This is a genomic window from Aestuariimicrobium sp. Y1814 (assembly GCF_050113895.1).
In the GTDB taxonomy this organism is placed as follows: domain Bacteria; phylum Actinomycetota; class Actinomycetes; order Propionibacteriales; family Propionibacteriaceae; genus Aestuariimicrobium.
Genome location: NZ_JBNJRW010000001.1, coordinates 226,928 through 336,223 on the forward strand (window position 1 = coordinate 226,928; position 109,296 = coordinate 336,223).

113 protein-coding genes and 4 tRNA genes (2 of these 117 only partly in view) are annotated in these 109,296 nt (G+C 68.7%); 51 read left to right on the forward strand and 66 right to left on the reverse strand.

What is annotated here, in order from left to right; all coding sequences use genetic code 11:
• A protein-coding gene (locus ACQE3C_RS01095) for a M23 family metallopeptidase (protein WP_434537348.1) crosses the window boundary here: on the forward strand, positions 1 to 446 show its 3' end. The gene continues 832 nt to the left of window position 1, outside the view; 446 of the gene's 1,278 nt are visible here — the last part of the coding sequence; its start codon lies beyond the left edge, outside the window; it ends in the stop codon at positions 444 to 446.
• 18 nt (positions 447 to 464) lie between these two features.
• Here ACQE3C_RS01095 and ACQE3C_RS01100 read toward each other — a convergent pair whose 3' ends face one another.
• Positions 465 to 2,153: an ATP-binding cassette domain-containing protein gene (locus ACQE3C_RS01100; RefSeq protein ID WP_434537349.1), complete on the reverse strand. Its 1,689-nt coding sequence runs from the start codon at positions 2,151 to 2,153 to the stop codon at positions 465 to 467.
• 240 nt (positions 2,154 to 2,393) lie between these two features.
• Between ACQE3C_RS01100 and ACQE3C_RS01105 the strand changes: the two genes are divergently transcribed.
• The 4 genes from ACQE3C_RS01105 to ACQE3C_RS01120 all read left to right on the forward strand — a co-directional run bounded on the left by ACQE3C_RS01105 (position 2,394) and on the right by ACQE3C_RS01120 (position 6,331).
• Entirely contained in the window at positions 2,394 to 3,875 is a 1,482-nt protein-coding gene (locus ACQE3C_RS01105; RefSeq protein ID WP_434537350.1) for an FGGY-family carbohydrate kinase, read from the forward strand.
• Between the two features lie 21 nt (positions 3,876 to 3,896).
• On the forward strand, positions 3,897 to 4,928 hold the full coding sequence (locus ACQE3C_RS01110; protein WP_434537351.1) for an NAD(P)-dependent oxidoreductase: 1,032 nt from the start codon (positions 3,897 to 3,899) through the stop codon (positions 4,926 to 4,928).
• Between the two features lie 42 nt (positions 4,929 to 4,970).
• A complete protein-coding gene (locus tag ACQE3C_RS01115; RefSeq protein ID WP_434537352.1) occupies positions 4,971 to 5,768 on the forward strand; it encodes a dioxygenase family protein in 798 nt (265 codons plus the stop codon).
• 128 nt (positions 5,769 to 5,896) lie between these two features.
• Positions 5,897 to 6,331: an HIT family protein gene (locus ACQE3C_RS01120; RefSeq protein WP_434537353.1), complete on the forward strand. Its 435-nt coding sequence runs from the start codon at positions 5,897 to 5,899 to the stop codon at positions 6,329 to 6,331.
• Between the two features lie 33 nt (positions 6,332 to 6,364).
• Here ACQE3C_RS01120 and ACQE3C_RS01125 read toward each other — a convergent pair whose 3' ends face one another.
• Positions 6,365 to 6,799, reverse strand: coding sequence for a PIN domain-containing protein (locus ACQE3C_RS01125; protein WP_434537354.1), 435 nt, complete (start codon positions 6,797 to 6,799; stop codon positions 6,365 to 6,367).
• Positions 6,799 to 7,005 carry a type II toxin-antitoxin system VapB family antitoxin gene (locus ACQE3C_RS01130; protein ID WP_434537355.1) on the reverse strand — a complete coding sequence of 69 codons (207 nt, stop codon included), beginning with the start codon at positions 7,003 to 7,005 and terminating at the stop codon, positions 6,799 to 6,801. The genes ACQE3C_RS01125 and ACQE3C_RS01130 overlap by 1 nt, the downstream gene beginning before the upstream one ends.
• 149 nt (positions 7,006 to 7,154) lie before the next feature.
• On the opposite strand from ACQE3C_RS01130, the gene ACQE3C_RS01135 reads away from it, so the two are divergent.
• The gene (locus ACQE3C_RS01135; protein WP_434537356.1) at positions 7,155 to 7,517 is read left to right on the forward strand and encodes a VOC family protein; all 363 of its coding nucleotides are present in this window, start codon (positions 7,155 to 7,157) and stop codon (positions 7,515 to 7,517) included.
• A 110-nt stretch (positions 7,518 to 7,627) separates the two neighbouring features.
• On the opposite strand, the gene ybaK is transcribed toward ACQE3C_RS01135, so the two are convergent.
• Both ybaK and ACQE3C_RS01145 read right to left on the reverse strand, forming a co-directional pair.
• The gene (gene ybaK, locus ACQE3C_RS01140; protein WP_434537357.1) at positions 7,628 to 8,128 is read right to left on the reverse strand and encodes a Cys-tRNA(Pro) deacylase; all 501 of its coding nucleotides are present in this window, start codon (positions 8,126 to 8,128) and stop codon (positions 7,628 to 7,630) included.
• A gap of 11 nt (positions 8,129 to 8,139) precedes the next feature.
• The gene (locus tag ACQE3C_RS01145; protein ID WP_434537358.1) at positions 8,140 to 8,496 is read right to left on the reverse strand and encodes a hypothetical protein; all 357 of its coding nucleotides are present in this window, start codon (positions 8,494 to 8,496) and stop codon (positions 8,140 to 8,142) included.
• A 181-nt stretch (positions 8,497 to 8,677) separates the two neighbouring features.
• Between ACQE3C_RS01145 and ACQE3C_RS01150 the strand changes: the two genes are divergently transcribed.
• Positions 8,678 to 9,730: a threonine aldolase family protein gene (locus ACQE3C_RS01150; protein WP_434537359.1), complete on the forward strand. Its 1,053-nt coding sequence runs from the start codon at positions 8,678 to 8,680 to the stop codon at positions 9,728 to 9,730.
• Here ACQE3C_RS01150 and deoC (ACQE3C_RS01155) read toward each other — a convergent pair.
• Genes deoC (ACQE3C_RS01155) through ACQE3C_RS01190 form a run of 8 tightly spaced genes read right to left on the reverse strand, consistent with a single transcriptional unit; the run spans position 9,727 to position 15,050 of the window.
• Complete coding sequence (deoC, locus tag ACQE3C_RS01155) at positions 9,727 to 10,440, reverse strand: deoxyribose-phosphate aldolase (protein WP_434537360.1); 714 nt, start codon at positions 10,438 to 10,440, stop codon at positions 9,727 to 9,729. The genes ACQE3C_RS01150 and deoC (ACQE3C_RS01155) overlap by 4 nt on opposite strands.
• A complete protein-coding gene (locus ACQE3C_RS01160; RefSeq protein ID WP_434537361.1) occupies positions 10,437 to 10,637 on the reverse strand; it encodes a hypothetical protein in 201 nt (66 codons plus the stop codon). The genes deoC (ACQE3C_RS01155) and ACQE3C_RS01160 overlap by 4 nt, the downstream gene beginning before the upstream one ends.
• Positions 10,634 to 11,284 carry a (4Fe-4S)-binding protein gene (locus ACQE3C_RS01165; RefSeq protein ID WP_434537362.1) on the reverse strand — a complete coding sequence of 217 codons (651 nt, stop codon included), beginning with the start codon at positions 11,282 to 11,284 and terminating at the stop codon, positions 10,634 to 10,636. The genes ACQE3C_RS01160 and ACQE3C_RS01165 overlap by 4 nt, the downstream gene beginning before the upstream one ends.
• A 36-nt stretch (positions 11,285 to 11,320) precedes the next feature.
• Entirely contained in the window at positions 11,321 to 12,493 is a 1,173-nt protein-coding gene (locus ACQE3C_RS01170) for an alpha-amylase family protein (protein WP_434537363.1), read from the reverse strand.
• Between the two features lie 27 nt (positions 12,494 to 12,520).
• Positions 12,521 to 13,147, reverse strand: coding sequence for a maleylpyruvate isomerase N-terminal domain-containing protein (locus ACQE3C_RS01175; RefSeq protein ID WP_434537364.1), 627 nt, complete (start codon positions 13,145 to 13,147; stop codon positions 12,521 to 12,523).
• Positions 13,148 to 13,184: 37 nt separating this feature from the next.
• On the reverse strand, positions 13,185 to 13,544 hold the full coding sequence (locus tag ACQE3C_RS01180; RefSeq protein WP_434537365.1) for a CrcB family protein: 360 nt from the start codon (positions 13,542 to 13,544) through the stop codon (positions 13,185 to 13,187).
• Complete coding sequence (locus tag ACQE3C_RS01185; RefSeq protein ID WP_434537366.1) at positions 13,544 to 13,963, reverse strand: fluoride efflux transporter FluC; 420 nt, start codon at positions 13,961 to 13,963, stop codon at positions 13,544 to 13,546. The genes ACQE3C_RS01180 and ACQE3C_RS01185 overlap by 1 nt, the downstream gene beginning before the upstream one ends.
• Before the next feature lie 28 nt (positions 13,964 to 13,991).
• On the reverse strand, positions 13,992 to 15,050 hold the full coding sequence (locus tag ACQE3C_RS01190; protein ID WP_434537367.1) for a GNAT family N-acetyltransferase: 1,059 nt from the start codon (positions 15,048 to 15,050) through the stop codon (positions 13,992 to 13,994).
• An 82-nt stretch (positions 15,051 to 15,132) separates the two neighbouring features.
• On the opposite strand from ACQE3C_RS01190, the gene ACQE3C_RS01195 reads away from it, so the two are divergent.
• The 4 genes from ACQE3C_RS01195 (at position 15,133) to ACQE3C_RS01210 (ending at position 19,268) form a co-directional block, all read left to right on the forward strand.
• Complete coding sequence (locus tag ACQE3C_RS01195; RefSeq protein WP_434537368.1) at positions 15,133 to 15,726, forward strand: DUF4303 domain-containing protein; 594 nt, start codon at positions 15,133 to 15,135, stop codon at positions 15,724 to 15,726.
• A gap of 47 nt (positions 15,727 to 15,773) precedes the next feature.
• On the forward strand, positions 15,774 to 16,856 hold the full coding sequence (locus ACQE3C_RS01200) for a hypothetical protein (protein ID WP_434537369.1): 1,083 nt from the start codon (positions 15,774 to 15,776) through the stop codon (positions 16,854 to 16,856).
• 3 nt (positions 16,857 to 16,859) lie between these two features.
• The gene (locus tag ACQE3C_RS01205) at positions 16,860 to 17,639 is read left to right on the forward strand and encodes a hypothetical protein (RefSeq protein ID WP_434537370.1); all 780 of its coding nucleotides are present in this window, start codon (positions 16,860 to 16,862) and stop codon (positions 17,637 to 17,639) included.
• A gap of 156 nt (positions 17,640 to 17,795) precedes the next feature.
• Positions 17,796 to 19,268 (forward strand): hypothetical protein, encoded by a 1,473-nt coding sequence (locus ACQE3C_RS01210; protein WP_434537371.1) that lies wholly within the window; start codon positions 17,796 to 17,798, stop codon positions 19,266 to 19,268.
• Here the strand turns inward: ACQE3C_RS01210 and ACQE3C_RS01215 are convergent.
• From ACQE3C_RS01215 to ACQE3C_RS01230, 4 genes are read right to left on the reverse strand one after another with little or no spacing between them, the layout of a single operon-like run.
• Entirely contained in the window at positions 19,234 to 23,964 is a 4,731-nt protein-coding gene (locus tag ACQE3C_RS01215; protein ID WP_434537372.1) for an NAD-glutamate dehydrogenase, read from the reverse strand. The genes ACQE3C_RS01210 and ACQE3C_RS01215 overlap by 35 nt on opposite strands.
• A 60-nt stretch (positions 23,965 to 24,024) precedes the next feature.
• Positions 24,025 to 24,960, reverse strand: a complete 936-nt coding sequence (locus ACQE3C_RS01220; RefSeq protein WP_434537373.1) for a DUF808 domain-containing protein — start codon at positions 24,958 to 24,960, stop codon at positions 24,025 to 24,027.
• Positions 24,961 to 25,019: 59 nt separating this feature from the next.
• Entirely contained in the window at positions 25,020 to 25,823 is an 804-nt protein-coding gene (locus ACQE3C_RS01225; RefSeq protein ID WP_434537374.1) for an O-antigen ligase family protein, read from the reverse strand.
• 45 nt (positions 25,824 to 25,868) lie between these two features.
• Entirely contained in the window at positions 25,869 to 26,342 is a 474-nt protein-coding gene (locus tag ACQE3C_RS01230; RefSeq protein WP_434537375.1) for a hypothetical protein, read from the reverse strand.
• Positions 26,343 to 26,448: 106 nt separating this feature from the next.
• On the opposite strand from ACQE3C_RS01230, the gene ACQE3C_RS01235 reads away from it, so the two are divergent.
• On the forward strand, positions 26,449 to 28,980 hold the full coding sequence (locus ACQE3C_RS01235) for a circularly permuted type 2 ATP-grasp protein (protein WP_434537376.1): 2,532 nt from the start codon (positions 26,449 to 26,451) through the stop codon (positions 28,978 to 28,980).
• A gap of 8 nt (positions 28,981 to 28,988) precedes the next feature.
• Positions 28,989 to 29,915, forward strand: coding sequence for a transglutaminase family protein (locus ACQE3C_RS01240; protein ID WP_434537377.1), 927 nt, complete (start codon positions 28,989 to 28,991; stop codon positions 29,913 to 29,915).
• Here ACQE3C_RS01240 and ACQE3C_RS01245 read toward each other — a convergent pair.
• The gene (locus tag ACQE3C_RS01245) at positions 29,902 to 30,711 is read right to left on the reverse strand and encodes a transglutaminase-like domain-containing protein (RefSeq protein WP_434537378.1); all 810 of its coding nucleotides are present in this window, start codon (positions 30,709 to 30,711) and stop codon (positions 29,902 to 29,904) included. The genes ACQE3C_RS01240 and ACQE3C_RS01245 overlap by 14 nt on opposite strands.
• A 72-nt stretch (positions 30,712 to 30,783) precedes the next feature.
• Here ACQE3C_RS01245 and ACQE3C_RS01250 point away from each other — a divergent pair, with 72 nt between their 5' ends.
• The 7 genes from ACQE3C_RS01250 (at position 30,784) to ACQE3C_RS01280 (ending at position 36,052) form a co-directional block, all read left to right on the forward strand.
• Positions 30,784 to 32,160, forward strand: coding sequence for a glucose-6-phosphate dehydrogenase (locus tag ACQE3C_RS01250; RefSeq protein WP_434537379.1), 1,377 nt, complete (start codon positions 30,784 to 30,786; stop codon positions 32,158 to 32,160).
• A gap of 20 nt (positions 32,161 to 32,180) precedes the next feature.
• A complete protein-coding gene (locus ACQE3C_RS01255) occupies positions 32,181 to 32,591 on the forward strand; it encodes a hypothetical protein (protein WP_434537380.1) in 411 nt (136 codons plus the stop codon).
• 108 nt (positions 32,592 to 32,699) lie between these two features.
• On the forward strand, positions 32,700 to 33,620 hold the full coding sequence (locus tag ACQE3C_RS01260) for a PAC2 family protein (protein WP_434537381.1): 921 nt from the start codon (positions 32,700 to 32,702) through the stop codon (positions 33,618 to 33,620).
• Between the two features lie 41 nt (positions 33,621 to 33,661).
• Positions 33,662 to 34,312 (forward strand): SatD family protein, encoded by a 651-nt coding sequence (locus ACQE3C_RS01265; protein ID WP_434537382.1) that lies wholly within the window; start codon positions 33,662 to 33,664, stop codon positions 34,310 to 34,312.
• Positions 34,309 to 34,692 (forward strand): hypothetical protein, encoded by a 384-nt coding sequence (locus ACQE3C_RS01270; RefSeq protein ID WP_434537383.1) that lies wholly within the window; start codon positions 34,309 to 34,311, stop codon positions 34,690 to 34,692. The genes ACQE3C_RS01265 and ACQE3C_RS01270 overlap by 4 nt, the downstream gene beginning before the upstream one ends.
• Complete coding sequence (locus tag ACQE3C_RS01275; protein ID WP_434537384.1) at positions 34,689 to 35,348, forward strand: HD domain-containing protein; 660 nt, start codon at positions 34,689 to 34,691, stop codon at positions 35,346 to 35,348. Before ACQE3C_RS01270 ends, ACQE3C_RS01275 begins: the two co-directional genes overlap by 4 nt.
• Complete coding sequence (locus ACQE3C_RS01280; protein WP_434537385.1) at positions 35,345 to 36,052, forward strand: rhomboid family intramembrane serine protease; 708 nt, start codon at positions 35,345 to 35,347, stop codon at positions 36,050 to 36,052. The genes ACQE3C_RS01275 and ACQE3C_RS01280 overlap by 4 nt, the downstream gene beginning before the upstream one ends.
• On the opposite strand, the gene ACQE3C_RS01285 is transcribed toward ACQE3C_RS01280, so the two are convergent.
• Both ACQE3C_RS01285 and ACQE3C_RS01290 read right to left on the reverse strand, forming a co-directional pair.
• Positions 36,053 to 36,334 carry a DUF2277 domain-containing protein gene (locus ACQE3C_RS01285; protein WP_434537386.1) on the reverse strand — a complete coding sequence of 94 codons (282 nt, stop codon included), beginning with the start codon at positions 36,332 to 36,334 and terminating at the stop codon, positions 36,053 to 36,055. It lies immediately after the preceding gene.
• Between the two features lie 45 nt (positions 36,335 to 36,379).
• Positions 36,380 to 36,871, reverse strand: a complete 492-nt coding sequence (locus ACQE3C_RS01290; RefSeq protein WP_434537387.1) for a DUF456 domain-containing protein — start codon at positions 36,869 to 36,871, stop codon at positions 36,380 to 36,382.
• Positions 36,872 to 36,985: 114 nt separating this feature from the next.
• Between ACQE3C_RS01290 and ACQE3C_RS01295 the strand changes: the two genes are divergently transcribed.
• Positions 36,986 to 37,861: an HpcH/HpaI aldolase/citrate lyase family protein gene (locus tag ACQE3C_RS01295; protein WP_434537388.1), complete on the forward strand. Its 876-nt coding sequence runs from the start codon at positions 36,986 to 36,988 to the stop codon at positions 37,859 to 37,861.
• 5 nt (positions 37,862 to 37,866) lie between these two features.
• Here the strand turns inward: ACQE3C_RS01295 and ACQE3C_RS01300 are convergent, their stop codons facing one another.
• The 3 genes from ACQE3C_RS01300 to ACQE3C_RS01310 are packed head-to-tail and all read right to left on the reverse strand — an operon-like array spanning position 37,867 to position 40,988.
• Complete coding sequence (locus ACQE3C_RS01300) at positions 37,867 to 39,918, reverse strand: M3 family metallopeptidase (protein WP_434537389.1); 2,052 nt, start codon at positions 39,916 to 39,918, stop codon at positions 37,867 to 37,869.
• Positions 39,919 to 39,938: 20 nt separating this feature from the next.
• A complete protein-coding gene (locus tag ACQE3C_RS01305) occupies positions 39,939 to 40,562 on the reverse strand; it encodes an L-threonylcarbamoyladenylate synthase (RefSeq protein WP_434537390.1) in 624 nt (207 codons plus the stop codon).
• A 15-nt stretch (positions 40,563 to 40,577) separates the two neighbouring features.
• Complete coding sequence (locus tag ACQE3C_RS01310; RefSeq protein WP_434537391.1) at positions 40,578 to 40,988, reverse strand: pilus assembly protein TadG-related protein; 411 nt, start codon at positions 40,986 to 40,988, stop codon at positions 40,578 to 40,580.
• Between the two features lie 116 nt (positions 40,989 to 41,104).
• Here ACQE3C_RS01310 and ACQE3C_RS01315 point away from each other — a divergent pair, with 116 nt between their 5' ends.
• Positions 41,105 to 42,328 (forward strand): pyrophosphate--fructose-6-phosphate 1-phosphotransferase, encoded by a 1,224-nt coding sequence (locus ACQE3C_RS01315; RefSeq protein WP_434537392.1) that lies wholly within the window; start codon positions 41,105 to 41,107, stop codon positions 42,326 to 42,328.
• Between the two features lie 86 nt (positions 42,329 to 42,414).
• Here ACQE3C_RS01315 and ACQE3C_RS01320 read toward each other — a convergent pair whose 3' ends face one another.
• The gene (locus tag ACQE3C_RS01320; protein WP_434537393.1) at positions 42,415 to 43,605 is read right to left on the reverse strand and encodes a DUF2207 domain-containing protein; all 1,191 of its coding nucleotides are present in this window, start codon (positions 43,603 to 43,605) and stop codon (positions 42,415 to 42,417) included.
• Positions 43,606 to 43,836: 231 nt separating this feature from the next.
• On the opposite strand from ACQE3C_RS01320, the gene mutA reads away from it, so the two are divergent.
• From mutA to meaB, 3 genes are read left to right on the forward strand one after another with little or no spacing between them, the layout of a single operon-like run.
• Positions 43,837 to 45,732 carry a methylmalonyl-CoA mutase small subunit gene (gene mutA, locus ACQE3C_RS01325; RefSeq protein WP_434537394.1) on the forward strand — a complete coding sequence of 632 codons (1,896 nt, stop codon included), beginning with the start codon at positions 43,837 to 43,839 and terminating at the stop codon, positions 45,730 to 45,732.
• Positions 45,729 to 47,912: a methylmalonyl-CoA mutase gene (gene scpA, locus ACQE3C_RS01330; protein ID WP_434537395.1), complete on the forward strand. Its 2,184-nt coding sequence runs from the start codon at positions 45,729 to 45,731 to the stop codon at positions 47,910 to 47,912. The genes mutA and scpA overlap by 4 nt, the downstream gene beginning before the upstream one ends.
• Complete coding sequence (gene meaB / locus ACQE3C_RS01335) at positions 47,905 to 48,927, forward strand: methylmalonyl Co-A mutase-associated GTPase MeaB (RefSeq protein ID WP_434537396.1); 1,023 nt, start codon at positions 47,905 to 47,907, stop codon at positions 48,925 to 48,927. Before scpA ends, meaB begins: the two co-directional genes overlap by 8 nt.
• A 7-nt stretch (positions 48,928 to 48,934) precedes the next feature.
• Here the strand turns inward: meaB and ACQE3C_RS01340 are convergent, their stop codons facing one another.
• The 15 genes from ACQE3C_RS01340 to thrS all read right to left on the reverse strand — a co-directional run bounded on the left by ACQE3C_RS01340 (position 48,935) and on the right by thrS (position 61,006).
• Complete coding sequence (locus tag ACQE3C_RS01340; RefSeq protein ID WP_434537397.1) at positions 48,935 to 50,194, reverse strand: YihY/virulence factor BrkB family protein; 1,260 nt, start codon at positions 50,192 to 50,194, stop codon at positions 48,935 to 48,937.
• 32 nt (positions 50,195 to 50,226) lie between these two features.
• Positions 50,227 to 50,805 (reverse strand): MerR family transcriptional regulator, encoded by a 579-nt coding sequence (locus ACQE3C_RS01345; RefSeq protein WP_434537398.1) that lies wholly within the window; start codon positions 50,803 to 50,805, stop codon positions 50,227 to 50,229.
• Between the two features lie 181 nt (positions 50,806 to 50,986).
• On the reverse strand, positions 50,987 to 51,451 hold the full coding sequence (locus tag ACQE3C_RS01350) for a bifunctional nuclease family protein (RefSeq protein ID WP_434537399.1): 465 nt from the start codon (positions 51,449 to 51,451) through the stop codon (positions 50,987 to 50,989).
• 20 nt (positions 51,452 to 51,471) lie between these two features.
• Positions 51,472 to 52,179 (reverse strand): transcriptional regulator FtsR, encoded by a 708-nt coding sequence (ftsR, locus tag ACQE3C_RS01355; RefSeq protein ID WP_434537400.1) that lies wholly within the window; start codon positions 52,177 to 52,179, stop codon positions 51,472 to 51,474.
• Positions 52,179 to 52,670 carry an FHA domain-containing protein gene (locus ACQE3C_RS01360; RefSeq protein WP_434537401.1) on the reverse strand — a complete coding sequence of 164 codons (492 nt, stop codon included), beginning with the start codon at positions 52,668 to 52,670 and terminating at the stop codon, positions 52,179 to 52,181. The genes ftsR and ACQE3C_RS01360 overlap by 1 nt, the downstream gene beginning before the upstream one ends.
• A 136-nt stretch (positions 52,671 to 52,806) precedes the next feature.
• Positions 52,807 to 53,178: a glycine cleavage system protein H gene (locus ACQE3C_RS01365; protein ID WP_434537402.1), complete on the reverse strand. Its 372-nt coding sequence runs from the start codon at positions 53,176 to 53,178 to the stop codon at positions 52,807 to 52,809.
• Between the two features lie 51 nt (positions 53,179 to 53,229).
• A complete protein-coding gene (locus ACQE3C_RS01370) occupies positions 53,230 to 54,000 on the reverse strand; it encodes a DUF881 domain-containing protein (RefSeq protein WP_434537403.1) in 771 nt (256 codons plus the stop codon).
• Entirely contained in the window at positions 53,993 to 54,325 is a 333-nt protein-coding gene (locus tag ACQE3C_RS01375) for a small basic family protein (RefSeq protein ID WP_434537404.1), read from the reverse strand. The genes ACQE3C_RS01370 and ACQE3C_RS01375 overlap by 8 nt, the downstream gene beginning before the upstream one ends.
• Positions 54,322 to 55,104: a DUF881 domain-containing protein gene (locus tag ACQE3C_RS01380; RefSeq protein WP_434537405.1), complete on the reverse strand. Its 783-nt coding sequence runs from the start codon at positions 55,102 to 55,104 to the stop codon at positions 54,322 to 54,324. Before ACQE3C_RS01380 ends, ACQE3C_RS01375 begins: the two co-directional genes overlap by 4 nt.
• Before the next feature lie 35 nt (positions 55,105 to 55,139).
• Positions 55,140 to 55,739: a CDP-diacylglycerol--glycerol-3-phosphate 3-phosphatidyltransferase gene (pgsA, locus tag ACQE3C_RS01385; protein ID WP_434537567.1), complete on the reverse strand. Its 600-nt coding sequence runs from the start codon at positions 55,737 to 55,739 to the stop codon at positions 55,140 to 55,142.
• Between the two features lie 19 nt (positions 55,740 to 55,758).
• Positions 55,759 to 56,904: a glycosyltransferase family 4 protein gene (locus ACQE3C_RS01390; RefSeq protein WP_434537406.1), complete on the reverse strand. Its 1,146-nt coding sequence runs from the start codon at positions 56,902 to 56,904 to the stop codon at positions 55,759 to 55,761.
• A complete protein-coding gene (locus ACQE3C_RS01395; RefSeq protein WP_434537407.1) occupies positions 56,901 to 57,782 on the reverse strand; it encodes a phosphatidylinositol mannoside acyltransferase in 882 nt (293 codons plus the stop codon). The genes ACQE3C_RS01390 and ACQE3C_RS01395 overlap by 4 nt, the downstream gene beginning before the upstream one ends.
• A 4-nt stretch (positions 57,783 to 57,786) precedes the next feature.
• Positions 57,787 to 58,428 carry a phosphatidylinositol phosphate synthase gene (pgsA, locus tag ACQE3C_RS01400; RefSeq protein WP_434537408.1) on the reverse strand — a complete coding sequence of 214 codons (642 nt, stop codon included), beginning with the start codon at positions 58,426 to 58,428 and terminating at the stop codon, positions 57,787 to 57,789.
• The gene (locus ACQE3C_RS01405; protein WP_434537409.1) at positions 58,421 to 58,978 is read right to left on the reverse strand and encodes an HIT family protein; all 558 of its coding nucleotides are present in this window, start codon (positions 58,976 to 58,978) and stop codon (positions 58,421 to 58,423) included. Before ACQE3C_RS01405 ends, pgsA (ACQE3C_RS01400) begins: the two co-directional genes overlap by 8 nt.
• Positions 58,979 to 58,981: 3 nt before the next feature.
• The gene (gene thrS, locus ACQE3C_RS01410; protein WP_434537410.1) at positions 58,982 to 61,006 is read right to left on the reverse strand and encodes a threonine--tRNA ligase; all 2,025 of its coding nucleotides are present in this window, start codon (positions 61,004 to 61,006) and stop codon (positions 58,982 to 58,984) included.
• A gap of 99 nt (positions 61,007 to 61,105) precedes the next feature.
• On the opposite strand from thrS, the gene ACQE3C_RS01415 reads away from it, so the two are divergent.
• Entirely contained in the window at positions 61,106 to 61,735 is a 630-nt protein-coding gene (locus ACQE3C_RS01415; protein ID WP_434537411.1) for a DUF2461 domain-containing protein, read from the forward strand.
• A gap of 24 nt (positions 61,736 to 61,759) precedes the next feature.
• Here the strand turns inward: ACQE3C_RS01415 and ACQE3C_RS01420 are convergent, their stop codons facing one another.
• The gene (locus tag ACQE3C_RS01420; protein WP_434537412.1) at positions 61,760 to 62,272 is read right to left on the reverse strand and encodes a hypothetical protein; all 513 of its coding nucleotides are present in this window, start codon (positions 62,270 to 62,272) and stop codon (positions 61,760 to 61,762) included.
• A 116-nt stretch (positions 62,273 to 62,388) separates the two neighbouring features.
• On the opposite strand from ACQE3C_RS01420, the gene ACQE3C_RS01425 reads away from it, so the two are divergent.
• The gene (locus tag ACQE3C_RS01425; RefSeq protein ID WP_434537413.1) at positions 62,389 to 63,417 is read left to right on the forward strand and encodes a hypothetical protein; all 1,029 of its coding nucleotides are present in this window, start codon (positions 62,389 to 62,391) and stop codon (positions 63,415 to 63,417) included.
• On the opposite strand, the gene ACQE3C_RS01430 is transcribed toward ACQE3C_RS01425, so the two are convergent.
• The 4 genes from ACQE3C_RS01430 to ACQE3C_RS01445 all read right to left on the reverse strand — a co-directional run bounded on the left by ACQE3C_RS01430 (position 63,381) and on the right by ACQE3C_RS01445 (position 64,159).
• Positions 63,381 to 63,800: an HIT family protein gene (locus ACQE3C_RS01430; protein WP_434537414.1), complete on the reverse strand. Its 420-nt coding sequence runs from the start codon at positions 63,798 to 63,800 to the stop codon at positions 63,381 to 63,383. The genes ACQE3C_RS01425 and ACQE3C_RS01430 overlap by 37 nt on opposite strands.
• A gap of 89 nt (positions 63,801 to 63,889) precedes the next feature.
• Positions 63,890 to 63,965 (reverse strand) — tRNA-Val (locus ACQE3C_RS01435).
• 1 nt (position 63,966) lies between these two features.
• Positions 63,967 to 64,037 (reverse strand) — tRNA-Cys (locus ACQE3C_RS01440).
• Positions 64,038 to 64,086: 49 nt separating this feature from the next.
• Positions 64,087 to 64,159, reverse strand: a tRNA-Gly gene (locus ACQE3C_RS01445).
• A gap of 169 nt (positions 64,160 to 64,328) precedes the next feature.
• On the opposite strand from ACQE3C_RS01445, the gene ACQE3C_RS01450 reads away from it, so the two are divergent.
• From ACQE3C_RS01450 to ACQE3C_RS01460, 3 genes are all read left to right on the forward strand, one after another.
• A tRNA-Val gene (locus ACQE3C_RS01450) sits at positions 64,329 to 64,400 on the forward strand.
• A gap of 136 nt (positions 64,401 to 64,536) precedes the next feature.
• Positions 64,537 to 65,529, forward strand: coding sequence for a YihY/virulence factor BrkB family protein (locus ACQE3C_RS01455; RefSeq protein ID WP_434537415.1), 993 nt, complete (start codon positions 64,537 to 64,539; stop codon positions 65,527 to 65,529).
• Between the two features lie 87 nt (positions 65,530 to 65,616).
• Complete coding sequence (locus tag ACQE3C_RS01460) at positions 65,617 to 66,456, forward strand: sirohydrochlorin chelatase (RefSeq protein ID WP_434537416.1); 840 nt, start codon at positions 65,617 to 65,619, stop codon at positions 66,454 to 66,456.
• Positions 66,457 to 66,484: 28 nt separating this feature from the next.
• Here ACQE3C_RS01460 and ACQE3C_RS01465 read toward each other — a convergent pair whose 3' ends face one another.
• Positions 66,485 to 67,477, reverse strand: coding sequence for a PPK2 family polyphosphate kinase (locus ACQE3C_RS01465; protein WP_434537417.1), 993 nt, complete (start codon positions 67,475 to 67,477; stop codon positions 66,485 to 66,487).
• A gap of 94 nt (positions 67,478 to 67,571) precedes the next feature.
• On the opposite strand from ACQE3C_RS01465, the gene msrB reads away from it, so the two are divergent.
• From msrB to ACQE3C_RS01480, 3 genes are read left to right on the forward strand one after another with little or no spacing between them, the layout of a single operon-like run.
• On the forward strand, positions 67,572 to 68,030 hold the full coding sequence (msrB, locus tag ACQE3C_RS01470) for a peptide-methionine (R)-S-oxide reductase MsrB (protein WP_434537418.1): 459 nt from the start codon (positions 67,572 to 67,574) through the stop codon (positions 68,028 to 68,030).
• 54 nt (positions 68,031 to 68,084) lie between these two features.
• Entirely contained in the window at positions 68,085 to 68,681 is a 597-nt protein-coding gene (locus tag ACQE3C_RS01475) for a DUF3000 domain-containing protein (RefSeq protein ID WP_434537419.1), read from the forward strand.
• Positions 68,671 to 69,921 (forward strand): HRDC domain-containing protein, encoded by a 1,251-nt coding sequence (locus ACQE3C_RS01480; RefSeq protein ID WP_434537420.1) that lies wholly within the window; start codon positions 68,671 to 68,673, stop codon positions 69,919 to 69,921. Before ACQE3C_RS01475 ends, ACQE3C_RS01480 begins: the two co-directional genes overlap by 11 nt.
• Positions 69,922 to 69,947: 26 nt before the next feature.
• Here the strand turns inward: ACQE3C_RS01480 and dxs are convergent, their stop codons facing one another.
• The 3 genes from dxs to acnA form a co-directional block, all read right to left on the reverse strand.
• Positions 69,948 to 71,858, reverse strand: a complete 1,911-nt coding sequence (gene dxs, locus ACQE3C_RS01485) for a 1-deoxy-D-xylulose-5-phosphate synthase (protein ID WP_434537421.1) — start codon at positions 71,856 to 71,858, stop codon at positions 69,948 to 69,950.
• Between the two features lie 48 nt (positions 71,859 to 71,906).
• On the reverse strand, positions 71,907 to 72,377 hold the full coding sequence (locus tag ACQE3C_RS01490; protein ID WP_434537422.1) for a hypothetical protein: 471 nt from the start codon (positions 72,375 to 72,377) through the stop codon (positions 71,907 to 71,909).
• A gap of 155 nt (positions 72,378 to 72,532) precedes the next feature.
• Complete coding sequence (gene acnA / locus ACQE3C_RS01495) at positions 72,533 to 75,208, reverse strand: aconitate hydratase AcnA (RefSeq protein ID WP_434537423.1); 2,676 nt, start codon at positions 75,206 to 75,208, stop codon at positions 72,533 to 72,535.
• Positions 75,209 to 75,425: 217 nt separating this feature from the next.
• On the opposite strand from acnA, the gene arsM reads away from it, so the two are divergent.
• Entirely contained in the window at positions 75,426 to 76,211 is a 786-nt protein-coding gene (gene arsM / locus ACQE3C_RS01500) for an arsenite methyltransferase (RefSeq protein ID WP_434537424.1), read from the forward strand.
• A gap of 12 nt (positions 76,212 to 76,223) precedes the next feature.
• Here arsM and ACQE3C_RS01505 read toward each other — a convergent pair whose 3' ends face one another.
• Together ACQE3C_RS01505 and ACQE3C_RS01510 are read right to left on the reverse strand one after the other, a co-directional pair.
• Positions 76,224 to 77,393: a class I SAM-dependent RNA methyltransferase gene (locus ACQE3C_RS01505; protein ID WP_434537568.1), complete on the reverse strand. Its 1,170-nt coding sequence runs from the start codon at positions 77,391 to 77,393 to the stop codon at positions 76,224 to 76,226.
• A 290-nt stretch (positions 77,394 to 77,683) separates the two neighbouring features.
• On the reverse strand, positions 77,684 to 79,714 hold the full coding sequence (locus ACQE3C_RS01510; RefSeq protein WP_434537425.1) for an APC family permease: 2,031 nt from the start codon (positions 79,712 to 79,714) through the stop codon (positions 77,684 to 77,686).
• Positions 79,715 to 79,821: 107 nt separating this feature from the next.
• On the opposite strand from ACQE3C_RS01510, the gene ACQE3C_RS01515 reads away from it, so the two are divergent.
• The 4 genes from ACQE3C_RS01515 to ACQE3C_RS01530 all read left to right on the forward strand — a co-directional run bounded on the left by ACQE3C_RS01515 (position 79,822) and on the right by ACQE3C_RS01530 (position 83,927).
• Positions 79,822 to 80,667: a transketolase gene (locus tag ACQE3C_RS01515; protein WP_434537426.1), complete on the forward strand. Its 846-nt coding sequence runs from the start codon at positions 79,822 to 79,824 to the stop codon at positions 80,665 to 80,667.
• Positions 80,664 to 81,623, forward strand: coding sequence for a transketolase family protein (locus tag ACQE3C_RS01520; protein WP_434537427.1), 960 nt, complete (start codon positions 80,664 to 80,666; stop codon positions 81,621 to 81,623). Before ACQE3C_RS01515 ends, ACQE3C_RS01520 begins: the two co-directional genes overlap by 4 nt.
• Before the next feature lie 78 nt (positions 81,624 to 81,701).
• A complete protein-coding gene (gene deoC / locus ACQE3C_RS01525; RefSeq protein ID WP_434537428.1) occupies positions 81,702 to 82,406 on the forward strand; it encodes a deoxyribose-phosphate aldolase in 705 nt (234 codons plus the stop codon).
• A 3-nt stretch (positions 82,407 to 82,409) separates the two neighbouring features.
• Positions 82,410 to 83,927, forward strand: coding sequence for a xylulokinase (locus ACQE3C_RS01530; protein WP_434537429.1), 1,518 nt, complete (start codon positions 82,410 to 82,412; stop codon positions 83,925 to 83,927).
• Here the strand turns inward: ACQE3C_RS01530 and ACQE3C_RS01535 are convergent.
• Positions 83,897 to 84,619 carry an NUDIX hydrolase gene (locus ACQE3C_RS01535; protein WP_434537430.1) on the reverse strand — a complete coding sequence of 241 codons (723 nt, stop codon included), beginning with the start codon at positions 84,617 to 84,619 and terminating at the stop codon, positions 83,897 to 83,899. The two genes, ACQE3C_RS01530 and ACQE3C_RS01535, sit on opposite strands and share 31 nt — an antisense overlap.
• A 102-nt stretch (positions 84,620 to 84,721) precedes the next feature.
• On the opposite strand from ACQE3C_RS01535, the gene pnuC reads away from it, so the two are divergent.
• The 3 genes from pnuC to ACQE3C_RS01550 are packed head-to-tail and all read left to right on the forward strand — an operon-like array spanning position 84,722 to position 87,213.
• Entirely contained in the window at positions 84,722 to 85,327 is a 606-nt protein-coding gene (pnuC, locus tag ACQE3C_RS01540) for a nicotinamide riboside transporter PnuC (RefSeq protein ID WP_434537431.1), read from the forward strand.
• Complete coding sequence (locus ACQE3C_RS01545; protein WP_434537432.1) at positions 85,324 to 86,340, forward strand: AAA family ATPase; 1,017 nt, start codon at positions 85,324 to 85,326, stop codon at positions 86,338 to 86,340. Before pnuC ends, ACQE3C_RS01545 begins: the two co-directional genes overlap by 4 nt.
• A gap of 9 nt (positions 86,341 to 86,349) precedes the next feature.
• Entirely contained in the window at positions 86,350 to 87,213 is an 864-nt protein-coding gene (locus ACQE3C_RS01550) for an oxygenase MpaB family protein (protein ID WP_434537433.1), read from the forward strand.
• Between the two features lie 33 nt (positions 87,214 to 87,246).
• On the opposite strand, the gene ACQE3C_RS01555 is transcribed toward ACQE3C_RS01550, so the two are convergent.
• Positions 87,247 to 88,470, reverse strand: coding sequence for a dicarboxylate/amino acid:cation symporter (locus ACQE3C_RS01555; protein ID WP_434537434.1), 1,224 nt, complete (start codon positions 88,468 to 88,470; stop codon positions 87,247 to 87,249).
• Positions 88,471 to 88,557: 87 nt separating this feature from the next.
• Positions 88,558 to 89,133 (reverse strand): TetR family transcriptional regulator, encoded by a 576-nt coding sequence (locus ACQE3C_RS01560; protein ID WP_434537435.1) that lies wholly within the window; start codon positions 89,131 to 89,133, stop codon positions 88,558 to 88,560.
• A 68-nt stretch (positions 89,134 to 89,201) separates the two neighbouring features.
• Between ACQE3C_RS01560 and ACQE3C_RS01565 the strand changes: the two genes are divergently transcribed.
• Positions 89,202 to 90,851, forward strand: a complete 1,650-nt coding sequence (locus tag ACQE3C_RS01565; RefSeq protein WP_434537436.1) for an FAD-binding protein — start codon at positions 89,202 to 89,204, stop codon at positions 90,849 to 90,851.
• Positions 90,852 to 90,925: 74 nt separating this feature from the next.
• A complete protein-coding gene (locus ACQE3C_RS01570) occupies positions 90,926 to 91,180 on the forward strand; it encodes a hypothetical protein (protein WP_434537437.1) in 255 nt (84 codons plus the stop codon).
• Between the two features lie 19 nt (positions 91,181 to 91,199).
• Here the strand turns inward: ACQE3C_RS01570 and ACQE3C_RS01575 are convergent, their stop codons facing one another.
• Complete coding sequence (locus ACQE3C_RS01575) at positions 91,200 to 92,003, reverse strand: HAD hydrolase family protein (RefSeq protein WP_434537438.1); 804 nt, start codon at positions 92,001 to 92,003, stop codon at positions 91,200 to 91,202.
• Positions 92,004 to 92,107: 104 nt separating this feature from the next.
• Here ACQE3C_RS01575 and ACQE3C_RS01580 point away from each other — a divergent pair, with 104 nt between their 5' ends.
• Both ACQE3C_RS01580 and ACQE3C_RS01585 read left to right on the forward strand, forming a co-directional pair.
• Positions 92,108 to 92,755, forward strand: coding sequence for a potassium channel family protein (locus ACQE3C_RS01580; protein ID WP_434537569.1), 648 nt, complete (start codon positions 92,108 to 92,110; stop codon positions 92,753 to 92,755).
• A gap of 9 nt (positions 92,756 to 92,764) precedes the next feature.
• Positions 92,765 to 93,481 (forward strand): potassium channel family protein, encoded by a 717-nt coding sequence (locus tag ACQE3C_RS01585; RefSeq protein WP_434537439.1) that lies wholly within the window; start codon positions 92,765 to 92,767, stop codon positions 93,479 to 93,481.
• 12 nt (positions 93,482 to 93,493) lie between these two features.
• Here the strand turns inward: ACQE3C_RS01585 and ACQE3C_RS01590 are convergent, their stop codons facing one another.
• The 4 genes from ACQE3C_RS01590 to ACQE3C_RS01605 form a co-directional block, all read right to left on the reverse strand.
• Complete coding sequence (locus ACQE3C_RS01590) at positions 93,494 to 93,880, reverse strand: OB-fold nucleic acid binding domain-containing protein (RefSeq protein ID WP_434537440.1); 387 nt, start codon at positions 93,878 to 93,880, stop codon at positions 93,494 to 93,496.
• Between the two features lie 10 nt (positions 93,881 to 93,890).
• The gene (locus ACQE3C_RS01595) at positions 93,891 to 94,640 is read right to left on the reverse strand and encodes a DUF3710 domain-containing protein (protein WP_434537570.1); all 750 of its coding nucleotides are present in this window, start codon (positions 94,638 to 94,640) and stop codon (positions 93,891 to 93,893) included.
• Between the two features lie 110 nt (positions 94,641 to 94,750).
• Positions 94,751 to 95,206: a dUTP diphosphatase gene (dut, locus tag ACQE3C_RS01600; protein WP_434537441.1), complete on the reverse strand. Its 456-nt coding sequence runs from the start codon at positions 95,204 to 95,206 to the stop codon at positions 94,751 to 94,753.
• Positions 95,199 to 95,687, reverse strand: a complete 489-nt coding sequence (locus ACQE3C_RS01605) for a DUF3093 domain-containing protein (RefSeq protein ID WP_434537442.1) — start codon at positions 95,685 to 95,687, stop codon at positions 95,199 to 95,201. The genes dut and ACQE3C_RS01605 overlap by 8 nt, the downstream gene beginning before the upstream one ends.
• Before the next feature lie 49 nt (positions 95,688 to 95,736).
• On the opposite strand from ACQE3C_RS01605, the gene ACQE3C_RS01610 reads away from it, so the two are divergent.
• Entirely contained in the window at positions 95,737 to 96,024 is a 288-nt protein-coding gene (locus ACQE3C_RS01610) for a DUF4235 domain-containing protein (protein ID WP_434537443.1), read from the forward strand.
• Positions 96,025 to 96,055: 31 nt separating this feature from the next.
• Here the strand turns inward: ACQE3C_RS01610 and ACQE3C_RS01615 are convergent, their stop codons facing one another.
• A complete protein-coding gene (locus ACQE3C_RS01615; RefSeq protein WP_434537444.1) occupies positions 96,056 to 96,352 on the reverse strand; it encodes a DUF4193 domain-containing protein in 297 nt (98 codons plus the stop codon).
• A 253-nt stretch (positions 96,353 to 96,605) separates the two neighbouring features.
• On the opposite strand from ACQE3C_RS01615, the gene ACQE3C_RS01620 reads away from it, so the two are divergent.
• A complete protein-coding gene (locus ACQE3C_RS01620) occupies positions 96,606 to 96,818 on the forward strand; it encodes a DUF6458 family protein (RefSeq protein WP_434537445.1) in 213 nt (70 codons plus the stop codon).
• A gap of 77 nt (positions 96,819 to 96,895) precedes the next feature.
• Positions 96,896 to 97,969, forward strand: a complete 1,074-nt coding sequence (gene sepH, locus ACQE3C_RS01625) for a septation protein SepH (RefSeq protein WP_434537446.1) — start codon at positions 96,896 to 96,898, stop codon at positions 97,967 to 97,969.
• 27 nt (positions 97,970 to 97,996) lie between these two features.
• On the opposite strand, the gene ACQE3C_RS01630 is transcribed toward sepH, so the two are convergent.
• The 4 genes from ACQE3C_RS01630 to ACQE3C_RS01645 are packed head-to-tail and all read right to left on the reverse strand — an operon-like array spanning position 97,997 to position 101,251.
• Positions 97,997 to 98,833 (reverse strand): sulfurtransferase, encoded by an 837-nt coding sequence (locus tag ACQE3C_RS01630; protein WP_434537447.1) that lies wholly within the window; start codon positions 98,831 to 98,833, stop codon positions 97,997 to 97,999.
• Positions 98,830 to 99,528 carry a thymidine kinase gene (locus ACQE3C_RS01635; protein ID WP_434537448.1) on the reverse strand — a complete coding sequence of 233 codons (699 nt, stop codon included), beginning with the start codon at positions 99,526 to 99,528 and terminating at the stop codon, positions 98,830 to 98,832. The genes ACQE3C_RS01630 and ACQE3C_RS01635 overlap by 4 nt, the downstream gene beginning before the upstream one ends.
• Entirely contained in the window at positions 99,525 to 100,667 is a 1,143-nt protein-coding gene (locus tag ACQE3C_RS01640; protein WP_434537449.1) for an alkaline phosphatase family protein, read from the reverse strand. Before ACQE3C_RS01640 ends, ACQE3C_RS01635 begins: the two co-directional genes overlap by 4 nt.
• Positions 100,667 to 101,251: a DUF5998 family protein gene (locus tag ACQE3C_RS01645; RefSeq protein ID WP_434537450.1), complete on the reverse strand. Its 585-nt coding sequence runs from the start codon at positions 101,249 to 101,251 to the stop codon at positions 100,667 to 100,669. The genes ACQE3C_RS01640 and ACQE3C_RS01645 overlap by 1 nt, the downstream gene beginning before the upstream one ends.
• 260 nt (positions 101,252 to 101,511) lie before the next feature.
• Here ACQE3C_RS01645 and ACQE3C_RS01650 point away from each other — a divergent pair, with 260 nt between their 5' ends.
• The 3 genes from ACQE3C_RS01650 to ACQE3C_RS01660 all read left to right on the forward strand — a co-directional run bounded on the left by ACQE3C_RS01650 (position 101,512) and on the right by ACQE3C_RS01660 (position 105,556).
• Positions 101,512 to 102,390, forward strand: coding sequence for an App1 family protein (locus ACQE3C_RS01650; protein ID WP_434537571.1), 879 nt, complete (start codon positions 101,512 to 101,514; stop codon positions 102,388 to 102,390).
• Between the two features lie 97 nt (positions 102,391 to 102,487).
• Complete coding sequence (locus tag ACQE3C_RS01655) at positions 102,488 to 105,037, forward strand: DNA gyrase/topoisomerase IV subunit A (protein WP_434537451.1); 2,550 nt, start codon at positions 102,488 to 102,490, stop codon at positions 105,035 to 105,037.
• Between the two features lie 24 nt (positions 105,038 to 105,061).
• Positions 105,062 to 105,556: a beta-class carbonic anhydrase gene (locus ACQE3C_RS01660; RefSeq protein ID WP_434537452.1), complete on the forward strand. Its 495-nt coding sequence runs from the start codon at positions 105,062 to 105,064 to the stop codon at positions 105,554 to 105,556.
• 15 nt (positions 105,557 to 105,571) lie between these two features.
• Here ACQE3C_RS01660 and ACQE3C_RS01665 read toward each other — a convergent pair whose 3' ends face one another.
• The 3 genes from ACQE3C_RS01665 to ACQE3C_RS01675 all read right to left on the reverse strand — a co-directional run.
• A complete protein-coding gene (locus tag ACQE3C_RS01665; RefSeq protein WP_434537453.1) occupies positions 105,572 to 106,300 on the reverse strand; it encodes a PIG-L deacetylase family protein in 729 nt (242 codons plus the stop codon).
• A gap of 55 nt (positions 106,301 to 106,355) precedes the next feature.
• Positions 106,356 to 107,690: an MFS transporter gene (locus ACQE3C_RS01670; protein ID WP_434537454.1), complete on the reverse strand. Its 1,335-nt coding sequence runs from the start codon at positions 107,688 to 107,690 to the stop codon at positions 106,356 to 106,358.
• 62 nt (positions 107,691 to 107,752) lie between these two features.
• Positions 107,753 to 109,296 carry the 3' portion of a DNA gyrase/topoisomerase IV subunit B gene (locus ACQE3C_RS01675; protein ID WP_434537455.1) on the reverse strand. Its footprint extends 526 nt past the window's final position, so only the last 1,544 of its 2,070 coding nucleotides appear in the window; its start codon lies beyond the right edge, outside the window; the stop codon is at positions 107,753 to 107,755.

The following is a 109,296-nucleotide window of genomic DNA, read 5'->3' on the forward strand; positions in this document are numbered from 1 at the left end:
CGACCAGCCCCAGCCCCTCCCCGTCGCCCTCACCCAGTCCGTCGCCCTCGCCGAGCCCCTCGACGACGCCGACGACCTGCCCGAGTGCCTCCCCGCCGCTGAGCCAGGGACCATCGGCCTCACCGACACCGACGACGTGCCTCACCAGCCCGCCGGTCTCATCGCCGCCGCCGTCGAGCCCGCCGGTGTCGTCCCCGCCCCAGTCGTCCCCGCCGCCGTCGAGCCAGCCCGAATCCACCCCGCCCGGGTCAACCCCGCCGGCGTCCACCCCCGCGGAGTCAACCCCACCCCCGGCATCCACCCCACCAGCGTCGACCCCGCCCCCGGCGTCGACCCCGCCGCCCACCCAGACATCGGCGCCGGTCACCCCCAGTGCGACCCCGCCCGCGACCACCGCGGCACCGCCGGCGACCACCGATGACCCGACCGGTGACGACACCCCCTGAGGCAGCCGGCAGGCGGTTTCACCCGCCGAGGTGCAGCCGTTCCCCGGTCCACCGGCGGCGCAGCCACCGGTCATGGCTGGCGACCACCACCGCGCCCGGGTAGTCGGCCAGGTCGCTTTCGAGTTCGGCGGCCAGTGCCAGCGAGAAGTGGTTGGTCGGCTCGTCGAGCAGCAGCAGGTCGGGTGGGTCAGCCAGCACGATCGACAGCGCCAGCCTGCGCTGCTGACCGACACTCAGGTCGCCCACGCTACGGGAGAAGTCGCGGGGGTGCACCAGCCCGAAGGTGCCCAGGGGCACCAGTTCGGCCCGTTCGGCGCCCACCGCCTGCCGGTAGGCGGCGCCGACGCCCAGGTCGGGGGCGGGGTCGATGTCCTGGCCCAGCCGCGCGACGGTGACCTGTCGGGGCACGGTGACGCTGCCGCTGGTGGGCGCAAGGGAGGCGTCCAGCAGGCTGAGCAGGGTGGACTTGCCGCTGCCGTTGGCGCCGGTCACCAGCCACTTCTGGCTGCGCCCCACCGCCAGTGAGGTGGGTACCAGCCGGCCCTCCACGCCGGCCCGGCTCAGCACTGCCACCACCGAGGGGACGACGTGGGGAACTCGGGGGGCCGCGGTCAACCCGGCGAAGCTGAGCCGGGCGGGGGGTTTGCGCACCTGCAGGTCGCGCAGTTCCTGCAGGCGAGCGCGGGCGTCGGTGACCCGGCGTGAGACGACGGTGGCGTTTCGATCGGCATAGAACTTCTTTGCGCCGCGGGCCTCGGTGCGCGGGGCGGCACCCACGTGACCGACCTGGTGGCTGCTGGAGACTCGGCGCTCGAGCTGGTCGAGTTCGTCCTGCTCGGCCTCGTAGCGGCGCTGCCAGCGTTCGTACTCATCCTGACGTGCCCGCAGGTAGTCACTGAACCCGCCGGTCCAGGCGGTGACGCCGATGGCGCTGGTCGGGCCCTCGTCGATGACCCGGGCCACCAGGGCGTTCGGTCGTGGTGCCGGGTCGAGGTCGATGATGCCGGTGGCAACCTCGTCCAGGAAGGCCCGGTCATGGCTGGCGAGCAGCACCGGCCCGGGCCACTGCCGCAGCACCTCGACGAGGTAGTTGATCGCGGCGTCGTCGAGGTGGTTGGTCGGCTCGTCCAGCAGCAGGGTGTCGGGCCGTGACAGCAGCAGCCAGGCCAGTGCCAGCCGGGCCTGTTGGCCACCGGACAGGTCCCCGACCCGCTGGGCCCGGGGGACTGCACCGAGGCCCACACCGTCGAGGACCAGCTCTGCGCGATGACCCAGGGTCCACACCTCGGCGTGGTTGGCCCGGGCCAGGGCGTCGGCGTAGCGCTGTTCCGCGGTGGCGTCCTCGTGGTCGCGGGCCAACGCCTCGGTGGCCAGTTCGAACTCGCGCAGGATGGCGCGCGGCGCGGACAACGCCGCGTCACACACCTCGGCGAGGGTGGCGTCTTCGGCGAACGGACGACGTTGCCACAGCAGGCCGACCCGCCCGGGGGCCGACACTTCGCCGGCGTCGGCGGGCTCGGCGCCCGCGACCAGCCGCAGCAGTGTCGACTTGCCCGACCCGTTCTCGCCGATCACGGCGATCCGTTCGGCCTGGGACACGGTGAAGGACACGTCGGTCAACACGCGACGGTCGGGGTAGGACTTGCTGAGCCCGCGCACACCCAGGTGTGCGCCCGGGGCCAGGCTGGGGGAGTGGGTGGTGGACATGGACGTACCTCGTGAGCGCGATGGGGCAGGGACGAGGTTCAGTTCCACATGCCGTCGACGGTAGCACCTCGCGCTGCCCGCTGGCTTGTGATTTTTGGGGCAAATTCTCACAGAATCTGTTGCCAGCACCATCTGGAGTGACATGATGAGGCTCCGGGCGTGACGCTGACCGGTGGCCGACGAGGGCCGCCGGCGCCGCCCCCGACGGCACACTGAAGTCGCCTGAGAGGAACCACGAACATGGACGAATACGTCATCGGCATTGACATCGGCACCGGCTCCACGAAGGGGGTGCTCGCCACCGCCGACGGCGAGGTGGTGCACACCTCGACCCGCAAGCACGACACCTCCTTCCCGCGCCCCGGGTTCGCCGAGCACGACGCCGACACGGTCTGGTGGCAGGACGTGGCGCAGATCCTGCGCGAGCTGACCGCGCGGGCCGTCGGCAACGTGGCCGGTGTGGCGATCTCGGGCATCGGTCCCGACTTCCTGCCGACCACCGAGGGCGGTCGGCCGCTGCGCCCCGGCATCCTGTACGGCGTGGACACCCGCTCGTCCAAGGAGATCGTCGAGCTGACCGAGAAGTACGGCGCCGACAAGGTGCTGGAAGTCTGCGGCAACAACATGACAACCCAGTCGGTCGGCCCCAAGATGCTGTGGGTGCGCCGCAACGAACCCGAGATCTGGGAACGCACCCGCAAGTGGTTCATGGCCCACTCCTACTGCATCTACAACCTGACCGGCGCCTACGTGATCGACCACCTCTCGGCCTCGATGTGCGAACCGGTGTACTCGCCCTTCACGACCGACTGGGTCGATGACTGGCGTCGCGACATCTGCGGCGACCTCGAGTTCCCCGAACTGGCCTGGGCCAACGAAGTGGTCGGCACCGTCACCGACGCCGCCTCCCGCGTGACCGGACTGGCGCCCGGCACCCCGGTGGTGATGGGGTCCACCGACGCCTTCGTCGAGGCCTTCTCGGTCGGGGTGAAGTTCCCCGGCGAGGTGATGCTGATGTACGGCTCGACCATGGTCGCGGTCGAGATCAGCAACAAGCCCATGATCGGCCCCGACCTGTGGAGCTGCTCCGGGCTGCTCAAGGACACCTACAACCTGTCCGGCGGCATGAGCACCACCGGTTCGCTGACCACCTGGCTGGGCGAGGTCGTCGGCTCTGACTACGCCACCTTGACCGAAGAGGCAGGCAAGTCCCCGGCGGGTGCGCATGGGCTGGTGCTGCTGCCGTACTTCTCCGGCGAACGCTCACCTATCGCCGACCCGGACGCCCGCGGCATCCTGGCCGGGCTCAACCTGACCCACACCCGCGGTGACATCTACCGGGCGGTGCTCGAGTCGACCGGTTACGGTTCGCGGCACCTGCTGCAGACGGTCAAGGAGTCCGGTGGCCAGGCGTCGCGCTACGTGGCTGTCGGTGGTGGCACCACCGGTGGGCTGTGGCCGCAGATCATGAGCGATGTGATCGGCATCTCCCAGGAGATCCCCAAGGTCACCATCGGCGCGAGCTACGGTGATGCGCTGCTGGCTGCCATCGGTGCCGGTCTCGTCGACGTCGAGACCACCTGGAACGAGGTCGAGCGGGTCGTTGAGCCGAACCAGGAGGCCCACGAGAAGTACAGCGAGCTGTACCAGGTCTACCGTGACCTGTACCCGGCCACGCAGGCGCAGATGCATGCGCTGGCCGCTTTCCAGAACGCCGAGTAGGAACACCCCACAGGAGAAGACATGGTTCGGGCCCTGGTGGCAGGCGACGGCTTCGTCCAGCCACGCATTCTGCGCGAGGCGCTGGCGCGCCACGCCCCCGAGGTCGAGGTCGTCGAACTGCGCAACGGCTGGCCGGCCGAAGCGTTCGGCGACGTCGACGACGTGCAGGAGGCGCTGGGCGATGTGGACGAGCTGATCGCCGCCGCCCAGGGCTGCGACGTGATCTTCACCCACACCCACCCGATCACCTCGCGGGTGATCGACAGCGTTGCCGGGTTGAGGATGGTGACGGTGACCCGTGGCGGCCCGGTGAACTGCAACGTCGAGGCCGCCACGCCCAAGGGGGTGCTGGTCAGCTACGCCCCTGGCCGCAACGCCACCGCCACCGCCGAGCACACCGTGGCCATGATCCTGGCCGCGGTGCGCCAGGTGGCCGACCGGGACAAGGAACTCAAGGACCGGGTCTGGCGCGGCGACCTGTATGAGTACGAGAAGGTGCCGCCGGAGGTGCGGGGGAGTGTGGTCGGCATGGTCGGCTACGGCGCGGTGGGGTCGCGGGTGGCCCACGTGATGGTTGCCATGGGCGCCGACGTGGCCGTTTACGACCCCTACACCCCCGCTGAACGGCTCGAGGAGGGCTGCCGCAAGGTCGAAGACCTGTCCGAGCTGTGTCGACAGGCGAACATCCTCACGATCCATGCGCGGGTGACCCCCGAGACGGTCGGCATCATCGGCAAGGAGCAACTGCAGTTGCTGCCGGACAATGCCGTGGTCGTCAACTGTGCCCGGGGGCCGCTGCTGGACGCCGACGCCCTGGCCGATGAGTTGGAGAACGGGCACCTGTGGGGTGCTGCCCTCGACTGCCTGCCGACCGAGCCGCTGGCTGACGATTCCCGATTGCACGGTGCCCCGAACCTCACGATGACACCGCACCTGGGTGGCGCGTCCAAGATCGCCGCGGAGTTCTGCGCGGACCTGGGGGCCCGTGACATCGCGGCGTTCCTGCGAGGTGAGCGACCGCAGTTCATCTCGAACACGGAGGTTCTCGACTAGTCCCTTGTGTTTGGTTGAGTGTTCAACTAACATGGGTGCATCATGAACGAGACCCAGACCCGCCCGCCCGTCCTCTTCCTGAGCCACGGTGCGCCCCCGCTTGCCGATGACAAGACGTGGACCGACCAGTTGCACGCCTGGGCGGCCGACCTGCCGCGTCCGAAGAACATCCTCATGGTCTCGGCCCACTGGGAGCAGGACCCGACCACGGTCAGCGCCTACCAGCACAAGGTGCCGCTGGTCTACGACTTCTGGGGCTTCCCGGAGCGGTACTACGACGTGACCTACGACGCGCCGTTGGCGCCGGAGCTGGCCCGCAAGGTCAACCAGCTGGCCGCCACCACCGACAACCCCATCCACCACGACGAGACCCGTGGCCTCGACCACGGCGCCTACGTGCCGCTGGTGGAGTTGTTCCCGGACGCTGACGTGCCGGTGCTGCAGATGTCGATGAACACCCTCGACCCGTTGACCCTGTTCGAGCTGGGCCGCAAGCTCGCGCCGCTGCGAGACGAGGGCACCATGATCATCGGCTCCGGGTTCACCACCCACAACATGAGCTGGTTCAACCCCCGGACGGGCCCCGACGTGGCCCCGCCCACCGCATCGTCCGAGTTCGACCAGTGGGCCACCGAGGCGATGGCCCGCGGAGACGTCGACGCGATCCTGAACTACGAGCAGTTGGCGCCGGCGGCGAACATCGCCCACCCGCGCACCGAGCACTGGGCACCGCTCTACGTGGCCCTGGGTGCGGCCGATGCCTCGGGTGGCATCGACAACAACTCGGTGATCGATGGCTTCTGGTACGGGCTGTCCAAGCGGAGCTGGCAGATCGGGTGATTCACTGGGTTCATGAGTGAACCCGTCATCGGCGTTGTCATCTGCAGCACCCGACCGCAGCGCATCGGCCCGACCACCATGCTGGGCCAACTCGAGAAGTACGCAGCGGCCTTGAAGGACCTGCGGGCATGAGCGATTGCGTGTTCTGTTCGATTGTGGCCGGGACGATCCCATCGGTGAAGGTCGCCGAGGACGAGACGACGCTGGCCTTCATGGACATTGATCCAGGGGCCGAGGGCCACCTGCTGGTCATCCCGAAGCGGCACAGCGCCGACCTGCTGGAGATTCCCGCCGACGACCTGGTCGCCACGACGCTGGCGGCCCAGCGGGTCGCCAAGGCGGCGATCGACGGGCTCGAGGCCGACGGTGTCAATCTGTTGAACTGCAGCGGAACTGCGGCCTGGCAGACCGTGCTCCATTTCCATCTGCACGTGATTCCGCGGTATCACGACAAGGTGAACCGCCAGGACCGGCTGGAACTGCCGTTCGAGCCAGGTCGTCCGGCAGAACCGGACACCCTGGCGCAGCACGCCCGGTTGATCGCTGCTGAAATTGTCCGATAAGCCACATTATGTCAGAGAGTGGTGTTGAGCGGGTCAGTCCACGATCCCCCGAGGCACAATCCACCGTGCGTCCAGCGCTGGCCATACCTGCGCCAGGTGGTCATAGTCTGAGTCGTAGTGAACGATGGTGATTGGTGCGGCGGCCGTGCTGTGATGCAGCGCGGTGGCGGCGATCTGGAGATCGCTCACACCGACAGCTCGGCCGCGTCCGACGGCGAACAGGGCCTCCTGCAGTTGAAGGCAGAGATCAAACATCTCTGGCGCGGGAAGCAGCACGATCTTCGCCCTCCGTTCGAATGCCAGCAATCGGGCATGGTCCTCGCGATTGCGCGCAGAGTATCCGGCCTCAAGGGCTGTAGGCAGGCACGTGGCGATCTCCCCCTCGAGCAACAGGTGGTCCCAAGCTTCGCGGACCGTCGGATGACGCAGTCGCTGAATGACCGAGTTGTCGACGAGGAACGTGCGCATCAGCGCTGCGCCTGCTTGGTGACTTCGGGGTCGCCGAGATCATCCAGGGCACCGCTTGCCAGAAACTCTTCGTATCGCATCAGCTCCAAACGGCGCACGTAGGCCTCCAGCGCCTCCGAGACGACAGCCTTCTTGGTGGGCAGGCCGGACAGTTCCATGGCGCGGGCAACTGTCCCGTCATCAAGATCAATCAGGGTCTTGCTCATGACTCCCCCAGACTATGTATACGGATCGTGCAGGACAGTATATATCGATTCCAGTGGGCCCATGTGTTGTGATGGCCCGATGGACACCAGACTCCACTTCCTGACCCTCGCGACATCCGACCTGGATGCCGCCCGCAGGTTCCACTGCGATGGGCTGGGCTGCCCTGCACGACGAACCCGGCGAGATCCTGTTCTTCCAGGTCGCACCGGGCCTGGTGCTCGGGCTGTTCGACGCGACCAAGTTCGACCAGGACCTGCTGCGTGACCAGCAGACCGGCGGCGCCTCCGGCATCACACTGTCCCACAACGTCGCCGACCGGGCGTCGGTCATCGAGACGATCGACGAACTCGTCCGGGCCGGCGGCACGCTGCTCAAGCCCGCCCAGGAAGGTGCGTTCGGCGGGGTCTTCCACGGTCATGTGGCCGACCCGAACGGTGTCGTGTGGGAGATCGCCCACAACCCGGGCTGGCACGTCGACCCAGACGGCACGGTGCGCTTCGGGCCGCAGTGAGCACCGCTCTCCCCCATCCTTGAGCCAGTCCGCGCATGTTTCATGCTGCTGCTCCCAACTGCAGTGGGGCCAAACCGCATGGAACTGGCGCGAACTGGCCGGGCGGCGGCTCAGGCTCGTCCGATGTCGGCGAACCTCGCCCCCATGGCACGGGCCAGGTCAGCTGGGGCCAACTCGACGTCAAGGCCCCTGCGCCCGCCGGAGACCAGCACGGTGTCGAACAACTCGGCCGAGGCATCCACCACGCTGCGCAGCCGGGTGCGCTGACCCACCGGGCTGATGCCTCCCACCACGTAGCCGGTCTTGCGCTCGGCCAGTGCGGGCTCGGCCATCACCGCCTTCTTGCCGCCAAGTGCGGCCGCCAGGGCCTTCAGGTCCAGTCGCCCCGAGACGGGCACGACCGCCACCGCCAAGTCCCCATCCACCTCGGCCAGTAGGGTCTTGAACACCCGCGCCGGGTCGATCCCGAGCATGCTGGCGGCCTCGGCGCCGAAGTCCGTCTCGTCCGGGTCGTGGTCATAGGCGTGGGCGGTGAAGTCGATCCCGAGGCGGGCCAGTTCCACCGTGGCAGGGGTCGAGCCCGCCTCCGTCCGATTCTTCTTCCTGGCCATGGCCCCACAGCCTAGGGGTTCAGGGCCAAGATGTACTCCTCGGCGATTGCCCCGTCACGCCACTTCGCCACGGTCACCATGCGGCTGCCGTCCTCGAACTCACCGATGACGCAGGTCCATTCCCCGTTCCTGAAACCAATCGGGTGCGAGGTGATCTGCGGCGGCGTGCCACCAGACGAGTCGACGCATGCCTTCATGGCATCGATGTGGGCCTGTACGCCGTGCGTCGGCGGCTGACCCTTCCAGTCGACCACCACGTCGTCGGTGTGGTGCTCCGCGAACACCCCGTCCCAATCGGCATTGTTCCAGCCGGTGAAATCGAGGTCGTCCATGCCCTGCAGGTTCTTCGTGACCTGGTCCTCGTCCATGATCTGTTTCTCTTTGGTGCGAGTCTGCCTCGCGAGGATGGATCCGATCGCAGAACGGGCCGGACCGCGCCGTGCGCCAAGACTACGTCGGCACCCTGGGCATGCTCGAGCAGCGCCAGGGCCATCCGCGCCGCCCAGGCCCACGACCACAGCAGTGCGCGCCCCCACTAGGGTGACTCCCATGCCTGACTCCCCTGCTGCCATCCACGCCAAGGGCTTTGCCTCCGACAACATCTCCGGAATCCACCCCGAGGTCCTCCAGGCCATCGCCGAGGCCAACGGCGGGCACGTGCCCAGCTACGGCGCCGACCCCTACACCCAGCAGTTGCAGCAGGTCATCCGCGGACACTTCGGCGAGCGCGCCACCGCCTACCCGGTGTTCAACGGCACCGGCGCCAACGTGATGGCCCTCAGCCTGCTCACCGAGCGGTGGGACGCCGTGATCTGTGCCCACAGCGCCCACATCAATACCGATGAGTGCGGCGCGCCGGAGAAGCTCGGCGGCATCAAGCTGGTGCCGCTCGAGACCCCGGACGGGAAACTCACCCCCGACCAGGTGGCCCGTGCCGCCGGGGGCCGTGGCGATGAGCACCACGCCCAGGCCACGGTGGTCAGCATCACCCAGTCCACCGAGCTGGGCACCCTCTACTCCCCCGCCGAGCTGCAGGCCCTGGTGACGGCCGCCCACGACCTCAACCTGGCCGTCCACCTGGACGGTTCGCGGCTTGGCAACGCTGCCGCGGCGCTGGGCTGCGGGCTGGGTGAGCTCACCACCGACGTCGGCGTCGACGTCCTCAGCCTGGGTGGCACCAAGAACGGGCTGCTGGGTGCCGAGGCCGTGGTCGTCCTCAACCCCGATCGGGTGCGCGGGCCGCTGTTCCTGCGCAAGCTGTTGGGGCAACTGCCGAGCAAGATGCGGTTCACCTCGGCCCAGCTGACTGCGTTGTACGAGGGCGACCTGTGGCGCCGCTCGGCCGCCCACGCCAACGCCATGGCAGCCCGGCTGGCCGACGGGGTGCGTGACCTGCCCGGGGTGGTCATCACCCGACCGGTGCAGGTCAACGCCGTGTTCGCCGTGCTCCCCCGGCCGGCCGTCGAACGCCTGCACGACCAGTTCTTCTTCTACGACTGGGACCAGACCACCGGCGAGGTGCGCTGGATGTGCAGCTTCGACACCACCGAGGACGACGTGGACGAGTTCGTCTCGGCGGTGTCGGCTGCCGTCGGTGACTAGCGGGTTCCGAGCATCCCGATGCTGCGCACGGTCTCGAACGCATCGATGATCTCGGGCGCGGCGCGGGTGCCGATCAGTTCGGCCCCGGCCATCAGGAACGCATAGGCGTTCTGGGGGCGCGGGAACTTCACGCCGGCCACCTTGACCTTCGCATCGGTGTCCTTGAGGGTGTCGACCATGACCAGCACCTGCTCGAGGGTGGGACCCTCGTACTGGCCCGACGAGGTCTTGGCCCAGCCGATGCCCGCCTCGGCGATGAGCTTGCAGGCGGTGGCGATCTGCTCGTCATTGAGGTAGCAGGTCTCCAGGATCATCTTGGTCTCCACCCCCTCGGCGGCGTCCACGTAGTCCTTGAACTCCTGCAGCACCTTGTCGTACTTCTTGTCGAGCAGGTCACCGACGTTCATGCAGTTGTCGAGCACGGTGGCGCCGAGCCGCACTGCCTCGGCGGTCTCGAAGGCCTTCACGGCGCTGGACTGCTGGCCGAACGGGAAGCCGATGGCGGCCCCGATCTGCAGGTCGGTGCCCTCCAGTTCCTCCTTGACGATGGGGGTCCACTCGGCCGAGGAGTAGCAGAACGCCTTGCAGTTGTACTTGACGGCGGTGCGACACCCATTGCGGATGTCGGCCTCGGTGGTCTGCTTGGGCAGCACCGAGTAGTCGAAGTACTTGCCCAGTTCGTGGGTGGTCAGGTTGGTGAAGTCGATCACTCGTCGTCCTCCTTGTTGAAGTCGAAGAATCCCCCGGCGGCCAGGGACTCGTAGGCCCTGACGTAGCGAGAATAGGCGTGGTCATAGGCAGCGAAGGTGTCGGGGCTGGGCTCATAGACCTCACTGATCCGCACGGCCCGCTCGGCGGCGTTCTCGCAGTCGCGGTAGATGCCGGGCCCCACCCCGAGAAATCTCACTCCTTCGGATGCTCGTGCTCGACGATCTGCAGCGCCCCCGAGGGGCAGTTTGCGACAGTGCGGCGCAGCAGGTCGGCGCCTTCGGGCGTGTCGGCCACCGTCGGGTTGATCCAGGGCCGCTTCGAGGTGTCGAAGACTGACGGCATGCCCCCGGTGCAGTTGCCAGAATGGATGCACAACTCCCCTTCGAAGGTCACATCGACGATCGGGCCGGTGTAGAGCTTCTTGACTTTCTCGTCACGCGGGTCGGCCGGCTTGCCGGGCTTCTCAGCCGCGCGGGCCACGGCAACCGCACCCACCGCGGCCCCGTCGGCGCCGTTGACCACGGCGAAGGTCATCTCGACGTAGGCCGGTTCCCCGCTGGACGTCAGCGCCCTGGTCAGCCGTGCCTTGCCGTCGGAGGCGAGGTGTCCCGAGCTCATCGCCGCCCCGAAACCGTGGTCGTGCCCGGCCCGGAATTTCTCGGGGATGATCAGGTTCACCGACTGGCCCAGGGCCTGCTCGGGGGTCCACCCGAAGATCTCGACACACTTCTGGTTCCAGACCCGGATGATGCCCTCGCGGTCAATCGCGATGATGGCGTCCCCGGCCTGGTTCACGGTCTCGGCCAGCAGGGCCTCGTGCACGTTGACTCCGTTGTCAGACATGTGCCCATCCTGCCGGGCCGGTACTGGATAAACCAGCTATTCGGCAGTCCAGGTGAAGGTCTCCCCCTCGACCCGGACGACGGCGCTCGCCACGGGCTCGAGTCGGACCTCGGCCTCCAGCCGCTCCCCCGCCGCGCCCACGCACTCGTAGTGGATCTGTTCGTTCTGCTTGTCGAGCACCTTCACCCGCGCCCGGGTCAGCCACGAGTGCCGACGGCGCAACCCGATCAGGTGCTGGTACAGCTGGTGCAACCAGGCCCCGACCCCGGCCAGCTGCGCCGGGTCGTCCGGCAGCTCTGGCCGCAGCGGGTCGTCCGCCCGGAACCCCTCGGTCTTGGTGCCCCGGAACCCCTGCTCGTCGCCGTAGTAGATGCTCGGCATCCCCGGCAGGGTCAGCAGCAGCACCGCGGCCAGCGCGGCCCCGTCGTCGCCCACGACACTGGCGATGCGGTCGACGTCGTGGTTGCCGACGAAGGTGTTGAGCACATGGTCGGCCGAGAACTGGTCGTGGCGTTCCAGCGACCAGGCCAGTTCCCAGAAGTTGGCGTCGTGCAGCGAGCTCCAGATCGCCTTCCACAGCTCGTACTGGGTGACCGTGTCCAGGGTGGACTCGGCCATGATCTGGTCATACTCCCCGTGGATCACCTCGCCCAGGAAGACCGCATCGGGGAACTCGGCCCGCACCCGTGGCAGCACGGTGCGCCAGAACTCGGCCGGCACCGCATAGGCGACATCGAGCCGCCAGCCGACGATGCCACGCCGCAGCCAGTGCAGCATCACCTCGACCACCAGGTCGGCCACCGCCGGGTTCGCATGGTCCAGTTCGATCAGCGAGTCGTGGCCCTCCCACCCGGACGACGTGCCCATGCTTGCCGCCAGCGGGTGGTCGCGGCCGACGTGGTTGAACACCCCGTCGAGCATGACCAGCAGGCCGCGCTGCCGGGCCGCCTCCATCAGGTGGTCGAAGTCTGCATCGTCGCCCAGCCGCGGGTCGATGCGGAAGTGGTCGAGGGTGTCGTAGCCGTGGCTCGAGGACTCGAAGATCGGCGCCAGCAGCAGCCCCGAACAGCCCAGCTCGATGGCGTAGTCCAGCCAGGCCTCCAGTCGGCGCAGGCGATGGTGCTCGCCGGGTTCGTCCGGGTCATGGACCGGCGCACCGACGGCGCCGAGCGGGTAGACGTGCCACCAGATGGCGTGATCTATGAGCATCGGAACCTCCTCGTGGAGTTCCGCAGACTACTGCATCAGGTTGTAGCCGGCATCCAGCGGCGCCCGTCCGGCAGCGGCCTCCAGCAGGGGCACGGCCATCCCGCGCTCGACGGCGACCTGGGTCAGCAGGAGCATCGCCGGCACCGTCGCCTCGACCAGTTCCGACGGCGGTTCGACCCCCAGCACCTTGGCCAGGTCGAGGCCATGGACGACCAGTTCGAGGTTGCGGGTGCGCAGGAAGTCACGCAGCGCAAGCACCCCGAAACGGGTGGTGACCAGGCGGCTGTCGGGGGCCTCGTCGAGCGCATCGCGGGCGGCCGCGGCGGCCTCCCGGGCAGCGGCAGCCAGGCTCGTCCCGATCTCGGCGGCATGCTGGCGGGCGCGCTGTTCCACCCCGGCGTGCACACCGTCGGTGGCCATGCCCTCGGCCAGGTACACCACGGCCGAGATCGGCGTCTCCCCGGTCGGTTCGGGGTCGGCCAGGTACTGGGTGAGCGTGGTCCAGGCACGCATGGAGTGGGCGGCGAGTTCGGCCAGGGTCCAGTTCCCGAGCCCGGGACGCTGCGCTGCGTCCTCGGGCACCTGTTCGATCAGCCCGAGCACCCCACGGCTGAGTCGGGCATACCATTCACGACTTGCGGCAAGTTCGGTCATGCCTCATCCTCCCCCGATCCCGGTGGACGGGCAAGGGTTAGGGAGCAAGGGTGTAACCGAGAGCGGCCGCCCCCACGCACAGCACCACCATCACCCCGACCAGCCCCACCCCGGCCAGGCGGCGGCCCTCGACGACCAGTCGCGCCGATTCGAGCATGGCGGTGCTGAAGGTGGTGAACCCGCCGAAGAACCCGGTGCCGACCAGGGCGAGCAGCAGGTGGCCATGTTCCAGCCCCCACCCATTGAGCAGGCCCAGCCCGAACGAGCCGAGCAGGTTCACCGCCATCGTCCCCAGGGGCACCGAGGTGTGCCGCAGCGAGGTGACCACGCCGTCCACGAAGAAGCGGGCGGCCGCGCCCAGGCCCCCGCACAGTCCCACTGCCAGCCAGGTGAGCATCAGCGGGCCACCCTCAGGCCGAGCAGGGCGAGCAGTTGCCCACCGAGCAGGGACGTCAGCACGTACGCGAACGCCAGCCAGACCTGGCCACCGGCCAGCAGGTCGCGAGTCTCGACGGCGAACGCGCTGTAGGTGGTGAACCCGCCGAGCAGCCCGGTGCCCAGGGCCAGTCGCAATGGCACGCTGCCGCGCCGCAACCGACCCAGCGACTCCAGCAGCACCGCCAGGACGAACGCGCCGACCAGGTTCACGATGAGGGTCGACCACGGCCAGGTGGCAGGCTCGTGCGGCAGGGCCTGCCCCAATGCTGCTCGGGCGAGGGTGCCGACCATGCCGCCGGCGGCGACCAGGCCGACCATGGCCGGGCGCAGGTACGCCGGGCGGGTGGCCGGAGCCGAGGTGTCGGGTGCACTGCTCACCCCGGCACTCTAGCCCCGTCAGCGACCCTCAGTTCTGGAAGGCCACCTCGCGCAGGTGGACCCGGTAACCCATCTTTTCGTTGATGCCGATCATGTGGTCGTTGACGTGGCTGTTCCAGGTCACCTCGGTGGTCAGCTGCGGGGCATGGGCCTGCAGTTCACGGTGGGTGGCGGCCTTGAGGGCCAGGCCCAGCCGGTGGCCGCGGTGCTCGGGCATCACCAGGGTGTTCTCCTGCCAGACCAGCGTGGTGCCGGGATTGTCGCGGTACTGCAGCTCGGAGTGGCCGACCAGGCTGCCGTCGGGGGCCACCGCGACGGCGATGATCTCGGCGATGCCCTGGCGGTCCTGCCGGTCGAAGGCCACCTGCAGGCGGGTCTCGTCGTAGTGCTGCGGCTCTAGCTCGACGTCCTCGTCCGGCTCGTCCAGGTCGAGTTGGGTCAGCATGGTGCCGTAGCGCAGCCAGTGTTCCCGAGGCGGGTGCCCGCGCCACACGACGATGCGGTAGCCGTCCAGCAGGGGACGCGCCTCGGCGTCCATGTCGTCGAGCACCGTGCTGGCGACCGGCAGGTCGAGCACCCGGGCGACGGCCACGTTGCGGCGCGTCATGCCCAGCCGGGCGGCGATCCGGTTGATCGGCAGGTCCGGGTCATCGAGGTCGGCGGCGGCGTCGGTCTCGGTGCCGTAGGCGGTCAACCGCGGACGACCGAGTTCGGCGCGCGCCAGTTCGAGTTCGTCGACCAGTCGGGAGGCGACACCGTGGCCGCGGTGGCTGGGCACCACCTCAAGGTCGAAGTGGATCATGTCGAGGTTCTCGTTGAGGGGAATGCTCAGCCCCAGGTGGCCGACCATGGCCTCGACGCCCCGGTCATCGGTGGTGAAGGCCCCGTAGTGGCGGATGTCCCAGTACGGCGTGGGGGCCATCATCACCGCCTGCTGCTCTTCGGTGCGAACGTCCGCCGCGCCGAAGGTGCGCTCGATGGCAGCCATCTCGAACCCGGCCACGGTGGCGACGTCTGCAGGTGAGGCGGGGTGCAGTCGGCGCACGCTGAGCCCAAGGGTGCTCGTCCGGTTCTCAGTGGTGGTCATGAGACCACGGTCGCACTCGCCCGGGGGCAGCTTCAACCGAGTTTTCTCGGCCCGAGGGGCCGGTTGTGACTAGCCTGAAGACATGTCGCAGTCAGCCGATGTCGTCCACGCCGAGCTTCGAGACCTGCATGAGCGGCTGGTGGCCTGTCTGGTGGCCACCGTCCCCCCGATGCTGGAGGGCCATGCCGACGAGGAGCTCTATGCCTTGGCGCTGGTCACCGACTCCGACGTGATCACCTGCCGGCTGTCGGCACAGACCGAGCAGTTGCTGGCAGCCGTGCCGGACTACGACGACGAGCCGGAGTACTACCGGTGGTGGCCCGAGGAATGGTCGATCCACGATGACGAGTGCGACCCGGTCAGCGGCGGGGAGAGTTCGGTCGAGCTGAGCCGGGTGCTGTTCGAACTGGAACGCCAGGCGACCGCGTCCGGAATGGTCGTCGGGGACTGGCGCAACGCGGCCCGCGAAGTGTTGCACTCGGCGCTGGGGCACGAGCAGGTGGCCCAGGCGCTCACCGACATCAACCCGCTGTGGGCGCCGGTGCTGTTCGTCATGGACTCCGATGGTGACCAGTGGCCGACCGTGACCAGCATTGACGAACTCAACGACGACCATCCCCGGCCGGAGTTGGTGGCCGAGGTCAGGCAGTACTACGTGGCCGAGGCCGAGGCCTGAGTCCGGCAGGCGACGGGCGCGCACCCCGGGGCCGATAGCCTGCGGTCATGAGTTCCGTGACGTACCCGACCCTTCCCGCCAGCCCCATCAGCTTCGGGGACCTGGTCTCGGCGACCCTGAAACTGTTCTCAAAGCACTGGTGGCAGTACCTGCTGCTGGCAGTGATCCCCTCGGTGCTGGCCACCCTCGTCTCAGGTGTGGCCGTGCTGATCTGGGTCTCGCAGCTGGCGACACAGGTGACGAGCACAGGGCTGGACGTCGCTCCCCTGCTGTTGACCATCGGCGTCACCCTGGTGGTGATCATGGTGGTGTCGGCCCTGGCGACCCTGTACTGCTCGACGGTCGCGATCGGGTTGGCCGAAGGTACCGCCTGGGGTGAACAGCGCACCTGGTCGCAGGCCGCTGCCCGGGTGCGCGGGGTGTTCGGCCGGGTCGGCTGGGTGCAGGCCCTGATTGCCCTGGTCGGCGCACTGCTGGTCACCGGCATGATTGCTGCTCTGCTGGTGCCGATCTTTTCCATGATCGATGGCAGCGCCGCCCCATCGGACGCCGAGATCGGCGCCTTCATCGGCGGCGCGCTGCTGTTCATCGTGCTGGGCCTGCTGGCCATCCCGCTGGTCCTGATCTGGCAGACCAAGTTCGCCTTCGTGATGTCGGTGGCTGCCCTGGAGCATGACCAGACCGGGTTCAACGTCTACCGCCGCTCGTGGGAGATGACCAAGGGGCACTTCTGGCGCATCCTGGGCTACATGGTGCTGGCGAGCCTGATCACCCAACTGCTGGTCTCGCTCACCAACCAGGTGTTCACCGCCTTCTCTTCGCCGATCGAGCAGATGTTCGACTCGCAGAGCGGGGCGTACCTGGGGCTGAGTTCGGCGGGCTGGGTCGTCATGCTGTTGTTGCAGCTGCTGCTGCTGGCGGTCTCTGCCACCGCGTCGATGCTGTTGACGCTGTTCGTGTTCGTGCTCTACATCGACACCGACCGTCGCAACCGCGGCGAGGTGGTCACCCCGTTCGTGGGTGCCTACCCCGGTGCGGCGTACCCTGCTCAGAACTACCCGCCGGCCGGGTACGGGCAGCAGCCGCCGACCTACCCGGGCCAGCAGCCCCCGACCTACCCGGGAACCTAGGCCATGGACCTCGGCGCGCTGATCCTCACCAGTACGGTGCTGCTCGGGCGTCGATTCGGGCACTACCTGGTGGTGGCGATCGTGCCGGCCGTGCTGACCGGGGCACTCGTGGCCGGCTCCGTGCTGCTGGGCGAGGTGAACCCGCTGCTGGGCTGGGTCGCTGCGGTTGTCGTGGTGGTGCTCCGGACCCTGCTGGCCCTGGCCGGGGCCGCCCTCACCATGGGCCTGGCCGAAGGTGGCCTGCTGGGCGAGGAGCGCACCTTCGCCCAGGCGGCCCAGCGGACGAGGGGGACCCTGCGCCGCGTGGGCTGGGTCCAGGTCGCGATCGCCCTGCTGTGGGCGCTCCCCCTGTTCGGCTGGGTACGGGCCAGCCAGTGGCCGGACGTGAGGTTCGGCGACGTGGTGGTGGAGTTCACCCTGTTCGGACTGTTCGCGCCGTTGGTGTTGCTGGTGTGGCTGTCGAGGTTCATGTTCGTGGTGCCCGTGGCCGCCCTGGAGCATGACAAGCGCGGCCTGCAGGTCTACCGGCGCTCATGGCAGACCTCGAGGGGACATGGCCGGCGGCTGGCCGGCCACGTCGGGGTCTGGGGTGTGGCGCTCACCGTGGTGGTGCTGGTCTGCACACCCCTGGCGCAGCGGTGGTTGGGTGGTGTGGTCCCGGGCCACAACCTGCTCGGTGTGGTGATCTCCCAGACCGCGGTGTCACTGGTGCTCTCGGTGCTGGGCGCACTGTGGCAGGTCTTCACGCTGGTCACCTGGGCCGATGTCGGACGACGAGGCTGAGTGTTGTCCGAGGGGCGACGAGTGTTGTCCGTTTGAGAAGAGTGTTGTCCGTTGGTTGCTGGGCCTTGGAACCCGTTCACGACTTCGAGAGAATAGAACAACCGATCGAATCAATGGGGTTCGGTCAGCTCTCAGGACAAGGGGCGGGTGATCCGGATGGGATTCAACCCCGAGGCGGCCAGGCAGGCGCTGGCTGACCTGCAGTCGGCTCAGCGAGCGAAATGGCGCGCCGAGGCCGAGGAGCTCCGGCTTCTGACGGTCTATGCCGACCACTGCGCGACGCTGCCTGCTGACAACGCGGTGCCTGACACCCCGGAGGTGCCGGGCGCCGAACAACTGGTCGCCTACGGCGATGACGGCACGCCCCTGGTGGCCGAGTTCGCGTCCCTCGAGGCGGCGGCAGTCCTGAAACAACGTGAGGAACAGGTCCGCCTCGACATCGGACAGGCGCTCTCACTGCGCCACCGACTCCCCCTGCTCTGGAGCCTCACCCTCGACGGGCAGGTGCGGGTCTGGCAGGCCCGCCAACTGGTCCAGCTGGTCACCGACCTCACCGCGGAGCAGGCCGGCGAGTGGGACCCATGGTTGGTCGAACTGGTCACCACCATGACCTTCACCCGGGTGCGCCGCCTCGTCAAGGCCCGGGTGATGGCACTGCTCCCCGAGGCCCATGACCAGGCCCATGACTACGCCAGGGCGGCCCGGCGGGTCGACTTCAACGACTACCAGGGCGACGCCACCCACCTGGGCACCACCTATGTCACCGCGGTCCTCGACACTGTCGACGCCCGCTTCCTGAAGGCGCAGGTCGACCGGATCGCCGGCATCCTGCACACCAGCGGGTCCACCGCACCCATCGACCAGCGCCGCGCCATGGCACTCGGGGTGCTCGCCTCCCCCGCGCGGGCCCTGCAGCTGCTGCAGGCCGATGCCACCCACGAACTGCCCGAACTGGTGGCCGAACAGGACCTCGAGGCGGACTGTCCTGCCAGGGGGCAGCGGGGCCACGTGTGCGGCACCATCACCACCGACCCCGCCAAGCTGCTGCCGAGGGCAGACCTCTTGGTCCACCTCACCGCAGAGACCCTGCAGACCCGCGACGGGCTGGTCCGCATCGAAGGTGTCGGCCCCGTCCTCGCCGGCTGGGTCACCGACTGGCTCGGACACACCCGCGTGTCGGTGCGGCCGGTCCTGCACCCCGACCGCCTGGTCCCCACCGACAACTACGAGTGCCCGCCGTCCATGCGGGAATGGGTGCGGCTGCGCAACCCCTACGACGCCTTCCCGTACTCCACCCGGCGTGCCGGGCGCCGCGGCATGGACCTCGACCACACGATTCCTTGGCATCCCCGCAGTCAAGGACCAGACCAGGAGCCGCTGACCCGGCCCGACAATCTCGGGTACCTCTCCCGCAAGGCCCACCGCGCCAAGACCCACGCCGGCTGGCAGCTGAGCCAACCGACGCCGGGAACCTTCCTGTGGCGCTCACCACTCGGCTTCGGCTACCTGGTCACGCCCAGCCACACCTGGCTGGTCGAGGACCCCACGGGGCAGGTCCTGCCACCCCAGCAGCAGCCGCCACCACGGTTGCCACTCAACGATGCAGATCGCGCAGTGCTCGCAGGCTGACCGAGACGGGGGCGAGACCAGCATGTTCAACCTGCAGCGCCCCGTGGATGGTGGCAAGGGCGGCATCGATCGCCTCCTGGTGGCGTGCCCACCAGCTGTCCACCTCCCCACCGGAATCGAGCACGCTGCCGACCAGGTGGCCGAGCGCCAGGTGGGCATCCAGCACGCTGGAGGTGCGCGCCATGGCGTCCCAGCGACCTTCGTGCCCGAGGCCCTCGATGGCATCGAGCAGGTCACCCACCCTCAGCCGGTGCTGCAGTTCGAACCAGATCTGCAGCACCCGGGTGACCTCGAGGTCGTGGCGTTCGGCCAGGTCGACCGCGTCCAGCACCACGTACGACGCGTTCAGCCCGGCCGCGTGCTGGGCCAGGTCCTCCGGCACATTCCAGCCGAGGTACTGCTGCACCTCCGCCGCGTACTCCGCGGCCAGCCGGCCCCGCAGCAATCCGGGGATGCTGTCGCGCAGCGCTGTCGCGTGGCCCCGGTAACGCTCGACCTGGCTGGTGATGTCGCCGGTGTTGCCCTGCATCAGGGTGCGCCGCACCGCCCCGTCCATCAACCGTCGGAAGGCCAGGTAGAGCTCGGCCTGGGCATTGGTCGGGGCGATGTTGTCCAGTGCCTCCACGCGCTCCATGTACTCGTTCAACCCGAAGATCTCACGGCAGGCGATGAATGCCCCGACCACCTCCTGGGTGCAGGCCCTGGTTTCCTCCATGGCCCGGAAGACGAACGACACCCCGCCGCGGTTGAACACGCTGTTGGCCACCGCATTGGCCACGATCTCGCGGCGCAGCGGGTGCTGGTCGATCTGCTCGGCGAACCGCTCCTGCAGGAGCTGCGGGAAGTAGTCGACCAGGACATGGGCGAACCACGGGTCGTCCAGCAACTGGGTGTCCAGCAGGTGCTGCTTGACCTCGATCTTCGTCCACGCCATCACCACGGCGAACTCCGGCGACGTCAAGCCCTTGCCCAGCGTCGCCTGCCGTTCGGCCAGTGCCTCGTTGCCGGGCAACGACTCCAGGCCGCGGTCCATGCCGACCGTGGACTCCAGTGCCGACATCAGCCGCTGGTGCGGCCCGATCATCTGGGCATCCTGGGTGCGGGCATTGCCGACCAGCACGTTCTGCTCATAGTTCGTGCGCAGCACCAGTTGGGCCACCTCGTCGACCATCTCGGCCAGCAGCTGGTCGCGCTGCTTGGTGGTCAGGTCACCGGAGGCCACGGCATGGTCGAGCACGATCTTGATGTTGACCTCGTGGTCAGAGGTGTCCACCCCGGCCGAGTTGTCGATCGCGTCGGTGTTGACCCCGATGCCGGCCAGGGCAGCCTCGACCCGCGCCCGTTGGGTCAGGCCCAGGTTGCCGCCCTCGCCGATCACCCGCACCCGCAGGGTGTTCGCATCGACCCGCACGGCATCGTTGCCGCGGTCGCCGACCTGGTCGTGGCGCTCCTGCGATCCCTTCACCCAGGTGCCGATGCCGCCGTTCCAGAACAGGTCGACCGGCGCCTGCAGGATGGCGCTGACCAGTTCAGGTGGGGTCAGCTGGGTGGCCGTGATGCCGAGTGCCTGCTGCATCGCCTCGCTGACCTCGATCGCCTTCGCATCCCGAGGCCACACCCCTCCCCCAGTACTGATCAGGGCAGGGTCGTAGTCCGCCCACGACGAGCGCGGCAACCCGGCCAGCCGTTGGCGTTCCACGTACGAGACCGCCGCGTCCGGGTCGGGGTCGACGAAGATGTGGCGGTGGTCGAAGGCCGCGACCAGGCGGATGTGGTTCGACTGCAGCATGCCGTTGCCGAACACGTCCCCGGACATGTCACCGATGCCCACCACCGTGAAGTCCTCGGACTGGGTGTCCAGCCCCCGTTCCCGGAAGTGCCGCTTCACCGACTCCCACGCCCCGCGGGCCGTGATCCCCATCCCCTTGTGGTCGAAGCCCTTCGACCCACCCGAGGCGAACGCATCACCCAACCAGAACCCCTGCCGCACCGCGATCGCGTTGGCCAGGTCAGAGAAGCTCGCCGTGCCCTTGTCAGCCGCGACGACCAGGTAGGGGTCGTCCCCGTCATGGCGCACCACCCGCTCCGGCGGCACGACCTCACCACCGACCCGGTTGTCGGTCACCGACAACATGGCCGTGATGAACTGCTCGTAGGCCCGCTTGCCCTCGGCCAGCCAACCCTCACGGTCGGCTCCCGGCGCCGGCGCACGCTTGGCGAAGAACCCACCCTTCGCGCCCGCCGGGACGATCACCGCGTTCTTGACCACCTGGGCCTTGACCAGTCCGAGCACCTCGGTGCGGAAGTCCTCCCGACGGTCCGACCAGCGCAACCCGCCGCGGGCCACGGCACCGAACCTCAGGTGCACGCCCTCGACGTGCGGCCCGTGCACCCAGATCTCCCGCAACGGCTTCGGGTCCGGCGCATGGCTCAGGTCCCGGGTGGCGATCTTCAGCGCCAACGCCGGCCCCGGACGACCCTGCTCATCGCGCTGGTAGTAGTTCGTGCGCAGCACGGCACTGATCACGTCACTGCACCCGGCCAGAATGGTCTCTTGGTCCAGCGATGGCACCGCTTCGACCAGCGCAGCCAACTCGCGGCGTACCTCGGCCACCGCAGCCTCCCGGTCGTCCCCATTGGTGAACCGGTCGGGGTCGAGCCGCAACTCGAACAGCTCAACCAGCAGCCGGGCGGTGCGGGGGTTGGAGTGCAGCACCTGCTGGACCAGGGCCGTGGAGTAGTTCATGCCCAACTGGCGCAGGTAGCCCACCACGGTCCGCAGGATCACCACCTGGCGGGCACTCAGCCCGGCGCCCAGTACCAGCGACTGCAGCGGGTCGCAATCCACCTCGCCCAACCACGCCGCCCGGACCGCCTGCTGGAACCGTTCAGCGGCGCCGTCCTCGGCCCACCACCGCTCATCGGCGAGCAGGCCCAGGTCGAGCAGGAACTGCGTCGCTCCCCCCGTGGGGGTCACCTCGTGCGGGTGCTCATCGGTGACGGTCACCCCCAGGTCGTTGAACAGCGGCAGCAACTCGGACAGGCTCGCTGGTTGCGGCAGGTACAGCTTGAGCCTACGGACCCCGGCGGGGGCACCGGCCGGGTGGTACAGCGTCAGCCGCAGGGGTTCGTCGCGCAACGCGTCGAGCTGGGAGGCATCCCAGGCACCGATCCTGGCGCTGGCATGGTCGCGGTAGCTCGACCCGAAGGCCCCCATGTACCGCGAGGCCAGTTCGTCGCCCAGGTCCTCCCCGAACTCCTCGACCAAGGCCACTTGGAACTCCTCGTCCCAGTCGCGGCCGATCTCGTCGACCAGCCGCTCCAAGGCTTCCCGGTCGATCCGCCCGACACTCTGCCCCGGCGCCATCCGCACGGTGAAGTGCAACGCCGCCAGGGGCGAGTTCGACACCTGCGTCTGGTACTCGACCGAGTCCCCACCGACGGCATCGACCAGGAGCTGGGTGATCTGCAGTCGTGAACGGGTCGAATAGCGGTCCCGGGGCAGGTAGACGATGAAGGTGGCGTAGCGCTGGAAGGGTTCGACGTCGACGAACAGCCGCGCTTGTGGGTGCGAGCCGAGTTCGCGGATCTGCAGCGCGGTCTGGGTCAGGTCGTCCGCGTCGGCGTGGAACAACTCCTGGCGGGGGTAGCCGTCGATCACCTGCATCAGTTCCCGGCCGGCGTGCGAGTCGCGCTGCACATCCAGGTTTGCCAGCACGTCAGCGGCCAGTTGGCGCAGCTGGGGAATGCGGGCGGTCGACCCGGTGTACAGGGTGTTGGCCAAGGCCCCCACGAAGCGTTCCTCGGCCACCACCCGTCCGCCGGGACCGTGCACCTTGATCGCGATGATGTCATTGTGGCGCCCGCGCAGCAGGCTCGACTTGTGGGCGCCCTTGGTGACCAACACCTCCCGCCCCTCCCAGGCCAGGCGTCGTGCCGGAGTGTCCAATGGCAGGTCGGCCGCATCGAGCAGTCGCCTGGCCAGGCCGAGCCGGGTGCTCTTGACGGCCTTCACGTCATCGCCGTGCACCGAGTACCGCACGCTGCCCAGGAAGGTGAACTCGTCCTCGGTGAGGAACCGCAGCAGGTCGGCCTGTTCCCGGTCGGAGACGTGGTTGGCCGCCTCCCACATGCGCGCCGACATCTCGCCCCAGTCGTCCACCGCGGTCCGCACGTCCTGCAGCACCCGGTGGATCGCCGCCTCCAACGCGGCGCCGGCCCCGGGCTCGTGCAGGCGCGGAATGTGGACGTGGATCCAGGACTCGTCGTCATGGTCCTCGATGTCATGGCCGGGTCGCGGCATCACATGCATCAGCCGACCCTGGGCGTCACGCACCACGTCGAAAATCGGGTGGAACAGGTCGATGACGCGGTGGCCCATCGCCTCCAGCGCCCCACGGATCGAGTCGACCAGGTAGGGCCGGTCCTCGGTGACGGTCTCGATCACGCTCGCGCCGACGGCCCAGCCGTCCCGGGCCACGGTCGGGGTGAACACCCGGACGAGGTCCTGGCCGGGTTTGCGTTGCAGCGCCAGGTCCCGGTGGCCCAGGGCGATCCCGAACAGGTCTTCGGGACGATGCCGGACCAGGCGGTCGGTCGGCACCAGTTGGTAGTAGCCCGCCAGGAAATCCTCGTTGATCTCCCCGTGGGACCGGATTGCCCGGTGGATGGCATCGCGTTCGGTGCCGTTGATCATGGCCCGCTGGACCATCCTTTCGCGCGTCGTTGCGCGTTGAGCGGCTGTGCTCAGCCCAGCCTAGTGCTCCGCGAGCTGCGGGTCATGCGGGTCCTTGCGCTTGAAGGGCAGGAAGTGCAGGACCAGCACGATCAGCCCACCGACCAGCAGGCCGACCAGGGCCGAGTACACAGTGTCGACCAGCCAGGCCAGGAAACCGCCGATGCCCGGCACGTGGTGCGCCGGGTCGGCCAGCAGGTGGGCCAGGTCATAGGGCCCCGACCAACCCAGGGTGTTGAGCCCGCTGACCAGGATGTGCCCGCCGACCCACAGCATCGCCAGCATGCCGACGAAGGACAACACGTTGAGCAGGGTGGGCATGCCGTTGACCAGCAGGCGCCCGAACCGTTCGGTGTTCGGCTTCTTGGTCATGTGCAGGCCGATGTCGTCCATCTTCACGATCAACGCCACCACGCCGTAGACCAGGGCAGTGATCGCGATGGCCACCACCAAAAGCGTGACCAGCTTCAGCCCGATGCCCAGCTCGCCGTCGATCGAGTCGTTGATGGTGTTCAGCGAGATCACCAGGATCTCGGCCGAGAGGATGAAGTCGGTGGTGATGGCGCTCTTGACCATCACCTTCTCGTGTTCCGGGCCGGCATCGACGACCGCCGTCTTGTCCTCGTGCTTGCCGTGCCCACTGATGAGTTCGTAGACCTTCTCGGCACCCTCGTAGACCAGGTAGAGGCCACCGAGCATCAGCAGCGGGGTCAGCACCCAGGGCAGCAGGGTGTCGAGCAGCATCAGCAGCGCCACCAGGATGGCCTTGTTGACCAGCGACCCCTTGGTGATCCGCCAGATGATCGGCAGTTCCCGCTTCGGGCTGAAACCGTCGACGTACTGCGGGGTCACAGCAGCATCGTCGACCACCACCGCGACCGACTTCTTGCCGGCGACGGCGGTCATCTTGGCAATCACTGCCACGTCGTCGAGCAGGGCGGCTAGACCACCGGCCACGGGAGTACCTCCGTCAGGAAGGGAGCATCAGAGCAGCACAGAAGTGCGGATGAAAACTATCACCCATGAGTGGCTGGCGCCGAGCGTGGAACCAGCGCCGTGCGGGCCAAGGTGCCCGCCACCATCGCCACCAGCGTCGCCAGGTGGACGGCCGTCAGCGGCTGGCGCAGCCACGTGCTGTTCGACAGCGAGATCACCGGCACGCTCATCAGCATGATCGAGGTCATCGACAGCCACACCCGCGCCGACGACCAGCGTGAGGCGAAGTCGCCCACCCCGAACGCGGCGTCCCGGCGTCGACGCCGCCGGCCCAGCACCAGACAGGCCGCAGCACCACCCGCCAGCACCAGCAGGAAGACCACCAGGGTGACCAGGCCGTACTCGGTCATCACCTCCAGCATTCCCCAGTGGGCGTTGGGCATGAACCAGATGTTGACCGGGTTGTCCGGGTCGAGGTTGCGCACCCCGTACCCTCCGGGCCCCACCCCGATCCAGTTGCTCTCGCGCAGCATGTGCCAGCCCGACTTCATCAGCTGGACCCGCAGCCAACTGCTGCGCGGCGCCTCATCGACCTGGTCCCACACCGCATAGACCTGCGCCCACAGCGCCACGGCCGGGCCGAACCCTTCACGCACCGCCACCCAGAACGCGGCCAGCGCCCCAGCCAGGGTTGCTCGTCCGAGCCACGACCGCATCAGCAGCAGCGCGACCGTCATCACCACCACCAGCATCGCGGCGCGTCCGTCGGTCATCACCAACTGCTGGCACCACACCACCAGCAGCAACACCATGACGAGCTTCACCCACTGCTGCCGGAACGCGAACATGACGAAGATGGTCAGCGGGATCAGCACGGCCAGCATGTAGGCGTACAGGTTCGGGTTGTCGAAGAAGGCGCTGATGATGCGCTAGGCGTCCGCCGCGCGACCATAGGCGGCCCCGGGCAGGTTCACCGACAGGTGCCGGCCGGTCACGCTCTCCCAGACCCCCACCCCCGCACAGGCCAACCCCGCCACGAACCAGCCGGCAATCAACCCCACCAGGATCACCCGGCGCCGTCCCACCACCGACAGTGCGACCATCAACAACACCATGAAGCCCACGTGGCCGAAGTTGACCAGGTCGGTCGACTCGGGGAACCGGAACGTGGCGATCACCCCGAACACCGCGAAGCACACCCCGATCGCCAGGGTGCCCAGGAACATCGGTGAGGTCCGCAGCCGCGGCCCACGGACGAGACGGACGACCCCGTCCAGCACCAACAGCAGGGTCAGCAGCCGCAGGGGGGACGCCAGGCCGCTGGGCAGGTACAGCGACAGGGTGGCCAGCAGCGGCAACAGGGAAACGCAGACCAGCTCACCGGTTTCGAGCACCCTGCGCACGGCGTGAACTCTACGCAGTACGGGTCGTTGTTCTCACCGGTGTTCGGCGTTCGGCTATCGTCAGGACGACACCGCTGCCCGGACCAGGCGACCAGGAGGAACGCGGATGAGCGCTGAAGGGCTCGACTGGACCTCGTCCGCGTTGGCACCCTATGCGGACCTGACCCATGCCAACCCCGATGCGGCTGCCTACGACGAGGTGGTCGGCGCCGACGGCGTCCGCCCCGCCCAGCAGGTCATTTCTGCGGCCGTCGAGGGCCTCGGGCTGTCGGGCCTGCTGGCTGCCAGGGCAGAAGCACGCCGCCTGGTCATCGAGGACGGTGTCCACTACGGCGGCACCCTGCACCCCCGGCGATGGACGCTCGACCCGATCCCGGTGGTCATTGACAGCCAGGACTGGGCACGCCTCGAGGCGGGCCTGACGCAGCGGTTGGTGGTGCTCAACGCGCTGCTTGCCGACCTGTACGGCGAACAACGGCTGCTGCACTCCGGGGTGCTGCCGGCCGAACTGGTCCTGGGCCACGAGGGGTTCCTGCACCAGGCTCACGGCATCGAGGTCTTCGGCAACCACCACCTCAGCCTGGTCGGCACCGACCTGGCCCGCGGAGCCGACGGCAACTGGGTGGCCCTGTCGGACCGCACGGCCGCCCCGTCCGGGGCCGGCTACGCGATGGTCAACCGCCGGATCACCTCACGGGTGATGGCCGACCTCCACCGGGCCACCCGACTGCGTCGGCTGCGCAGCTTCTTCACCGCCGTGCGCAACTCCCTGCTGGCCGCCGCACCCCCCGGCACCGAACACCCCCGTGGGGCGCTGCTGTGGTCCGGCTCGGCCTCCGAGACGGCCTACGAGCAGGGGTTCCTGGCCACGCTGCTCGGCTACTCCTTGGTGGAGGCCGACGACCTGACCATCAGCGATGCGACCCTGTGGATCCGTGACGGTGAACGCCGCTCACGCGTCGACGTGCTGCTGCGCCGGGTCGACTCGGCCTTCTGCGACCCCCTCGAATGGCGCTCCGACTCCCAGCTGGGGGTCGCCGGGATGCTCGAGGCGTCCCGCCAGGGCAGGCTCACCATCGCCAACCGGCTTGGCTCAGGGGTGCTCGAGAACGCCGGCCTCAACGCCTACCTGCCGGCCATCAGCCGCGCCCTGCTCGGTGAAGACCTGCAATTGGCCTGCGCTCCCACCTGGTGGTGCGGCGACCCGGTGCAGCGCAGCCATGTGCTGGCCCACCTCGACCAGCTCGTCGTCAAGCCCATCCACCGCCAGCGGCAGGTCCCTTCGCGGCCCGGCTGGATGCTGTCGGCCGCCGAGCGTGACGACCTCGTCCGCCGGATCGAGGCCAACCCCGCGGCCTGGGTGGGCCAGGACCCGGTGCTCGCCTCCACCACGCCCCTGGTGACCGGGACCGGGTTGGTGCCCCGGCGGATGCTGCTGCGCACCTTCGGTGCAGCCAGCGGCGACGGCTACACGATGATGCCCGGTGGGCTCGCGCGGGTGGCCGGCGAGACCGACCCCTGGCAGATCTCCAGCGGCACCGGCGCGGCCTCCAAGGACGTCTGGGTGCTTGACTCGGAGGAGTCGGTGCCGCACACCCTCACCCTGCCCACCCCCCAGGAACGCACCCTGTGGGTCGAGGGCAGCGACCCGAAGCCACCGCCCCCGCGCGTGGCCGACAACCTGTTCTGGTACGGGCGCTACGGCGAACGCGTCGACTCGACCGCCCGGCTGCTGGCCCAGGCACTCGACCTGTCCGAGGACTACGGCAACCGGGCCGGTTCGACCGGCCACCAGGTGCTGCAGCTGGTCCGCGACGCCGTCTCGACCCTGACCGCGCTGCCGCCCGACGTCGAGGGCCCTGCCGCCTCGTCGCGGCAGCTGCTGCGCCGGGCAGCCACTGACCCGCAGCTGGTCGGCAGCCTCGCCCACGACATCCGCGGCCTCGTCCGCGCTGCCCATGAGGTGCCCGACATCCTCTCCAGTGGTGTCTGGCCGCTGCTGAGCCGACTCGAACATGCCATGGACACCCCCGGTGATGACCTGGAACTCGACGAGATCACCGGCGCCACCATGGGCCTGGCCGGTTTCAACACCGAATCGATGGTGCGTGACCCCGGCTGGGGTTTCATCGACGCCGGCGTACGGGTCGAGCGGGCCACCAACGCGCTGTGGCTGCTCGCCGAAGTCTTCGACACCGACGTGCCGATGTCGGTCGAGGACCAGGCCGGTGAGGCAGTGATGGCGATCTGTGAGTCGCTGATCACCCACCACCGGCGCACCTCGGCCGGTGTGGCGCCCCAACGCCCCCTGCACTCGGCGATGGCGCTGCTGGTGCTCGACCCGAGCAACCCGCGCTCGGTCTCCTTCCAGGTGCGCCAGCTGGCCGCCGACCTGGTCCTGGTGCAGGACGAGCAACTCGCCGGGCAGGCCGAAGCGCTGCTCACCACCCTGGGGTCGCACTCGGGCACCCTGCTCACAGAGGGTCGCAGCCAGATCGTGGCCGTCCTGCGGGAACTGGAACGTGACATCCGCGGCCTGTCCCAGCAGATCACCCGGCAGCACTTCACCAGGCCCGCCCCGCGGGTGTTCCGCCAGACCTCCTGGCTCACCCCGGCCACCCCGCGACTGCGCCCGTAGGACCCACCATGACCATGCAACAGCTCGACGAGCACCTGGTGCCGCGCCGCTACCGCGTCGTCCACCGCACCACCTACGACTACAGCCAGGACGTCACCGGGTGTTACGAGCGCGGGGTGCTCGCCCCCCGCGACACGCCCTCGCAGCGGGTGGTCCACAGCAGCTGGACGGTCAGCCCGCCCGCGACCGCCGAGTTCAGCCACGTCGACTACTTCGGCAACGAGTCGCACTACCTGGAGGTGTCCACCCCCCACCAGCACCTCGAGGTGGTCAAGGATGCGCTGGTTGACGTGGCCTGGCCGGCGATCAGCATGGACCACCTCAACCAGTGGACCGTGGAGCAGGCCGCCGACGCGCTGCGGGCACGCACCGACCTGGCGGTTGAGCGCAGCCTCCACACGATGGCCTCGGCGAAGGTGGAGGTCACCGCACCGGTGGTCGAGTACGCCCGCACGCACGTGCGCCCCCACCAGGGCCTCGGGGATGCGCTGGAGGCACTCACCCTGGGCATCTTCAAGGACTTCGCCTACCGTCCCGGGGTGACGACCACCCGCACGACCCTGACTGAGCTCCTCGAGCTGCGACAGGGGGTTTGCCAGGACTTCGCCCACCTGGCCATCGGCTGCCTGCGGCTGTTCGACCTTCCGGTCCGCTACGTCAGCGGCTACCTGGAGACCTCTCCCCCGCCCGGCCAGCCAAAGCTGGCCGGGTCGGACGCCACCCATGCGTGGGCCTCGGTGCTGGCGCCCGACGGCACCTGGGTGGACATCGATCCGACCAATGCCCACTTCGCCGACTCGCGGTACGTGGTCAGCGCGTGGGGCCGCGACTTCGCCGACGTGTCCCCCCTGAAGGGGGTCATCTTCACCGAAGCGGACAAGTCGTCGCTCAGCGTGGGCGTGGACGTAATCCGCGAGGACGTCAGCCCAGGCTGACCGGGACGACGGCGTCGTCGGTGGGCAGGTCCCCCTCGACGATGGCGGTCACGCTCATCCGGTCGAGAGTGGTGAGCCCCGACATCGTGGTCATGAACGCCGTGTCGGAGGCGTCCCGGCCGGTGGCGATACGCACCATCGTCTGGCGCGGCGCCAGGCCGGTGGCATCGACCAGGTGCCAGCCGCCGTCGAAGTAGACCTCGGCGACCGCGTGGAAGTCCATCGGCTTCAGGCCCGGGGCGTAGACCGAGACCAGCCTCGCCGGGATGTTCATCGCCCGGCAGAAGGTGATCACCAGGTGGGCCATGTCACGACAGACTCCCTTGCGGGACAGGTAGGTCTCCAGGGCGCCGTCGACGACGCGGCTGCTGCCGGGGGTGTAGCTGATCTTCTGGTTGACCCAGTTGCGGATGGCCTGCACCAGGTCGGCGCGGGGCACCTGGTGGAAGTGGGTCCAGGCCACCTGCCCGAGCCGGTCTGAGTCGCAGTAGCGCGAGGGACGCCCGTAGATGATCTCCTGGTCCTCACCCTCGACCATGCCGAGCGACGGGGAGTCGACCAGTGCGGAGTAGGACACCCGCAGCTTGCCGGCCGGGAGCTTGCTCACCCGGTGCAGCCGGGTGCCGGAGTTGGTGCTGATCTCGTGGAAGTCGATCGGCTGACCGTCCAGGTGCATGGTCAGCACCTCTTCAGCGGGGGTGTAGGTGGCGGCAACTGCCACGGAAAAGACGATGTCGGCGGGCTGGGAAATGGTGACGTCCAACTGGGACGTGAGACGGCGCGGGGGCAAGTTCACCGGCACACTGTAGCCCGCCGGGCATAGGGTGGTCACGCCGCCGTCGAAAGGGTTTCCATGGCACCGGACACCGTGAGTCGTACCACCTCCACCCTGGTCATCCTGGGGGCCTCGGGAGACCTGACCCATCGCCTCCTGTTGCCCGGTCTGGGCACCCTGCTGGAGGAACGCCAGCACCACGACATCCGCCTGGTGGGGGCCGCTGCCGACGAGATGACCCAGCAGGAGTGGCGCGACCTCGTCCGCAAGGGGCTCACCGAGGGTGAGTGCCACCGCGACCGGCTCGAGGCCGTGGTGGCGGCGACCACCTACCGGCAACTGGACGCCACCGACCAGGCCGCCCTGCAGCAACTGCTGGCCGACCTCACCGAACCCGGACGACCGATCGTGCTGTACTTCGCCCTGCCCCCGGCCATCAGCCAACGCGCCTGCGAGGCGCTCGCCGGGCTGGACCTGCCCGACGACCTGCGGCTGGCCATCGAGAAGCCCTTCGGGTCTGACCTGGAATCGGCCGAACAGTTCAACCGACTGCTGACCAGCCTGGTGCCCGAGGAACGGGTCTTCCGGGTCGACCACTACCTCGGCAAGGCCACCGTGCTGAACCTGATCGGGTTGCGCTTCGCCAACCGGCTGTTCGAGCCGACCTGGAATGCCGGCAACATCGAGCGGGTCGAAATCATCGCCGACGAGTCCCTGGCCCTGGAAGGACGCGCCGGCTACTACGACGGCGCCGGGGCGCTGAAAGACATGCTGCAGAGCCACCTGCTTCTGGTGATGGCGCTGGTGGCGATGGAGGAACCGGCCGCCATCGACCAGGTCGAACTGCGTGACCTGATGGCCCACACCTTGCGCGCCACCCACCTGTGGGGCGAGGACCCGGTCGCGTCGTCGCGCCGGGCGCGTTATGTCGCCGGCACCGTCGGTGAGCGGGAGATCCCCTCCTACGTGGACGAACCGGGGGTGGACCCCGACCGCAGGACCGAGACCCTGGCCGAGGTCACCCTGGAGGTGCGCAATGCCCGCTGGACCGGGGTGCCGTTCCGGTTGCGGTCGGGCAAGGCACTCGGTGACGGGTTCCGGGGCATCATCATTGCCTACCGCCCGATCGCGCATCCCGTCGGCGGTTTCCACAACACCCCCAACCCGAACGTGCTGGCGATCGGCATCGCACCGGAGACCCTGGCGGTGCAGATCACCACGAACGCCTCCGGTGACCGGTGGGACCTCGAGGACACCGTGCTGCACAGCGAGCTCGGTGAGTCGCCCGTGCGCCCCTACGGGGAAATCCTGGACCTGATCCTGGAGGGTGACCCGCTGCTCAGCGTCCGCGGGGACCTGGCCGAGCAGTGCTGGCGCATCCTGGGCCCGGTCCTGGACGCCTGGCACGACGACCTGGTCCCACTGGACGAGTACCGGGCCGGGTCGAGCGGGCCCGAGCACTGGCGCTGAGGGGCCCTAGACTCGACGCCATGTCGATGCAGCACCAAGGTTCCCCCGATGCCCCACTCACCGGGGAGATCCTCCTCACCATCGAGGGCACCCGGCTCACCAGCAACCTGGTGCCGCCGCGGGTGAGCATTGACACCACCGAGCACGAGACCATCTACGGCACCAACGGCTTCGACGTCCCTGCCGGGCGGCACAGGGTGCGGGTGTGGTCGCCGTGGATGTCGACCGCGGGGGAAGCCGAGACCACCGTCGAGGTGCCACCCGGTGGCGCGGTGGCGCTGTTCTACTCGGCCCCCGGGTTCCCGGGAGCGCCCGGTCGGCTCGGGCCCGAGCCCCACCGACGGGCCGGGGCCGGGCTGGTCACCGCGATGCTGGTCATCATGGTGGTGCTGGTCATCGCCGCACTGGTCGCCACGGCGCTGCTGGGCTGACCGGACTGACTAGAATGGCCAGTGACAAGGTGCTCCGCGAGTCCGTTGGGAATTTTCCGGGGCACACTGCTGTTCGCCCTGAAGGACCCGATTGCCCGCAGGAGGTGCATGATGATCGATCCCGAAGCCCTGTTCCACACCGAGGACCATGTGGACCTGCGCGCCGTGCGTGCCCGCACTCTGCTGGTGACGCTGACGTCCTTCGTTGATGCCGGCCAGGCACAGCAGCTGATTGACCGTCACCTGCTCGATGTGTTCGCCCACCACAAGCTGGGCTCCTTCGACGTGGACGAGTTGATCGACTACCGCGGCCAGCGCCCGGTGCTGATCTTCGATGCCGACAAGTTCGTCGAGTACCAGCAGCCCTCGATGGAACTACACCACATGGTCGACGAGTCGTCGGTGCCATTCCTGCTGCTGCGGGGTGTCGAGCCCGACCTGCGCTGGGAGAAGCTGATCCGTTCCATCCACTGGGTGATCGGCCAGACCAGCGTTGAGCGGGTGGTGATCGTCGGGGCCATTCCGATGCCCGTGCCGCACACCCGCCCGGTGACCCTGACCAAGCACGCCAGCAAGCCCGACCTGATCCCCGGCAACCAGCCGCTGTTCTCCCGGATGGCCACCGGTGGCGCGTTCCCGAGTCTGCTGGAGTTCCGCCTCGGTGAGGCGGGGGTCGATGTGATCGGGCTGACCGCCCACGTGCCGCACTACCTCGCCCAGAGCGAGTTCCCCGATGCCGCCATCGCGCTGATCAACGCCTTCAGCCAGGCCACCGGTCACACCATCGCGACCACTGACCTGGCCATCCGCGCCGGCATCACCCGGGCTGCGATCGCCAACGAGGTCGAGAACTCCGAAGAGGCGAGCGGGCTGGTGCACGCGCTCGAGGAGCAGTTCGACTCCTTCACCGAGCAGGTGGCAGCCACTCCCCCGCTGACCGCCAGTCACGAGGACCTGCCGACCGGTGATGACATCGCCGCTGAAGCCGAGGCCTTCCTGCGTGCCCAGCGTGACGAGGGCCTCGAGTAGCCCACCTTGAGATGTTCAGGCTCACCCCTTAAAATCAAGGCATGAAGCCTGAATCCTTCACTTGTGGGGATGAAGGGTGGTGGGCGGTGGTGAACATCGACCAGCGCCGCAGTCGGCACTCCCCCGACCTGGTGCCGTCCCTGCTCGAGTCGCTGGCTGACCTGGCGGTCGCCCTGCCCGCGGAACGGACGGTCGGCGACGAGGTCCAGGTGCTGACCCGGACGTCGGCCACGCTCACCGACATCCTGGAGGTCACCGCCCGCAGCGACGACTGGCGGGTCGGCATCGGTTTCGGCCCGGTCGAAACACCCCTGCCACCCTCGGTGCGGCAGGCCCGTGGGCCCGCCTTCGTGGCAGCGCGGGAAGCCGTCGAGGCTGCGCACTCGTCCCCCTCGAACCTGGCCATGCGGGCTCCCGACGATGTCGGTGCCGCCGACTACGCTGGGAACCGGGTTGCCAGTGCCGGCACCATCGCCGGCCTGCTGCACCATGTGTGGAGTCGCCGGACGCGAGAGGGGTGGGACGTGGTCGACCAACTGCGCGAGCACGGCACCGGACGAGCCGCCGCCGAGGCGATGGGTATCTCACCCTCAGCGGTCTCGCAGCGCCTGCGCACGGCCGGTTGGCAACCCGCCGAGCAGGGCCGCGAGCTGCTGCGGCAGGTTTTCGACGACATCCTGCAGGCGCCATGAACAGGTGGACGCACTTCGCGGTGGACAGCGGCATCTCCGTCGCCCTCGGCGCGATCGTGGTGCTGTTCGGCGTACGGGTGACCGAGCGCCTGCTGCGCTTCGCCAGCGACGACACCACCCAGGACCAGGCCGCACAGAAGCTGAAGGGCGGTGCCTGGATCGGCGCTCTGGAGCGACTGGCCACCTACGTCTGCGTCGTTGCGCACTTCCTGCCCGGCCTGGCCATCATCATGGCCGTGAAGGGCCTTGCCCGCTACCCCGAACTGCGCGCCAAGGACGCCGACGTGGCCGAACGCTTCATCATCGGCACCTTCATCAGTGTGCTGCTGGCCGCCGGGGCCGGGGCGCTGGCCCTGTGGCTGACGGGACTGACCCGATGAAGCCCGCAGGCTTCGCTGAAGCCCTGGTGGGACTGGGCGCTGACCAAGGTGACGACCGGCTCCTGGCGGTGGGCCGTGACCTTTGGCAACGCTGGCACGAACCCCATCGTGACTACCACGGCGTCAGCCACCTGCGCTCCGGCCTGGCGGCGCTGAGCACACTCGGGGCCGGCCCGCTCGAGGTGGTCGCCTGGTGGTTCCACGACGCCGTCCACCACAACGACCCGCCGTGGGACGAGCAGAGTTCGGCGGCCCTCGCCCGGGAACTGCTGGCCGGTCTGCTGCCGGACGAGACCGTCACCCAGGTCGCCAGGCTCGTCCTGCTCACCATCAACCATGACCCCGCCGCCGACGATGCGGCCGGGCAGCGCCTCTGCGATGCCGACCTGGTGTTGATCGCCGCCGAACCGCGCGATTACCGGGCCGGCGTGGCCGCGTTGCGCACCGAACGCCCGCAGCTGTCGCAGCCCGAATGGGATGCACTGCGCATCGCCCAGACCGGGATGCTGCTCAACCGGGCCCAGTTGTTCCACACCGACCACGGGCGCCTCCACTGGGAGCAGCCTGCCCGCCGCAACCTGACCGACGAGCGCCGCATGCTCTTCAGTCCCGCCGCCCGCCGGGCGGCAGCCAACCCTGAGGAAACCAGCAGATGACCCAACCTCCACCGCCCGGGCAGCCGGGGGCACCGACCCAGCAGGTGTACTACATCGAGCGCAAGAAGCCGACCTACCCGGTGATGTGGACGCTGCTGGCGATCAACATCGTGTTCTACCTCGCCATGGCGGTGGTCCCGGGGTTCTTCGAAGCGGTGGTGCTCAGCTACAGCCTGGCCAAGGTCGAGCCCTGGCGGCTGATCACCTCGGCCTTCGTCCACTTCGGCATCCTGCACCTGGTGTTGAACATGGTGGCGCTGTACTTCCTGGGCCGGCCGCTGGAACAGGTGTTCGGCCGGGTGAAGTTCCTGGTGCTCTACCTGGCCTCAGCGCTGGGCGGCAGCGCACTGTTCCTGGTCTTCGCCCAACCCCTGGCGAACCCCTACCAGGAGACCATCGCCGGTGGCGCGTCCGGGGCCATCTTCGGCCTGTTCGGGTCGCTGCTGGTGCTGCAGTTGTACAAGGTCATCCAGGCCGGCAGCCTGCTGCCGATCCTGGGACTGAACCTGGTCATGTCGTTCCTGGTGCCCGGCATCGGGTGGCAGGCGCACATCGGTGGCCTGATCATCGGCATCGGGGTGACCTGGGCCTACATGCGCGGCGTCAAGCGTGAGACCAGCTCGACGATGATGTGGGTCGAGGTCGGCGCGATCGTTGCCCTGGTGGTGGCCACGATCATCGCCCGCTACACGGTGCTGGCGTAGCTACCCGAGCTTGGCATAGCGGCCCGACTTCTCGGCCCGCGCCCGCGCCTTGGCGGCCTCGACCTCACGGTCCTTGGCGGGCGCCGCGGTGGTCAGGTCGGCCAGCAGGTGTTCGGTGATGTGGGCGATCTCGTCCACGGCGCGGTCGAAGGCCTCCTGGTTGGCCTGTGACGGTTTGGTGAAGCCGGAGACCTTGCGCACGTACTGGAGTGCGGCTGCGTGGACCTCCTCGTGGGTGACCTCGGGCTCGAAGTTGAACAGCGGACGAATGTTGCGGCACATGGCTGGCTCCCCCTGGTTTGGTGGTGGGTGGTGAGTGGTGGGTGTTCAGATGAGGGTCATGAACACCGAGATGCCCAGACCGGTGACCGCGAGCAGGGCCAGGGCCAGCTCGATGAGCATGCCCAGGCCGACCGATTTGAGCGCCGTCCACGATGTCGACAGGCCCTGCTTCAGGTCGCGGACGCGGACCAGTTCACAGACCAGCAGGGTGACCACGAACCCGACCAGCAGGCCGAAGCCGGGCAGCACGAAGCTGCCGACCACCCCGCCGATCAGGGCGACGATGACCGGCCATTGCGGGATCTGCTTCTTGTCGAGGTTGCGTTTGGTGAGCACTGCGCTGGCAGTCATCCCGGCCAGCACCAGCGCCCCGCCGATGATGGCGAAGACCACCGCCTGGGTCGAACCGCCCCAGATCCCCCACACCAGCAGCCCCGCCAGGATGGTGATCGAGCCGGGCAGCACGGGCACGATGATGCCGACCACACCGATCAGGGCGAGGACGAAGGCGAGCAGGCCGGCGAGCAGTGGCGTCATGTCTCCCATGGTAGGTGAGCAATCTCACCGCTCGGTCCAGCCCGGAAGCCGGTTTCGTGCCGACAGTGGTTCGGCGCTAGATTGGCCGGGTTCATCCCCCGAAAGGAAACACAGTTGTCTCCCAAGGTTGTAGTCGGTCCCGATCTGGCACGTTCGTGGCTGCTGGTCAATGCTTTCCAGCCCGATCGCTTCGAGAAGTCGGCCACCAGCGCCGCCGACGTGATGCTCCTCGACATCGAAGATGCGGTGGCCCCCGACAACAAGGCCCAGGCCCGCACCAACGTGGTGGAGTGGCTCGCTGCCGGAAACAAGGGATGGGCCCGGATCAACGGCTTCGGCACCCCCTGGTGGGCCGAGGACTGCCGTGAACTCGGCAAGCAGGAGGGCCTCGAGGGCGTCATGCTGGCGATGGTCGAGTCGCACGAGCACATCGAACGCACCGCTGCCCTGCTGCCCGGGGTGAAGATCGTCGCGCTGGTCGAAACCGCCCGCGGCGTCGAGAACCTGACCAGCATCGCCCGCACCAAGGGTCTCTACCGGCTGGCCTTCGGGCTGGGCGACTACCGTCGCGACACCGGCTTCGACGACTCCCCCACCGTGCTGGCCTACACCCGCAGCCAGTTCACGATCGCCTCCCGCTCGGCCGGGCTGCCCGGCCCCATCGACGGCCCCGCCGTGGGTGCGGTCGGCGTGGCGCTGGCCGATGCGGCCGGTGTCACCAGCCAGTTCGGGATGACCGGCAAGATCTGCCTGATGCCCGAGCAGTGCCCCACCGTCAACGAGATCCTGTCCCCCTCACTGGGTGACATGTCCTGGGCGCTGGACTTCCTCACCGAGTTCCAGAACGAGGGCGGCACCATCCGCAACGGCTCCGACCTGCCCCGCCTGGCCCGGGCCAAGAAGATCCTCGGCCTGGCCGAGAAATTCGGGCTCGACCTGCCGGTCGACTACCACGACTACCCGGCCCCGACCGACACCTACCACTCCTGACCCGGTCAGTCCTGGACGAGTCCCCGGCGTCGCAGCAGTGGCGTGATGTCGGGGCCCCGGCCCACCACGGCCTCGAAGGAGTCCATCGGCGGGCGTGAGTCGCCCCGCGACAGCAGCTCGCGGCGGAACGTCTCCCCCGCCCCCCGCGACAGGCCGCCGTTCTCCGTGAACCAGTTGACCGTGTCGGCGTCCAGGATCTCGGACCAGATGTAGGAGTAGTAAGCGCCGTCGTAGCTGTTGCCGAAGGCGTGGGCGAAGTAGGCCGGGCGGTACCGCGGGGCGACATAGGGGTTTGCCAGGCCGACCCGCTCGAGCGCGGCCGCCGTGAAGGTGTCCAGGTCGCCCACCGACTCCTCAGGTGACAGGCTGTGCAGTTCCTGGTCGAGCAGGGCCGCACCCAGGTACTCGGTGGTCTTGAAGCCCTCGTTGAAGCAGCCCAGCGCTGACCACTTGTCGACCAGGTCGGCCGGCAGCGGCTCACCGGTCTCGTGGTGCCGGGCATAGTTCAACAGCACCTCGGGCCAGGTCATCCACATCTCGTTGACCTGGCTGGGGTACTCCACGAAGTCCCGCGGCACCGCCGTGCCCGACTGTGTGGGCCAGTGCACCTGCGAGAACAGCCCGTGCAGCGCGTGGCCGAACTCGTGGAAGGCGGTGTTGACGTGGTCGACACTCAACAGCACTGGGGCACCCTGGCGGGGCTTGGGCAGGTTCAGGTTTTGGCAGACCACCGGCAGGGTGCCGCGCAGTCCCGACTGCTGGACCGGTGAGTTCATCCATGCCCCGCCCTGCTTCGTGTCGCGGGCGAAGGGGTCGTAGAGCAGCAGCCCCAGCTCGGAGCCGTCCTCGTTGTGCAGCTCGAAGACCATCACGTCGGGGTGGTAGCCGACCAGGTCGGTGCGTCGGGTGAAGGTGATGCCGTACAGCTTGGTCGCGGCGTGGAAGACACCGTCCTCCAGCACCCGGCGCAGTTCGAAGTAGGGCACCAGGTCGGCCGAGTCCAGCCCGAACCGCTCCTGCTGCAGCAGTTCGGTGTAGAACGACCAGTCCCAGGGGGCGAGTTCGAAGGTTGGCTCCCCGGCGGCGTGCTGGCGGGCGTTGATCAGTTCCTGCAGCGCCTCGGCCTCGCGGTACATGTTGGCCAGGGCCGCCGGCGCCAACGGGTAGATCCGCTCGCGGATGGTCTCGGGGTTGCCGACGGTCTGGTCGGCGGTGCGCACCGCGGTGTGGCTCGGGTAGCCGAGCAGGGCCGCGCGCCTGGCCCGCAGTTCCACCATCTCGACAACCAGTGCGGTGGTGTCGAACTCGTTGCCCCGGCTGCCGCGCTGGGCGGTGGCCTCGTAGATGCGTCGTCTGCTGGCGCGATTGGTCAGGCTCGCCAACCACGGGTGCATGGTGGTGTTGACCAGGGCGACCAAGTAGCCATCCAGGCCCTTGTCGCGGGCGGCATCGGCGCACAGGTCGAGCTGTTCGGTGGTAAGCCCGTCGAGTTCCTCGGCGGTGCTGAAGTGCACCGCCAGGTCATTGGTGTCGTTGAGCAGCCGCTCCTGGAACTGGGTGCGACGGGTCGCGAGTTCCGCGTTGATCGCGGCGAGTTGTTCGCGCGACTCATCGTCCAGTTCAGCACCGGCGAGCCGGGCCGAGGTGATGTAGCGCCGGGCCAGGTGCTGCGCGTCGGGGGCGAGCCCGGTCTGGTCACCGTTGGCGACCGCGGCGATCCGGCCGAACAATTGCTGGTTCATCCAGATGGCGTCGCTGTGGGCGGCGAGCTTGGGGGCCAGTTCGGTGGCCAGCGCCCGGATCTCCTCGGTGCCGTGGGCAGGCACGACGACATAGAACGCAGACAGGGCGCGTGAGAGGTCCTCGTCGGCCGACTCCAGTGCCCCGATGGTGTTGTCGAAACTCGGTTCCTCGGGATTGTCGGCGATCTGCTGCACGTTGGCCAGGTTGCGACGCATTCCCTCCTGGATCGCTTCGCGGTAATCGTCGACGCCCAAGTGGGCGAAATCGGGCAACTGGTAGGGCAGGCTGCTGGGGCCAAGCAGAGGATTCGGCATGCCGAACATGCTAGGGGGTACTACTCGGCAAACGGCTCCGGGTCGCCACCACCGAGGCGCTTGATGTCCGCCTCGTCGCCGGTGAGGTCGACCACGGTGGTGGCCACCGTGCCGCAGTCACCGGAGTCGAGCACGACATCGACCTGGTGGTCGAGGGTCTCCTTCACCGCCCAGCCGTCGGTCATCGGCTCGGTCTCCCCCGGCAGGATCAGCGTCGAGGAGACCAACGGCTCCCCCAATGCGTCCAGCAGCGCCAAGGTGGTGGTGTGGGTCGGCAGGCGCAGCCCGATCGACTTCTTCTTGTCGTGCTGCATCAATCGGGGCACCTCACGCGAGGCCTTCACGATGAAGGTGTAGTGCCCCGGCGTGTTGGCCTTCAGCGCCCGGAACACCCAGTTGTCCATGTCGACCCATTGGCCCACCTGCGAGAACTCGCTGATCATCAGGGTGAAGTGGTGGTGCTGGTCGAGCTGGCGGATGCTGCGGATGCGTTCCAGCCCGTCCTTGTTGTTCAGCACGCAACCCAGCGCGTAACCCGAGTCGGTGGGATAGGCGACCAGCCCACCGTCTTTGAGCACGGTGACGCACTGCTGCAGGGCGCGGGGCTGGGGGTTGTCCGGGTGGACGTCGAGGTAGCGTGCCATGGACCGACTCTATTCCTAGGAGTCGACCAGTTGGGCGGTGGCGCTGCCGCGGGCGGTCAAGGAGTTGATCCCGAGCAGCGACAGGAAGGTCGTCGGTGTGCTCGTCGAGGTCTCGACGGTGACGCGGCCACCGGTGATCGTGATCGTTCCGGGCATGCCGCGGGCATCGAGCACCCGCTGCGCCGCTGCCCGGGCACCGCCGGCAGCGGGACCACCCTGGATCGAGTCGCTGGCATGCGCCGAGACGGCCGCGCGGGCGGCTTCGGCAGCCACGGTCTCGGCACGGGAACGCGCCGCAGACTGGGCACCGCCGTCGACCACGAGGCCCACGGCGACCAGCAGCACCACCATGACGGTGGCGAACAGGGCGGTGACACTGGCGCCGCGTTCCGAACGGCGACGTGAGGGGAATGACTGGCGGGGCATGGTCCCAGTCTTGCCCACCGCGGGGCGATTTCGGGGTTGTCCACAGGGGCAGGATTCGCCGGTGCCCTAGGCTGGGGCGCGAACACTGAACCTCTTCGACCCAGAAAGGTTGCGCCATGGTCTCCAAGGTTGCCCTTCTCACTGCGGGCGGCTTCGCCCCGTGCCTGTCGTCCGCTGTTGGCGGTTTGATCCAGCGCTACACCGAGCTGTCCCCCGACACCGAGATCATCGCCTACAAGCACGGCTACCAGGGCCTCCTGCAGGGTGACTACTACACGGTCACCGACGAGGTCCGCCGCAACGCGGGGCTGCTGCACCTCTACGGTGGCTCCCCCATCGGCAACTCGCGGGTGAAGCTGACCAATGCCGCCGACCTGGTCAAGCGTGGGCTGGTGCAGGAGGGCGACGACCCGCTGAAGGTGGCCGCCGATCGCCTGGTCGCCGACGGGGTTGACGTGCTGCACACCATCGGTGGTGACGACACCAACACCACCGCCGCCGACCTGGCTGCCTACCTGGCCGAGAACGACTACGGCCTGACCGTGGTCGGCCTGCCCAAGACCATCGACAACGACGTCATCCCGATCCGCCAGTCGCTGGGTGCCTGGACGGCGGCCGAGCAGGGCTCGATCTTCGCCCAGAACATCGTCGGCGAGCACAACTCGGGGTCGCGGATGCTGATCATCCATGAGGTCATGGGACGCAACTGTGGCTGGCTGACCGCCGCCACCGCCGCCAAGTACCGCGAATGGGTCGAGGCCCAGCAGTGGCTGCCCGAGATCGGCCTGTCGAAGCAGGCCTGGGACGTGCATGCGGTCTACGTGCCCGAGGGCCACATCGACCTGGAGGCTGAGGCCAAGCGCCTGCGCACCGTGATGGACGAGGTCGGCAACGTCACCATCTTCCTGTCCGAGGGTGCCGGCCTCGAGTCGATCATCGCCGAGATGGAGAAGGCCGGTGAAGAGGTGCCGCGTGACCCCTTCGGCCACGTGAAGCTCGACAAGATCAACCCGGGCAAGTGGTTCGCCGACCAGTTCGCGGGCCTGCTGGGCGCCGAGAAGGTCATGGTGCAGAAGTCGGGCTACTTCAGCCGCTCTGCTGCCGCGAACCAGGCCGACCTCGACCTGATCAAGCAGTGCACCGATCTGGCCGTCGAGTGTGCCCTGGACGGTCGCGCCGGGGTCATCGGTGAGGACGAGGAGAACGGCAACGTGCTCACCAACATTGCCTTCGACCGGATCGCCGGCGGCAAGGCCTTCGACCTGACCACCGACTGGTACCTGCAGACCCTGGCCGCCATCGGCCAGGACGTGCCCCAGAAGGTCGACGTCCAGCACTGAGTTGTCTGCGGGGGTGGCCACGGGAGCAAGACCTGCCCCGTACTCACGACCCGTGGGGGTGCAGGGGGTCTTCCCCCGCAGACAGATCAGAAGTCGAAGTCAATCCCACTGATGAAGTCCCCGACGCCCTCGGCGAGCCCGGAGAATCCCTCCACGGCTCCGCCGAGGGCGTCGAGCACGTCCAGGTCCCCCACCATTTCGAGCATGCCCATGGTGCCGCCGACTCCGTCGAGCAGGTCGGCGACGACCATGCCCATGTAGAGGCCGTCGAACCAGTCCAGCGCCATCGGCACGTCGTAGCCCTCGAGCCGGGCCTTGGCGGCTACTTCACCGAAGACCTTGGCCCAGTGGTCGGCCACACCGAAGACGATCGCATAGGGCAGGTAGCGGCTGAAGATTTCGGCGGCTTCCTCGAACTTGATCTGGTCGGCCTCGGCGGTGGCCAGGTACTTCTTGAACCCGAGGGTCTGGATGTAGGCAGCGGTGCCCACCGCCGTGCGCGGCACACGACGCTTCACGGAGCGGTTGAACAGCCACCCGGCGCCCAGCACCACGACCGCCGACAGGATGGAAATCACCGAGAAGCCGCCGGCGAAGACCCACAGCAGCGCGAGCAGGGCGCTGGCGCCCATCAGCAGCGTGCCCAGGCAGCCGCCCGAGCTCGCCTGGGGGTGCTTCTTGTACCAGCCCATGGCCTGGACCGCCTCGTACAGGTCGGCCTGGGCACCGCGCATGGTGTCGGCGAAGCGGGCACCGAGCTGCGACATCCGCACGGTGTCGCCGTCACGGAACAGTTCGCGCAGCAGGCGCTGCTCGAACGGGTGCAGGGGCACGTCACCGCGGCGGGAGCCGCGGGGCAGCTTGGTGATCACCCAGTCCTTCGCCTGGTCGCGACGGGCGCTCTGGCGGCGGCCACGCGGGGCCGCGGGCAGCTCCTCCTCGTCCACCGAGGCGATCTTCACGTAGTCACGCACGGCCAGGTCGACGATGGTGGCGGTGACGTCGTGCATGTCGGCCTTGCTGTCCACCACGGTGCCGACCAGGCCGGGGGTGAGCCCGCGCGGCGGCTGGAACTGCACGGCCACCTCACCGGAGTATTCGCGCCCCGGTGAGACCCGCTTGATGTGGGGTTCCTGGCCGGGACCTGGCACCTGCCCGGGCACCACACCATCGAAGATCTGGTCCCTGCTGAACAGCCGGCTCAGGGCGTGGACACCGCCGGCGAGGGCCAGCAGCATGACGCTCATCACCAGGAGACCAAGATCGACACTGTCCATGAACCATTCCTCACCATCGGCCGCGACGTCGCTCGTGCGGTCCCGTCCAGCTTACCGACCCTCATTTCGCGGGCCCCCGGAGCCCGGATGGGGGCGTACAAGCACATCACCTTGACTAGTTGGAACGACCCCCCGCCGTAATCGTGGAAGACATGGTGGACTAGGTTTGTCAATGTCCAGAAGGGGCCCAGGATTGGGTCCCGCATCGACCGGCCGCGGGTCGGCGGTGGAATGCTACTCAGAGAGGTGTCGCCGATGAACTCCGATGCGGCGGACTCCCTGCTCCTGGCCGGGGACTTCGAAGTTCCCACCGATGAGCAGTGGCAGGCCGAAGTCCAGAAGGTCCTCAACCGAGGGCGGCCCGAGGGCAAGCAGCTCACTGCGGAGCAGGCCCTGGCCCGGCTGCGCACGACCACCGTTGATGGTCTGGAGATCGAGCCCCTGTACACCCGCGAGAACGCTCCGGAGCACCTGGGCGCGGCGGGGGTGGACCCCTTCACCCGCGGCTCGGTCGTCAAGGACGGGGACCCGGTCGGCTGGGACATCCGGCAGTACCACGAGGACCCCGACCTGGCGTTCACCAAGAAGCAGATCATGGCCGACATCGAGCACGGCGCCACCTCGCTGTGGCTGCGGCTCGACCCTGACGCCATCCCGGCCAGCGCCCTGGCCGATGAACTGAGCGAAATCATCCTCGACCTGGCTCCGGTCTCCGTGGTCAGCCACACCGACCAGGCCGCCGCCGCCCAGGCACTCTACGACGTGTGGAAGAACAGCGGTCGTCCGCTGGACAAGCTGGTCGGCAACCTGGGCATCGACCCGTTCGCGCTGGCCGCGCTGACCGACCAGCCCGTCGACCTGGCCCCGCTGTCGGAGTGGGCCTCCCGGGCGCTGGCGGAGTTCCCCGTCGCCCGCTCGCTGACCGTCGACGTGTTGCCCTACCACGAGGCGGGGGCTGCGGAGGTCGACGAGACCGCCTTCGCCATCGCCACCGGCATCGAGTACCTGCGGGCCCTCGAAGCCGCCGGCATCAGCGCCGCCGATGCCTTCGGCCAGATCGCCTTCCGGCTGCCGGCCACCACCGACCAGTTCCTGACCATCGCCCGGCTGCGGGCGCTGCGTCGCCTGTGGGCCCGGGTCGGTGAGGTCAGCGGGGTGGCTGCCGACAAGCGCGGCGCCCTCGTGCACTCGGTCACCTCACCGCGGATGTTCACCCGCGACGACCCCTACGTCAACATCCTGCGCACCACCATCGCCACCTTCTCGGCGGCTGTCGGTGGCTCGAACATCGTCACCACCCTGCCGTTCGACACGGTCGTGGGCCTGCCCGGCGACTTCAGCCGTCGCGTGGCCCGCAACGTCCAGGTGGTGCTGTCCGAGGAGTCGAACATCGCCCGCGTCAACGACCCGGCCGGTGGCTCCTGGTACGTCGAGTCGCTCACCGACCAGATCGCCCAGAAGGCATGGGCGCGCGTGCAGCAGATCGAGGCGGACGGTGGCTTCGGCCAGGCGTTCTCCGGCGGTGCGGTGGCAGCGGCCATCGAGGCCACCACCACCGAACGCAACACCCGCCTGGCGAACCGGACGCAGCCGCTGACCGGCGTGAGCATGTTCCCCATGCGCGACGAGAAGCCCATCGAGGCGCGTCCTCGTCCGGAGGCCTCGCACACCCGCGAGCAGTTCCCGCTGCGCCGTGACGCGGTGATCTTCGAAGCCCTGCGGGACCGCTCGGCCGCCGCCGGGAACCCGTCGGTCTTCCTGGCCGCCCCGGGCACCCGCCGCGACTTCGCGGGCCGGCTGGGGTTCGCCGAGAACGTCGAACTGATCGCCGGCTTCGGCATTCCCACCACCGAAGGCACCGACCCGGCCACCTTCGCCAGTGAGTTCAGGGCCTCCGGCGCCAAGGTCGCCGTGCTGTGCAGCTCGAAGGGCGTCTACGTCGAACACGCGCTGCCGGTCGCCAAGGCCCTCAAGGACGCCGGGGCGGTGAAGGTCTACCTGGCCGGCTCCACCAAGGAACTGGGCGACCAGGACCACACCGGGCTGGTCGACGGGACCATCTTCGCCGGCATGGACGTCGTCACCCACCTGAACGAGATCCTCGACACCGTGGAGGCATCAGCATGAGCATCCCCAATTTCAGTGACATCGAACTGGGCGCGGGGGCCCCACCCGCCGACGCCGCCGAGACCTTTGCCGGCCTGTCCGCCGGCGCCGAGGTGTGGGAGACCGCGGAACTGATCCCGGTCAAGAACCAGTACGACGAGTCCGACTACGCCGGGCTGGATTTCCTGGACACCCGTCCGGGCCTGCCCCCGTTCCTGCGTGGACCCTACGCCACCATGTACACCTCCCGGCCGTGGACGATCCGCCAGTACGCGGGCTTCTCCACCGCCGAGGAGTCGAACGCCTTCTACCGCCGCAACCTCGCGGCCGGCCAGAAGGGCCTGTCGGTCGCCTTCGACCTGGCCACCCACCGCGGCTACGACTCCGACCACCCACGGGTGACCGGTGACGTGGGCATGGCCGGTGTGGCCGTCGACTCGATCCTGGACATGCGCCAGCTGTTCGACGGCATCCCGCTGGACCAGATGTCGGTGTCGATGACCATGAACGGCGCCGTGCTGCCGGTGCTGGCGATGTATGTGGTGGCCGCTGAGGAACAGGGTGTCAAGCCCGACCAGCTGGCCGGGACGATCCAGAACGACATCCTCAAGGAGTTCATGGTTCGCAACACCTACATCTACCCGCCGACACCGTCGATGCGGATCATCTCCGACATCTTCGCGTTCACCAGCGCGAACATGCCGAAGTTCAACTCGATCTCCATCTCCGGCTACCACATGCAGGAGGCCGGCGCCTCGCTCGACCTGGAGCTGGCCTACACGCTGGCCGACGGCATCGAGTACCTGCGTGCCGGTGAGTCGGTGGGCCTGCCGATCGACAAGTTCGCCCCCCGGTTGTCGTTCTTCTGGGCCATCGGCATGAACTTCTTCATGGAGGTCGCCAAGATGCGCGCCGGGCGCCTGCTGTGGGCCCGGTTGACCCGTGAAGCCGGCGCCACCAACCCGAAGTCGATGAGCCTGCGCACGCACTCGCAGACCTCGGGCTGGTCGCTGACCGCACAGGACGTCTACAACAACGTCACCCGGACCGGTATCGAGGCCATGGCCTCGACCCAGGGCCACACCCAGTCGCTGCACACGAACGCGCTGGACGAGGCGATCGCGCTGCCGACCGACTTCTCGGCCCGGATCGCCCGCAACACCCAGCTGTTCCTGCAGCAGGAGTCGGGCACCACGCGGGTGATCGACCCCTGGGGTGGGTCGGCCTACGTCGAGAAGCTCACCTACGACCTGGCTGCCAAGGCATGGGAACGCATCCAGGAGGTCGAGCAGGCCGGTGGCATGGCCAAGGCCATCGAGGCAGGCATCCCCAAGATGCGCATCGAGGAGGCCGCGGCCCGCACCCAGGCCCGCATCGACTCCGGCCGCCAGCCGGTGATCGGGGTGAACAAGTACCAGCTCGACCACGAGGCCCCGCTGGAGGTCCTCAAGATTGACAACGCCGAGGTGCGCCGCAGCCAGATCGCCAAGCTCGAGAAGCTGCGCGCCGAGCGTGATTCGCAGGCTGTCGAGGCCGCCCTGGAGAAGCTGACCTGGGCTGCCGCCAACCCGGACCCGACCGATCCGGAGCGCAACCTGCTGAAGCTGTCGATCGATGCAGCCCGCGCGCGGGCGAGCATCGGTGAGATTTCTGACGCGCTGGAGAAGGAGTTCGGGCGCTACCAGGCACAAATCCGTACCATCTCTGGTGTGTACAGCAAGGAATCCGGGGACACCCCCGCCGTGGCCGAGGCACGTGAGCTGGTCGAGGAGTTCGAGAAGACCGAGGGACGTCGTCCGCGCATCATGGTCGCCAAGATGGGCCAGGACGGTCACGACCGTGGCCAGAAGGTGATCGCGACCGCCTATGCCGACCTCGGCATGGACGTCGACGTCGGCCCCCTGTTCCAGACCCCTGAGGAGGCAGCCCGTCAGGCCATCGAGGCCGACGTCCACATCGTGGGTGTCTCCTCCCTGGCAGCGGGGCACCTGACGCTGGTGCCGGCGCTGCGCGCGGAGCTGGACAAGCTGGGTCGTCCCGACATCATGATCGTCGTCGGTGGCGTCATCCCCGAGCAGGACTTCGAGGAACTCCGTGAGAACGGTGCCGACGACATCTACCCGCCCGGCACCGTCATCCCGAACGCGGCAGCATCCCTGCTGAAGCGGCTGCGGGTGCGACTGGACGAGGCCCGTGCCTGACCCGTACGCCCTCGATGCGTTGGTGGGCGGGATCCTGGAGGGATCCCGCCCACACATCGCCCGAGCCATCACCCTGGTCGAGTCCAAGCTGCCCGCCCACCGTGATCGCAGCCGGGAACTGCTGCGGGAACTGGCCACCCACACCGGCACCGACACCGTCCGGGTCGGCATTTCCGGGGTTCCCGGGGCCGGCAAGTCCACCTTCATCGATGCCCTGGGCACCCGGCTGGTCGACGCCGGCCACAAGGTGGGGGTGCTGGCGGTTGACCCGTCCAGTTCCCGCACCGGTGGCTCGATCCTGGGCGACCGGACCCGGATGGGTGAACTCGCCAGCCGCGAGAACGCCTACATCCGCCCCTCTCCCAGCGGCAACCACCTCGGCGGTGTGGCGCGTGCCACCCGCGAGTCGATGCTCATCCTGGAGGGCGCCGGCTTCGACGTGATCATCGTCGAGACCGTCGGCGTCGGCCAGTCGGAGGTCGCGGTCTCGGGCATGGTCGACACCTTCCTGATGCTGGCCCTGGCCAGGTCCGGTGACCAGTTGCAGGGCATCAAGCGCGGCATTCTCGAAATGGTCGACGTGATCGGCGTCAACAAGGCCGACGGCGACCGCGAAGGGGACGCGCGGGTGGCCGCCCGCGAGATGCGGATTGCCATGAAACTGATCTCTTCGGCCGAGGAGCACCGCATTCCCCAGGTGCTGCCCTGCAGCGCCTACACCGGGATGGGCCTGGACGAGCTGTGGAAGGCCGTCCTCGACCACCGCGCCGACCTCGAGGCATCGGGTGGCCTGGCCACCCGCCGCGCCCAGCAGCAGGTCGACTGGCTGTGGGCGATGGCTGAGGAGGAGGTCCGTTCCAGCCTGCACCGCAGCGAATCCGTCCAGGCGGTGCGCGCCGGCCTGGAGCAGCAGATCGCCTCAGGACAGCTCAGCGCACTCGAGGGTGTGCAGGAGTTGTTGAGCCGGTGGCGCCAGGACGTGATCAACTCCGGCGCGGAGCTGTTCCGGCTCTGAGGTTGGGTTACTGGTCCTTCTTGCGTCCGAACAGCTTCTTGGCCGCGGACGTCAGCGCGACCAGCAGCGCCCCGGCACCGAGCCCGGTGGCCGTCCCGGCGACCCACCCGGCGCGCATGCCGACCTTCACCGAGCGTGCGGCGACCGGTTCGGAGACCATCCGGTCGGGGTTCGGCTGCGGGTAGTCGTCCAGGGTGACCAGCTTGGGCCGGTAGGGCAGGTGCTGGTGCGGGCGGGCGGTGGTGAGCACGCTGGGGATCTCATCGCGTGACAGCTTCACCTCGGAATCGGCCCGCAGTTCGGCGCGTTCCTGGTCGGCCTGCGCCCAGTGGTCGTCGGCGGCAATGGTGTCGTCACGCTGGCGCAGCGGCTCGTCGGCGGCGTTGTAGTGGAAGGCCACGGCCGGCTGCTTGTCGGTGGCGATCCAGCAGCCGATGAACAGGATGATCCTGGCGAACAGGTTCATGAACAGCATCAGGATGATCACCGGCCCGAACAGCGCAGCTGCCCGGTTGTTCGAGAAGACCCCGATCAGGGCACTGGCGCCGATCTGCAGGGCGGTGAAGGCGACCGCGCCGATCACCGAGCCGACCATCTTCACCTTGCTCGGACGATGGTCATTGGGCAGCAGCGTGAAAATCAGCATGAACAGCAGCCACGCGGCGACCAGGGTCAACAGGGTGCTGGCCGAGCGCAGTAGCAGGTTGCCACCGGGCCAGTGCCGGATGTTCAGCAGCCCGGCCACCCAGTCGGTCAGCGCGGTGCCACCGATCGACATGCCGAAGGTGACCAGCACCCCGACCAGCAGCAGGAGCAGGGTGGCCAGATTCGCCAGCGTGGTGACCACGATGTTGCGCTTGGACTCCACGTACTCGAACTCGGGGCGCCACTGGGCGTTGATGGCATTGCGCAGGTTGCCGATCCAGCCGGACCCGGCGTATGCCAGCGACACCAGGCCGACGATGCCGACGGCGCGCCAGTTGCGCAGGTAGTCGACGATCAGGTCGCTGAGCTGGGTGCCGGTCTCACTGCTGAGCCGTTCGGTGAGCAGGTCACTGACGGCGGTCATCCAGTCCGGGCGCAGGACCGTCAGGGTCATGCCCAGCATCGAGAAGGCGAACATCAGGATCGGCACCAGCGCCAACACCGAGAAGTAGGTGATGGCGGCCCCGAACTGGTTACCCAGGCGGTTGCCGAAACGCAGGTTGGCCCGCAGCAGGTGGGCGATGGTGGGGTGGGCCAGAATCGCGTCCAACCTCTGCTTCACGGGCACTCTCCTGTCGGCTCGGGCCCGATCGGTCAGGCCAGCTTCTTGCGGCGGCGACGACTCACTTCGTCATCGGACACGATAACGGGCGTGGCCTCTGCGCGCTCGGTCGGGAGCTCAGCCAGTGAACCCTCGAGGTCACGCCAAACGCCGCCGAGGGCGATCGCGAACATGCCCTGGCCACCGTTGAGCAGGTCGATGATCTCGTTGTTGGAGGTGCACTCGTAGACCGAGACGCCATCGCTCATCAGGGTGACCTGGGTGAGGTCCTGCACCCCGCGCTGGCGCAGGTGGTCGACCGCGAGTCGGATCTGCTGCAGCGAGATGCCGGCGTCGAGCAGCTTCTTGATCACCTTCAGCATCAGGATGTCGCGGAACGAGTACAGCCGCTGCGAACCCGAGCCTTCGGCGGAACGCACGCTGGGGACGACCAGGTCGGTGCGGGCCCAGTAGTCGAGCTGGCGGTAGGTGATGCCGGCCGCACCGCAGGCCACCGGCCCACGGAAGCCGAGGTCCTCGGGCAGGGGTGCGAAGTCGCCGTCGAACAGGGTGCCCTGCAGGTCCACCTTGTCGGTGGCCTCAGATCGCGGGGATCCAGCGCTGGTGCTCATTGTGGGTTCCTTCGTGGTGCCGTGCCAACACCTGAAAACCTAGTTGCCGCCGACCCCCGGACCCCGGCGGACACGCCGCCAACCACTGGCCGACCCCGTCCGAGTTCGGACGAGTGCCGGTTGACTAGGGGTTTCGTGGCATCCATGGGGTGAACCGCCTCTTGAGGGTTCGAGTTCGGGCTCAGGCCTCGAAGTCGTCGGCGTTGACGTTGTCGAGGAATTCGCGGAACTTCTCCACATCATCCTCCGGGACGGCTTCCTCATCGGTGATGCCGGCTTGTTCGAGCACCTGGTCGGTGCAGGTCAGGGTCAGCCCCGAGCGCAGCGACAGCGCGGCGAGGTCGGAGGGGCGGGCGGTGAGCACGTGGCCGTCGACCACCAGCTCGGCATTGAACACCCCGTCCCGCACGTCGGTGATGCGCCCCTCGAGCTGGGTGTGGCCGAGTTCGGTGAGCATGCTGGCCATCAGGTCGTGGGTCAGCGGCCGCGGGGGAACCTGGCCCTCCATCGCCGTGAGGATGGCCCTGGCCTCGGCATGCCCGACCCAGATGCTGAGTTGGCGCGCGCCATCCTGCTCACGCAGCAGCAGGGTGGGAACCTGTCCCGCCCAGTCCATCACGACCCCGATCACATCCAGCTTCGGCATGGCCACCACGATACTCGTCCTCAGGGCTCGAGCATGGTGTGCATCATCGCGGCGTGGGCGTGCAGCACCAATCGGGTCACCTCACTGGCGGCCTCACTGGCGTGGGTGCGGCGCCGCACGAACGGGGCGATCGCCTGCTCCACCAGCCCGGCCTCCCGCTCGGCGGCCTGCTTGATGGCCCGCAGGTGTCGGGTGTCCATGCCGTAGGGCGCCAGCTTGGTGGCCACGACGCAGATGGTGAGGGCCTCACGGCCGTAGTAGCTGGTGCCCCGCTTGGGGCCGACGATCTGCAGCCTTTCGAGGTCGAGCAGCGTGGCTTCGGAGACCCCGCTGGCCGAGATCAGTTCCCGGCGAGACATCCGCACCGGACGCGGGGGCTCCCGGTCCCGGCGGGCGGGTTCCGGGCGGTGCTCGGCCGAGGCGGAGGTGTCCACCGGGGTCGGCTGGGTGGGGGGCGCGTCGAGGCTGGGCGGCTCTCCCCCGGCGTCCATCACGTCGAGGTGGTCCTTGATGACTTTCAACGGGAGGTAGTGGTCACGCTGGACCCGCAGGATGTAGGCGAGCCGGTCGATGTCGACCTGCGCGTACTTGCGATAGCCCGAGGGGGCGCGCTCCGGCGACAACAAGCCTTCGCTCTCGAGGAATCGAATCTTCGAGATCGAAATGTCGGGGAACTCGGGCTTGAGGATGCTGAGGACCTGCCCGATGCTGCGCATCGGCGAAGCCATCAAGCCATCCCTGACTCGCTCACGCAGAAGACCATGCGGTACTTGCCGATCTGCACCTCATCGCCCTGGTTCAGGGGGGCCGGCTGGTCCACCAGAACACGGTTGACGTAGGTGCCGTTCAACGAGCCCAAGTCCTCCAGGGAGAATCCCTCCTGGCTGCGGACGAAGCGGCAGTGGTGCCGCGACACGGTGATGTCGTCCAGGAAGATGTCGGACTTGGGGTGGCGACCGGCGGTTGCCTCGTCGGTGTCGAGCAGGTACCGCGCGCCGGTGTCGGGCCCCCGTTCGACCAGCAGCAGCGCGTTGCTGGCCGGCAGGTCTCGGATGGCGGCCAACACCTCGGTCGACTGCTCGCCGGCCGGGCGGGTGTCCTCGGTGATGATGGGGATGGTGCGTGTGGTGTCACTGGTGCTGGTCAGTTTCGTCCCGCACTGGGCACAGAAGTTGCTCCCCGCGGCGTTCGCGTGGCCACACGCTGGGCAGTCGACCATCGTTTCTCTTCCTCGTCATTCTGGCGGCGCCTCCGGCGCCAGCCACATCATGGTGGAGTTCGTCCATTCTAGGGAGGTGTCGGCCACCGCGTGGGAACCACCCGCCGCGAGCCCTTGCCGAATCAGGGCCCGGGGCTCATTCACCCACGAAATTCTCGTAGCCCTCGGCGTCCATCAGCGGCAGTTCACCGACCAGTTCGGTGGGCGCCAGTTCGACGTCGAACAGCCAGCCGGCGCCGTACGGGTCGGCCCGAACCAGCTCGGGCTGGCTGCCCAGGGCCTCGTTGACGGCGGTGACGATGCCGGTGACCGGGGCGACCACGGTCTCACTCGAGTTCGGCCCCACCAGCTCGCCGCACTCGTCGCCGGCACGCAGCGCCGCGCCGACCGTGGGCAGGCTGACGTGGATCACCGTCCCCGCGGTCTCGGCCCAGTAGTCGGTGCCGCCGACCCGCAGCTCCCGCCCGTCACCGAGCCGGACCCACAGGTGCTGCATGCTGTACCTCACGTCCGAAGGAAATCGCGACACGGGAACCCTCCTTGATCAGGTGGCTCCAGCCTAGACCGGCTCGGCCCACTGCGGGACGACAGGGGTGTGCAGGGACTGGATGAGAATGCGTTCGGCGGCTGCGATCACCACCCGCGCCCCGACTTCGGGGGCCTGCGCCCGGCTGACCAGGCCGCCGCGGAACCTGGCGCCCTCCTCGAGGCTGTGCGGGTCACCGATCACCTTCATGACGTAGGGCGGGCTGATGGCGGTGCCATCGACGCTGATCGGGCTCTGCCCGTTGCCGAACCAGCTCGAGGCGACGATGCGCACGCCGTTCAGCTCGATCACCTCGGCCCCGGCGTCGCGCATCTCTTCGATGCCGTCGAGCAGCAGTTGTGGGGTCACCTTGCCGGCCTCGTCGTGGATGGTGATGGTGATGCCGGGCCCCTCGGCCGGGGCGGTGCCGGCCAGGATGGACAGGTCCTGGATGCGTTTGTTGGCCTGCGCCTGCGCGACGCGGCGGTTGTCGGCGCCGGTCTGCAGCTGCCGCTTGGCGGCCTCCTGCTCGGCGATCTGTTCGCGCAGGTCGTTGTTGCTCTTGTTCAGCTGGTCGAGCAGCCCGATCAGCTCGTCACGCCGCAGGGACGAAAAACTCTCATCGGCCCGGTTGGCGCGGAACTGCCAGACGGTGGCCATCGCGACCAGGCCGAGCACCACCGCCAGCACCAGCTGCGCCTTGCTGGGGCGCAGGAAGGAACGAAGCATGGCGGCGGCTGCGGGCCGCTGCCGGGGCGTGCTGGTCTCGGAGGCGCTGGTCTCGGGGGCGCTGGTTTCAGGCATGCAGGATCGCCCTTCGGATGGCGGCGGCGTTGTTGAAGATGCGGATGCCGAGCACCACCACGACCCCGGTGGACAGCTGGCCACCAACCCCGATCAGGTCACCGAGCCAGACGATCAGCGCGGCGATCAGCGTGTTGCTGAAGAACGAGACCACGAACACCTTGTCGGCGAAGGTGCCCTCGAGGTAGGCACGCAGGCCACCGAACAGGGCATCGAGCGCGGCGATGATCATGATGGGCAGGTAAGGGGCGAGGAAGGCCGGCAGGGTGGGCTCGAGCAGCAGCCCCAGCACCACCCCCAGCACGAGGCCCAGGACAGCGATCATTGGGGTGGCCCCGCCTTCTGGATGTTGAGCCCGGGGTCGGCGTTCAGGGTCAGGCTCCTGCTCACCGACACGTCATAGCGCATGTCGTAGTTCTGGTGCAGGTACTCCCACCAGGTCGCCCCGGTGGTGGTGGCCCAACGGGCCGGGAGGGTGTCCGGGTCGCCGATGGCCTCGACGGTGTACGGCCTGGTCAGGGAGGTGTAGTCGACGGTGATGGCGCTGCCGGCTCCGCGGATGGCCGTGCGGGAACTGAGCCGGTGGCCGTTGATGGCGATCGCCTCGGCGCCGGCCGCCCACAGCCCGTTCACGAGTTGGCGCAGGTCCTGGTCGAGCACCTGCGACACGTCGCTGTCCTGGGTGGTGGAGTCGTCCACGATGATCACCACCCCGGGGCCGGTGACGGCCGTGGCCCCCGACAACACCCCGAGGGTGCTCAGCTGCGCGGCGGTGCTGGAGTCCTTGCCGACTGCCTGGGCCTGCAGCTGTTCGACCTCGGCATCGACCTCAGTGAGTTGGCGGCGCAGCTCGGCCTGGTCGTCCTGCTGGGCGCGGACCTGGTTGATGAGCGCGGCACGTTCCGTGGCGGCCTGCGGCTGGGCTCGCAGGTTCTGCACGGCCGCCACCCCGAGCAGCACCCCCGCCAGCAGCACCGTGATGATCAGCAGCCCGCGTCGACGGGGGGCCGGGCCGTCGCGGTGGGCCGCGGCGTAGCCGGGGTCCAGACTGGTCGCGGCGAGCTCGGTCAACAATGACATGCTCTCATCCGGGCGTCGGGCCATGGTGGCCAGTGTAGGTGCCCCGCCGGGTGGGTTGGTCAGACCCGCGGGTGGGAGCGCAGCAGCGCGATCGTCTGGCGCACGTAGAGCACCCCGGCCCACCAGTAGAGCCACGAACCCCACAGCGCAGAGGCCCAGCCGACCACCCGGGCCACGGCATGCCAGGTGGTGTCGCCGTCGCCGAGCAGCACCAGCGGGAAGGCGTAGAGCAGGCAGAAGGTGGCGGCCTTGCCGATGAAGTGCACCGGCAGGCTGGTGTAGCCGCGTGACTTCAGCAGCGGCACCATGCCGAGCAGCAGCAAGTCGCGGGCGGCCAGCACCACCAGCAGCCACCAGGGCACCAGTTCGCGCACCGCCAGGGCCACCACGATGGCCAGGATGTAGAGCCGGTCGGCCACCGGGTCGAGCATTTGCCCGACACGGGAGGTCTGCTTCCAGCGCCGTGCCAGGAAGCCGTCGAGCCAGTCGGTGAACCCGGCCAAGGCCAGCACCAGCACCGCGATCAGGTCCGAACCGGGCAGTGACTGCGGCGGGGCCAGGACCAGCCAGACGAACAACGGGACACCAACCAGCCGCGCGAAGGACAGCAGGTTGGGAATGGTCAGGACCCGGTCGGTGTCGTAACTGGGCTCGTCCAGCGGTTCGACGTCGACTCGATCAGCGTTGGCGAGTTGGTCGTTGTGGGCCACGGCCCCAGCCTACAGAGGCGTAGACCCCCGCCACCTCCTGGCCGATGACCGACCAGTCGTAGGTCATCGCATGCTCCCAGCCGGCGGCGCGCCGCGCGGGTGAGGGGTTCTCGAGCACCCTGATGACCTGTTCGGCCAGCGAATAGGGGTCCCCGGTCGTCGCGAGGGTGCCGACCAGGTCCTGATGGTCGTCGATGAGGACGTCACGGAAGGCGGGCAGGTCGCTGGCCACCACGTCCGCTCCGGCGGCGAGCGCCTCGAGCAGGACGATGCCGAAGCTCTCCCGGCCCGTGTGCGGTGCGACGTAGACGTCGCTGGCGCCGAGCACCTCGTCGCGCTCCCGGTCGTCGACGTAGCCGAGGAAGCGGATGCTCGGCAGCGCCCGCGGCGTGCCCTCCCCCACCACGCACACCTCCAGGTGCGGCACCCGGTGGCGGATCAGCGGCAGCGCCTGGGTGAGCACCTCGAAGCCCTTGCGGGGCTCGTCGTAGCGCCCGACGAAGGTGATTCTGGGGCCGGGGCTGCCACGCCACCAGGTCCGGTCGAGGTCGTCGGGTCGGGCGCCGAGGCTGATGCCGTTGCCGATGATGACCGGGTCGAGGCCGAGGTGGCGCCGGGCCACCTCGTGGGCCGCCGGTGAGACGGCGATGCCGGCGTCGACCCGGCCGATGGTGCGCCGCAGGTGGCGTCGGGCGGCCGAGAGCCTGGAGTCCGCCGAGGTGGCGGTGTGGAAGGTCGCCACCACCGGGCAGCGGGCCTGCCACAGGGCGAACAGGGCGATGCTGGGGGTGATCGGTTCGTGCAGGTGCACGATGTCGGGCTGGACCCGCCGCAGCCAGGCCCGCACCCTGGCGGCCGCCAGTGGGCCGAAGCTCAGCCGGGCCACCGACCCGTTGTACCGCAAGGGCACCGCCGTCCCGGTCGAGGTGTACTGCTCGGGCCGCAGCCCTGCGGCCTGCAACATGGCGGCTGTGGGACGGCCAGGGCCCAGGACCTGCACCCGGTGCCCCTGGCCGCTCAGCCACCCGGCCAGGCCGAGCACGTGGTTCTGCACGCCGCCCGGCGCGCTGAACGAGTAGGGGCAGATCAGCCCGATCGTGGACGGTGCGGTCATGGCGCCCGGTCGAAGAAGGGTTGCAGCATGTGCCAGTCGTGGGGGTGTTCGCGGATCTCGGCGGCGAAGAAGTCGCACAGTTGCTGGGTCATCGAGGTGAGCCGCTCCCGGTGGGTGTCGGCAGCGGCCGGCGGCGCGAGCGCCTCTGAGACGACCAGCCGCATGCGTCGTCCCTCGTAGTGACAGGCCACCCCGAACAGGGTCGCCCCCGAACGCAGCGCCACCTGGGCGGGCCCGGGCGGCATGCTGGCCGGTCGTGGTCCGGCACCGGTGTGCCAGGTGACGGGGATGCCCCGGCGGGAGAAGTCCCGGTCAGCCAGCAGGCAGACCAGCTTCGTGTGGTGCACGTCATCGACCAGGTTGCGCAGCACCTGCGGGTCACGGTGGCCGTAGACGCTGAACCCGAGCGCTTCACGCAGCCGGACGAAGACCTCGAACTCCTCGGGCACCAGTTCCTCGGCGACGGTGGAGACCGGCATCCCACGCCGGCAGACCCAGGCCCCGGCCAGGTCCCAGGACCCGGAATGCGGCAGGCCGAGCACCGCCCCGCCCTCGGCCATCGCCCGGCTCAGGCGCTGCCACTGGTCGGGGGACATCACGGCGCGGCGTTCGAAGTCGGCGGGTGACCAGTGCACCAGCTGCAGGGAGGTGATGGTGTTGCGCGCCCAGGACCACAAGCCCCGGACGACATCGACCCGGCGCGGGGTTCGTCCGGTCATCGTGGCGAAGTTGCGTGCCCAGCGCAGGGTGGGCTGGTTCGGCACGACGCTCATCACCAGCGCGCCGACCCCGACCAGGGGCCACCACAGGGGCCAGGGCACCCGGCTGACGAGCAGCCAGGCGCGGGCCCGCAGACGGAACCCCATGGGTGTCGTCATCGGCTCAACCCGTCGCCGAGGTGGTCTGGGTGTGCACCTGGGCCATCCGCTGGGCGACCGTGACGGCACCGGCGACCACCAGCCAGGCCAGGGCCGCGGGCAGGGCCCACCCGAGCCACCCGAGCCAGCCGGGCAGCAGGCCCGAGGTGGCCAGGCCGGTCAGCAGGATGCCCAGCCCGAGGGCGACCAGCCGGTCGGCGCGGGCGGCCAGCCCACCGGCCACCACGACCCCCAGCGATTCCCCGCGGGCCTTGGTGTAGCTGGTGACCTGGCCGATCACCAGGGCGGCCATCGCCGCACCGGCCCACAGGCGGGACTCCCCCGGCCCGGCGTAGTACAGCGCCACCCCCATGAACAGCGCGCCGTCGGCGATCCGGTCAAGGGTCGAGTCGAGGAAGGCACCCCAGGTGGTGGGTCGCCCGCTGAGCCTGGCCATCTGCCCGTCGATGCTGTCGGCGCACACCAGCACGGTCAGCACGATGGTGGCCTGCCACAGCCAGCCCTGCGGCAGCATCACCAGCGCGGCCACCACGGTCAGCAGGGTGCCGGCCCAGGTCACCACGTCGGGGCTCAGCCCGGCGCGCAACAGCAGCCGGGCCGGTGGGGTCATCACGACCCCCCAGCCCCGCCGGAAGCGTTCAAGCATCGCTGCGCCAGTTGTCGGCCAGCAGCGTCCGGGTGTCGCCCAGCAACTGCGGCAATGCACGGGTCTGGCCGATGATCGGCAGGAAGTTCGAATCGCCCTGAAAGCGCGGGACGATGTGCTGGTGCAGGTGCGCGGCGATGCCGGCCCCGGCCACGGCCCCCTGGTTCATGCCGAGGTTGAACCCGGCCGGGCCCGAGACAGCCCGCAGCGTGGTCATCGCCTCGCGGCTGAGCCGGCCGACCTGCATCATTTCGTCCCTGGTCAACTCGGTGAAGTCGGCCACGTGGCGGTAGGGGCAGACCAGCAGGTGGCCGGGCGAATACGGGTAGAGGTTCATCACCACGTAGGCGAGCTCACCCCGGTGCACCACCAGGCCCTCGTCATCGGGCAGGCCGGGCACCCGGCAGAACGGGCACTCATGGCCGCGGTCGGGGGTGCTGGGCTTGTTCTCGCCCTGGATGTAGGCCATCCGGTGCGGGGTCCACAGCCGTTGGAACTGGTCGGGCACACCGGCGTACTCGAACGACTCGTGAACCTCGCCCGGTTCCATGGCTCAGCCCTCCTCGGCGGCGGACGGGTTGGCGTTGGAGCGCGACCGCACGACCTGCACGATCTCGGCCACCGCCTCGTCCACGGGCACCCCGTTGCGCTGGGAGCCGTCGCGGAAGCGGAACGACACCGCCCCGGCTTCACGGTCCTCGCCGCCGGCGATCAGCATGAACGGTGCCTTCGACTTCTGGGCGTTGCGGATCTTCTTGCCGAACCGGTCGTCGGACAGGTCGAGCTCGACGCGGATGCCCTCGGCCCGCAGCTTGGTCGCGACCTGTTCGAGGTGATCGTTGAACTCGTCGGCAACCGGGATCCCGAGCACCTGCACCGGCGACAGCCAGGCCGGGAAGGCGCCGGCGTAGTGCTCGGTGAGCACCCCGAAGAAGCGTTCGATCGACCCGAACAGTGCGCGGTGGATCATCACCGGACGCTGCCGGCTGCCGTCGCTGGCGGTGTACTCCAGCTCGAACAGCTCCGGCTCGAAGAAGTCGAGCTGGATGGTCGACAGCTGCCAGGTGCGCCCGATGGCGTCCTTGGCCTGCACCGAGATCTTCGGCCCGTAGAAGGCCGCACCGCCCGGGTCGGGCACCAGCGCCAGCCCGGAGGCCTCGGCGACCTCGGCCAGGGTCTGGGTGGCTTCCTCCCAGGTCTGCTCGTCGCCGACCGACTTCTCGGGGTCGCGGGTGGACAGCTCCAGGTAGAAGTCGTCGAGCCCGTAGTCCTTCAGCAGGTCGAGGACGAAGCCGAGCAGCGAGGTCAGCTCGTCCTTCAGCTGTTCACGGGCGCAGTAGATGTGGGCATCGTCCTGAGTGAATCCGCGGGCGCGGGTCAAGCCGTGGACCACCCCCGACTTCTCGTAGCGGTAGACGCTGCCGAACTCGAACAGCCGCAGCGGCAGCTCGCGGTAGGAACGCCCACGGCTCTGGAAGACCAGGTTGTGCATCGGGCAGTTCATCGGCTTGAGGTAGTAGTCGACGCCCTGCTTGGTGATGTTGCCCTCGGCGTCACGTTCCTCGTCCATGTGCATGGGCGGGTACATGCCGTCGGCGTACCACTCCAGGTGCTTCGAGGTCTCGAACAGGTTCGCCTTGGTGATGTGGGGGGTGCTGACGAACGAGTAGCCGGCCTCGATGTGGCGCCGGCGGCTGTACTCCTCCATCTCGAGCTTGATCATGGCGCCCTTGGGGTGGAACACCGGCAGGCCCGAGCCGATCTCGTCGGGGAAGCTGAACAGGTCGAGTTCGGCGCCCAGCTTGCGGTGGTCGCGCTTGGCGGCCTCCTCGAGGCGGGTCAGGTGGGCGGTCAGGTCGTCCTTGGTGGCCCAGGCGGTGCCGTAGACCCGCTGCAGCGAGGCGTTGCGCTGGTCACCGCGCCAGTAGGCCGCCGAGCTGCGGGTCAGGGTGACGGCGTTGAGGTAGCCGGTGTGCGGCACGTGGGGGCCGCGGCACAGGTCCTTCCAGGCGACCGAGCCGTCGCGGCGCGCGTTGTCGTAGATGGTCAGCTCACCGGCACCGACCTCCACCGATGAACCGTCGTCGTCGGACGACTCGGACTTCTGCTCGATCAGTTCCAGCTTGAAGGGTTCGCCGGCGAGTTCGGCGCGCGCCTCATCGTCAGTGACGACACGGCGCACAAACTTCTGGCGTTCCTTGATGATGCGGCCCATCTGCTTCTCGATGGCCTTCAGGTCCTCCGGGGTGAGCGGGTCGACCTGGAAGTCGTAGTAGAAGCCGTCGGTGATGGGCGGGCCGATGCCGAGCTTCGCGTCGGCGTGCAGGTTCTGCAGCGCCTGGGCGGTGACGTGGGCAGCTGAGTGGCGCACGATCGACAGGCCCTCGGGGCTGGTCATTTCGACGGGCTCGACGGTGTCGCCGTCGGCCAGTTCGCGTGACAGGTCACGGGTCTCGCCATTGACCCGCATGGCGACGATCGAACGGTCGCCGCCGAACAGGTCGAGGCCGGTGGTAGTCGCCTCGACCGCCTGCTGGTTGGTTTCACCTGCACGGACGACCAGGACTGTGATGGACACCGGGTTTCCTCTCTCGACGGGCGGCCCCGCTCGGGGCCACCTGTCATTCTGCCGCAAGCCCGGCTGTGGTGGTAAACCATTCTGCGTAGGCTCGCCGCCATGACCTTCAGCGGCATCCCCCACGACGCGATCACCTTCTACCGCGAGCTCGAACTCAACAACAGTCGCGAGTGGTGGCAGGCCAACAAGCAGCGCTACGACGAGGTCGTCCGGGGCCCGTTCGAGCAGCTGGCCGGGATGCTCGAGCCGGTCTTCGGTGAGCCCAAGGTCTTTCGGCCCCACCGTGACGTGCGGTTCAGCCACGACAAGTCGCCCTACAAGCGCCACCAGGGCCTGTTCGTGCCGACGATGCCGCGCGCCGGGTGGTACTTCCAGGTCGATGCCGAGGGCATCCGGATGGGTGGCGGTTCGTATCACTTCGACGGTGGGCAGCTGGCCGGCTACCGGGCGTCGGTCGCTGAAGAGGTGCACGGACGACGGCTCGAGCGGGTGGTCGCCGAACTGGTCGAGGCCGGCTACGAGCTGGGCGGGGAGCAGTTGGCGACCCGCCCGCGCGGAATCGCTGCGGATGCGCCGCGCCTGGACCTGCTGCGCCGCAAGGCGCTCAACGCGATGCTGGTGCTGGGTGAGCCGGACTGGATGGCCACCGCCGAGCTGGCCGAGTACGTCCACGACTGCTGGGACGAGGTGCGCCCGCTGGTCGACTGGCTGCGTGACTGCGTGGGCTGACTGGGGCCTGCCTGCCTGGACGGCTCAGGCGCCGGGCTCGGGGTGGTCCCCGAAGGTGTCCCAGTCGCCGAACGCCGGACGTGAGCGCCAGTGGCCGGAGACGTCGAAATTGCGGTACTGCGTGATCCGAGCGTCCGGCGCGGGCTTGACGACCTCGCGGCAGGTCGCCGTACCGTCCTCGCGGAAGACCCACGCCTTGTGCGCCACGGACTCCATGAAGCCCAGGGGGCCGGCTGCGTCGTCCGGGTAGACGTGCACTTTGTAGTTGTCCAGGAAGAGCCGGTCCTCGCCCGCCCGGAAGGAGTAGTCGAAGGTCTGGGTGATCGAGCCGTTCGCGTCGTACTTGCGCACCCGGACGTGGGTGCCCCCCACCCCTAGGATCAGCGTGAAGTCCGGCACGGCGCGTCCTTCTTCGACCTTGCTCACCGAGAGCTGCGGCCCGTCAGCGAACCGGCGCCGGGCGCTCAGCTCGTCGATCTCGTTGATCGGCTTCTTCAGCGAGAGGTTCCAGTCGTGACCGTAGCGGTAGGTCGTCATGGGCGTGCCCTCCTGGCGTAGTGGTGCAACCCATCATCGCGTGCCGGGAACAAGGACGCCCGCGACCAGGCCTTCATTGACTGCGCCACTCGCGGTAGCGCTGTCATGATAGAGGCATGGCTGAAGATGTGGGCCGACCCGGGTGGCAGCGGTTCCGGACGGTCCTGGCGGTGGTGCTGCTCACCCTGGCGGTGACGCTCGCGCCAGTGGCTGCCGTGGGGACCTGGGCGAGGGCCCAACTGGTCGACACCGAACGGTTCGTGGCCACCTTCGCCCCGCTGGCGCACGACCCGGAGGTCCAGGAGTTCATCGTGACCCAGGTCACCGACGCCATTGACACCAACCTCGACCTGGACCAGGTGATCAACGACCTGGTGGAAGGCCTGATCCCGCTCAACCTCTCCCCCCGGGCGCTGGCCGCGATCCGCATCTTGAGCGGGCCGGCAGCCCAGCAGGTGCGCGAGATGATCCACGAAGCGACCGAGTCACTGGTGTCGTCGACCCGCTTCGCAGCGCTGTGGGAAGTGTCGCTGCGGCGGGCCCACCTGGTGTCGACCTCGGCGCTGAACGACGAACCGGGTGCCCTGCTGAGAATCTCGGACGAGGGCATGCTCACCCTGGAACTGGGCCCGGTCGTCGCGCTGGTGAAGCAGGGGCTGCAGGATCGTGGGTTCGAACTGGCCAGGCTCATCCCCGAGGTCACCCGGTCGGTGCCCCTCGTCCGGGTCGAGCACCTGAACGTGGTGAAAACCGTCTACCAGGTAGCTGTTGTCGCCGGGTACTGGTCGCCGTGGGTCGTCATCGGTCTGCTGGCGGCGGGAGTGCTGGCGGCTCGGCAGCGGCTGCGGGCCCTCGGGTGGGCCTGTGTCGGGCTCACCGGCGCCTTCCTGCTGCTGGGGACGGCCTTCGGGATCGGGCGGCGGCTGTTCATCAGCGGCCTCAGCCCCTCGATCATGCCTGCCGGTACCGCTGCAGTGGTGTGGGATCGCGCCACGGTGCTGATGGGGCCGCTGATCACCACCTTGACCCTGCTGGCCGGGGTGGCGGCCCTCGCCCTGTGGCTGGTGGGGCCCTCGTCGACGGCGGTGGCCCTGCGTGCCCGTGCTCGTCAGTGGTCCAGGGCCGAGCGCAGCAGCGCGGCGTAGGCAGCGGCCTCGCCCGTGGCGTACCTGGTGCGGGGCCAGAAGAATCCCCGCAGCCCGTCGCCCTTGGTGCGTGGGACGACGTGGATGTGCAGGTGCGGCACCGACTGGCTGACCACGGTGTTGATCGCGGTGAAGCTGCCCTGGGCGCCGAGCCCGGTGCGCATCGCCGCGGCCAACCGGGTCACCATGGTGAACAGGGGTGCGAACAGGTCGGCGGGAAGGTCTTCCAGGGTGTCGACGTGGGTGACCGGGCAGACCAGGACGTGTCCTTTGTACAGCGGCCGGTGGTCCAGGAAGGCGATCACCTGCTCGTCGCGGTGGACCACCTCGGCGTCGAGGTCGCCGGCCACGATTCGGCACACCACATCAGCTTGCGCGTCCATGTCACCCATCATCGCGTGCCCCATCATCGCGTGCCGGGAACGAAGAAGCCCCCGACCAGGCTTTCTGCCTGATCGGGGGCTTCCCCTTGTGGTGGGCGGTACCAGATTTGAACTGATGACCTCTTCCGTGTCAGGGAAGCGCGCTACCAGCTGCGCCAACCGCCCGAGGTGGAGACGGGATTTGAACCCGTGTACACGGATTTGCAGTCCGTTGCCTCGCCTCTCGGCCACTCCACCAAGGAGAAGTGACCTCAAACCTTTGTTGTAGAGGGCTGAGACCCTTCCGAGCGGACGACGAGATTCGAACTCGCGACCCTCACCTTGGCAAGGTGATGCTCTACCAACTGAGCCACGTCCGCATGCCCTGTGCTGTTCGGCCGTTTCCGACCTCCCGTTCTCGGGGCGTTGAAAACCATAGCCCACATCTTGCGAGGTGCACAAATCGGGGTCCGGTGAGCGTGTCTGACGGACGATCCAGGCCCTCGATTGGCAGGTCGCGGCAGGCTGCGCTAGAGTAATTCCTCGCACGGTCGATTGGCGCAGTGGTAGCGCGCTTCGTTCACACCGAAGAGGTCACTGGTTCGAACCCAGTATCGACCACCCGTTCGAAACGGCTCCTGACAAGCGGAAACGCAGTCGGGAGCCGTTTTGTTTCCCGGTGTCGTGCCGCAGACGTGCAACAACGCCCCGGCGGGGCAGGCAGGCCACGAGCCCGCGCCGTGGCAGCATGCACAGCATGATCACGGGAACGGTGCCGGGCAAGCCCGCGTTCCTGAAACGCCTGCTCGAGGACCCCGACCCGGGCTGGCTCAAGCGCCTGCTGCTCAACATCGTCCGGATGCTGTGGCGCACCATCGGCAGCTGCCTGCGCTACCGGGTCACCGGACTGGCCGCCGAGTCGGCCTTCTTCATGGTGCTGTCCCTGCCACCACTGCTGTTCGGCCTGGCCGGCGGGGTCGGGTTCATCGCCCAACGGTTCAGCGCCGAGGCGGTCGCCAATTTCCGCAACCAGCTGCTCGAGCTCGCCTCGCACCTGCTCACCGACGAGGCGCTGACCCAGGTGCTCGCCCCCACGCTGGACGAGGTGCTCGGCCGCGGCCGGGTCGACGTGGTCTCCATCGGCTTCGTGATCGCACTGTGGTCGGGGTCGCGGGCGCTGGCGGTCTTCCTCGACACGGTCACGATCATGTACGGCCACCACGGCCAGCGCGGCCCGATCCACAGCCGCGCCCTCAGCGTCGGCGCCTACTTCGCCATGCTGGCGCTGGCCGCGTTCTTCCTGCCGCTGGCGGTCGCCGGCCCCGGCCTGCTGCGTCGGCTGCTGCCCGACCAGTGGGACTGGTTGGTCGCCGGCTACTGGCCCGTCGTGCTGATCGGGTCGGTGGCCCTGCTGACCACCATCCTGAACTGGGCCGTCCCGGTGCGCCGCCGGTGGTGGGCCGACCTGCCGGGCGCCGCGCTGACCCTGGCCGTCTGGTTGGGCGGCTCGGCCCTGGTCCGGCTGATGCTCGCCGCGCAGCTGGGCACGGGGTCGCTGTACGGCCCCCTTTCGGCGCCGATCGGCCTGCTGGTGTGGCTCTACCTGTCGGCCTTCGCGGTGCTGCTCGGTGCCGCCTTGAATGCCGCCATCGAGTCGGTCTGGCCCCGCTTCTCGGGCATCAGCGAACAGACCGCCCACGAGCTCCAGGAACGCAGCGAGGAGCCGTCTGACGCTGGGACCATCATGTGAGATTGCCGTTCCGCCATGCGGACACTAGTCTTGCCGTCAGGATCGGGCAGACCCGATACTGACTCAATCCCCGGAAAGGTTCATCCCATGTCTTCTGCCCCAGCTCTGGTGATGCTGGCGCATGGGTCGGACCATCCCGCCGAGGAAGAAGTCGCCCGCGACCTCAGCCGTCGCCTGCAGACCCTGCGCCCCGGGCTCTCCATCAACCTGGCCTTCCTCGACCCCGGCACCCCCTCGGGCGAAGACGAGGTGAACCGGCTGGTGGCCGAGGGCTTCGTCGAGATCGTGTTCATCCCCCTCGACCTGGCCAGGGCCGTCGAACCCGACGATGCCGCCACTGCCCTGCTGGCACGGGTTCGCGAGCAGCACCCCACCATCAAGATCACCTCGTCGCGACCCATCGGCCCGGCGACCTCGCTGTTGAGTGTGGTGGACGAGCGGCTGCGCGCGGCGCTGCGAGCCACCCACACTGTCGAACTGGACGGCCTGGTGTTGTCCCTGCCCCAGGCCGGTGACGCCCGCGGCAACGCCCTGGTGGCGCGCCGGGCCCGGCAGTGGTCGAACCACCACAAGCTGCCCGTGGTGGTCTCGGTCGCCGACGGGTCGGGCCCCAGCCCCGCCAGCGCGATCGCGGCGCTGCGCGCCCAGGGCCGCCGCCACATCGCGGTCGGCAGCCTGTTCATCGGCGAGACCTCGGCCTTCTCACTGCAGGCCGAGCAGTCCCGCACCGCGGGTGCGGTGGCGGTCAGTGCACCGCTGGGCGCTGACGACCGCGTGCTGGAACTCGTGATGGCGCGCTACAGCTACGCCGCCATGGAGATGCTGGACGACGAAGCACTCGGCGCGGGCGGCGACCTCGACACGCTGGTGGGCGAGGAGCCCAGCGACCCGCCCAGCGACGAACCGGTGATCGTCCACGGGGACTGAACCCGCCAGCCCCCGCGGGCGACCGGGGTCAGCTGGCAGCCAGCTTCGCCTTCTGCTCCTCGACGTCGTAATCGGCTTCGGGCCACGACAGGTCCAGCGCCTCGAGGTGTTCCAGCAGCAGCTGCGCCACCGCCCAGTTGCGGTACCACTTGCGGTCGGCGGGGATCACGTACCACGGCGCGACGTCGGTGTTGCAGCGCTCCAGGGCGTCCTCGTAGGCCTCCATGTACTGCGGCCACTTCGCGCGCACCACGAGGTCACCCTCGTTGTACTTCCAGTACTTGTCGGGCCGCTCGAGGCGCTCCATCAGGCGTTCCTTCTGCCGCTCGAAGGACACGTTGAGGAAGCACTTGACCAGAGTGATCCCCTGCGCGGCCAGGCCGGCCTCGAATGCGTTGATCCGCTCGTAGCGTGATTCCCACTCCGACTGCTCGACCAGTTCGTCAACGCGGACGATCAGCACGTCCTCGTACTGCGACCGGTCGAACACACCGATCTGGCCGGGGCCGGGCAGCGCCTTCTCGATGCGCCACAGGAAGTCGTGCTCCAGTTCCTCCTTGGTGGGCGACTTGAAGCTGGTGATGTCCACGCCCTGCGGGTCGACCATGCCCACCGCGTGGCGGATCACCCCGCCCTTGCCGGAGGTGTCCATGCCCTGCAGCAGCAGCAGCAGCCGCGGCGCGGTCTCGGGGTTGGCCCGACCGGCGGCGAACAGCCTCTCCTGCAGGTCGGTCAACCGCGGCAGCATGTCGAGCTTCACGTTGTCGCGGTCGTCCTTGCCCTTCTTGCTGGGGTAACCCAGGGTGTGGCGGGTGTCGTGGGTGGACAGGTCCACCGGGCCCTCCGGCAGGCGCAGCAGCGCCGACAGGCCGCCGTCGGGCACCACTGACGGGATCGGGTGCGGCGGCTCGTAGTGGGGCTCGGCCGGCTTCTTGACGGGCTTCTTCGCCGCCGGCTTCTTCGGGGCAGCCTTCTTTGCGCTGGGCTTCCGCTTCGTCGCGGTCTTCTTCGTGGTGGCCATCAGCCCATTGTGTCCCACACCGGCAACAGCCGTCGATGATTGTGCGGTGCGGCATAGTGGGAGTGCACCAGCCGACAGCTCCAGGAGGACCCCCATGAGCGAGACGAGCGAGACGACCAGCACCGATGATGTGGCACGCCCGCGCCTGATCAAGACCCCGGAGCAGTGGCGCGCCCAGTTGAGCGACTTCGAGTACCACGTGCTGCGCGAGGCCGGCACCGAGCGGGCCTTCACCGGTGAGTACACCGACACCGAGACCGAGGGCATCTACCGCTGCAAGGGCTGCAACAGCGAACTGTTCCGCAGCACCGAGAAGTTCCACTCCCACTGCGGCTGGCCCAGCTTCTTCGCACCGCTGGCCGAAGACCGGGTGCGCTACATCGAGGACCGCTCGCTGCCGGGTCGTCCGCGCGTCGAGGTGCGCTGCGCCACCTGTGACGGGCACCTGGGCCACGTCTTCGAGGGCGAGGGCTACGGCACCCCGACCGACCTGCGCTACTGCATCAACTCGGTCTCCCTGACCCTGGAAGAGGGCCCGGTCGCCCGTTCCTGACCACCCCGGCGCGGCTCACCGTCGCGGGCCGCCGGGCGACCTATCGTGGAAACCGTGACGTTTCCACCAGCGCTGCCACAGGACCACGTCTTCGACGACGTGGTCGCAGAACTGAAGGCGTACCGGTGGCGCCGGGAGGTCACCATCACCGAAATCCCGTCCCCCCAACGCATCGCCCCCCACTCGGCGGCGATCTCCGCCGAGGTGGCCGTGGACGGTGACGAGGTGGGCAGCGGACGACTCGTCCTGCTGCACGACCCGCACGGCAACGACGCCTGGGCCGGCACCTACCGACTGGTCTCCTACGCCCGCGCCGATGTCGACCTGGAGATGGTCACCGACCCCCTGCTCGCCGAGGTCGGCTGGGGCTGGCTGGTCGAGGCACTCGAACAGCGCCACGCCACCTACGTCGCCGCCTCGGGCACCGTGACGGCCGTCTCGAGCCGCTGCTTCGGGGAGATGAGCGGCGACCCCGACCGGGCCGAAGTCGAGATCCGGGCCTCCTGGACCCCCCTGTTCGAGGACGGCGTGACGCTCGGGGCGCACCTGGGTGCCTGGCAGGACCTGCTCTGCCTCACCGCCGGGCTGCCCCCCTTGCCCGAAGGGGTGGTCCTGCTGACCCCGCGCCCGGGATCGAACCGTGGACGCTGACGAACAGCTGCCCGTCCTCGAGGCCCCCCGCGAGGGACTACCACCCCTGGTGTCCACCGCCCAGGCCCTGGACGAGACCGTCGGCGCACTGGCCGCCGGGGCGGGCCCGGTGGCGGTCGATGCCGAACGGGCCCAGGGCTTCCGCTACAGCGGCCGGGCCTACCTGCTGCAGTTCCGCCGCCAGGGATCCGGCACCCACCTGGTCGACCCGATCCCGTTCGCCGACAAGGACCCCGAATCCGGCCTGGAACCGCTCGCCGAGGCACTGGAACCCACCGAATGGATCCTGCACGCCGCCTCCCAGGACCTGCCCTGCCTGCGCGAGTGCGGGTTGTACCCGCACAGCCTGTTCGACACCGAACTCGCCGGGCGGTTGCTGGGCCTGGAGCGAGTCGGCCTCGGCGCGATGATCGAGCGCTACTTTGGCCTGACCCTGCGCAAGGAGCATTCCGCGGCGAACTGGTCGATGCGACCCCTGCCCGAGGACTGGCTGGTCTACGCCGCCCTCGATGTGGAACTGCTCGTCGAGCTGCGTGAGGTGATGGCCACTGAACTGGTCGAGGCCGGCAAGGACGAGTGGGCCCGCCAGGAGTTCGACCACGTGCTGGCCTCCTTCGCCAGCCCGGCTGCCCCGAGGGTCGACCCGTGGCGACGCACCTCGGGCATCATCCAGGTGAAGTCGGGACTCGGCTTGGCCGTGGTGCGCGAGTTGTGGCAGGCTCGCGACGAGATCGCCCGAGCCAACGACACCGCCCCCAGCAAGGTGCTGCCCGACCGCGCCATCAGCGAACTGGCGGCCGGCATCACCAAGACCGGGCCGCTGCCCTCACGCCACGACCTGCGGGCCATTGAGGGTTTCCGGCGACGCCAGGCCAAGCGCTACGAGTCGAGCTGGGTCGCGGCCCTCGACCGGGTCGCGGCGCTGCCGAAGGGTGGTCTGCCGCCGACCCGCTCGCCGCACACCGACGGCCCACCGGCACCGAAGACCTGGGAACGCAACGCCCCCGAGGCCCACGCCCGGTGGGGCCGGGTGCGCCCGGCGGTCAATGAGCTGGCCGAGGAACTGCACCTGCCCTCGGAGAACCTGCTCACCCCCGACACCCTGCGCCGGATCACCTACGCTCCCCCGGACGACCGCAGCCCGCAGGGGGTCGATGAGCGGCTCGACGAGCTCGGGTCGCGTCCCTGGCAGCGCGAACTGGTCGTCGGGGTGCTGGCCGAGGGCCTGCAGGACGACTGAGCCCCGCCGACACTGACCCGCCGGGGTCAGGCGTGCAGTTCCTGCTCCGAGGAGCTGGTGGACCCGGTGAGCTTGGCGTGCTTCTCGATCACGGTCCGGGAGATCTGCTGGGCCGACAGGCCCAGGGAGTCGAGCAGTTCGTTGCGGCTGGCATGCGGCAGGAAGTCGTCGGGGATGCCGAAGTCCATCACCGGCACCTGCACATCGACCGCGCGCAGCGCCTGGGCGAGCTGGTCGCCCGCCCCACCGACCACGACGTTGTCCTCGACGGTGACCACCAGGCGGTGCTGGCCGGCCAGGCTGACCAGGCCGGGGTTGATCGGCAGCGACCACAGGGGGTCGACGACACGCACCCCGATCCCCTGTTCGATGAGGCGGTGGCCCACCTCGAGCGCGAGGCCGACGAACTGGCCGTGGCCGACGACCAGCACTTCGGGGTCACGGCTGGCGAGCAGGATGTCGATGCCGTCCTTGGTGGCCACGGCGGGGATCGGGTCGGGCAGGCGCTCCTTGGAGTAGCGCACCACGGTGGGGGCGTCGTCGACGTCGATGGCGGCGCGCAGTGCCTGCACCAGGCGTTCCTGGTCGCGGGGGGCGGCCAGCCGCAGGCCGGGCACCAGGCCGAGCAGGCTGATGTCCCACATGCCGTTGTGGCTGGCGCCGTCGCTGCCGGTGATCCCCGAGCGGTCGAGCACGATGGTCACGCCCAGCTTGTGCAGGGCCACATCCATCAGCAGTTGGTCGAAGGCCCGGTTGAGGAAGGTGGCGTACAGCGCGATCACCGGGTGCAGGCCGGCCGAGGCCATGCCCGCGGCCGAGGCGACGGCGTGTTGTTCGGCGATGCCGACGTCGAAGGTGCGGTCGGGGTAGGCGGCCGCAAAGCGGGCCAGGCCGGTGGGGTGCAGCATGGCCGCGGTGATGGCCACCACGTCGTCACGGTCGGCGCCGATGCGCACCATCTCTTCGGCGAAGGCCTGGGTCCAGGTGGCCTGCACCGAGGTGGCCAGCGGCACACCGGTGACCGCGTCGATCTTGCCGACCGAATGGAACTGGTCCTCCTCGTTCTCTTCGGCGGCGCGGAAGCCCTTGCCCTTCTGGGTGATGCAATGCACGATCACGGGCCCGCCGAAGTCACGGGCGCGGTGCAGGGCCAGTTCCAGGCTGGCCAGGTCGTGGCCGTCGATCGGCCCGACGTACTTCAGGCCCAGGTCGCTGAACATGCTCTGCGGGGCCAGGATGTCCTTGATGCCGGTCTTGATGCCGTGCAGCATGTCGTAGGTCGGCTTGCCGACCAGCGGTGCCTTGCTGACGCCGCGCTTGATGATGCCCAGGGTCTGCTCGTAGGTGCGGCTGGTGCGCAGCGCCGACAGGTGGTTCGCCACTCCCCCGATCGTCGGGGTGTAGGAGCGGCCGTTGTCGTTGACGATGATCACCAGCGGCAGGTCGGGTTCGGCGGCGATGTTGTTCAACGCCTCCCAGGCCATGCCGCCGGTCAGGGCACCGTCACCAATGACCGCCACGACATGCCGGTCGACCCCCCGCAGCTGGAAGGCCTTGGCCATGCCCTCGGCCCACGACAGTGAGGTGCTGGCGTGGGAGTTCTCCACCCAGTCATGCTCGGACTCCTCGCGGGACGGGTAGCCCGACAGACCGCCCTGCTGGCGCAGCTTCTCGAAGCCTGCCCGGCGCCCGGTCAGCAACTTGTGCACATAGCTCTGGTGGCCGGTGTCGAAGATGATCGGGTCGGTCGGTGAGTCGAAGATCCGGTGGATCGCCATGGTGAGCTCCACCACGCCGAGGTTCGGGCCCAGGTGGCCACCGGTGCGGCTGACGCTGCGGACCAGGAACTCACGGATCTCGTCGGCCAGCTGCTCCAGTTGGGGCTTGCTGAGGGCGCGCAGATCCGAGGGCGCGGTAATTGAATCCAGCAGGGCCATGCGGTCAAGTCTAGGCCCTCAGCCCCACCGGCACGGACGAAGCGCCGCTCAGAGCCGGGCGATGAAGATCTTGCCGCGCAGCGATTCCTCGACCAGCATCACCGCCCGGCGCAGTCGCACCAGCCGGGCCTCTTCACGCTGCAGCACGTCGACCGAGTCATCCAGCACGGGCACGTCGACATAGTCACCCAGGCTGCTGCGGGCCTGGGCGATGCCGTCCCGGGTGGCCCGCAACTGGCTCTCGACGAACTGGGCGGCGAACCGAGCCAGCACGACCGGCTGGCGGCGCAGCAGTGGGTAGCCGCGGTACTCGGGCGGGCAGCAGTCCAGCAGGAACCCCACTGCCGAGGCCTCCCAGTCCGACTCGGTCGGCGGCAGGACCTGTTCGGGCCAACCCGGCGGGATGAACATGCGGGCCGAATCGGCGATCGGCTTGGTGCGCCCCTGCGCCACACGGCGGGGCCGGGCACCGCCGTCATCGGTGCGGCTCCACTCATGGCGAAACACGGTCGTGGTCATGTTGTCCCTCCTGGACGTGAGCGGTGTCGGCATCCCCGACAACCTCGAACACGTGTTCTATTCTAAGTGTCTGTTCGATCCACCGCAAGAGCCGGGCGGGAAAACCACAAGCCCCCCGCACCATGAGGGTGCGGGGGGCTTGTCGGGCCGGTGGGTCAGGCCTTGGCCAGGTTGCGCAGCACGTACTGCATGATGCCGCCGTTGGTGTAGTAACCGCGCTCACCGGGGGTGTCGATGCGCAGCAGCGCCTCGAAGGTGGTCACGGTGCCGTCGGGGGCGGTCGCGGTCACGGTCAGGCACTCGGGGGTGGTGCCCTCGTTCAGCTCGGTGACCCCGGCGATGTCGAAGGTCTCCTCGCCGGTCAGCCCGAGGGTCTCGGCCGAGACACCCTCGGCGAACTGCAGCGGCAGCACGCCCATGCCGATGAGGTTCGAGCGGTGGATGCGCTCGTAGCTCTCGGCGATGACGGCCTTGACGCCCAGCAGTGCGGTGCCCTTGGCGGCCCAGTCACGCGAGGACCCCGAGCCGTACTCCTTGCCGGCCAGCACGACCAGCGGGGTGCCGGCTTCCTGGTAGGCCACCGAGGCGTCGTACACGGTGGTCACCGGAGCGTCGGGCTGGGTGAAGTCGCGGGTGAAGCCACCCTCGGTGCCGGGGGCCACCTGGTTGCGCAGGCGGATGTTGGCGAAGGTTCCCCGGATCATGACCTCGTGGTTGCCACGGCGCGAGCCGTAGGAGTTGAAGTCACGACGCGCCACACCGTGCTCGGTGAGGTACTTGCCGGCGGGGCTGTCGGCCTTGATGTTGCCGGCCGGGCTGATGTGGTCGGTGGTCACCGAGTCACCCAGCTTCAGCAGCACGCGGGCACCGCTGATGTCGGTGACCGGCGCCGGTTCGGCGGGCATGCCGTCGAAGTAGGGGGGCTTGCGGACGTAGGTGGACTGTTCGTCCCAGTCGAAGATGTTGCCGTCCGGGGTGGGCAGCGAACGCCAGCGCTCGTCACCGGTGAACACGTCGGCGTAGCGGTCGGTGAACATCTCGGAGCTGATCGAGGAGTTGATCACCTCGTCGATCTCTTCCTGGGTCGGCCAGATGTCGGTCATGAAGACGTCGTTGCCGTCCGAGTCCTGGCCGATCGGGTCGTTGAACAGGTCGATGTCCATGGTGCCGGCGATCGCGTAGACGATGACGAGCATGGGGCTGGCCAGGTAGTTCATCTTCACGTCGGGGCTGATGCGGCCCTCGAAGTTGCGGTTGCCCGAGAGCACGGCGGCCACGGCCAGGTCTTCGGAGTTCACCGCGTCCGAGATCTCGGGGATCAGCGGGCCGGTGTTGCCGATGCAGGTGACACAGCCGTAGCCGACCAGGTTGAAGCCCAGTTCGTCCAGGTAGGTGTCGAGGCCGGCCTTCGAGTAGTAGTCGGTGACGACCTGCGAGCCGGGGGCCAGGGAGGTCTTGACCCACGGCTTGCGGGTCAGGCCCTTCTCGACGGCCTTCTTGGCCAGCAGGCCGGCGCCGAGCATGACGCTGGGGTTCGAGGTGTTGGTGCACGAGGTGATCGAGGCGACCGCGACGGCCCCGTTGGACAGTTCGAAGTTCTCACCGTCCGACAGAGTGACCGGGACGACGGCATCCCCGGCCTGGCTGTAGGTGGGGATCGCGTCCTGGAAGTTCTGCTTCGACTCGGTCAGCTTGATGCGGTCCTGGGGGCGCTTCGGGCCGGCGATCGAGGGCACGACGGTGGTCAGGTCGAGCTCGAGGTACTCGGAGTAGCGCGGCTCGTGGTCGGCCTGGTGCCACATGCCCTGGGCCTTGGCGTAGGCCTCTACCAGCTTGATCTGGTGCTCGTCGCGGCCGGTGAGGCGCAGGTAGTCGGTCGTCCGGTCGTCGATCGGGAAGATCGCGATGGTCGAACCGTACTCGGGCGACATGTTGCCGATGGTGGCGCGGTTGGCCACCGGCACGGCGCCGACGCCCTCGCCGTAGAACTCGACGAACTTGCCGACCACCTTGTGCTCACGCAGCATCTCGGTGATGGTCAGCACCAAGTCGGTGGCGGTGGTGCCCTCGTTGAGCTCGCCGGTCAGCTTGAAACCGACCACCCGCGGGATCAGCATGCTGACGGGCTGGCCGAGCATCGCGGCCTCCGCCTCGATGCCACCCACGCCCCAGCCCACCACGCCCAGGCCGTTGACCATGGTGGTGTGCGAGTCGGTGCCGACGCAGGTGTCGGGGTAGGCCTGCAGCACGCCGTTGACCTCGCGCGGGAACACGACGCGGGCGAGGTGCTCGATGTTGACCTGGTGGACGATGCCGGTGCCCGGGGGTACGACCTTGAAATCGTCGAATGCGGTCTGGCCCCAGCGCAGGAACTGGTAGCGCTCACGGTTGCGCTGGTACTCGATCTCGGTGTTCTTCTCGAAGGCCTCGGGGGTGCCGAAGACCTCGGCGATGACCGAGTGGTCGATCACCATCTCGGCCGGGGACAGCGGGTTCACCTTGTTCGCGTCGCCACCCAGTTCGACGACGGCCTCACGCATGGTGGCCAGGTCGACCACGCAGGGCACGCCGGTGAAGTCCTGCATGATCACGCGGGCGGGGGTGAACTGGATCTCGCGGTTGGGCTCTGCGGTGGCATCCCAGTTGCCGAGCGCCTTGATGTCCTCGGCGGTGATGTTGGCGCCGTCCTCGGTGCGCAACAGGTTCTCCAGCAGAACCTTCAGGCTGTAGGGCAGCGACTCGTGACCCTCGACGGCGTCCAGCCGGAAGATCTCGTAGCTGGTCCCGTCCACCTCGAGCGTGGACTTGGCCTCGAAACTGTTGATGCTCATGCTTCTCCTCTTCGGGTCTTGGTCGCGACCAAAGTTACTGTTCAGCAGCACTCGTCGGCCGCCCGGCCCTGACGCCTTCATCCGAATATCTCTCGACATCAAGATATCAGAAGCCGGATAACGTTTCCAGTCTGCCAAAGGCCCCGCGACCACGCCGACGACGGGCCGACAATGGTCGAGTAGGCTCGATTCCAGACCCCAGGTGAACGGAACAGTCATGACGGAGAACCCGACCGATCCCGCCGAGCTGCGCGAGACGGTGCGCGCCCACTACGCCGGCGCCGCCAGGTCCGCCGGCCGGCGCCTGGACCTGCTCGTCGAGGACGACTGCTGCTCCACCACCTCCTGCTGCGGGGAGGCCCAGGTGCCGGCAGGCTTCGGCGCCGGCCTCTACGACCTCACCTCGTCCTCGAGCCTGCCGATCGAAGCCCTTGAGGCCAGTCTCGGGTGCGGCAACCCGACCGCGGTGGCCGAGTTGCGTGAGGGTGAGCGGGTGCTCGACCTGGGGTCCGGCGGCGGCATCGACGTGCTGCTGTCGGCCCAGCGGGTGGGGCCCACCGGCTTCGCCTACGGCGTCGACATGACCGACGAGATGCTCGACCTGGCCCGCGAGAACGCCGTCCGGGCGCAGGCGAGCAACGTGGAGTTCCTGAAGGGCACCATCGAGGACGTGCCCCTGCCCGACGAGTCGGTGGACGTGGTGATCTCCAACTGCGTGATCAACCTGTCGGTCGACAAGCCGGCGGTGATCGCCGAAATGTTCCGGGTGCTGGCCCCCGGTGGCCGGATCGGGATCTCCGACGTGGTCGCCGAGGACCACCTCTCCCCCGAGGAGCGGGCCGAGCGCGGTTCCTTCGTCGGCTGCATCGCCGGTGCGCTGTCCCGTTCTGAGTACCTCGACGGGCTGACCGCCGCCGGGTTCGGTGATACCGGCGTGGAGTTCACCCACGAGAACGCCCCGGGCATGCACTCGGCGATCATCCGCGCCACCAAGCCCCGGTAGCCGCGACCTGCATCAGTTCGGGTCAAGGGCAGTTCGCTCCAGCAAAGCGACGCACTCGACGTGGTGCGTCATCGGGAACAGGTCGAAGGCGCGGATCTTCGTGGGTGCCCAGCCGAGTTCGGCGAACGTGGCCAGGTCGCGGGCCAGGGCGGCCGGGTCGCAGGCCACGTAGGCGATCGCCCTGGCGCCCAGGCCGGCGAGACGGTTGACCACCTTCGTCCCTGCCCCGCTGCGGGGTGGGTCGAGGACGATGATGTCGACCTGGTGGGGCAACTGGTTGAGGTGGCGTTCGAGCGGTCCGGCGATGATCTCGGCCTCGGGCACGTTGCGGGCGGCGAACCCGGCGGCCCGACGGTCCTGCTCCACGCCGAACACCCGCACCCCCTTGGACGCCAGCGCCGCAGCGAACAGGCCGACGCCGCAGTACAGGTCGAGACCGACCTCACCGGGCTGGGGTTTCAGCGCCTTCAGCACGGCCCTGGTGAGCACTTCGGGCGCCTTGCGGTGCGGCTGCCAGAAGCCGTCGGTGGCCACCTGCAGCGGGGTCCGGCCCACCAGCTCGGTCACGCTGCGGCGCCCCAGCAGCACGTCACGACCGGCCACCGCCGAGACCGGTTCCCCGGTGGCGACGTACATGTCCTGGCCCTGCGCCTCGCGGGCCAGCTGGCGCAGCTCGTCGGTCTCGGGCCCGGTTGCATCGGCGATCCGGCAGCCTCCCGGAGGCACCTCCACCACATCGTGGGAACGGTGGGCGCGCAGCCCCGCGGTGCCGGTCTCGGTGACGTAGCGCATGCGGGTGCGCCAGTGCAGCGGGTCGCCGACCGCCTCGACCGCGCCGTCCCACTCGATCCCGGCGAGGCGTGCCAACTGCTCGGCCACCACCCGCCGCTTGAGTTCACGCTGGTGGGCGGGGTCGACATGCTGGAAGTCGCAGCCACCGCAGCTGCCGGCGACCGGGCAGGGGGCGGGCACCCGATGGGGGCTGCGGTCGCGTACTTCGGCGACGTCACCGCGCCAGAACTTGGCCTTGGCGGTGTCGGTCAGGCGCACCATCACCGTTTCACCGGGGATGCCGTGGCGCACGAAGATGACCCGACCGTCGAGGCGAGCCACGCAGTGGCCACCGTGGGCCACCGGCCCGACCTCGACCGGTCCGACGACCGTCCCCGGCCCGGGCACCACGGGGGAACTGGCAGCGGCACTCACGCTGGTGAGCCTACCGCTCGTTCTCCCCCGCGCTCCGCGTTCAGAGGCGCCAGAACAGTGCCGCCAACGCCAGCGAACGGCGTGAAAGTGCATGCCTTTCGAAAGTTCCGATGTCGAGGAGGTCGCCCGGGCCCGGATGTGCGTCCTGCGGTCATCAGCGGAGATGACGCCCGATTCCCCAAAACCTGACAGGTGGTTCAGGTCTCAGAAAATGCAACGTTCCTCACACCGGGACGCCACTGGGGAGGACCTGCGTTATCGATTCGTTACACGTCCGAGGGTGGGTCGGGGACCCGCGGCGTGCCGGGTCGGCGCCAGGTCGCCGGGTGGCGCTGGGCCATCAGCTCGCCCTGTCCCTTCGAACTGCGCAACCGGAACGGCACGCTGGTCACCATCACGCCGGTGATGAAGTGCAGCCGGGTGCGGATCAGCAGGGCGGTCTGGTTGTGCAGGGGGCTGAGCCACCAGCCGACCACGTACTCGGGAATGTAGACCGTCACCGCATCGCGCGGGTTCCCGCTGCGCACGCCCTTCACGTAGTCGACGAACGGTGAGGTGACCTCCCGGTAGGGCGAGGAGACGACCCGCAGCGGCACGTCGACGTCCAGCGCCTCCCACTCGTCGAGCACGCGGCGCGAGACCTGCGGGTCGACCGAGACGTGGACGGCTTCCAGGTCGCTGGGGCGGGTCGCCTTGGCGTACATCACCGCGCGCACCGTTGGCTTGTCGACGGCGTTGACCAGGATGATCCCCCGCACCCGCGAGGGGATCACCCGTTCGACCTCGTCGCTGACCCGCAGTTCGTCGGCCACCATGTCGTAGTGCCGGCGGATGCCGCGCATGACCACGACGAGCCCGATGATCGCAACCACGACCAACCAAGCGCCGTGGGTGAACTTCGAGACCAGCACGACCCCCAGCACCAGGGCGGTCAGGACGAACCCGACGGCGTTGATCACGCGGGCGCGGGTCATCCGTTGCCGTTCGACCGGGTCGCGCTCGGTCAGCAGGTGGCGGCTCCAGTGCTTGACCATGCCGAACTGGGTGATCGTGAACGACAGGAACACCCCGACGACGTAGAGCTGGATCAGCGCGGTGACCGAGGCCCCGAAGATGACCACCACCGCGACCGCGCCGATGGCCAGGGTGAGGATGCCGTTGGAGTAGGTCAGCCGGTCGCCGCGGGCGTGCAGTCGTTTGGGCAGGTGGCCGTCGCGGGCCAGTACCGAGCCCAGCGCCGGGAAGCCGGTGAACCCGTTGTTGGCCGCCAGCACCAGGATCAGGATCGTGCTGATGATCACCAGGTAGAAGCCCAGCGGGAAGGAGCCGGCGAAAACGGCGCTGGCGAGTTGGGCGATCACCGTCTGCCCCTCGGCCAACCGGGTGGTGCCGTCGGGCAGGACGAAGTACGACCCGCCGGTCACGTCGACCTGGTGCACCCCGGTCAGCCTGGCCAGGGCGAGGGTGCCGAGCAGCATGGTGATAGAGATCAACGCCATGGCCGCCAGCGTGGTGGCGGCGTTCTTCGACTTGGGTTCCTTGAACGAAGGCACTCCCGAGCTGATCGTCTCCACGCCCGTGAGGGCAGCCGAACCGGTCGAGAAGGAGCGCGCCAGCAGCGCCACCAGCACGAACCCCTCGAGGTTGGAGTAGGCATCAACCCCGACCACGGTCCAGTCGGCGGTGGGTGAGGTGAGCGTCTCCCCCAGCCCGACGATGCGGACCAGCCCCCACAGCACCATCCCGGTGACCGAGAAGATGAACGCATAGGTCGGCACCACGAACCAGATGCTCGACTCGCGCATGCCGCGCAGGTTCACCAGGGCCAGGCCGATGATGACCACCACGGCGGCGAGCACCTCGTTGCCCTCGAGAAAGGGCAGCATGGCCTTGGCGTTCTGCACCCCGCTCGAGACCGAGACCGCCACCGTGAGGGTGTAGTCGATCAGCAGGGCTGCTGCCACGGTGACCCCGGCGCCCTGCCCCAGGTTGACCCGGGCGACCTCGTAGTCGCCACGACCGCGGGGGTAGGCGCGCACGATCTGGCGGTAGCTCCAGACGACCACGAGCATCACGACGGCCACCGCGATGCCGACCTGCCACGAGAAGGCGAAGCCGGCCATGCCGGCCAGCGACAGGGTGAGCAGGATCTCGTCGGGCGCATAGGCCACCGAGCTGAGGGCGTCCGAAGCGAACACGGGCAACGCCAGTCGCTTGGGCATCAGCCGCTCCCCCAGTTGGGTGGAGGCGAGTTTCCGGCCAATGACCAGCCGCTTGAGCCCGTCGGCAATGTTCACCACAGCACTGTATTCCCCCTCGCACCGGCGCGCAGGGACCTTGCTTGTCTACACTTGTCTATGTATCGTGTACAAGCACGTACAAGTTGCTCCAGGAACAGGGACTCATGACGACTCCAGACACCCAGCAGTTGCAGGTGCACGCCGCCAGGGCGCGGCGCAATGTGCTGCGCATGCTCGAGGCCAACCCCAACGGCCACCTCGGTGGGGCCATGTCGGCCATCGACATGATCACGGCGATCTACTTCCACGCCATGCGTCCGTCGACGGGCGTCGACGACCCGGGTCGCGACCGATTCCTGCTGTCGGCCGGCCACAAGGCCATGGGCCAGTACGCGGTGCTCGCCGAGAAGGGCATCATCGATGAGTCCGTCCTCGACCAGTACGGCGCGCTGTCCTCCCCCATCCCCGGCCACCCCAACATGAGCCTGCTCCAGGGCATCGAGGCCAACACCGGTGCCCTCGGTCACGGCCTGCCGATCGCCTGCGGCATGGCCCTGGGCCTGCGCCGCGAGCACCCCGACGCGCGCATCTACGTGATGATGGGCGACGGTGAGCTGCCCGAGGGCAGCAACTGGGAGGGCGCGGCCATCGCCGCCCACTATTGCCTCGACAACATCGTCGCCTTCGTCGACCTCAACGGCATGCAGATCTCGGGCACCACCGAAGAGGTCATGAACATGAACTCGGTGGTCGAGAAGTTCCGTGCCTTCGGCTGGTCGGTCAGCGAGATCGACGGCCACGACATGGCCCAGATCACCGCCGCGCTCGATTCGGCCCCGACTGAGCCCGGCAAGCCGACCGTCTTCGTCGCCCACACCATCAAGGGCAAGGGCGTCAGCTCCATCCAGGGCACCGTGCCCAGCCACTACTGGAAGCCCAAGGCCGACGAGCTGGCCGAGGCGGTCGCCGAGAGCGAAGCGCTGATCAAGACCCTGGAGGACGCCCGATGAGCAACCCGACCCCCAGCAACCAGACCTACGACCCCCGCAAGGAGTTCGGGCGCGCCGTCGCCGAGGTCGCCGAGGACGACGAGCGTGTGGTCGTGATCTCGACCGACTCGGGCAAGTCGTCCGGTTTCGGTGACTTCCTCAAGGCCCACCCGGAGCGCTACTTCGAGGTCGGCATCGAGGAGCAGGGCGCCACCGGGCTAGCCGCCGGGCTCGCGACAACCGGCAAGATCCCGGTCTTCTGCGCCATCGCCCCGTTCGTGACCGCGCGCAACTACGAACAGTTCCGCAACGACATCGGCTACATGGAACAGAACGTCAAGATCGTCGGGCGCAACGGTGGCATGACCTACGCCGACCTGGGGTCGACCCACCATTCGCTCGAGGACTACGCGATCATCCGGATGATCCCCGGCGTGACCATCCTCGCCCCCCAGGACTACTCCGAGATCCGGGCCGGAGTGAAGGCCATGATCGAACACGACGGCCCGGTCTACATGCGCATCGGCGCCGGCAACGTGCCGGTGCTCTTCGAGGAGGACTTCGAGATCGGCAAGGGTCGCCACGTGCGCCGGGGCAGCCAGGTCACCATCGTCTCGGCCGGCTACCAGACCATCGAGACCATGAAGGCCGTTGATGCCCTGGTCGCCGACGGCATCGACGTCGACCTGATCTGCCTGGGCACGATCGTGCCACTGGACGAGCAACTCGTGCTGGAGTCGGCCCGGCGCACCGGTCACGTCATCACGGTCGAGGAGCACTACGACCGCGGCGGGCTGGGCGGCATCGTCAGCGAACTGATCGCCCATGAGGGTGGGGCGGTCGTCGACATCATCGCCGTGCCGCACACCTTCGTCCACACGGGAACCTACGCCGGGCTGCAACAGCAGCACGGACTGGATGCCGCCTCACTACGCACCAGGATCACTGACCTGGTGGCCAGGCGCGCCACCCCCTGAGCCCACGGCCCCAGCACCGCCCGGTGCTGGGGGCCGTGTCCATTGAAGGAACCATCAACAACGAGGTTGGGAGACACTATGACGCTCAGCGTCCCAGAATTCGCCAAACACTTCGACATGGCCCTGCACCGGCAGGACTCGTTGGAGTCCGAGATCAGGGCGCATGCCCAGGCCGCCCGCGATGCCGGCGTGGCCGCCTGCTACACCAACTCCTACTGGACCCCGGTGGTGGCCGAGGTCCTGGCCGGCTCCGACGTGCGCGTCGGCACCGCCATCTCCTTCCCCTACGGCGCCACCTCCACCGCGATGAAGTTCGCCGAGATCGAGGAGGGCCTGGAACTGGGCGCCACCGCGGTCGACATGGTGCTGAACATCGGCGAACTGCGCGCCGGCAACCACGACTTCGTCCGCCGTGAGGTCGAAGGGCTCGTGGAACGCACCCAGGGCAAGGCTTTGTCGAAGCTGATCTTCGAGGTCTGCTTCCTCACCGACGAGGAGATCGCCACCCTCACCCGGATCTGTTCCGACGCCGGGGTCGACTACGTCAAGACCGCGACCGGCTCGGAGGGTTTCCCCACCGAGGCACAGGTCAAGGTCATGAAGGACAACATCACCAACGACAAGACGCTGTTGAAGGTCTCGGGCGTGCCGCGCACCTTCGCGCTGCCGGCCGCCCTGTGGCTGATCGAGCGCTACGACGTGAAGCTGATCGGAACCCGTTCGGCGGCCAAGCTGGTCGCCCAGTACGCCGCCGAAGTCGCCGGCGAGAACCAGGAGGCCTGAGCCATGACCGAGTACCTGATGGGAATTGACGCCGGCACCACCGGCTGCAAGTCGATCGTCTTCGACTTGAACGGCAATGTGATCGGGCAGGACTACCGCGAGTACGGCTGCACCTACCCGGGCCCGGGCCTGGTCGAGCAGCGCTACGACGAGATCATCCCGCCGCTGGCCGACTCGTGCCGGGCAGCGATCGAGGCGTCCGGGGTCGATGCCGCCGACATCAAGGCCGTGGCCTTCTCGACCCAGGCCACCCTGATGGCAATGGTGGACGAGAACCACGAGATGATCCGCGACTTCGTCTCGTGGATGGACCTGCGCGGGGCGGACTACATCCCGAAGCTGCGTGAGGCCTACGGTGCGGCCGAGATCTACCAGGAGACCGGTGACCCGCAGGGCACCAACAGCGCCGCCCCGAAGTGGGCGTGGCTGCGCGACAACGAGCCCGAGAACTGGGCGAAGACCCGCTGGTTCCTCTCCGAGCAGGAGTTCCTGCTCAAGGACTGGGGGGCCGAGGAGTACTGGACCGACCTGTCCACCGCCTCCCGCGAGGGCATGCTCGACGTCGACAACGTCGACTGGTCGAAGGGCGTGCACGACCTGGTCGGCATCCCGCTCGACAAGCGCGCCACCGTGGTCACCGAACCGGGCAAGGTCGTCGGCAAGATCTCGGCAGAGATGGCCGCGAAGACTGGGCTGGCCGAAGGGACGCTGCTGTGCCTGGGCGCCCACGACCAGAACTGTTCGACCTTCGGCGGTGGAGCGGTCAACGACGGCGACTGCGTGATGGTGATGGGCACCTTCGGGTCGTGCTACGTGGTGATGGACAAGCCGCTGCGCGACCCCGACCGCACCCTGATCGTCAAGCCGAACCACGGCCTGGGCAACTGGACGATCGAGGCCTTCTCGAACACGTCGGCCTCATCCTTCCGCTGGTACCGCGACACCTTCGGCGACCTGGAGAAGAGGGACGGCGCCGAGGCCGGGGTGGACCCCTACGACCTGATCACCGAGAAGGCCGACCGCTCCCCTGCCGGCGCCAACGGCATCACCTTCCTGCCCTTCCTGGCCGGTGTGTCGGGCTCGCGGCAGAACCCGGCCGCGCAGGCGAACCTGCACGGCATGAGCATGTCGACCACCAAGGACGACATCGCCCGGGCGGTGCTCGAGGGCATCTGCTTCGAGATGCTTGACATCCTCAATGCTCAGGCCAAGGCTGGCATCGAGGTGAGCACCATCCGGCTGGTCGGTGGTGCGGCCAAGTCGCGGATGTGGTCGCAGATGCTGGCTGACATCTTCCAGCGCCCCATCGAGATCCTGCGGACCTCGGAGGCCGGCTGCCTCGGGGCTGCCATGTACGCCGGTGTCGGGGCCGGGCTGTACGAGTCGTGCGCGGCTGCTGCCGAGCAGGCCGTGGCGGTGGTCGACCGCTTCGAGCCGAACCCCGAGAACGCGGCGGCCTACGACGAGGCCTTCGACCGCTGGGTCAAGCTCTACGAGGCGCTCAACGGCCGGATGTTCTGAGCCGGGCGCAGCACCGCAGGGTGCAACTGGGTGGCCGGTCCGCGGGTGTACAGCATCGCGGGCCGGCCACCTCCGCGCGTGGTGCGTTCCCCGGTCTCGACCAGGAAGTCCTCGGCGGTGGTGACCTTGCGGTGGAAGTTGCGGGGGTCGACCGCGGTCCCCCAGACCGCTTCGTAGACCGTCCGCAGTTCGGCCACCGTGAACCGCTCCTGGACGAAGGCGGTGGCCAGGGTCGAGTACTCCAGCTTCGAACGCGCCCGTTCCAGGCCGTCGGCCAGGATCTGGCCGTGGTCGAAGGCCAGCGGCAGGGCGACTGCCTCGTCCACCTCGACCCAGCGGGCCGCAGCGGCGTCGCTGCCCGCCGAGGGCAGCGGCAGTCCCTCGCCCAGGGCCAGCCAGGCCACGCTCACCACCCGCATCCGCGGGTCACGCCCGGGCGCACCGTAGCTGCGCAGTTGCTCGAGGACGACCTGGTCGCGCCCGATGCCGGCCTCCTCGGCCAGCTCGCGGTAGGCGGCGTCCTCGATGTCCTCCTGGGCGAGGGTGAAGCCCCCAGGCAGCGCCCAGTCGCCCTCGTGCGGCCACTGGCCGCGTTGCACCAGCAGCACGTGCAGCCGTTCGTCGCGCAGCGTCAGCACGACCAGGTCGACCGTGACCGCGAACGGCGGGAACTCGTGGGCGTCGTAGCTCATGCCCCCACCCTACCTGTAATCGTCAACTTGACGATAGAGATCGTGGTGGTGCATGCTATTCGTCATAGAGACGATAACCGCTGGGGAGTGAGGAGTTCCACCATGGACTGGACAGAGGCAGCCGGATTCATCACCGGTGGGTTGTGCGTGTGGTTGGTCGTGAAGCAGAACATCTGGACCTTCCCGCTCGGCATCGCCAACAACATCTTCTTCATCGTGCTGTTCCTGCGCGTCGGCCTCTACGCCGATGCTGGCCTGCAGGTGGTCTACATCGGCCTGGGCCTGCTCGGCTGGTGGTGGTGGCTGCACGGCGGCCCCGACCGGCAGAAGCTCGTGGTCAAGGACACCCCGCGCTGGGCGTGGCCGGCCGCGGTCGCGGTCATCGCAGCCGGCACGTGGGGCCTGCACCTGGCGCTGACGACCTGGACCGATTCGACGGTGGCCGGGTGGGACGCGCTGACCACCACGATGAGCCTGACCGCACAGCTCATGCTGAACCGCAAGTGGATCGGCAACTGGGTCATCTGGATCGCGGCCGACGTCATCTACATCGGCCTGTACGCCAGCAAGGGCCTGTGGCTGACCAGCGTGCTGTACGCCGTGTTCCTGTCCATGTGCATCATGGGGCTGCGCCAGTGGCGGGCCGCCAGGGCCGCCCAGGTCGCCCCCGAACCGGTACCGGCCGAGCCGGTGGGGGTCGCACGATGAGCCGCCGGTTCGCCCACGGCCTGGTGATGGGCAAGTTCTACCCCTTCCATGCCGGCCACCAGTTGCTGGTGCGCACCGCCAGCGCCCAGTGCGAGCGCGTCACCGTGCAGGTGCTGGCCAACTCCCAGGAGCGGATCCCCATGGAGGTCCGCGCCGGCTGGATCCGTGAGGAGCACCCGGAGGTGAACGTGGTCACCGGCATGGACGAGGCGGAGGTCGACTTCGACTCCCCCACCGCCTGGGACGCCCACATGCAGGTCATCGAGGCACTGCTCGACGCACCGGTCGATGCCGCCTTCACCAGCGACGACTACGGTGCCGAGCTCGCCCGCCGGCTCGATGCCGAATGGGTGCAGGTCAACCCCGGACGAGTGGGGCTGCCGGTCTCCGGCACCGCCGTGCGGGCCGACCCCGCCGCCCAGTGGTGGGCGCTGCCGACGCCGGTGCGGGCCTGGATGGCGCGGCGGGTGGTGGTGGTCGGCGCCGAATCGACCGGCACCACGACGCTGGCGCAGGACCTGGCCGCCGTGCTGGGCTGCCCCTGGGTGCCCGAGTTCGGCCGCCAATGGAGCGCCGAGCGACCCGGCGGGCTGACCGCACCGTGGCACACGGGCGAGTTCGACCTGGTCGCCCGTGAGCAGGCCCGCCGGGAGGACGACACCGCCCGCACGACCCCGGTGCCGCTGCTGGTCTGCGATACCGACCCGCTGGCCACCACGATCTGGCACGAACGCTACGTCGGCGAGCGGTCCCCCGGCGTCGAGGCCTTCGCCGCAACACGCCGCCCGGACCTGTACGTGTTGACCAGCAACGACATCGCCTTCGTCCAGGACGGCATGCGTGACGGGGAGCACCTGCGCGAGTGGATGACCGCCCGCTTCCGGGAAGTGCTGGCCGACCAGCCCGTGCGGTGGATCGAGGTCCGCGGCAGCCGCGCCGAGCGCGTGGCCCAGGTGCGCGCCGAGCTGGACCGCGCCAGTGACCTGCCGTGGTGGGCGATGCGGTCGGCCTAGGCTGGGTCCATGAACCCGGTTCATGAGGTGCAGCGGCGGGTCGGCATGGCCGTGCTCAGCAGGGTGGGCGGTGACGACCCGCTGGCCCGACGCGCCGACACCGTCGACAAGCCGGGCCCGCGCTGGTTCAGCCCCTCCGACCCCGTCTGGCGGCTGCACGACGACGCCGCCATGTTCGCCAGTGGGGTGACCGCGCTGCTGCTGCAGTCGCTGCACCCGCTGGCGATGGCCGGGGTGACGGGGCATTCGGGCTACAAGGACGACCCCTGGGGCCGCCTGCAGCGCACCAGCGACTACATCGGGCGCACCACCTTCGGCACCACGGCTGACGCCGAGGCGATGATCGCCCGCGTGCGGGCCGTGCACGAGCGGGTGCGCGGCAAGGACTTCCGCGGCCGGCCCTACCGCGCCAGCGACCCCCACCTGCTGGCGTGGGTGCACATCGCCGAGATCTGGGCCTTCCTCGCCGGTCACCGTGCCTATGGGGCCGACCACCTCACGCCGGCGGACGAGGACCGCTACGTCGAACAGTGCGCGCTGCCCGCGTCCTTGCTCGGGGTCATCGACCCGCCAACGACCGTGGCCGACCTCGAGGCGGCAATCGACGCCTACCGGGCCGAGCTCGAGGCCTCCCCCGCCGCGGTCGAGACGGCCCGGTTCCTGCTCACCGACCCGCCGCTGGCGTGGTGGGCCCGTCCCGCCTACGGCCTGCTTGCCGCCGGTGGGCTGGCGGTGCTGCCCGGTTGGGCGGCACGCGAGTTGGGCCTGCGCCAACCCCGGACGGGTTTCGCGCGGGGCCGGGCGGGGGTGGCCGCTGTCCGCTGGGGCCTGGCAGGCGTGAGCGGCAGCAGGAGGCCGCCCTCGTCCGACTGAGTCGCCGTCCCTGGTCGGTCAGGCCCTGGTCTGTCAGGCCGTGGTGGGTGCGCTGTCGTCGGTGGGCAGGTGCAGGCCCAGGTCGACGTGGCCGGGGTGGCCGGCGAACTTGTCGACGATCACCGCGATGGCACCGTCACCGGTGACATTGGCCGCGGTGCCGACCGAGTCGATGGCGATGTAGGTGGCGATCATCAGGCCGACCTGTTCAGGGCTGAAGCCCAGTTGCGATTCCAGCAGGGCGGCGGCGGTGACGATCGCACCACCGGGCACGCCGGGGGCGGCCACCATGGCGATGCCCAGCAGGAAGATTAAGCCCAGGATCACCGGCGGTGAGATCTGCAGGCCGAACATCACCATGATGGCCAGGGCGAAGCCGGTGATCTTGATCGTCGACCCGGCCAGGTGGATCGTCGCGCACAGCGGGATCACGAACGAGGCCACGTTCTGTGACACCCCGGCCTTGATGGCCGAGCGCAGCGTCACCGGGATGGTCGCGGCCGACGACGAGGTGCCGAGGGCGGTGGCGTAGGCAGGCATCATGGCCCGCATCATCGGCAGTGGGTTCTTCCGGGCGATCAGCCCGGCGACGCCGTACTGGATGAACAGGTAGATGATCGTCAGCGCGAACACGACCACGACCACCCAGAAGAACGACCGGATGACCGCCCACACCTGTCCGGCGTAGGTCATGTTCAGGAAGATGCCGAAGATGTAGACCGGCAGCAGCGGCACGATGACCTTGCTGATGACGATGTTGATGACCTCGCGGAAGTCGGTGAACACCTGGTGCAGGGCGGGCGCGTCGAACTGGGTCAGCGCCACCCCGACCACGAAGGCGAACACCAGTGCGCTCATCACCCCGAACATCGGCGGCATGTCGATGGTGAACCAGGGCGTCAGCAGGCCCGATTCGGGGTCGGCCAACTCGGTGACGTGGTTGCCGGTCAGCAGCCGCGGCCAGAACACCATGCTGGTGCCCCAGCTGAGCAGTCCGGCGACGATCGTGGAGGCATAGGCGATGCCCGCGGTGACCGCGAGCCACTTGCCCGCGCCCTTGCCGAGCTCGTCGATGGCCGGGGTGATCAACCCGACGATCAGCAGCGGGATGATGAACGCCAGGAAGTTCGAGAACAGCCCGTTGAAGGTGACGAAGATGCGCACCACGAAGCTGGGCAGGAATGACCCCAAGGCGACGCCGGCGATGATGGCGATGACCACCAGCACCAGCAGGTTGAACTTGAACAGCTTGGCCATGGGGGCCTCCTTCGACGTTCGGACCGGGTCATTCAATCACCCCGTTACCGTGGGTGTTGACCATGGTCCCCGTTTTGTCGGCGGCACTCAGCGTGCTGGGCGGGGCTGCTCGTGCCAGTGCTCGGCAAGGATCTGTCGCACCAGCGCCACCCGGTCGCGCCGCTGCTGTTCGTCGCGGGCCATCACGGCGGCCCCATAGACCATCTGCAGGCCGAGTTCGACGTCGAAGGGGGTGACCGAGGCGCCGACCAGCCCGGCGTGCTGGGCGCGGACAAGCGGTCTCGCGACGAGGTCGGTGAGCCGGCGTTCCCCGTCCAGGCTGTCCAGGTCGGCCCGGCTGCCGACCACCATCTCGATGAAGCCGAGGGAGTCAACGGTCAGCGCCAGGACCCGGTCGACGAGCCGGGTGAACGCCTCGGGGTCCTGGTCGTCGGCGAGTTGTTCGAGCTCGCCGAAGTTCTGCTCGAAGACGGCCAGCGCCAGGTCGATACGGCTCGGGAAGTGCCGGTACATCACGCCCTGGCTCACCCCTGCCTGTTTGGCGATGGCACTCAGCGGCACCTGGTAGCCCCGCTCGGCGAGGAGGTCACGGGCGGCCACGAGCAGCGCGGCTCGATTGGCGGCTGCTGCTGCGGGACCCCGGTTGCTGGCTCGGTTCGTCACACTGGCATCATAGGAACCGGACACTGTTGTCCTGTTCTCGTATCGTCACGAAGGAGTGGAGCGCCCCGATGAACACTTTCGACTACACCTACGACGTGGTCGTGGCCGGCACCGGCAGCTCCGGCATGGCCACCGCCCTTGCCGCCGCCGACCAGGGCCTGCGAGTCCTGCTGCTCGAGAGCACCGGCAAGTGGGGTGGAAACACCGCCATGTCGGGCGGCGGCATGTGGCTGCCCAACAACCCGCTGATGGCCCGCGACGGTGTCGGCGACTCCCGCGAGGAAGCCCTGGCCTACATGGAGGCCACCATCGGCGACGAGGGCCGGGCCACCAGCCGGGAACGCAAGGAGGCCTTCGTCGACGGCATCGCCGACTTCGTCGAGACTGCCACCAGGTACGGCGTCGAGCTGGTCCGGGCCCCCGACTACGCCGACTATTACCCCGAGCTGCCCGGCGGGAAGATCGGGCGCGCCCTGGAGGTCAAGCCTTTCGACGTGAAGAGGATCGGGGACTGGTGGCAGACCTGCCAGGCGCCGGCAGCACTGCCGGTCAAGACCGATGATGTCTGGCTGCTCGGCCGGGCCTGGTCGACCCCGGCCGGGTTCTGGCGTGGGGCGCAGCTGGTCTTCCGGGCGCTCGGCGGCCTCGTCCGGCGCCAGCAGCTCGGTGGCATCGGCTCCGCGTGGGCCGCGGCCTTCCTGGACGTGGTCGTCCAGCAACTGGGCTGCGACCTGTGGCTCAATGCCCCACTGGAGGAACTTGTCTTCGACGGTGACCGGGTCGTGGGCGCCAGGACCACCCGCGACGGTGCCACCGTCACCATCGGCGCGACGCGCGGGGTCATGCTGGCGGCCGGCGGTTTCGAGCACAACCGCGAGTGGCGCCGCGAGCACCACGGCATCGACGGCGCCTCCTCGGGTGCCCCGGGCAATGTCGGCAGCACCATCGCGCTGGCCGCGCAGGCCGGCGCCGCCCTCGAACTGATGGACGATGCCTGGTGGGGCGCCTCGGTGGAGGCCCTGCCCGGCGGGGAACCTCCGTTCATCGTCGGGGAGCGCTCCTTCCCCTACTCGATCATCGTGGACGCCAACGGTGAGCGCTTCGCCAACGAGTCCGAGTCGTACGTCGACCTGGGCCACCACATGCTCGAGCGTGACCCCGACGGCGCCTACTGGCTGATCTCCGACGTGCGCCACTCCCGCCGCTACCTGCGCACCTATGCCATGGACCCGCGCGCCAACAAGCAGATGCAGCAAGCCGGCATCATGGCCAAGGCTGGCACCCTGGCCGACCTGGCCGGCAGGATCGGGGTCGACCCGGCCCGCTTGCAGGCAACGGTCGACCGGTTCAACGAGTTCGCCCGCTCGGGCGTCGATGGTGACTTCGGACGAGGCAACTCCGCCTACGACCGCTACTACAGCGACCCGCTGGTGCGGCCGAACCCGAACCTCGGCCCCATCGAGAAGGGCCCGTTCACCGCATTCAAGCTGGTGATCGGTGACCTGGGCACCAAGGGTGGCGTGGTCACCGACACCGAGGGACGCGCGCTGCGCGAGGACGGTTCGGTGATCGAGGGCCTGTACGCGGCGGGCAACAACTCGGCCTCGGTGATGGGCCGCACCTACCCCGGCCCCGGCTCGACCATCGGCCCGGCCGCCGTCTTCGGGATGCGCGCTGGCCGTGACATGGCCAGGAACGTGGTGGCCGCCGAGGCCTGAAACCGGTCCCGCAGGTGCCAGACTGTGGGGCGTGACCGACGCGACCAGCAGTCCGCCCCGCTGTCCGAGAATGAGTGGCTGCGGTGGCGGACCATCCTGCGACGGGGCTGTTCATCACCTTCGCGCTGGGCATGTTGTGGCTGGTGCTGAACGTGAAGCTGCCCTCGGTCGGTGAACTGGGTGGTTCCATCGACACGCTGCGGGCCCGGGTCGACGAGCTGGGGTGGCTGGCGCTGCTGGTGATGACCGTGTGGTCCTATCGCAGCCTCAAGGGCACGGCCAAGGGACTGCCCGGCGCCCAGCTCGCCGCCGGTCCGGTGGACGACTGAGCCCCCCGCCGGCTGAGTCTCACAGCCAGCCGCGGACCAGTTCCAGCGCCTCGAGGGTGCTGGCTGCACTCCCCCGGCGATGATCGGTGTCCGAACCGCCCAGGGACGCCTCGTCCAGCGGTGCCACGGCGACGGCATGCCCGGCCCGGCTCAGCATGCCGATGTCGTTGTGCCCGTCACCGATGGCCAGCACCTCGTCCCAGCCGAGGCCGAGGTGGTCCATCAGCAGGTCACCGCCCTTGGTGCGCGCGGCGATCTCGGGCACCACGTCGGCGAACACATCGGACGACATCACCACCGAGAGCCCCGGCCACTCGTTGATCGACGCGGCGAGTTCGGCGGTGGCCTCGGAATGGTTCAGCAGCAGCAACACCTTGCCGATGTCGTCACGCCCGACAACCGGGTCGAGGACCGGCACATCACCCAGGAAGGTCTCCTCGTCACGAATCTTGTCGCTGATGCTGCGCACCAACCACTCGGTCGCCGAGTAGCACCAGGTCTCGATGCCGGCCTTGTCGGTCCCGGCCAGTACGCGCTCGACCACGCCGGCGGCCAGGGCGCGGTGGCCGAGCAACTGCCAGCCGGCGCCGTCCTCGTCCGATTCTCGGGCCATCACGGTGGCACCGCTGCTGCCGGCGACCAGGCTGATGGCCGGCACCTGCCCGGCAATCGTGCGCAGCGACCCGGTCGGGCGACCCGAGCACAGCGCCACCCGGATTCCCCGCTCGGCCAGCAGCGCGATCAGGTCGAGGGCGCCGGGGTTCCACTGGTCACGGTGCATCATCGTGCCGTCGACATCGAGCATCGCCAGGCGGATGGGCATGGTGTTCACCTTTCGGGGTGGTGGCTGTCAGCACCCCCGACCCTAGCGGGGTAGCGTGATCCCCGAGCACGGCATTGAAGGAGGCGGGCGTGCACATCGTGATCATGGGCTGCGGACGAGTCGGCTCGAGCCTGGCCAAGTCGTTGGAACGGCGCAACCACTCGGTGGCCGTGGTCGACCAGGACGTGAACGCCTTTCGTCGGCTGGGCCCGGAGTTCAAGGGCATCACCGTCAAGGGCGTCGGTTTCGACCGCGACGTGCTGGTGCGTGCCGGCATCCGCGAGGCCGACGGTTTCGCGGCGGTCTCCAGCGGCGACAACTCCAACATCCTGGCGGCCAGGGTCGTCCGGGAGGAGTTCGGCCTGACCAATGTGATCGCCCGCATCTACGACCAGGGCCGTGCCGAGGTCTACGAGCGCCTCGGCATCCGCACTGTCGCCACGGTGCGCTGGGCCGCCACCCAGGTGCTGCGCGGGCTGCTGCCGGAGGGCACCGAGCCGGTGTGGAGTGACCCGGCCGGCAACGTCCGACTGGTGCAGGTCAAGACCCATGAGGACTGGATCGGCCACAAGGTGCACGACATGCAGGCGGCGGCGGGCACCCCGATCCCGTTCGTGCTGCGCTTCGGCCGCGGCCTGGTGCCCAACCGGGCCACCATCCTGCAGGACGGTGACCTGGTCTACGCCGCCGTGGAGACCGAATCACTCAGTACCGTCGAGTCCGTGCTGGCCGCCGCGCCGGCGCGTCGCTGAGGAGTCAGGATGCGTGTTGCCATCGTCGGGGCCGGGAATGTGGGCCGCTCGATCGCCAAGGAACTGCTGCAGAACGGGCACCACATCCTGCTGATCGAACGTGACCCCAATGCCGTCAAGCCCGAATCGGTGCCCAATGCCGACTGGCTGCTGGCCGATGCCTGCGAACTGGACTCCCTGGAGGAGGCCCAGTTGGAGACCTTCGACGTGTCCATCGCCGCCACCGGTGACGACAAGGCCAACCTGGTCCATTCCCTGCTGGCCAAGACCGAGTTCGGTGTGCCCCGCACCGTCAGCCGGGTGAACCACCCCGGCAATGAGTGGATGTTCGACGAGCAGTGGGGCGTCGACGTGGCCGTCTCGACCCCACGGATGATGAGTGCCCTGGTCGAGGAGGCCGTCACCGTCGGTGAACTGGTGCGGCTGTTCACCTTCCGGGAGGGTTCGGCCAACCTGGTCGAGCTGACCATTCCCGAGCAGAGCCCAGTCGTCGGGATGCCGCTGCGCGAATTGCACCTGCCCGGGGACGCGGTGCTGGTGGCCGTGATCCGCGACGGGGTCGGCATGGCCCCCCAGCGCGACGGGGTGATGGAGCCGCTCGACGAGGCCCTGTTCGTGGTCTCCCCCGAGTTCGAGCAGGTGCTGGCCGATCAGCTGGTCCAGCGGGCCCGCCCCGAGCCCGGTGCGCCGGCCCAGTCCCACGAGGACCGTGAAACCTGGCTGTGAGCCGGGCCGGGCTCAGGCGACGAGCTCGTAGTGCGGGTTGTAGATCACCATCCGGCGACCCCGGCTGACCAGCCGCCCGGTGACCCGCAGCATGCGCCCGGCATCAATCCCCGGGATGCTGCGCCGTCCCATCCAGATTAGGGTGACCACCCCGGTGCCGTCCTCGAGGTTTGCCTCGAACCATGACCGCGCGCCGCGGGGGCTGAGGGTGACGCTGCCGATGCGCCCATGCAGGGTGACGAGCTGGCGCACCCGGCACTCCGAGAGCGCCTCGCAGCCCGACTGGCGGGCGAGTTCGGCCAGTTGGTCGTTCTCATACTCATTGTGGGACGAGGTGAGCCGGCGCACGGCCCGCCCCCACATCCCCACCGGTGGGCGCGTGGTCTCCGAGGTGCCCATGGCCGTCAGCTCACTCGGTGGCCGGTTCTGCCTGCGGCGCGATGCCGTCGGGCAGGGTCATCGGGATGAGGTCACCGGGGACCATGGGGTCACTGCCCCGGCGGACCACGACGTTGCAGAAGAACTCGAACAGCAGTTCACCGGCGTCCTCGAAGCCCTCGGTCAGGGCAGCCTCACCCATCAACACACCGCGCAGCAGCCACCGCGGGCCCTGGGCGAACCAGGTACGCGAGACGTGGTAGGCCTGCTCACCGTCCTCACCCTGTACCGGGATGACGCGGCGGATCTCGGGGCCGAAGGGGCCGTCGCTGATCTCCACCTCACCGCCGGCGGCGACGGTCTGGGTGGTCATGTCCTCGGTGATCTCCTTGACCATGGAGGTGCGGGCGGGGGCCGCGAACAGCGCCACCTCGAGTGCTGACTGTTCGTACATCACCAGCGCCGACTGCACCTGGTTGGTGGACTGGTCGACCTGCAGCTGGATCTGCATGTTCTCGAACGGGGTGAGGATCACGCTGCCGAAGTCGAGGCGCTCGATGTCGTCGGCGTCCAGGTCGACCTCGTCGAGGTCGAAGGGGCCGTCCTCGCGCAGGTCGTGGTCGGCGAGATCCTCCTCGTCGTCCTCGTCCTCTTCGTCGTCGTCCTCAGCAGAGTCGTCGTCATCGTCGTCCGACTCGTCGGCTTCAGGGTCCTCGTCGTCCTCGTCCGAGTCGTCGTCGGAGTCCTCGTCGTCGGGGTCGACCTCGTCCTCGTCGAGCAGGTCGTTCTCGTCGAGGATGTCCTCTTCGGCGAGCTTGCGCTTCTTCTTGCGACCAAAGATCACGGGTGAGGCCTTTCGACAGGTAAGGGGAACGGAGTGCCTCGGTGAGTCTACCAACCGGCCACGCCACCGGAGGAGCCGTGGCCGCCCGATCCGCGGGCGGTCTCGTCGAGGCGCTCAACCACCCGGAAGTCGGCCCGGGCAACGGGTTGGATGACCAGTTGGGCGACCCGGTCACCGCGCTGCAGGGTGATCGCGGTGTGCCGGTCGAGGTTGACCAGGTTGACCATGATCTCGCCGCGGTAACCGGCGTCGATCACGCCCGGGGCGTTGACCATGCCCAGCCCGTGGCGGGCGGCCAGCCCCGAGCGGGGGTGGACGAAACCGGCGTAGCCCTCCGGGATGGCAAGCGCCACCCCGGTGGGGACAAGCCGGCGTTCCCCGGGTTGCAGGGTGACGTCCTCGCGGGCGTGCAGGTCCGCGCCGGCGTCACCGGGGTGCGCGTAGCCGGGCACGGGCAGGTCGGGATCGAGCAGGTGCACCTCGAGCGGCAGCGGCTCAGTCATGGACCACCTGCTCTGCGTTGCAGCGGCGGGTGATGGCGGCGGCCAGGTGCCGGGGGTCACGGCTGGAGAGCAGCCAGTGGCGATACGGGTCGGCCGGGTCGGCCAGGTCGACGCGGACGTAGCGGGTCAGGTAGGGGCGCACCAGCATCCAGCTGCCACCGCCGGCGGCCACCGCGAGGGCCTCACGGGACTGCGCGACGTCCAGGGCCGTGGCGCCGCTGAGGTAGCGCCACTCGATGGACGCTCCCCCGGCCTCCAGCCCGGCGTCGGTGGTGCGCACCCGGGGTCGTCCGTAGCTGACCAGGAACATTGTGACCAGGCCGAAGGACACCACCAGGGTGCTCAGCGCCCAGGCATCATCGAGGATTGCCCAGACAGCCACCACGAAGGTCAGGGCCAGGAACAGCAGTACCACCCACCACATCACCGGGACGGTCAGTCGTTCATCGTGGTGTGGTGCCTCGGGCGGGGTGGAGCTCATGGGGACCAATCTACTGCCCGCATCGTCCGGCTCGCCCTAGGATGGGCCCATGGACCTTTCGGAGAAGCTGATTCAGAAGGTGTACGGGATCGCGCTGGGCGCCGTGGTGACCATCGTCACCCAGAAGGTGCTCAAGACGGCCTGGAAGCTGGCCACCGGCAACGAGCCGCCGCAGCCGGGCGACCCGGAGGTCCCCACGGCCGAGGCGTTCATCTGGGCACTGTCCTCGGGTGTCGGCATGGGCGCAGCCCAGCTGGCCACCACCCGCCACGTTGCCCGTCGGGCGATGCGCATGGGTCACGACATCGACGGCCTGCCCACCGTCGTCAAGGTCTGAGGCTGCCTGCCCTGCCCGGCCGCCGGCCAGCTCAGTAGCAGTCGACGCAGTAGATCTTGTCGCCCTTGACCTCGGCGATCTGGCTCTTGTGCTTCACCAGGAAGCAGGACGCACAGGTGAACTCGTCGGCCTGGCGCGGCAGCACCCGCACGGTGAGTTCCTCGTGGGACAGGTCGGCACCCGGCAGCTCGAACGACTCGGCGGCCTCCACCTCGTCCTGGTCGACATCACCCGACTTGGCGTCGTTGCGCCGGTTCTTGAGTTCCTCGATCGAGTCCTCCTGAGACTCGTCGTCGGTCTTGCGGGGCGCGTCGTAGTCGGTCGCCATGTCTTCCTCTCCACACCTGCGTGATGGCCTGCTGCTCGCGGCCATGTCGCGGTCATATCTATCACACGTGTCAAGTGGCCCCACCAGCAGTCCCACCTCGGGCCCACCTCGGGCCGCCGGGCGGGGTCGGGCAGCCAGCGCCCGAACCTGAACGTTTGCCCTGCATTGGCGCGGCTGGGCGGGTTCGGCGGGCCGGACACGACACCATGGTGGCCGTCCGACCGGACAGCACCACAAAACAAGGAGGCACCACATGTGGATCGGAATGGGCGTCGTGCTCATCGTCATCGGCGCAGTTCTCAACTGGGCACTGCAGGTCGACGTGCCCGGCGTCACCGACGGCATCCTGGGCTGGATCCTGATCGTGGCCGGCGTGGCCGCCATCATCTTCTCGTTCATCGCCCAGGCCCAGCGCAACCGCGTGCACAGCACCCACGAGACCCGGCACATCAGCACCGGGGAGTGACCCCGGCCTCGACCCCGCGTTGATGCTTCACCGCGCGGGGACTGCACGGCGTCACGACCACTTGATAGGTTGACGCGATGGCGGGCCCATACCCGCCGGAACAGCCCACTCAGGAGACTCGGATGGACAGTGCACTCAGCCCACGTGAGATCCAGGCCCGCATCCGCGGCGGGGAATCACTTGCGGCCGTCGCCGAGGCCGCCGGGGTCCCCGAGGACCAGATCGAGCCCTTCGCGGCCCCCGTGGTCGCCGAGCGGGAACACGTGCTCGGGCAGGCCCTGGCCTGCCCGGTGCGTCGCAAGGGCGAGTCGTCATCGGCGCGCGCCCTGCGGCACGTGGTCGCCGAGGGCCTGCGCACCGCAGGGCTGGACGAGGCCGACCTCACCTGGGACGCCTGGCGTGACCCCGAGCGCCACTGGGTGGTCGTGGCCACCCATGGCACGGATGACTCGGCCCGTACGGCACATTTCCGTTTCGACCTGCGCGGCCGGTTCAGCATCGCCCGCGACGACTGGGCCCGTGAACTGATCGGCGAACCCTCCCCCACAGCCGCCCCGGTCCCGGTCCGCACACCCAACCCGGACGACGAACCCACCGTCGGGCTGGAGGGTCGCTCAGAGACCATCGGCCAGGACACCGCAGCACCCGGCCCGGAGTTCCCGGCCCGGCCCATCCCGCAGCCGATCGAGCAGGTCCAGGTCGACGAGGACCCCGGCTTGAGCCTCGAGGCAGCCCAGGACGACCTGGTCGGCCACGCCTCCCAGCTCGACGTGCTCTACGACATGCTGAGCAGCTTCGACGAGGACTCGGTCAACGTCTATGCCGACCTGTCGCGCCCGGTCGTCGACGACGACCTGGACTACGACCTGCTCAACCAGGTCACCGACGACGAGCAGGAACCCGACGAGCCGGCCCCCGCGAAGCCGGCCGGGATCCCCGATTCGGTCAACCCGGCGGAACTGGAACTCGAGGACACCAACCCCGTCGAGACCGGGCAACCCGAGAAGCCGCTGACCGAACCCGAGCAGGATCCCCTGGTCGACGTCGACGAGCCGCCCGCCCCGAAGCCGAAGCCCCGCTCACGCAAGTCACGCGCCAGCATCCCGAGCTGGGACGAAATCGTCTTCGGCGGCCCGAAGCCCCAGGACTGAGCCCGGCGGCTGCCGTGCCTCGGCCGGTCACTCGCCGATGGCGACCTCACGATCGGGGTCGCTGATCCAGTCCGACCAGCTGCCCGGGTAGAGCCGCAGCCCAATGACCCCGGCCTGCTCGGCGGCCAGGATGACCTTCGCCGCGGTGATGCCCGAGCCGCAGCTGACCACGTCGCCGGCCGACAGCCCGCTCAGTTCCTGCGCCAGTTCCTCGACGCTACGAAGCCCTTGGGGTGCTTCGAGCCGGTCGGCGGGCAGGTTCACGGCCCCCGGGATGTGGCCCGCCACCGGGTCGACCGGCTCCTCCTCACCGCGGAAGCGGGTGGCTGAGCGCACGTCAACCAGCTGGTGGCCGTCTGCCAGGGCAGCGACCACCCCGGCGGCGTCAACCTGCTCACGATGCCCGAGGCCGCTGATGGTGATGTCGCCGGAGTCCACCTCGGGCACGTCGGTGGCCACTGGGTAACCGGCGGCCTGCCAGGCCCGCATGCCACCGGCGAGCACCTGGACCGCCTCGAGGCCGGCGTCGGTGAGCACCCACCAGGCCCGCGCGGCACCCATCATGGTGCCCTGGTCGACCAGGACGATGGCCTCACCCTCGTTCACGCCCGCTGCTCGCAGGCCCGCCTGCAGCACCTCGCCAGTGGGCAGCGGGTGGCGCCCGCCAGCACCACCGGGGCCGGGGTGGGCGGCGAAGACCGCTTCGAGGTCGACGAAGACCGCACCCGGGATGTGCGCCGTTCGGTAGGCGGACTCCCCTCGTCCGGGGTGGCCCAGGTAGTAGCTGACGTCGAGCACCCGTGCCGGTGACCCGGCGGCGAGCAGGTCGTCCAGGGTGACGGGGCTGATCACGGGCTGGTTCATCGGGTCTCCTCCTCGAAGGGCAGCACTTCGGGCGACAGGGTCGCGCGGGACAGTTCCTTGGTAACCCGGCGGCGGTGGTGCTTGCGGCACAACACCTCGTAGTGCACCTCGCTGGCGCCACCGTCGGTGTCACCGACGACCACCTGCGAACCCTCGGTGATCATCACGCCGTCGACCACGCGCGCATTGTGGGTGGCCCGGGCACCGCACCAGCACAGCGGCTGCACCTGCAGCATCTCCAGCCGGTCGGCCAGTTCCACCAGTCGGCGTGAGCCCGGGAACAGTTCGGTGCGGAAGTCGGCCATGATGCCGAAGGCGAACACGTCAACGCCGAGTTCGTCGACGAGCCGGGCCAACTGGTCGATCTGGGCGGCGGTGTAGAACTGGGCCTCGTCGCAGACCATGAAGTCGAGCTTGGTGCCGGTGCTGAGCCGGTCCACCACGTGGGCCCAGAAGTCGAACTCCTCGCTGACCTCGACCGCGGGGCTGCTGAGCCCGATCCGTGAGGTGATCACCGACTCCCCCGACCGGTCCTGGCTGGTGAACAGTGCCCCGCGGCGCCCGTGCGCGGCCTGGGTGTGGGCCATCTGCAGCGCCAGGGTCGACTTGCCGCAGTCCATCGGGCCGGAGAAGAACACCAGTTCCCCCGGGGCGTGGTCGCCATCCCAGGGCAGGTCCAACGGTTCAGCGCTCACCATTCATCCTCGTAGGTACCGTCGTCGACCAACAGCGGGACGAGCATCTCCGCGGGGGTCAGGGACCCATGCATGCCGACCAGGGCGAGTTCCCCGGGCAGGTCCAGGCTCATCACCGCCCAGTCCTCGCGCATGGCGACCACCACGTCCCCGATCCGGCTGGCGACCCCCTCGGTCGGGGTGCCGCCGAACCAGCCGTCGGCCAGGGCCTGCTCGCGGGTCCGCACCCAGGCGCGGTCGCCGAGGAACTCGGCCCAGCGCCCGGCCACCGCGTCCGGGTCGGTGGTGTACAGCTGCCGGAAGCGGCCCTCGCCGCCGACCTGGTCGACGCCCTGGCCCAGCACCGGGTGGTCCTCGAGGATGATCTTGCGTTCCTCGGGCACGTCGACCATGCCATGGTCGCCGGTGACCAGCAGGACGACGTCGTCGTCGAGTTCCTCACGAAGCCGTTCGAGCAGGCCGTCGACCCGGATCAGTTCCGCGCGCCAGTCGGGGTCGTCGACGCCGTGGGCGTGACCTGTGTGGTCCAACATCCGTTCGTAGACGTAGACCAGGCTGCGATCGCCGGCCCGGGAGGCCTCGACGGTACGGGTGACCACGTCGTCCTCATCGTCCTCACTGACCAGGCCGCTGACCACCTGGCCGCGCAGCGCTGAGCGGGTCAGGCCACTGCCGTCGAAACGCACCGGCACCACGGCGTGGCTGCTGACCCCGGCCAGGGAGAGCCGTTCGAACCAGGTGTCGTGGGGCTGCAACTGCTCGGCCTCGGTGGGGGTGTTCCAGGCCAGCGAGTTGAACACCTGCTCGGTGAACGGGTCACGGAACGAGTAGCCGACGATGCCGTGCTCGGCCGGCACCAGGCCGGTGCCCAACGACGTCAGCGACGTCGCCGTGGTCGAGGGAACAGTCGCGGTCAGCCGGATCGCGTCGGCGAAGAGGCTGGCGCAGTAGGGCGCCATCGCCAGCGAGCGTTGCAGCACCTCCAGGCCCAGGCCGTCGACCAGCACGAGGACGTAGCGCCGGCTCGCGGGCAGGTCCAGCGTCGCCGGGGCGTCGGCCACTCCCAAGTGGGCGGCCAGGCTGGGCAGCAGGTCGGCCAGGGTCGAGGCGCCCCAGGCCGGCAGCAGCGGCTCGTCCATCAACGGGCCGCCTCGGCGACGGACCGCTGCAGGGTCGACCCGAAAGCGATCAGCTCACGCACCGAGGTCTCCCCATCGGCGGCCGGGCTCATGCGCACGGTCAGGTCGTCGGCGACCGCCGAGCCGGACATGCCGTGGTCGGCGTCGCAGGTCGGGTCACCACAGTGGGCTGGTTCCAGCTCGATGCGGCGCAGGGTTCCCCAGCCGATGCTCAGCCAGGTCTCGACGATCGCCCCGGCGTCCTTCTGCGGTTCGGCCACCACCCGGGTGACGGTGACCGAGTTGATCTTGGACAGGGCCACCGACTCGGTGGAGGTGATCGCCTGCACGCTGTGGGTCGGGTTGTCGGTCGACTCGTCGGTGTGCCCGACGATGAGCCGGGTGGGGGTGACCAGCATCACCGAGAGGTGGCGGTGCACCTCTTCACCGGTGAAGGTGGGTTCGTGGTGCACCAGGAAGCCCCGCAGGTCCTCACCGGCCAAGGCCAGCGCGATCGATTCCGAGACGAGGTCGGGGAAGAAGCCGCATGCGACGATGCTGTTCCGCAGCGGTTCGGGAAGCTGTCCGATGATGGGTGCCTGCACCCGCCCATCCTCCCACAACAGCCCTGATCACTCGACGCTCCCGAACGCTGCCAGTCGCTAGGCTGGCCCCCATGACGAATCGTCCCTTCGTGGGTGCTCGACTCGATGAGAGCTTCAGCCGTTGGTTGGGCGGGCGCATGCGCCGCCGCGGCTGGGTGGAGTCGGTGGTGCCCTACGCCGGTTACGGCTCGTCGGACCAGCTGCGGATCCTGGGGCGGGTGATCCTGGCGCCGGCGACCCCCCGCTCGGACCTGATGCGGGTGGCTGATGACTTCCTGCGCCGACGCGGCTGGCGCAATTTCGCCGCCATCCCGCTGCCCCGGGCCACGGTGCGGGTCAGCATCGGCGGCGACACCATCGAGGTGGAGGCCGACCGCGGTGGCTACATCGACGTCCGGGTGAAGAACGCGGGCCTGGGGGCCGGTTGGCACGAGGTCACCCTGCAGTCGGCCGAGTCGCGTCCCGCCCAGGCGCCGGTGCAGGTGGTGGCCGACGACCAGACCTTCGGGTTGATCAGTGACATTGACGACACGGTGATCTCCACCTGGCTGCCGCGCATGCTGATCGCGGCCTGGAACTCGTTCGTGGTCACCGAGCAGGCCCGCCAGTCGGTGCCGGGCATGGCCAGGATGTACCAGCAGGTGCTGGCCGAGCACCCGGGGGCGCCGACCATCTACGTCTCGACCGGGGCCTGGAACACCTACCCGTTCCTGCGCCGGTTCCTGAAGCGGCACGGCTACCCCCAGGGGACGATGCTGCTGACCGACTGGGGCCCCACGAACACCGGCTGGTTCCGCAGTGGGCCCGACCACAAGCGCCGCTCGCTGCACGAGCTGGCCCGTGACCTGCCGCAGGTGCGCTGGCTGCTGATCGGTGACGACGGCCAGCATGACCCGATGCTGTACCGCGAGTTCGCCGACCTGCAGCCCGACCACGTGCGGGCGATCGCGATCCGGCAGCTGACGATGGCCCAGCAGGTGCTGGCGCACGGCACCACCACCGTCCTGGGTGACCCCAACCACGTCCACTGGACCCCGCACACCGTCCCGGAGGTGCGTGGCCCCGACGGGGACGCGCTGGCCCCCAAGGTCAAGGCGATGCTCGGTGGACAGGCGCTGGACGAGCGACCGGCGAGCTGAACGGCGCGCCGATTTCGCGCGGCCTCGTCCGGTTTGGGAGACTGTGCCGTTGACCGCGCAGTCAAGCTGAACCTCACAGAAGGAGCCGGGCCGGCAGATGGCGAGTGAGCAGAACGGGAACGGGACCGACGAAGAGGTCGAACGCATCATCGACGTCGATGTCACCGCCGAGATGGAGGCCAGCTTCCTGGAGTACGCCTACTCGGTGATCTACTCCCGCGCCCTGCCCGACGCCCGTGACGGCCTCAAGCCGGTGCAGCGGCGCATCCTCTACTCGATGGACCAGATGGGCATCCGCCCCGACCGGGGGCACGTGAAGTGCGCACGCGTGGTCGGCCAGGTGATGGGTGTGCTGCACCCCCACGGTGACACCGCGATCTATGACGCGCTGGTGCGCACCGCGCAGCCGTGGTCGATGCGGTTGCCGTTGGTCGACGGCCACGGCAACTTCGGCTCGCTCGATGCCGGGCCGGCCGCGATGCGTTACACCGAGTGCCGCATGGCTGAGCCGGCGGTGGCGATGACCGCGGGGCTCGACGAGGACACCGTCGACTTCAAACCCAACTACGACGGCCGCGAGGTCGAGCCGTCGGTGCTGCCGGCCGCATTCCCGAACCTGCTGGTCAACGGGGCCACCGGTATCGCGGTGGGCATGGCCACCAACATCGCCCCGCACAACCTGGTCGAGGTGGTCCAGGCCTGCCGCCACCTGCTGAAGCACCCCGACGCTGACCTGGCTGCGATCACCCGGTTCATCCCCGGGCCCGACCTGCCCACCGGCGGCAAGATCATCGGCCTGGATGGCATCCAGGACGCCTATGCCACCGGGCGTGGCTCGTTCAAGATCCGCGCCACCACCCGCATCGAGCAGGTGCAGCCGCGCCGCAAGGGCATCGTGGTCACCGAACTGCCGTACACGATCGGCCCCGAGAAGATCATCGAGCAGATCAAGGCGCTGGTGCAGGCCAAGAAGGTCACCGGCATCGCCGACGTGAAGGACCTCACCGACCTGGCCCAGGGCACCCGGCTGGTGATCGAGGTCAAGAACGGCATCAACCCCGATGCGCTCCTGCAGCAGTTGCTCAAGCTGACCAAGCTCGAGGATTCCTTCTCGATCAACTCGGTCGCCCTGGTCGAGGGCCAGCCCCGCACGATGGGGCTGATCGAGATGCTGCAGGTCTACCTCGACCACCGCCTCGAGGTCACCGAGCGGCGCACCCGCTTCCGCCTGGGCAAGGCGAATGCCCGGCTGCACCTGGTCGAGGGCCTGCTGCTGGCCATCGTCGACATCGACGACGTGATCGCCATCGTGCGCACCAGTGATGATGCCGCCGAGGCCCGGGCCCGGTTGATCGAGGCGTTCGACCTGACCGAGACCCAGGCCAACCACATCCTTGACATGCAGTTGCGCCAGTTGACCCGGCTGTCGTCGATCCGACTCGAAGCCGAACGTGACGAGTTGCTCAACACCATCGCCGAACTGAACAAGATCCTGGACGACGAGTCGGTCCTGAGGGACCTGGTCGCTGACGAACTCGCCGAGGTCGCGAAGAAGTTCGGTACCCCGCGCCGCACGGTGCTGCTGGAAAGCAGTGGGGTGGCGGCGAGCACCGCCGCACCGGCCGACCTGGAGATCCCGGACGGGCCCAGCTGGGTGCTGCTCAGTTCGGCGGGGCTGCTGGCGCGGGTCGACACCCACGAGGCCCTGCCGAGCACGGGGCCGCGAGCCTCGCACGACGTGGTCACCGCGGCGATCCGCAGCACGACTCGCGGCCAGTTCGGGGTGCTGACCAACCAGGGCCGGCTGCTGAAGATGAGCACCATCGACCTGCCGACAGTGCCGCTGACCGCGCATGCCGGTTCACTCAAGGGCGGGTCGCGCGCCAAGGAGTTGTTCGCCTTCAACAAGGACGAACGGGTGGTCGGGCTGACCTCGCTGGGTGAGTCCGCCGCCGGCCTGGCGCTGGGCACCGCCCAGGGGGTCGTGAAGCGGGTCAACCCCGAATTCCTGGCCAGCAAGGACGACTGGGACGTGATCAGGCTCGAACCGCGCGACGAGGTCATCGGCGCCGTGGAGCTGGTCGACGAGTCGGTGGAGCTGGCGTTCATCACCTCCGATGCCCAACTGCTGCACTTCCCCGCCGAGGTCGTCCGCCCCCAGGGACGCAGCGGCGGTGGTGTGGCCGGCATCCGGCTGGCTGCCGGTGCCTCGGCGATCTGGTTCGGGCCGGCCGGTGAGGGCGATGTCGTGGTCACCGTGTCGGGCTCGTCGGGCGCGTTGGCGGGCACCCAGGCCGGCCAGGTCAAGGTGGCGCCGTTCAGTGAGTACCCCGGCAAGGGCCGCGGCACCGGTGGGGTGCGCTGCCACAAGTTCCTGAAGGGTGAGGACGTGCTGCTGCTCGGCTGGGTCGGCGCGCAGCCGGCCGTGGCGGCGGCGGCCTCCGGCTCCCCGATCGACCTGCCCCCGGCCACCGGCAAGCGCGACGGCTCAGGCACACCGTCCCCGATGCCGATTGCCGCCGTCTCGACCCGCAGCATCGCCGCCGTGGCGCACCCCGGTGCTTCCGATGCGCCGGGCGCCGAGTCGGACGACGGTGGTGACCCGCATGACGGTGACGCCACTGCTGATCAGGACACCCTGCTGTGACGACACCGGGTCTAGGGTGGGCGCATGGGCAATTTTGATGATCTCCTGACGCGCAACCAGAGCTATGCGCAGACCTTCCAGGAGGGTGGCTTCGACGGTGTGGCCCACTCCGGCGTCCTCGTCCTGACCTGCATGGACTCCAGGATCGAGCCGCTGCGCATGCTGGGGCTGAACCTCGGTGACGCCAAGATCCTGCGCACCCCCGGTGGCCGCGCCACCCCGGACGCGACGGTCGGCTGCATCCTCGGGGTGCACCTGCTGAACGTCAACCGGATCATGGTGGTGCCGCACACCCGCTGCGCGATGGCCTCGGGGTCGGACCAGCAGATCGCCGAGTCGATCCTGGAGCGCGACGGCACCGACATCCGCGGCATGGTGCTGGGTGCGACCACCGACCAGCTGTCGGCGCTGACCCACGACGTGCGCACCCTGCGCAGCCACCCGCTGATCACGGGCCTGGCCGAGGTGGGCGGGTTCATGTACGACGTCGACACCGGGCTACTCGACGAAGTCGTCTGAGGCCGGACGAGGGAGTCAGTCGCCGATCAGTTGGTAGGCGCGCAGCGCCACGCCGTACTCGACTCCCCCGGCGGCCCCGCCCTGGCGCAGCATCTCGGGAATGAACTCGGCCGGTGCCGGGTGCCCGGGAATGGCGGCGAGGTATTCCCGGTGGCAGTTCAGGGAGGCGACCGAGGCATCGACGTCGACCTGGTCCACCGGCACCACGTGGGTGGGTTCGACTCCGGAGACCAGCAGCCAGCGGGTGCCCCACTTGGGCAGGTTCTCCTCGGTGGCCAGGTCACGGAAGACCCAGGTGTTGTCGGCGTCACGGACCGCGTCGAGGGTCGCCAGGCCGGCGACCCGGTGGTCGGCCTGGTTGAGTCCCCACTGCACTTCGGCTGCCCAGGTCATGGTCACCACTGCATCGGGACGCACCTCACGGATGCGGCGGGCGATGTCCTTGCGCAGGGCCAGGTGGTCGTTGAGCATCCCGTCGGGGTGGTTGAGGATGACCAGGTCCTCCACGCCCACGGTGTCACAGGCGGCGCGCTGTTCGGCCGCACGCAGCGGACCCACCTCTTCGGGTGGGATCTGCATGCCCGCCTCACCGCTGGTCAGCAGCAGGTAGGACACGCTGATGCCGGAACGCACCCAGCGGTTCACCGCAGCTGACAACCCGTACTCGGCGTCGTCGGGATGGGCCACCACGACCAGCACGGACGTGATCTGGTCTTCGGGCAGCGCGGGCAGGAACTCAGTCATGCCGCCAGCCTTTGCCGAACCGTTCTGGGGGTGCAGGGGGTCATCCCCCGCAGAGCTACATGCTGCCGTGCTCGTCGTGCTCCTTGACGAACATCATGGCGATCCAGCCGGCGAACAGCACCACGACGATCCCGAGGATGCCCCAGTACTGGGTGTTGCTCTGGCCGGTGACCAGGGCGCCGAGCCCGATCGCGAGGCCGAACATCGCCGGCGACAGGAACGAGACCACTCGCCCGGTGGTGGCGTAGAGGCCGAACAGCTCACCGGTGCGTCCCTCGGGGATCAGCCGGGCCAGGAAGCTGCGGCTGGCCGACTGCGCCGGCCCGACGAACAGGCACATGGCCAGGCCGAGCACCCAGAAGGTGGTGGTGCCGCCGTCGTGCAGGAAGAAGATGCCCAGGCCCAGCAGGCTCAGCGATGCCAGGGACACCAGGATCACCCGGCGCGGACCGACCCAGTCGTCCAGCAGCCCGAACGCGATGGTCGACAACCCGGCGACGATGTTGGCCGCCGCACCGAAGATGATCACGTCGCCGGCCGAGAACCCGAAGGTGCCGGCCGCGATCACCGCGCCGAACGCGAACACACCGGCGAGCCCGTCACGGAACAGCGCCGAGGCCAGCAGGAACCAGAACGTCTGGCGGCGTTCCCGCCACAGCCGGGCGATGGTGCCGCCGAGCAGCTGGTAGCTCTCGACGATGCCGACCTTGGGCCGGTTGGCCTGGGCGGGCTTGTCGCGCAGCATCAGGAAGGTGGGGATGGTGAAGACCAGCGTCCACACCCCGCACACGATCATCGAGTAGCGAATGTCGAGGCCGTTGTCGAGGTTCCCCGGCGCGATGAACACGAAGTAGATCAGCAGCAGCACCAGGATGCCGCCGAGGTAGCCCATCCCCCAGCCCAAGCCGGACACCCGACCGATGTTCCTGGTGGTCGCCACCTGGTCGATGGTCGAGTTGTAGTTCACCCCGGCCAGTTCGGAGATGATCGACCCGACCCCGAGCATGATCAGCCCCGGCCACAGGAACTCCGGCGACGGTGCGATGAAGAACAACGCTGCCGAGATCGCGGCCAGCAGCCAGGTCTGCCAGCGCAGGTGGAAGACGCTTCGTCCGTTGCGGTCGGCCGACTGGCCCAGCACCGGTGCCAGCAGGGCCACCACGATGCCGGCCAGAGCCGTCGACAGCGACAGCGACTGGGAGGTGTGGTTCGTCTCACCGAAGGAACTGCTGGTCAGGTACACCGCGAACACGAAGGTGGTGATGACGGTGTTGAAGGGCTGGGTCCCCCAGTCCCACATCGCCCACGCCAGGATGCTGCGCGGTGAGGAGGGTGGTGCGGCCTCCAGTGCCGTGACCGTGGCCAGTTCATTCTCAGAGGTGGTGCTCACCCCAGCAATCTAGGGCCTGGCGAGCTGGTTGCCGGGTTAACACCACATGACATCATCGCGGCTCAGGCGTCGATGGTCTCCGCGTCGATGGCGTAGGCGCCGTCGATGATGAACTCCTTGCGGGGGGCCACCTCATTGCCCATCAGCATCTCGAAGACCCGTTCGGCCTCTTCGGCCTCGTCGACGGTGATCCGGCGCAGGGTGCGGTGCTGGGGGTCCATGGTGGTTTCCTTCAGCTGGCTCGCGTCCATCTCACCCAGGCCCTTGTAGCGCTGCGGCTCCTTGAAGTTCTGGCCCTTCTTGGTCAGCTCGGCCAGCTTCCGCTGGTACTCCGCTTCGGAGTAGGTGTAGATGTACTTGTCATACCCACGCTTGGGGTTGACCAGTTCGAAGCGGTGCAGCGGCGGCACCGCCGAGTACACCCGACCGGCCTCGACCATGGGCCGCATGTACTTGAAGAACAGTGTGGCCAGCAGGCAACGGATGTGGGCGCCGTCGGAGTCGGCGTCGGCCATGAAGATGATCTTGCCGTAGCGGGTGGCGTCGAGGTCGAAGCTGCGCCCCGACCCGCCACCGACGACCTGGATGATGCTGGCGCACTCGGCGTTCTTGAGCATGTCGGCCACCGAGGCCTTCTGCACGTTGAGGATCTTCCCGCGGATCGGCAGCAGCGCCTGGAACTCGGAGTTGCGGGCCACGTTGGCGGTGCCGAGGGCCGAGTCACCCTCGACGATGAACAGTTCGGTCCGGTCGGTGTCGGTGCTGCGGCAGTCCTTCAGCTTGGGCGGCAACGAGGATGATTCCAGCGCGGTCTTGCGGCGCTGGTTCTCCTTGTGGATGCGGGCCGCGACCCGGGCCCGTGAGGCGTTGGCCACCTTCTCCATCACGGTGCGGGCCTGCGCCTTGGACTTGTTGGCGGTCAGCCAGCTGCTCATCTCGGATTCCACCGCACGGGCCACCAGCCGCCGCACGGGCGGGGTGCCGAGCACTTCCTTGGTCTGGCCCTCGAACTGGGGTTCGGCCAGCCGTACCGTCACCACGCTGGTGAGGCCCTCGAGGATGTCCTCCTTGACGATCTCCTCACCGGCCTTCAGGATGCGGCTGTTGCCGAGTGCCTGGGTGAAGGCCTTGGTCAGGCCCTGCTCGAAGCCGCTGACATGGGTGCCGCCCTTGGGGGTGGCGACGACGTTGACGAACGACCGCTCGACCGTGTCGTAGGAGTTGGTCCAGCACAGGGCCACGTCGATCTCGACGACCCGGTCGACGTCGGTGGGGGTCATCGCCCCATTGTCATCGAGCATCGGCACGGTCTCGGTGAACTCGCCGCTGCCCTGCAGTCGCAGCACGTCGCTGACCTGTTCGCCAGGGGCGAGGTAGTCGCAGAACTCACTGATGCCGCCGTCGTGCTGGAAGGCCTCGCTGATCTCCTCACCGTGGCGGTGGTCGTTGATCTCCAGCCGCAACCCGGGGACGAGGAAGCTGGTCTGCCGAGCCCGGTTGACCAGGTGGTCCCAGGACAGCTGGGCATCCTTGAGGAAGATCTGGCGGTCGGGCCAGTACCGCACCCGGGTGCCGGTGAGGCCCCGCTTGACCTTGCCGACCTCAC

What these genes read in the sequence shown, in the direction of transcription:
- ACQE3C_RS01100 (WP_434537349.1), bottom strand. Translation starts at nt 2,153, where the DNA reads ATGTCCACCACCCACTCCCCCAGCCTGGCCCCGGGCGCACACCTGGGT.
- ACQE3C_RS01105 (WP_434537350.1), top strand. Translation starts at nt 2,394, where the DNA reads ATGGACGAATACGTCATCGGCATTGACATCGGCACCGGCTCCACGAAG.
- ACQE3C_RS01110 (WP_434537351.1), top strand. Translation starts at nt 3,897, where the DNA reads ATGGTTCGGGCCCTGGTGGCAGGCGACGGCTTCGTCCAGCCACGCATT.
- ACQE3C_RS01115 (WP_434537352.1), top strand. Translation starts at nt 4,971, where the DNA reads ATGAACGAGACCCAGACCCGCCCGCCCGTCCTCTTCCTGAGCCACGGT.
- ACQE3C_RS01120 (WP_434537353.1), top strand. Translation starts at nt 5,897, where the DNA reads ATGAGCGATTGCGTGTTCTGTTCGATTGTGGCCGGGACGATCCCATCG.
- ACQE3C_RS01125 (WP_434537354.1), bottom strand. Translation starts at nt 6,799, where the DNA reads ATGCGCACGTTCCTCGTCGACAACTCGGTCATTCAGCGACTGCGTCAT.
- ACQE3C_RS01130 (WP_434537355.1), bottom strand. Translation starts at nt 7,005, where the DNA reads ATGAGCAAGACCCTGATTGATCTTGATGACGGGACAGTTGCCCGCGCC.
- ACQE3C_RS01135 (WP_434537356.1), top strand. Translation starts at nt 7,155, where the DNA reads ATGGGCTGGGCTGCCCTGCACGACGAACCCGGCGAGATCCTGTTCTTC.
- ybaK (WP_434537357.1), bottom strand. Translation starts at nt 8,128, where the DNA reads ATGGCCAGGAAGAAGAATCGGACGGAGGCGGGCTCGACCCCTGCCACG.
- ACQE3C_RS01145 (WP_434537358.1), bottom strand. Translation starts at nt 8,496, where the DNA reads ATGGACGAGGACCAGGTCACGAAGAACCTGCAGGGCATGGACGACCTC.
- ACQE3C_RS01150 (WP_434537359.1), top strand. Translation starts at nt 8,678, where the DNA reads ATGCCTGACTCCCCTGCTGCCATCCACGCCAAGGGCTTTGCCTCCGAC.
- ACQE3C_RS01165 (WP_434537362.1), bottom strand. Translation starts at nt 11,284, where the DNA reads ATGTCTGACAACGGAGTCAACGTGCACGAGGCCCTGCTGGCCGAGACC.
- ACQE3C_RS01170 (WP_434537363.1), bottom strand. Translation starts at nt 12,493, where the DNA reads ATGCTCATAGATCACGCCATCTGGTGGCACGTCTACCCGCTCGGCGCC.
- ACQE3C_RS01175 (WP_434537364.1), bottom strand. Translation starts at nt 13,147, where the DNA reads ATGACCGAACTTGCCGCAAGTCGTGAATGGTATGCCCGACTCAGCCGT.
- ACQE3C_RS01180 (WP_434537365.1), bottom strand. Translation starts at nt 13,544, where the DNA reads ATGCTCACCTGGCTGGCAGTGGGACTGTGCGGGGGCCTGGGCGCGGCC.
- ACQE3C_RS01190 (WP_434537367.1), bottom strand. Translation starts at nt 15,050, where the DNA reads ATGACCACCACTGAGAACCGGACGAGCACCCTTGGGCTCAGCGTGCGC.
- ACQE3C_RS01195 (WP_434537368.1), top strand. Translation starts at nt 15,133, where the DNA reads ATGTCGCAGTCAGCCGATGTCGTCCACGCCGAGCTTCGAGACCTGCAT.
- ACQE3C_RS01200 (WP_434537369.1), top strand. Translation starts at nt 15,774, where the DNA reads ATGAGTTCCGTGACGTACCCGACCCTTCCCGCCAGCCCCATCAGCTTC.
- ACQE3C_RS01205 (WP_434537370.1), top strand. Translation starts at nt 16,860, where the DNA reads ATGGACCTCGGCGCGCTGATCCTCACCAGTACGGTGCTGCTCGGGCGT.
- ACQE3C_RS01210 (WP_434537371.1), top strand. Translation starts at nt 17,796, where the DNA reads ATGGGATTCAACCCCGAGGCGGCCAGGCAGGCGCTGGCTGACCTGCAG.
- ACQE3C_RS01215 (WP_434537372.1), bottom strand. Translation starts at nt 23,964, where the DNA reads ATGATCAACGGCACCGAACGCGATGCCATCCACCGGGCAATCCGGTCC.
- ACQE3C_RS01225 (WP_434537374.1), bottom strand. Translation starts at nt 25,823, where the DNA reads ATGCTGGCCGTGCTGATCCCGCTGACCATCTTCGTCATGTTCGCGTTC.
- ACQE3C_RS01235 (WP_434537376.1), top strand. Translation starts at nt 26,449, where the DNA reads ATGAGCGCTGAAGGGCTCGACTGGACCTCGTCCGCGTTGGCACCCTAT.
- ACQE3C_RS01240 (WP_434537377.1), top strand. Translation starts at nt 28,989, where the DNA reads ATGACCATGCAACAGCTCGACGAGCACCTGGTGCCGCGCCGCTACCGC.
- ACQE3C_RS01255 (WP_434537380.1), top strand. Translation starts at nt 32,181, where the DNA reads ATGTCGATGCAGCACCAAGGTTCCCCCGATGCCCCACTCACCGGGGAG.
- ACQE3C_RS01260 (WP_434537381.1), top strand. Translation starts at nt 32,700, where the DNA reads ATGATGATCGATCCCGAAGCCCTGTTCCACACCGAGGACCATGTGGAC.
- ACQE3C_RS01265 (WP_434537382.1), top strand. Translation starts at nt 33,662, where the DNA reads ATGAAGCCTGAATCCTTCACTTGTGGGGATGAAGGGTGGTGGGCGGTG.
- ACQE3C_RS01270 (WP_434537383.1), top strand. Translation starts at nt 34,309, where the DNA reads ATGAACAGGTGGACGCACTTCGCGGTGGACAGCGGCATCTCCGTCGCC.
- ACQE3C_RS01275 (WP_434537384.1), top strand. Translation starts at nt 34,689, where the DNA reads ATGAAGCCCGCAGGCTTCGCTGAAGCCCTGGTGGGACTGGGCGCTGAC.
- ACQE3C_RS01280 (WP_434537385.1), top strand. Translation starts at nt 35,345, where the DNA reads ATGACCCAACCTCCACCGCCCGGGCAGCCGGGGGCACCGACCCAGCAG.
- ACQE3C_RS01285 (WP_434537386.1), bottom strand. Translation starts at nt 36,334, where the DNA reads ATGTGCCGCAACATTCGTCCGCTGTTCAACTTCGAGCCCGAGGTCACC.
- ACQE3C_RS01290 (WP_434537387.1), bottom strand. Translation starts at nt 36,871, where the DNA reads ATGACGCCACTGCTCGCCGGCCTGCTCGCCTTCGTCCTCGCCCTGATC.
- ACQE3C_RS01300 (WP_434537389.1), bottom strand. Translation starts at nt 39,918, where the DNA reads ATGCCGAATCCTCTGCTTGGCCCCAGCAGCCTGCCCTACCAGTTGCCC.
- ACQE3C_RS01305 (WP_434537390.1), bottom strand. Translation starts at nt 40,562, where the DNA reads ATGGCACGCTACCTCGACGTCCACCCGGACAACCCCCAGCCCCGCGCC.
- ACQE3C_RS01310 (WP_434537391.1), bottom strand. Translation starts at nt 40,988, where the DNA reads ATGCCCCGCCAGTCATTCCCCTCACGTCGCCGTTCGGAACGCGGCGCC.
- ACQE3C_RS01315 (WP_434537392.1), top strand. Translation starts at nt 41,105, where the DNA reads ATGGTCTCCAAGGTTGCCCTTCTCACTGCGGGCGGCTTCGCCCCGTGC.
- ACQE3C_RS01320 (WP_434537393.1), bottom strand. Translation starts at nt 43,605, where the DNA reads ATGGACAGTGTCGATCTTGGTCTCCTGGTGATGAGCGTCATGCTGCTG.
- mutA (WP_434537394.1), top strand. Translation starts at nt 43,837, where the DNA reads ATGCTACTCAGAGAGGTGTCGCCGATGAACTCCGATGCGGCGGACTCC.
- scpA (WP_434537395.1), top strand. Translation starts at nt 45,729, where the DNA reads ATGAGCATCCCCAATTTCAGTGACATCGAACTGGGCGCGGGGGCCCCA.
- ACQE3C_RS01345 (WP_434537398.1), bottom strand. Translation starts at nt 50,805, where the DNA reads ATGAGCACCAGCGCTGGATCCCCGCGATCTGAGGCCACCGACAAGGTG.
- ACQE3C_RS01350 (WP_434537399.1), bottom strand. Translation starts at nt 51,451, where the DNA reads ATGCCGAAGCTGGATGTGATCGGGGTCGTGATGGACTGGGCGGGACAG.
- ftsR (WP_434537400.1), bottom strand. Translation starts at nt 52,179, where the DNA reads ATGGCTTCGCCGATGCGCAGCATCGGGCAGGTCCTCAGCATCCTCAAG.
- ACQE3C_RS01360 (WP_434537401.1), bottom strand. Translation starts at nt 52,670, where the DNA reads ATGGTCGACTGCCCAGCGTGTGGCCACGCGAACGCCGCGGGGAGCAAC.
- ACQE3C_RS01370 (WP_434537403.1), bottom strand. Translation starts at nt 54,000, where the DNA reads ATGCCTGAAACCAGCGCCCCCGAGACCAGCGCCTCCGAGACCAGCACG.
- ACQE3C_RS01375 (WP_434537404.1), bottom strand. Translation starts at nt 54,325, where the DNA reads ATGATCGCTGTCCTGGGCCTCGTGCTGGGGGTGGTGCTGGGGCTGCTG.
- ACQE3C_RS01380 (WP_434537405.1), bottom strand. Translation starts at nt 55,104, where the DNA reads ATGGCCCGACGCCCGGATGAGAGCATGTCATTGTTGACCGAGCTCGCC.
- ACQE3C_RS01390 (WP_434537406.1), bottom strand. Translation starts at nt 56,904, where the DNA reads ATGACCGCACCGTCCACGATCGGGCTGATCTGCCCCTACTCGTTCAGC.
- ACQE3C_RS01395 (WP_434537407.1), bottom strand. Translation starts at nt 57,782, where the DNA reads ATGACGACACCCATGGGGTTCCGTCTGCGGGCCCGCGCCTGGCTGCTC.
- pgsA (WP_434537408.1), bottom strand. Translation starts at nt 58,428, where the DNA reads ATGCTTGAACGCTTCCGGCGGGGCTGGGGGGTCGTGATGACCCCACCG.
- ACQE3C_RS01405 (WP_434537409.1), bottom strand. Translation starts at nt 58,978, where the DNA reads ATGGAACCGGGCGAGGTTCACGAGTCGTTCGAGTACGCCGGTGTGCCC.
- ACQE3C_RS01415 (WP_434537411.1), top strand. Translation starts at nt 61,106, where the DNA reads ATGACCTTCAGCGGCATCCCCCACGACGCGATCACCTTCTACCGCGAG.
- ACQE3C_RS01420 (WP_434537412.1), bottom strand. Translation starts at nt 62,272, where the DNA reads ATGACGACCTACCGCTACGGTCACGACTGGAACCTCTCGCTGAAGAAG.
- ACQE3C_RS01425 (WP_434537413.1), top strand. Translation starts at nt 62,389, where the DNA reads ATGGCTGAAGATGTGGGCCGACCCGGGTGGCAGCGGTTCCGGACGGTC.
- ACQE3C_RS01430 (WP_434537414.1), bottom strand. Translation starts at nt 63,800, where the DNA reads ATGGACGCGCAAGCTGATGTGGTGTGCCGAATCGTGGCCGGCGACCTC.
- ACQE3C_RS01455 (WP_434537415.1), top strand. Translation starts at nt 64,537, where the DNA reads ATGATCACGGGAACGGTGCCGGGCAAGCCCGCGTTCCTGAAACGCCTG.
- ACQE3C_RS01460 (WP_434537416.1), top strand. Translation starts at nt 65,617, where the DNA reads ATGTCTTCTGCCCCAGCTCTGGTGATGCTGGCGCATGGGTCGGACCAT.
- ACQE3C_RS01465 (WP_434537417.1), bottom strand. Translation starts at nt 67,477, where the DNA reads ATGGCCACCACGAAGAAGACCGCGACGAAGCGGAAGCCCAGCGCAAAG.
- msrB (WP_434537418.1), top strand. Translation starts at nt 67,572, where the DNA reads ATGAGCGAGACGAGCGAGACGACCAGCACCGATGATGTGGCACGCCCG.
- dxs (WP_434537421.1), bottom strand. Translation starts at nt 71,858, where the DNA reads ATGGCCCTGCTGGATTCAATTACCGCGCCCTCGGATCTGCGCGCCCTC.
- ACQE3C_RS01490 (WP_434537422.1), bottom strand. Translation starts at nt 72,377, where the DNA reads ATGACCACGACCGTGTTTCGCCATGAGTGGAGCCGCACCGATGACGGC.
- acnA (WP_434537423.1), bottom strand. Translation starts at nt 75,208, where the DNA reads ATGAGCATCAACAGTTTCGAGGCCAAGTCCACGCTCGAGGTGGACGGG.
- arsM (WP_434537424.1), top strand. Translation starts at nt 75,426, where the DNA reads ATGACGGAGAACCCGACCGATCCCGCCGAGCTGCGCGAGACGGTGCGC.
- ACQE3C_RS01515 (WP_434537426.1), top strand. Translation starts at nt 79,822, where the DNA reads ATGACGACTCCAGACACCCAGCAGTTGCAGGTGCACGCCGCCAGGGCG.
- ACQE3C_RS01520 (WP_434537427.1), top strand. Translation starts at nt 80,664, where the DNA reads ATGAGCAACCCGACCCCCAGCAACCAGACCTACGACCCCCGCAAGGAG.
- deoC (WP_434537428.1), top strand. Translation starts at nt 81,702, where the DNA reads ATGACGCTCAGCGTCCCAGAATTCGCCAAACACTTCGACATGGCCCTG.
- ACQE3C_RS01530 (WP_434537429.1), top strand. Translation starts at nt 82,410, where the DNA reads ATGACCGAGTACCTGATGGGAATTGACGCCGGCACCACCGGCTGCAAG.
- ACQE3C_RS01535 (WP_434537430.1), bottom strand. Translation starts at nt 84,619, where the DNA reads ATGAGCTACGACGCCCACGAGTTCCCGCCGTTCGCGGTCACGGTCGAC.
- pnuC (WP_434537431.1), top strand. Translation starts at nt 84,722, where the DNA reads ATGGACTGGACAGAGGCAGCCGGATTCATCACCGGTGGGTTGTGCGTG.
- ACQE3C_RS01545 (WP_434537432.1), top strand. Translation starts at nt 85,324, where the DNA reads ATGAGCCGCCGGTTCGCCCACGGCCTGGTGATGGGCAAGTTCTACCCC.
- ACQE3C_RS01550 (WP_434537433.1), top strand. Translation starts at nt 86,350, where the DNA reads ATGAACCCGGTTCATGAGGTGCAGCGGCGGGTCGGCATGGCCGTGCTC.
- ACQE3C_RS01555 (WP_434537434.1), bottom strand. Translation starts at nt 88,470, where the DNA reads ATGGCCAAGCTGTTCAAGTTCAACCTGCTGGTGCTGGTGGTCATCGCC.
- ACQE3C_RS01565 (WP_434537436.1), top strand. Translation starts at nt 89,202, where the DNA reads ATGAACACTTTCGACTACACCTACGACGTGGTCGTGGCCGGCACCGGC.
- ACQE3C_RS01575 (WP_434537438.1), bottom strand. Translation starts at nt 92,003, where the DNA reads ATGCCCATCCGCCTGGCGATGCTCGATGTCGACGGCACGATGATGCAC.
- ACQE3C_RS01580 (WP_434537569.1), top strand. Translation starts at nt 92,108, where the DNA reads ATGGGCTGCGGACGAGTCGGCTCGAGCCTGGCCAAGTCGTTGGAACGG.
- ACQE3C_RS01585 (WP_434537439.1), top strand. Translation starts at nt 92,765, where the DNA reads ATGCGTGTTGCCATCGTCGGGGCCGGGAATGTGGGCCGCTCGATCGCC.
- ACQE3C_RS01590 (WP_434537440.1), bottom strand. Translation starts at nt 93,880, where the DNA reads ATGGGCACCTCGGAGACCACGCGCCCACCGGTGGGGATGTGGGGGCGG.
- dut (WP_434537441.1), bottom strand. Translation starts at nt 95,206, where the DNA reads ATGACTGAGCCGCTGCCGCTCGAGGTGCACCTGCTCGATCCCGACCTG.
- ACQE3C_RS01605 (WP_434537442.1), bottom strand. Translation starts at nt 95,687, where the DNA reads ATGAGCTCCACCCCGCCCGAGGCACCACACCACGATGAACGACTGACC.
- ACQE3C_RS01610 (WP_434537443.1), top strand. Translation starts at nt 95,737, where the DNA reads ATGGACCTTTCGGAGAAGCTGATTCAGAAGGTGTACGGGATCGCGCTG.
- ACQE3C_RS01615 (WP_434537444.1), bottom strand. Translation starts at nt 96,352, where the DNA reads ATGGCGACCGACTACGACGCGCCCCGCAAGACCGACGACGAGTCTCAG.
- ACQE3C_RS01620 (WP_434537445.1), top strand. Translation starts at nt 96,606, where the DNA reads ATGTGGATCGGAATGGGCGTCGTGCTCATCGTCATCGGCGCAGTTCTC.
- sepH (WP_434537446.1), top strand. Translation starts at nt 96,896, where the DNA reads ATGGCGGGCCCATACCCGCCGGAACAGCCCACTCAGGAGACTCGGATG.
- ACQE3C_RS01630 (WP_434537447.1), bottom strand. Translation starts at nt 98,833, where the DNA reads ATGAACCAGCCCGTGATCAGCCCCGTCACCCTGGACGACCTGCTCGCC.
- ACQE3C_RS01640 (WP_434537449.1), bottom strand. Translation starts at nt 100,667, where the DNA reads ATGGACGAGCCGCTGCTGCCGGCCTGGGGCGCCTCGACCCTGGCCGAC.
- ACQE3C_RS01655 (WP_434537451.1), top strand. Translation starts at nt 102,488, where the DNA reads ATGGCGAGTGAGCAGAACGGGAACGGGACCGACGAAGAGGTCGAACGC.
- ACQE3C_RS01660 (WP_434537452.1), top strand. Translation starts at nt 105,062, where the DNA reads ATGGGCAATTTTGATGATCTCCTGACGCGCAACCAGAGCTATGCGCAG.
- ACQE3C_RS01665 (WP_434537453.1), bottom strand. Translation starts at nt 106,300, where the DNA reads ATGACTGAGTTCCTGCCCGCGCTGCCCGAAGACCAGATCACGTCCGTG.